The sequence below is a fragment of the Pedobacter steynii genome (assembly GCF_001721645.1).
GTDB classification, from domain to species: Bacteria; Bacteroidota; Bacteroidia; order Sphingobacteriales; family Sphingobacteriaceae; genus Pedobacter; species Pedobacter steynii_A.
Window position 1 is genome coordinate 3,863,986 of the sequence record NZ_CP017141.1, and the last position, 115,343, is coordinate 3,979,328.

General features: G+C 40.2%; 105 protein-coding genes and 6 tRNA genes (2 of these 111 only partly in view). 63 read left to right on the plus strand and 48 right to left on the minus strand.

Annotated elements, in window-relative coordinates:
• From tig to BFS30_RS16130, 4 genes are all read left to right on the plus strand, one after another.
• Positions 1 to 1,335: the 3' portion of a trigger factor gene (gene tig, locus BFS30_RS16115; protein WP_069380234.1), read on the plus strand. The gene continues 12 nt to the left of window position 1, outside the view; 1,335 of the gene's 1,347 nt are visible here — the last part of the coding sequence; its start codon lies off the left edge, out of view; its stop codon occupies positions 1,333 to 1,335.
• A 219-nt stretch (positions 1,336 to 1,554) separates the two neighbouring features.
• The gene (clpP, locus tag BFS30_RS16120; protein ID WP_069380235.1) at positions 1,555 to 2,256 is read left to right on the plus strand and encodes an ATP-dependent Clp endopeptidase proteolytic subunit ClpP; all 702 of its coding nucleotides are present in this window, start codon (positions 1,555 to 1,557) and stop codon (positions 2,254 to 2,256) included.
• Positions 2,249 to 3,490, plus strand: a complete 1,242-nt coding sequence (gene clpX, locus BFS30_RS16125; RefSeq protein WP_069380236.1) for an ATP-dependent Clp protease ATP-binding subunit ClpX — start codon at positions 2,249 to 2,251, stop codon at positions 3,488 to 3,490. Before clpP ends, clpX begins: the two co-directional genes overlap by 8 nt.
• 158 nt (positions 3,491 to 3,648) lie before the next feature.
• On the plus strand, positions 3,649 to 4,509 hold the full coding sequence (locus BFS30_RS16130; protein ID WP_069380237.1) for an AMP nucleosidase: 861 nt from the start codon (positions 3,649 to 3,651) through the stop codon (positions 4,507 to 4,509).
• On the opposite strand, the gene BFS30_RS16135 is transcribed toward BFS30_RS16130, so the two are convergent.
• The 5 genes from BFS30_RS16135 to sppA all read right to left on the minus strand — a co-directional run bounded on the left by BFS30_RS16135 (position 4,506) and on the right by sppA (position 10,232).
• Positions 4,506 to 5,009, minus strand: a complete 504-nt coding sequence (locus BFS30_RS16135) for a SixA phosphatase family protein (protein ID WP_069380238.1) — start codon at positions 5,007 to 5,009, stop codon at positions 4,506 to 4,508. The two genes, BFS30_RS16130 and BFS30_RS16135, sit on opposite strands and share 4 nt — an antisense overlap.
• Positions 4,969 to 6,033: a glycosyltransferase family 9 protein gene (locus tag BFS30_RS16140; RefSeq protein WP_069380239.1), complete on the minus strand. Its 1,065-nt coding sequence runs from the start codon at positions 6,031 to 6,033 to the stop codon at positions 4,969 to 4,971. Before BFS30_RS16140 ends, BFS30_RS16135 begins: the two co-directional genes overlap by 41 nt.
• 3 nt (positions 6,034 to 6,036) lie before the next feature.
• Entirely contained in the window at positions 6,037 to 6,639 is a 603-nt protein-coding gene (locus BFS30_RS16145) for a DUF4254 domain-containing protein (RefSeq protein WP_069380240.1), read from the minus strand.
• A gap of 19 nt (positions 6,640 to 6,658) precedes the next feature.
• Complete coding sequence (locus tag BFS30_RS16150) at positions 6,659 to 8,335, minus strand: DNA polymerase/3'-5' exonuclease PolX (RefSeq protein ID WP_069380241.1); 1,677 nt, start codon at positions 8,333 to 8,335, stop codon at positions 6,659 to 6,661.
• Between the two features lie 121 nt (positions 8,336 to 8,456).
• Complete coding sequence (gene sppA, locus BFS30_RS16155) at positions 8,457 to 10,232, minus strand: signal peptide peptidase SppA (RefSeq protein WP_069380242.1); 1,776 nt, start codon at positions 10,230 to 10,232, stop codon at positions 8,457 to 8,459.
• A gap of 57 nt (positions 10,233 to 10,289) precedes the next feature.
• On the opposite strand from sppA, the gene folK reads away from it, so the two are divergent.
• Together folK and BFS30_RS16165 are read left to right on the plus strand one after the other, a co-directional pair.
• On the plus strand, positions 10,290 to 10,784 hold the full coding sequence (gene folK / locus BFS30_RS16160) for a 2-amino-4-hydroxy-6-hydroxymethyldihydropteridine diphosphokinase (protein ID WP_069380243.1): 495 nt from the start codon (positions 10,290 to 10,292) through the stop codon (positions 10,782 to 10,784).
• A 17-nt stretch (positions 10,785 to 10,801) separates the two neighbouring features.
• On the plus strand, positions 10,802 to 11,179 hold the full coding sequence (locus tag BFS30_RS16165; protein ID WP_069380244.1) for an Hpt domain-containing protein: 378 nt from the start codon (positions 10,802 to 10,804) through the stop codon (positions 11,177 to 11,179).
• Here BFS30_RS16165 and pssA read toward each other — a convergent pair.
• The gene (pssA, locus tag BFS30_RS16170; protein ID WP_069380245.1) at positions 11,176 to 11,880 is read right to left on the minus strand and encodes a CDP-diacylglycerol--serine O-phosphatidyltransferase; all 705 of its coding nucleotides are present in this window, start codon (positions 11,878 to 11,880) and stop codon (positions 11,176 to 11,178) included. The two genes, BFS30_RS16165 and pssA, sit on opposite strands and share 4 nt — an antisense overlap.
• Positions 11,881 to 11,900: 20 nt before the next feature.
• Positions 11,901 to 13,577, minus strand: a complete 1,677-nt coding sequence (rho, locus tag BFS30_RS16175; protein WP_069380246.1) for a transcription termination factor Rho — start codon at positions 13,575 to 13,577, stop codon at positions 11,901 to 11,903.
• Between the two features lie 273 nt (positions 13,578 to 13,850).
• On the opposite strand from rho, the gene pyrF reads away from it, so the two are divergent.
• From pyrF to BFS30_RS16195, 4 genes are read left to right on the plus strand one after another with little or no spacing between them, the layout of a single operon-like run.
• Complete coding sequence (gene pyrF, locus BFS30_RS16180) at positions 13,851 to 14,681, plus strand: orotidine-5'-phosphate decarboxylase (protein WP_069380247.1); 831 nt, start codon at positions 13,851 to 13,853, stop codon at positions 14,679 to 14,681.
• Complete coding sequence (locus BFS30_RS16185; protein ID WP_069380248.1) at positions 14,678 to 15,586, plus strand: DMT family transporter; 909 nt, start codon at positions 14,678 to 14,680, stop codon at positions 15,584 to 15,586. The genes pyrF and BFS30_RS16185 overlap by 4 nt, the downstream gene beginning before the upstream one ends.
• A 32-nt stretch (positions 15,587 to 15,618) precedes the next feature.
• The gene (locus tag BFS30_RS16190) at positions 15,619 to 16,899 is read left to right on the plus strand and encodes a DUF2851 family protein (protein WP_069380249.1); all 1,281 of its coding nucleotides are present in this window, start codon (positions 15,619 to 15,621) and stop codon (positions 16,897 to 16,899) included.
• 1 nt (position 16,900) lies between these two features.
• Positions 16,901 to 17,125: a PspC domain-containing protein gene (locus BFS30_RS16195; RefSeq protein ID WP_069380250.1), complete on the plus strand. Its 225-nt coding sequence runs from the start codon at positions 16,901 to 16,903 to the stop codon at positions 17,123 to 17,125.
• Here BFS30_RS16195 and BFS30_RS16200 read toward each other — a convergent pair.
• Positions 17,122 to 17,772: an ankyrin repeat domain-containing protein gene (locus BFS30_RS16200; protein WP_069380251.1), complete on the minus strand. Its 651-nt coding sequence runs from the start codon at positions 17,770 to 17,772 to the stop codon at positions 17,122 to 17,124. The two genes, BFS30_RS16195 and BFS30_RS16200, sit on opposite strands and share 4 nt — an antisense overlap.
• Positions 17,773 to 18,091: 319 nt before the next feature.
• Between BFS30_RS16200 and BFS30_RS16205 the strand changes: the two genes are divergently transcribed.
• The 4 genes from BFS30_RS16205 to BFS30_RS16220 all read left to right on the plus strand — a co-directional run bounded on the left by BFS30_RS16205 (position 18,092) and on the right by BFS30_RS16220 (position 22,294).
• The gene (locus tag BFS30_RS16205; RefSeq protein WP_069380252.1) at positions 18,092 to 20,662 is read left to right on the plus strand and encodes an FtsK/SpoIIIE family DNA translocase; all 2,571 of its coding nucleotides are present in this window, start codon (positions 18,092 to 18,094) and stop codon (positions 20,660 to 20,662) included.
• Positions 20,663 to 20,680: 18 nt separating this feature from the next.
• On the plus strand, positions 20,681 to 21,331 hold the full coding sequence (locus BFS30_RS16210) for a LolA family protein (RefSeq protein WP_069380253.1): 651 nt from the start codon (positions 20,681 to 20,683) through the stop codon (positions 21,329 to 21,331).
• 93 nt (positions 21,332 to 21,424) lie between these two features.
• On the plus strand, positions 21,425 to 22,189 hold the full coding sequence (locus BFS30_RS16215; protein ID WP_069380254.1) for an MBL fold metallo-hydrolase: 765 nt from the start codon (positions 21,425 to 21,427) through the stop codon (positions 22,187 to 22,189).
• 21 nt (positions 22,190 to 22,210) lie between these two features.
• Positions 22,211 to 22,294, plus strand: a tRNA-Leu gene (locus BFS30_RS16220).
• 94 nt (positions 22,295 to 22,388) lie between these two features.
• On the opposite strand, the gene BFS30_RS16225 is transcribed toward BFS30_RS16220, so the two are convergent.
• On the minus strand, positions 22,389 to 22,805 hold the full coding sequence (locus BFS30_RS16225) for a winged helix-turn-helix transcriptional regulator (protein WP_069380255.1): 417 nt from the start codon (positions 22,803 to 22,805) through the stop codon (positions 22,389 to 22,391).
• 205 nt (positions 22,806 to 23,010) lie between these two features.
• On the opposite strand from BFS30_RS16225, the gene BFS30_RS16230 reads away from it, so the two are divergent.
• Genes BFS30_RS16230 through BFS30_RS16240 form a run of 3 tightly spaced genes read left to right on the plus strand, consistent with a single transcriptional unit; the run spans position 23,011 to position 25,558 of the window.
• The gene (locus tag BFS30_RS16230) at positions 23,011 to 23,739 is read left to right on the plus strand and encodes an SDR family oxidoreductase (protein ID WP_069380256.1); all 729 of its coding nucleotides are present in this window, start codon (positions 23,011 to 23,013) and stop codon (positions 23,737 to 23,739) included.
• 21 nt (positions 23,740 to 23,760) lie between these two features.
• Positions 23,761 to 24,528: an SDR family oxidoreductase gene (locus tag BFS30_RS16235; protein WP_069380257.1), complete on the plus strand. Its 768-nt coding sequence runs from the start codon at positions 23,761 to 23,763 to the stop codon at positions 24,526 to 24,528.
• A gap of 28 nt (positions 24,529 to 24,556) precedes the next feature.
• Positions 24,557 to 25,558 (plus strand): NADP-dependent oxidoreductase, encoded by a 1,002-nt coding sequence (locus BFS30_RS16240; protein WP_069380258.1) that lies wholly within the window; start codon positions 24,557 to 24,559, stop codon positions 25,556 to 25,558.
• A 34-nt stretch (positions 25,559 to 25,592) separates the two neighbouring features.
• Here BFS30_RS16240 and BFS30_RS16245 read toward each other — a convergent pair whose 3' ends face one another.
• A complete protein-coding gene (locus BFS30_RS16245; RefSeq protein WP_420488416.1) occupies positions 25,593 to 25,880 on the minus strand; it encodes a LytR/AlgR family response regulator transcription factor in 288 nt (95 codons plus the stop codon).
• 107 nt (positions 25,881 to 25,987) lie between these two features.
• On the opposite strand from BFS30_RS16245, the gene BFS30_RS16250 reads away from it, so the two are divergent.
• Together BFS30_RS16250 and BFS30_RS16255 are read left to right on the plus strand one after the other, a co-directional pair.
• Positions 25,988 to 26,482 carry a hypothetical protein gene (locus BFS30_RS16250; RefSeq protein WP_069380260.1) on the plus strand — a complete coding sequence of 165 codons (495 nt, stop codon included), beginning with the start codon at positions 25,988 to 25,990 and terminating at the stop codon, positions 26,480 to 26,482.
• 138 nt (positions 26,483 to 26,620) lie between these two features.
• Positions 26,621 to 27,073: a DoxX family protein gene (locus BFS30_RS16255; protein ID WP_069380261.1), complete on the plus strand. Its 453-nt coding sequence runs from the start codon at positions 26,621 to 26,623 to the stop codon at positions 27,071 to 27,073.
• A 58-nt stretch (positions 27,074 to 27,131) separates the two neighbouring features.
• Here the strand turns inward: BFS30_RS16255 and BFS30_RS16260 are convergent, their stop codons facing one another.
• Positions 27,132 to 27,713 carry a YceI family protein gene (locus BFS30_RS16260; RefSeq protein ID WP_069382473.1) on the minus strand — a complete coding sequence of 194 codons (582 nt, stop codon included), beginning with the start codon at positions 27,711 to 27,713 and terminating at the stop codon, positions 27,132 to 27,134.
• A 229-nt stretch (positions 27,714 to 27,942) separates the two neighbouring features.
• Here BFS30_RS16260 and BFS30_RS16265 point away from each other — a divergent pair, with 229 nt between their 5' ends.
• The 9 genes from BFS30_RS16265 (at position 27,943) to BFS30_RS16305 (ending at position 35,954) form a co-directional block, all read left to right on the plus strand.
• A complete protein-coding gene (locus BFS30_RS16265; RefSeq protein ID WP_069380262.1) occupies positions 27,943 to 28,509 on the plus strand; it encodes a hypothetical protein in 567 nt (188 codons plus the stop codon).
• Between the two features lie 10 nt (positions 28,510 to 28,519).
• Positions 28,520 to 29,314: an SDR family NAD(P)-dependent oxidoreductase gene (locus BFS30_RS16270; protein WP_069382474.1), complete on the plus strand. Its 795-nt coding sequence runs from the start codon at positions 28,520 to 28,522 to the stop codon at positions 29,312 to 29,314.
• 11 nt (positions 29,315 to 29,325) lie between these two features.
• Entirely contained in the window at positions 29,326 to 30,312 is a 987-nt protein-coding gene (locus tag BFS30_RS16275; protein WP_069382475.1) for an NAD-dependent epimerase/dehydratase family protein, read from the plus strand.
• 9 nt (positions 30,313 to 30,321) lie between these two features.
• Complete coding sequence (locus BFS30_RS16280) at positions 30,322 to 31,446, plus strand: sensor histidine kinase (protein WP_069380263.1); 1,125 nt, start codon at positions 30,322 to 30,324, stop codon at positions 31,444 to 31,446.
• Positions 31,427 to 32,194 (plus strand): LytR/AlgR family response regulator transcription factor, encoded by a 768-nt coding sequence (locus BFS30_RS16285; protein ID WP_069380264.1) that lies wholly within the window; start codon positions 31,427 to 31,429, stop codon positions 32,192 to 32,194. The genes BFS30_RS16280 and BFS30_RS16285 overlap by 20 nt, the downstream gene beginning before the upstream one ends.
• A 94-nt stretch (positions 32,195 to 32,288) precedes the next feature.
• Entirely contained in the window at positions 32,289 to 34,034 is a 1,746-nt protein-coding gene (locus BFS30_RS16290) for a sensor histidine kinase (RefSeq protein WP_167353157.1), read from the plus strand.
• Between the two features lie 77 nt (positions 34,035 to 34,111).
• Complete coding sequence (locus tag BFS30_RS16295) at positions 34,112 to 34,543, plus strand: DUF2147 domain-containing protein (RefSeq protein ID WP_069380266.1); 432 nt, start codon at positions 34,112 to 34,114, stop codon at positions 34,541 to 34,543.
• Positions 34,544 to 35,566 carry a WD40/YVTN/BNR-like repeat-containing protein gene (locus tag BFS30_RS16300; protein WP_069380267.1) on the plus strand — a complete coding sequence of 341 codons (1,023 nt, stop codon included), beginning with the start codon at positions 34,544 to 34,546 and terminating at the stop codon, positions 35,564 to 35,566.
• A 4-nt stretch (positions 35,567 to 35,570) separates the two neighbouring features.
• On the plus strand, positions 35,571 to 35,954 hold the full coding sequence (locus tag BFS30_RS16305; RefSeq protein WP_069380268.1) for a VOC family protein: 384 nt from the start codon (positions 35,571 to 35,573) through the stop codon (positions 35,952 to 35,954).
• Between the two features lie 145 nt (positions 35,955 to 36,099).
• On the opposite strand, the gene BFS30_RS16310 is transcribed toward BFS30_RS16305, so the two are convergent.
• Positions 36,100 to 36,170 (minus strand) — tRNA-Cys (locus BFS30_RS16310).
• A gap of 318 nt (positions 36,171 to 36,488) precedes the next feature.
• On the opposite strand from BFS30_RS16310, the gene BFS30_RS16315 reads away from it, so the two are divergent.
• The 3 genes from BFS30_RS16315 to BFS30_RS16325 are packed head-to-tail and all read left to right on the plus strand — an operon-like array spanning position 36,489 to position 40,489.
• Complete coding sequence (locus tag BFS30_RS16315; RefSeq protein WP_069380269.1) at positions 36,489 to 38,342, plus strand: glycoside hydrolase family 30 beta sandwich domain-containing protein; 1,854 nt, start codon at positions 36,489 to 36,491, stop codon at positions 38,340 to 38,342.
• A gap of 34 nt (positions 38,343 to 38,376) precedes the next feature.
• Positions 38,377 to 39,573, plus strand: coding sequence for a family 16 glycosylhydrolase (locus BFS30_RS16320; RefSeq protein WP_069380270.1), 1,197 nt, complete (start codon positions 38,377 to 38,379; stop codon positions 39,571 to 39,573).
• A gap of 10 nt (positions 39,574 to 39,583) precedes the next feature.
• Positions 39,584 to 40,489 (plus strand): hypothetical protein, encoded by a 906-nt coding sequence (locus BFS30_RS16325; protein ID WP_069380271.1) that lies wholly within the window; start codon positions 39,584 to 39,586, stop codon positions 40,487 to 40,489.
• Between the two features lie 3 nt (positions 40,490 to 40,492).
• On the opposite strand, the gene BFS30_RS16330 is transcribed toward BFS30_RS16325, so the two are convergent.
• The 8 genes from BFS30_RS16330 to BFS30_RS16365 all read right to left on the minus strand — a co-directional run bounded on the left by BFS30_RS16330 (position 40,493) and on the right by BFS30_RS16365 (position 47,562).
• A complete protein-coding gene (locus tag BFS30_RS16330; RefSeq protein WP_069380272.1) occupies positions 40,493 to 40,957 on the minus strand; it encodes an RrF2 family transcriptional regulator in 465 nt (154 codons plus the stop codon).
• Positions 40,958 to 41,013: 56 nt separating this feature from the next.
• The gene (locus BFS30_RS16335) at positions 41,014 to 41,328 is read right to left on the minus strand and encodes an iron-sulfur cluster assembly protein (protein WP_069380273.1); all 315 of its coding nucleotides are present in this window, start codon (positions 41,326 to 41,328) and stop codon (positions 41,014 to 41,016) included.
• Positions 41,329 to 41,331: 3 nt separating this feature from the next.
• The gene (locus BFS30_RS16340) at positions 41,332 to 41,775 is read right to left on the minus strand and encodes a SufE family protein (protein ID WP_069380274.1); all 444 of its coding nucleotides are present in this window, start codon (positions 41,773 to 41,775) and stop codon (positions 41,332 to 41,334) included.
• Entirely contained in the window at positions 41,775 to 43,019 is a 1,245-nt protein-coding gene (locus BFS30_RS16345; RefSeq protein WP_167353158.1) for a cysteine desulfurase, read from the minus strand. Before BFS30_RS16345 ends, BFS30_RS16340 begins: the two co-directional genes overlap by 1 nt.
• A 1-nt stretch (position 43,020) precedes the next feature.
• Complete coding sequence (gene sufD, locus BFS30_RS16350) at positions 43,021 to 44,325, minus strand: Fe-S cluster assembly protein SufD (protein ID WP_069380275.1); 1,305 nt, start codon at positions 44,323 to 44,325, stop codon at positions 43,021 to 43,023.
• 27 nt (positions 44,326 to 44,352) lie between these two features.
• On the minus strand, positions 44,353 to 45,117 hold the full coding sequence (sufC, locus tag BFS30_RS16355) for a Fe-S cluster assembly ATPase SufC (RefSeq protein WP_069380276.1): 765 nt from the start codon (positions 45,115 to 45,117) through the stop codon (positions 44,353 to 44,355).
• Positions 45,118 to 45,148: 31 nt separating this feature from the next.
• On the minus strand, positions 45,149 to 46,594 hold the full coding sequence (gene sufB / locus BFS30_RS16360; protein ID WP_069380277.1) for a Fe-S cluster assembly protein SufB: 1,446 nt from the start codon (positions 46,592 to 46,594) through the stop codon (positions 45,149 to 45,151).
• Between the two features lie 113 nt (positions 46,595 to 46,707).
• Entirely contained in the window at positions 46,708 to 47,562 is an 855-nt protein-coding gene (locus BFS30_RS16365; RefSeq protein WP_069380278.1) for a helix-turn-helix domain-containing protein, read from the minus strand.
• A gap of 174 nt (positions 47,563 to 47,736) precedes the next feature.
• On the opposite strand from BFS30_RS16365, the gene hxlB reads away from it, so the two are divergent.
• The 8 genes from hxlB (at position 47,737) to BFS30_RS16405 (ending at position 58,443) form a co-directional block, all read left to right on the plus strand.
• A complete protein-coding gene (gene hxlB / locus BFS30_RS16370; protein WP_069380279.1) occupies positions 47,737 to 48,312 on the plus strand; it encodes a 6-phospho-3-hexuloisomerase in 576 nt (191 codons plus the stop codon).
• 47 nt (positions 48,313 to 48,359) lie between these two features.
• Positions 48,360 to 48,995: a 3-hexulose-6-phosphate synthase gene (gene hxlA / locus BFS30_RS16375; protein WP_069380280.1), complete on the plus strand. Its 636-nt coding sequence runs from the start codon at positions 48,360 to 48,362 to the stop codon at positions 48,993 to 48,995.
• 120 nt (positions 48,996 to 49,115) lie between these two features.
• Complete coding sequence (locus BFS30_RS16380; protein WP_069380281.1) at positions 49,116 to 50,051, plus strand: helix-turn-helix domain-containing protein; 936 nt, start codon at positions 49,116 to 49,118, stop codon at positions 50,049 to 50,051.
• 118 nt (positions 50,052 to 50,169) lie between these two features.
• The gene (locus BFS30_RS16385; protein WP_069380282.1) at positions 50,170 to 51,351 is read left to right on the plus strand and encodes a DUF418 domain-containing protein; all 1,182 of its coding nucleotides are present in this window, start codon (positions 50,170 to 50,172) and stop codon (positions 51,349 to 51,351) included.
• A gap of 112 nt (positions 51,352 to 51,463) precedes the next feature.
• Positions 51,464 to 53,782 (plus strand): PSD1 and planctomycete cytochrome C domain-containing protein, encoded by a 2,319-nt coding sequence (locus tag BFS30_RS16390; RefSeq protein WP_069380283.1) that lies wholly within the window; start codon positions 51,464 to 51,466, stop codon positions 53,780 to 53,782.
• A 3-nt stretch (positions 53,783 to 53,785) separates the two neighbouring features.
• On the plus strand, positions 53,786 to 55,237 hold the full coding sequence (locus BFS30_RS16395; RefSeq protein ID WP_069380284.1) for a DUF1501 domain-containing protein: 1,452 nt from the start codon (positions 53,786 to 53,788) through the stop codon (positions 55,235 to 55,237).
• A gap of 8 nt (positions 55,238 to 55,245) precedes the next feature.
• Positions 55,246 to 56,271, plus strand: coding sequence for a 6-bladed beta-propeller (locus tag BFS30_RS16400; protein ID WP_069380285.1), 1,026 nt, complete (start codon positions 55,246 to 55,248; stop codon positions 56,269 to 56,271).
• A 9-nt stretch (positions 56,272 to 56,280) separates the two neighbouring features.
• Positions 56,281 to 58,443: a c-type cytochrome domain-containing protein gene (locus tag BFS30_RS16405; RefSeq protein WP_069380286.1), complete on the plus strand. Its 2,163-nt coding sequence runs from the start codon at positions 56,281 to 56,283 to the stop codon at positions 58,441 to 58,443.
• A 47-nt stretch (positions 58,444 to 58,490) separates the two neighbouring features.
• Here the strand turns inward: BFS30_RS16405 and BFS30_RS16410 are convergent, their stop codons facing one another.
• The 6 genes from BFS30_RS16410 to BFS30_RS16435 all read right to left on the minus strand — a co-directional run bounded on the left by BFS30_RS16410 (position 58,491) and on the right by BFS30_RS16435 (position 62,300).
• Positions 58,491 to 59,735: a hypothetical protein gene (locus tag BFS30_RS16410; RefSeq protein WP_069382477.1), complete on the minus strand. Its 1,245-nt coding sequence runs from the start codon at positions 59,733 to 59,735 to the stop codon at positions 58,491 to 58,493.
• A gap of 35 nt (positions 59,736 to 59,770) precedes the next feature.
• The gene (locus tag BFS30_RS16415) at positions 59,771 to 60,109 is read right to left on the minus strand and encodes a potassium transporter KefB (RefSeq protein ID WP_069380287.1); all 339 of its coding nucleotides are present in this window, start codon (positions 60,107 to 60,109) and stop codon (positions 59,771 to 59,773) included.
• Between the two features lie 133 nt (positions 60,110 to 60,242).
• Positions 60,243 to 60,881: a class I SAM-dependent methyltransferase gene (locus BFS30_RS16420; RefSeq protein WP_157262936.1), complete on the minus strand. Its 639-nt coding sequence runs from the start codon at positions 60,879 to 60,881 to the stop codon at positions 60,243 to 60,245.
• Positions 60,882 to 61,071: 190 nt separating this feature from the next.
• A tRNA-Leu gene (locus BFS30_RS16425) sits at positions 61,072 to 61,156 on the minus strand.
• A gap of 49 nt (positions 61,157 to 61,205) precedes the next feature.
• Positions 61,206 to 61,278: transfer RNA gene (locus BFS30_RS16430), tRNA-Gly, on the minus strand.
• A gap of 170 nt (positions 61,279 to 61,448) precedes the next feature.
• On the minus strand, positions 61,449 to 62,300 hold the full coding sequence (locus BFS30_RS16435; protein WP_069380289.1) for a helix-turn-helix domain-containing protein: 852 nt from the start codon (positions 62,298 to 62,300) through the stop codon (positions 61,449 to 61,451).
• Between the two features lie 147 nt (positions 62,301 to 62,447).
• Between BFS30_RS16435 and BFS30_RS16440 the strand changes: the two genes are divergently transcribed.
• On the plus strand, positions 62,448 to 62,801 hold the full coding sequence (locus BFS30_RS16440) for a hypothetical protein (RefSeq protein ID WP_069380290.1): 354 nt from the start codon (positions 62,448 to 62,450) through the stop codon (positions 62,799 to 62,801).
• A gap of 53 nt (positions 62,802 to 62,854) precedes the next feature.
• On the opposite strand, the gene BFS30_RS16445 is transcribed toward BFS30_RS16440, so the two are convergent.
• Positions 62,855 to 66,064: a chemotaxis protein CheB gene (locus BFS30_RS16445; RefSeq protein ID WP_069380291.1), complete on the minus strand. Its 3,210-nt coding sequence runs from the start codon at positions 66,062 to 66,064 to the stop codon at positions 62,855 to 62,857.
• Between the two features lie 117 nt (positions 66,065 to 66,181).
• Entirely contained in the window at positions 66,182 to 67,039 is an 858-nt protein-coding gene (locus BFS30_RS16450) for an AraC family transcriptional regulator (protein ID WP_069380292.1), read from the minus strand.
• Between the two features lie 85 nt (positions 67,040 to 67,124).
• Here BFS30_RS16450 and BFS30_RS16455 point away from each other — a divergent pair, with 85 nt between their 5' ends.
• Positions 67,125 to 68,525, plus strand: a complete 1,401-nt coding sequence (locus BFS30_RS16455) for an MFS transporter (protein WP_069380293.1) — start codon at positions 67,125 to 67,127, stop codon at positions 68,523 to 68,525.
• Between the two features lie 14 nt (positions 68,526 to 68,539).
• Entirely contained in the window at positions 68,540 to 68,938 is a 399-nt protein-coding gene (locus BFS30_RS16460) for a hypothetical protein (protein ID WP_069380294.1), read from the plus strand.
• A gap of 79 nt (positions 68,939 to 69,017) precedes the next feature.
• On the opposite strand, the gene BFS30_RS16465 is transcribed toward BFS30_RS16460, so the two are convergent.
• Together BFS30_RS16465 and BFS30_RS27765 are read right to left on the minus strand one after the other, a co-directional pair.
• Positions 69,018 to 69,413 carry a nuclear transport factor 2 family protein gene (locus BFS30_RS16465; protein ID WP_069380295.1) on the minus strand — a complete coding sequence of 132 codons (396 nt, stop codon included), beginning with the start codon at positions 69,411 to 69,413 and terminating at the stop codon, positions 69,018 to 69,020.
• Between the two features lie 11 nt (positions 69,414 to 69,424).
• The gene (locus tag BFS30_RS27765) at positions 69,425 to 69,595 is read right to left on the minus strand and encodes a hypothetical protein (RefSeq protein ID WP_157262937.1); all 171 of its coding nucleotides are present in this window, start codon (positions 69,593 to 69,595) and stop codon (positions 69,425 to 69,427) included.
• Positions 69,596 to 69,613: 18 nt separating this feature from the next.
• Between BFS30_RS27765 and BFS30_RS16470 the strand changes: the two genes are divergently transcribed.
• Entirely contained in the window at positions 69,614 to 70,636 is a 1,023-nt protein-coding gene (locus BFS30_RS16470) for an AraC family transcriptional regulator (protein WP_069380296.1), read from the plus strand.
• 68 nt (positions 70,637 to 70,704) lie between these two features.
• Here BFS30_RS16470 and BFS30_RS16475 read toward each other — a convergent pair.
• The 5 genes from BFS30_RS16475 to BFS30_RS16495 all read right to left on the minus strand — a co-directional run bounded on the left by BFS30_RS16475 (position 70,705) and on the right by BFS30_RS16495 (position 73,984).
• A tRNA-Leu gene (locus BFS30_RS16475) sits at positions 70,705 to 70,789 on the minus strand.
• A gap of 49 nt (positions 70,790 to 70,838) precedes the next feature.
• Positions 70,839 to 70,911 (minus strand) — tRNA-Gly (locus BFS30_RS16480).
• A 136-nt stretch (positions 70,912 to 71,047) separates the two neighbouring features.
• Complete coding sequence (locus BFS30_RS16485; RefSeq protein WP_069382478.1) at positions 71,048 to 71,536, minus strand: regulatory protein RecX; 489 nt, start codon at positions 71,534 to 71,536, stop codon at positions 71,048 to 71,050.
• Positions 71,537 to 71,627: 91 nt separating this feature from the next.
• Positions 71,628 to 73,070: a PLP-dependent aminotransferase family protein gene (locus BFS30_RS16490; protein ID WP_069380297.1), complete on the minus strand. Its 1,443-nt coding sequence runs from the start codon at positions 73,068 to 73,070 to the stop codon at positions 71,628 to 71,630.
• A 68-nt stretch (positions 73,071 to 73,138) separates the two neighbouring features.
• Positions 73,139 to 73,984 carry a GNAT family N-acetyltransferase gene (locus BFS30_RS16495; protein WP_069380298.1) on the minus strand — a complete coding sequence of 282 codons (846 nt, stop codon included), beginning with the start codon at positions 73,982 to 73,984 and terminating at the stop codon, positions 73,139 to 73,141.
• Positions 73,985 to 74,235: 251 nt separating this feature from the next.
• Between BFS30_RS16495 and BFS30_RS16500 the strand changes: the two genes are divergently transcribed.
• Both BFS30_RS16500 and BFS30_RS16505 read left to right on the plus strand, forming a co-directional pair.
• The gene (locus tag BFS30_RS16500; protein WP_069382479.1) at positions 74,236 to 76,695 is read left to right on the plus strand and encodes a bifunctional UDP-N-acetylmuramoyl-tripeptide:D-alanyl-D-alanine ligase/alanine racemase; all 2,460 of its coding nucleotides are present in this window, start codon (positions 74,236 to 74,238) and stop codon (positions 76,693 to 76,695) included.
• A 9-nt stretch (positions 76,696 to 76,704) separates the two neighbouring features.
• Positions 76,705 to 77,295: a DUF502 domain-containing protein gene (locus tag BFS30_RS16505; protein ID WP_069380299.1), complete on the plus strand. Its 591-nt coding sequence runs from the start codon at positions 76,705 to 76,707 to the stop codon at positions 77,293 to 77,295.
• A gap of 284 nt (positions 77,296 to 77,579) precedes the next feature.
• Here the strand turns inward: BFS30_RS16505 and BFS30_RS16510 are convergent, their stop codons facing one another.
• Positions 77,580 to 78,287, minus strand: a complete 708-nt coding sequence (locus BFS30_RS16510) for a TIGR00730 family Rossman fold protein (protein ID WP_069380300.1) — start codon at positions 78,285 to 78,287, stop codon at positions 77,580 to 77,582.
• 18 nt (positions 78,288 to 78,305) lie between these two features.
• Complete coding sequence (locus BFS30_RS16515; protein ID WP_069380301.1) at positions 78,306 to 79,814, minus strand: sodium:solute symporter; 1,509 nt, start codon at positions 79,812 to 79,814, stop codon at positions 78,306 to 78,308.
• A 78-nt stretch (positions 79,815 to 79,892) separates the two neighbouring features.
• On the opposite strand from BFS30_RS16515, the gene recR reads away from it, so the two are divergent.
• From recR to trpA, 6 genes are all read left to right on the plus strand, one after another.
• Complete coding sequence (gene recR, locus BFS30_RS16520) at positions 79,893 to 80,510, plus strand: recombination mediator RecR (protein WP_069380302.1); 618 nt, start codon at positions 79,893 to 79,895, stop codon at positions 80,508 to 80,510.
• 5 nt (positions 80,511 to 80,515) lie between these two features.
• Positions 80,516 to 81,331, plus strand: a complete 816-nt coding sequence (locus BFS30_RS16525) for an SDR family oxidoreductase (RefSeq protein WP_069380303.1) — start codon at positions 80,516 to 80,518, stop codon at positions 81,329 to 81,331.
• Between the two features lie 674 nt (positions 81,332 to 82,005).
• On the plus strand, positions 82,006 to 82,992 hold the full coding sequence (trpD, locus tag BFS30_RS16535; protein WP_069380305.1) for an anthranilate phosphoribosyltransferase: 987 nt from the start codon (positions 82,006 to 82,008) through the stop codon (positions 82,990 to 82,992).
• Complete coding sequence (locus BFS30_RS16540) at positions 82,992 to 83,648, plus strand: phosphoribosylanthranilate isomerase (protein WP_069380306.1); 657 nt, start codon at positions 82,992 to 82,994, stop codon at positions 83,646 to 83,648. Before trpD ends, BFS30_RS16540 begins: the two co-directional genes overlap by 1 nt.
• A gap of 83 nt (positions 83,649 to 83,731) precedes the next feature.
• Entirely contained in the window at positions 83,732 to 84,913 is a 1,182-nt protein-coding gene (gene trpB / locus BFS30_RS16545) for a tryptophan synthase subunit beta (RefSeq protein ID WP_069380307.1), read from the plus strand.
• An 8-nt stretch (positions 84,914 to 84,921) separates the two neighbouring features.
• Positions 84,922 to 85,689 carry a tryptophan synthase subunit alpha gene (gene trpA / locus BFS30_RS16550; protein WP_069380308.1) on the plus strand — a complete coding sequence of 256 codons (768 nt, stop codon included), beginning with the start codon at positions 84,922 to 84,924 and terminating at the stop codon, positions 85,687 to 85,689.
• Here trpA and nhaA read toward each other — a convergent pair.
• Both nhaA and BFS30_RS16560 read right to left on the minus strand, forming a co-directional pair.
• On the minus strand, positions 85,679 to 86,860 hold the full coding sequence (nhaA, locus tag BFS30_RS16555; RefSeq protein ID WP_069380309.1) for a Na+/H+ antiporter NhaA: 1,182 nt from the start codon (positions 86,858 to 86,860) through the stop codon (positions 85,679 to 85,681). The genes trpA and nhaA overlap by 11 nt on opposite strands.
• Positions 86,861 to 86,899: 39 nt before the next feature.
• Positions 86,900 to 87,520 (minus strand): L-threonylcarbamoyladenylate synthase, encoded by a 621-nt coding sequence (locus BFS30_RS16560; protein WP_069380310.1) that lies wholly within the window; start codon positions 87,518 to 87,520, stop codon positions 86,900 to 86,902.
• Between the two features lie 77 nt (positions 87,521 to 87,597).
• Here BFS30_RS16560 and BFS30_RS16565 point away from each other — a divergent pair, with 77 nt between their 5' ends.
• Positions 87,598 to 89,247, plus strand: a complete 1,650-nt coding sequence (locus BFS30_RS16565; RefSeq protein WP_069380311.1) for an FMN-binding glutamate synthase family protein — start codon at positions 87,598 to 87,600, stop codon at positions 89,245 to 89,247.
• Positions 89,248 to 89,774: 527 nt separating this feature from the next.
• On the opposite strand, the gene asnS is transcribed toward BFS30_RS16565, so the two are convergent.
• Positions 89,775 to 91,223, minus strand: a complete 1,449-nt coding sequence (asnS, locus tag BFS30_RS16570; RefSeq protein WP_069380312.1) for an asparagine--tRNA ligase — start codon at positions 91,221 to 91,223, stop codon at positions 89,775 to 89,777.
• Positions 91,224 to 91,364: 141 nt separating this feature from the next.
• Between asnS and BFS30_RS16575 the strand changes: the two genes are divergently transcribed.
• The gene (locus BFS30_RS16575; protein ID WP_069382480.1) at positions 91,365 to 92,699 is read left to right on the plus strand and encodes a sensor histidine kinase; all 1,335 of its coding nucleotides are present in this window, start codon (positions 91,365 to 91,367) and stop codon (positions 92,697 to 92,699) included.
• A gap of 436 nt (positions 92,700 to 93,135) precedes the next feature.
• Here the strand turns inward: BFS30_RS16575 and sucC are convergent, their stop codons facing one another.
• Positions 93,136 to 94,326, minus strand: coding sequence for an ADP-forming succinate--CoA ligase subunit beta (gene sucC / locus BFS30_RS16580; RefSeq protein WP_069380313.1), 1,191 nt, complete (start codon positions 94,324 to 94,326; stop codon positions 93,136 to 93,138).
• A gap of 65 nt (positions 94,327 to 94,391) precedes the next feature.
• On the opposite strand from sucC, the gene BFS30_RS16585 reads away from it, so the two are divergent.
• The 5 genes from BFS30_RS16585 to BFS30_RS16605 all read left to right on the plus strand — a co-directional run bounded on the left by BFS30_RS16585 (position 94,392) and on the right by BFS30_RS16605 (position 98,356).
• A complete protein-coding gene (locus BFS30_RS16585; protein ID WP_069380314.1) occupies positions 94,392 to 95,045 on the plus strand; it encodes an ABC transporter ATP-binding protein in 654 nt (217 codons plus the stop codon).
• 23 nt (positions 95,046 to 95,068) lie between these two features.
• Positions 95,069 to 95,563: a hypothetical protein gene (locus BFS30_RS16590; protein WP_069380315.1), complete on the plus strand. Its 495-nt coding sequence runs from the start codon at positions 95,069 to 95,071 to the stop codon at positions 95,561 to 95,563.
• Between the two features lie 19 nt (positions 95,564 to 95,582).
• Positions 95,583 to 96,197, plus strand: a complete 615-nt coding sequence (locus BFS30_RS16595) for an HAD family hydrolase (protein WP_069380316.1) — start codon at positions 95,583 to 95,585, stop codon at positions 96,195 to 96,197.
• 78 nt (positions 96,198 to 96,275) lie between these two features.
• The gene (locus BFS30_RS16600; protein ID WP_069380317.1) at positions 96,276 to 97,952 is read left to right on the plus strand and encodes a S41 family peptidase; all 1,677 of its coding nucleotides are present in this window, start codon (positions 96,276 to 96,278) and stop codon (positions 97,950 to 97,952) included.
• Positions 97,953 to 98,089: 137 nt separating this feature from the next.
• Positions 98,090 to 98,356 (plus strand): hypothetical protein, encoded by a 267-nt coding sequence (locus tag BFS30_RS16605; RefSeq protein ID WP_208602981.1) that lies wholly within the window; start codon positions 98,090 to 98,092, stop codon positions 98,354 to 98,356.
• A gap of 3 nt (positions 98,357 to 98,359) precedes the next feature.
• Here the strand turns inward: BFS30_RS16605 and BFS30_RS16610 are convergent, their stop codons facing one another.
• On the minus strand, positions 98,360 to 99,322 hold the full coding sequence (locus BFS30_RS16610) for a M20/M25/M40 family metallo-hydrolase (RefSeq protein ID WP_069380319.1): 963 nt from the start codon (positions 99,320 to 99,322) through the stop codon (positions 98,360 to 98,362).
• A gap of 146 nt (positions 99,323 to 99,468) precedes the next feature.
• Between BFS30_RS16610 and BFS30_RS16615 the strand changes: the two genes are divergently transcribed.
• Entirely contained in the window at positions 99,469 to 100,452 is a 984-nt protein-coding gene (locus BFS30_RS16615) for a potassium channel beta subunit family protein (RefSeq protein ID WP_069380320.1), read from the plus strand.
• 78 nt (positions 100,453 to 100,530) lie between these two features.
• Here BFS30_RS16615 and BFS30_RS16620 read toward each other — a convergent pair whose 3' ends face one another.
• The 5 genes from BFS30_RS16620 to lpdA form a co-directional block, all read right to left on the minus strand.
• Positions 100,531 to 101,979: a glyceraldehyde-3-phosphate dehydrogenase gene (locus tag BFS30_RS16620; RefSeq protein ID WP_069380321.1), complete on the minus strand. Its 1,449-nt coding sequence runs from the start codon at positions 101,977 to 101,979 to the stop codon at positions 100,531 to 100,533.
• 110 nt (positions 101,980 to 102,089) lie between these two features.
• Positions 102,090 to 102,950, minus strand: a complete 861-nt coding sequence (locus BFS30_RS16625; protein ID WP_008242129.1) for a sigma-70 family RNA polymerase sigma factor — start codon at positions 102,948 to 102,950, stop codon at positions 102,090 to 102,092.
• Between the two features lie 642 nt (positions 102,951 to 103,592).
• On the minus strand, positions 103,593 to 103,925 hold the full coding sequence (locus BFS30_RS16630) for a YegP family protein (protein ID WP_420488425.1): 333 nt from the start codon (positions 103,923 to 103,925) through the stop codon (positions 103,593 to 103,595).
• Between the two features lie 137 nt (positions 103,926 to 104,062).
• Positions 104,063 to 104,902, minus strand: coding sequence for an MBL fold metallo-hydrolase (locus BFS30_RS16635; RefSeq protein ID WP_069380323.1), 840 nt, complete (start codon positions 104,900 to 104,902; stop codon positions 104,063 to 104,065).
• An 81-nt stretch (positions 104,903 to 104,983) separates the two neighbouring features.
• Complete coding sequence (lpdA, locus tag BFS30_RS16640) at positions 104,984 to 106,372, minus strand: dihydrolipoyl dehydrogenase (RefSeq protein WP_069380324.1); 1,389 nt, start codon at positions 106,370 to 106,372, stop codon at positions 104,984 to 104,986.
• 331 nt (positions 106,373 to 106,703) lie between these two features.
• Here lpdA and BFS30_RS16645 point away from each other — a divergent pair, with 331 nt between their 5' ends.
• Entirely contained in the window at positions 106,704 to 110,018 is a 3,315-nt protein-coding gene (locus BFS30_RS16645) for a TonB-dependent receptor (protein ID WP_069380325.1), read from the plus strand.
• A gap of 76 nt (positions 110,019 to 110,094) precedes the next feature.
• Here the strand turns inward: BFS30_RS16645 and BFS30_RS16650 are convergent, their stop codons facing one another.
• A complete protein-coding gene (locus BFS30_RS16650) occupies positions 110,095 to 113,082 on the minus strand; it encodes a glycoside hydrolase domain-containing protein (RefSeq protein WP_237028591.1) in 2,988 nt (995 codons plus the stop codon).
• A gap of 491 nt (positions 113,083 to 113,573) precedes the next feature.
• On the opposite strand from BFS30_RS16650, the gene BFS30_RS16660 reads away from it, so the two are divergent.
• The 3 genes from BFS30_RS16660 to BFS30_RS16670 form a co-directional block, all read left to right on the plus strand.
• Positions 113,574 to 114,215 (plus strand): Crp/Fnr family transcriptional regulator, encoded by a 642-nt coding sequence (locus BFS30_RS16660; protein WP_157262940.1) that lies wholly within the window; start codon positions 113,574 to 113,576, stop codon positions 114,213 to 114,215.
• Positions 114,216 to 114,282: 67 nt separating this feature from the next.
• Positions 114,283 to 115,074: a sulfite exporter TauE/SafE family protein gene (locus tag BFS30_RS16665; RefSeq protein ID WP_069380327.1), complete on the plus strand. Its 792-nt coding sequence runs from the start codon at positions 114,283 to 114,285 to the stop codon at positions 115,072 to 115,074.
• A gap of 4 nt (positions 115,075 to 115,078) precedes the next feature.
• A protein-coding gene (locus BFS30_RS16670) for a YeeE/YedE family protein (protein ID WP_069380328.1) crosses the window boundary here: on the plus strand, positions 115,079 to 115,343 show its 5' end (the start). It continues 293 nt past the right edge of the window; 265 of the gene's 558 nt are visible here — the first part of the coding sequence; its start codon is at positions 115,079 to 115,081; the stop codon falls past the right edge of the window.

Below are 115,343 nucleotides of genomic sequence, written 5' to 3' on the forward strand. Positions count from 1 at the left end.
CAGGAAAAAATTAACGACTTAAATGCAGTCGTAAAAATTAAGATTTCACCTGAAGATTATACTGAAAAGGTTGATAAATCTATAAGAGAGCAAGCTAAAAAAGCAAACCTTCCTGGTTTTCGTAAAGGAATGGTTCCTGCAGCACATATTAAGAAAATGTACGGCAGAAGCATTTTGGTTGAAGAAATCAATACCCTGTTAAGCGAAACGTTAAGCAAGCACCTTACTGATAATAAAGTGGAAATCCTTGGTCAGCCTTTACCGGTAATGGATGATACTAAAGAATTCAAATGGGACAATACAGATGAGTTTGAGTTTGATTATGAATTGGGACTGGCACCTGAGGTAGATGTAAAAATCACTGCCAAAGATAAATTCACTCAATTTAACGTTAAGGCAGACGAAGAAACTTTAGCTTCCCGTATCAAAAATATCAGAAGAAGCTATGGCAAAATGACAAACCCGGAAGTTTCGGCAGATGATGACGTACTTTATGCCGAATTAGCACAACTTTCTGCTGATGGTTCAATTTTTGAAGGTGGCATCAATAGCACTGGTTCTATTCGTTTAGATCAGGTAGCTGATAAAAAGATCTTAAAGTCTTTAATTGGTTTAAAAAAGGATGATGTAGTTGAACTGGATGTTCAAAAAGCTTTCGATAAAAATGAGGTGATTATCGCCAAATTGTTAAACATTGCTGAAGAAGACGCTAAAGAATTACAATCTAAATTCCAGGTAACGGTTAAAAATGTAAACCGCTTAGAGGAATCGGATTTAAACCAGGAGTTCTTTGATAAATTATTTGGTGAAGGTGTAGTGACTGACGAGGCTGGTTTTACCGCTAAAATCACTGAGGAAGTAGAAAGCATGTTCAAGCAGGATGCTGACCGCAAATTGCAGAACGACATGTACACTAAACTAATTGAAAGTGTGAAAATGGAATTGCCTGATGAATTTTTACGTAAGTGGTTAAAAGCAACTAACGAGAAATTAACTGAGGCTGAATTGGCAGAAGGATATGATGATTTCGCTAAAAACCTTAAATGGACTTTAATCGAGAACAAGCTGATTAAAGATAACAACATCGAAATTAAATACGAGGATGTATTCCAAACTGCAAAACAACGTTTAGATGCACAGTTCAGAATGTATAGCCCAAGTCCGATGCCGGAAGATCAGTTGGCACAATACACTGCAACTTTCTTGAAAGAGAAAGACAACGCAAACCGCATTTTTGATGAAGTAAAAGCAATTAAAGTATTTGAATACATTCAATCAGTTGCCACTTTAGACCAAAAAGAAATAGCTTACAATAAATTTATAGAATTGAAGTAATCCAGGTTATACCCGATACTTTTAGTTTATAATACAGATAAGGCGGCTTTGTTAAGGCCGCCTTGTTTATATAAAGAGATTCGAGAATTTTACAATACCACAATAAATTACCAATTTAGTTTAATTAATTTGGTGAAAATTAGTCCGATAAATAGAGGAATATACTGATGAAACCTGCGCAGCAAGCTTCATCGCAATTAAAGAAAAATAGATATACTGATGAAAATAGACAAAGACGAATTTAGAAAATACGCAGTTAAACACCATCGTATTAATGGCTTAAACGTGGATCGTTTTATTGGTGCTACCAATAATTCTCCAAAAAGCATGACCCCTTATATCATTGAAGAGCGTCAGCTGAATGTTGCACAAATGGATGTATTCTCCCGTTTAATGATGGACCGTATCATCTTTCTGGGTGATGCCATTTATGATGGAAACGCGAACATTATACAGGCTCAGTTGCTGTTTTTACAATCTACAGATAACAACAGGGATATTCAGATTTATATCAACTCGCCAGGCGGTTCTGTGTATGCAGGTTTAGGTATTTATGATACCATGCAATACATTACTCCGGACGTAGCTACGATCTGTACTGGTATGGCTGCTTCAATGGGAGCAGTATTATTAGTAGCAGGAGCCAAAGGTAAACGTGCTGCATTACCGCATTCACGTGTGATGATCCATCAGCCTTCAGGTGGTGCACAGGGAGTTGCTTCAGATATGGAGATCAACTTAAGAGAGATGCTTAAATTAAAGAAAGAATTATATGACATCATTTCAAACCACTCCGGACAAAGTTACGAGTGGGTAGAGAAGGCTTCAGACCGTGATTACTGGATGAAAGCTGACGAAGCGAAAAGCTTTGGAATGATTGATGAGGTGCTGGGAGCGAATAACAAAGAAAATAATGGCTAAACAAAACAAAGAATCTCGTTGCTCTTTTTGTGGTTCAGGTAAGCAGGATACTTTAATGCTTATTGAAGGACTGGATGCATACATTTGTGATAAATGTGTGACCCAGGCCAATCAACTCCTGGTACAGGAGCTTGGAAGTAAGAAGGCAAAATCTTTGGATTCTTCTGTTACCTTATTGAAGCCTATGGAAATCAAGGCGCATATTGATCAATACGTAATTGGTCAGGATGATGCTAAGAAAGTCCTTTCTGTAGCGGTGTATAACCACTATAAGAGATTAGGCCAAAAGGTAAACCAGGAAGATGAAGTAGAGATTGAAAAATCGAATATCATGCTGGTAGGGGAAACCGGTACCGGAAAAACGTTACTTGCAAAAACGATTGCCAAGATCCTGCATGTTCCTTTTTGCATTTGCGATGCGACGGTCCTTACCGAAGCCGGTTATGTAGGAGAAGACGTGGAAAGTATTCTGACACGTCTGCTTCAGGCTGCGGATTATGATGTCGCTTCAGCAGAACGTGGAATCGTTTATATTGATGAGGTGGATAAAGTAGCGCGTAAGAGTGATAATCCATCTATCACAAGAGATGTATCGGGAGAAGGCGTGCAACAGGCTCTACTAAAGATTTTAGAGGGGACTATAGTGAATGTTCCACCTCAGGGCGGACGTAAACATCCTGATCAGAAAATGATCCCTGTAAATACCAATAATATCCTGTTTATCTGCGGTGGTGCATTTGATGGTATTGAGCGTAAGATTGCAAACCGGTTACGTACTCAGGCCGTTGGTTATAAAGTGAAAAAGGACGATGCAGATCTTGATCTTAAAAATCTGTATAAATACATTACCCCTCAGGATTTAAAATCTTTTGGTTTAATTCCTGAACTGATTGGTCGTGTGCCTGTTTTAACGCACCTTAATCCATTGGATAAAGCAGCTTTACGTAATATCCTGACAGAACCTAAAAATTCTTTGTTTCGTCAGTATGTTAAGTTGTTTGAATTCGAAGGAGTGAAGCTGGTATTTGAAGATGAGGTTCTTGACTTTATTGTAGATAAAGCAATGGAATACAAACTTGGAGCAAGGGGCTTACGCTCTATTTGTGAGGCAATTATGCTGGATGCGATGTTTGATATTCCTTCCGATCCGAGTATAAAGGAGTTGAGCATTACACTCGACTACGCGGTGGAGAAATTTGAAAAGGCCGACTTTAAAAAGTTAAAAGCAGCTTAAAAAATTTAATCCCCGTTTTACGGGGATTTTTTTTAACTTGTTATTTTAGGGTTTTATCCCGGGAAGATCTCCCCTTAAGCCTGATTACCTTTAGTATCAAAGGAAAGCACCGGCCGGAAAACAGCAAGAATTATGAATAATAGAAAAGGAGAAAATATATGAATGAAGAATTAGAAGTAAACAAAAATGGAAATGAGAAAAAGGGAAAAAAAGTTAAAGAAGTCGAATCTCCGGTAAAATCAGGATTAAAATCTAAAGGTGATATTGTTAAAAATTGGCTGCCAAGATATACTGGCAGAGCGTTGGAGGAATTCGGACAATATATTCTGTTGACCAATTTCAGTAAGTATGTTCAGATGTTTTCCGAATGGCACGACAATGCACCTATTTTAGGTCTGGATAAACCAATGCAAAGTGTAACAGCCAATGGTATTACCATTATCAATTTTGGAATGGGAAGCCCTATGGCGGCAACAATGATGGACTTGCTGACCGCTATCAGTCCTAAAGCGGTATTGTTTCTTGGCAAATGCGGGGGCTTAAAAAAGAAAAATCAATTGGGTGATCTTATTCTTCCAATCGCAGCGATCAGGGGAGAAGGTACCTCTAATGATTATTTTCCTGCTGAGGTTCCGGCATTACCTGCCTTCGCTCTTCAAAAAGCAATCTCTACGACCATTCGTGACCATTCCAGGGATTATTGGACCGGGACTTGTTATACCACCAACCGCAGGGTCTGGGAACATGATAAGAACTTTAAAAAATACCTGAAAAGTTTACGTGCCATGGCTGTGGATATGGAAACGGCTACCATCTTTACGACAGGCTTTGCAAATAAAATCCCAACAGGAGCATTACTATTGGTATCTGATCAGCCTATGATCCCTGAAGGTGTGAAAACGGCAGAAAGTGATAGCAGTGTAACCAGTAATTATGTGGAAACACACTTGAAAATTGGAATTGATTCTTTAAAACAGTTGATTAATAATGGATTAACAGTGAAACACTTGCATTTTTAATCTTCATCTGCACTTTTAGGATAATCAAATTCTAATAAATTTCCGGTATGGTGGCTTATCTGTTCCCATTTATCAAATGGAAACTCTATAAGCACTGTACCACATGTAGGGACGTTATAGATATTCGCATTACTCAGATAATTGGCGAAATCTGTAAGCCCTGGATTGTGACCAAATAAAGCAACCCTTTCGTATTTATCACTCAGCTTATTTACCACTTTTAATAAGGCTGTTACATTGGCTTCGTAGATAGAAGTTTCTTCCTGAATCTGACTTAAGGGTTTGTTCCATACCTCAGCAAAATTTTTTGCGGTAGTAAGTGCGCGTAAAGCCGGACTGCTGACTACCAGTTGGGGGACTAAATCTTTATGAAGAATCCTGGTTGCCATTTCCGGCGCATTTCTTAGGCCTCTGGAATTTAAGGGCCTGTCAAAATCCGATAGATGGCTATTACCCCATTCAGATTTTCCGTGTCGTACTAAGAGAAGTTGCTTCGCCATGATTGAGTTTATTTATTACACTATTTACAACAGTTGATTCCGCTAAATTGTTCATGCAGGCAAAGTCTCCCCGGTAACAAGGAACATTGCCGTAAACAGAACATGGCCGGCAGTAAAGATCAACCTGAACAACATCTGCCATAGATTGTCCGTAACCTAAAAATCCGGCATAAGGATGAGTAGCGCCCCATACAGACACTACTGGGATGTTCTGTAAAGATGCCAGGTGCATCCCCGAAGAATCCATACTAAGCATGACATCCAGGTTGGAGATGAACTTTAACTCTTCTTCCAGTTTAATTTTTCTGACCAGAGAACGGATGTTCTCGTGCTTTGAAGCCCAGCTGTCTGCGATTTCTTCTTCTTCTGCCGTGCCGCCCAGGATAAATAACTGATACCCCAAGCTGGCAAGTCTGTAGACCACGGATTCCATTTTATGCAAAGGATATATTTTTTGCAAATGCTGGGCAAAAGGGCTTACCCCAATCCATTTTTGTGTTTTGGCCGGGAATATCTCGGCAGTCAGACTTGCTGGCTGAGCGGGTTCTAATGTATTGGAGAGGGCAAATGGGTATCCTAGTTTTTTGAAGACCTCTGCATATCTTTCCACGGTTTGCGGAAGAGGGCGTAGGACTTTGTCTTCTTTACGGGTCAGTGCAGATTTATCCTTTCGGCCTTTGTCTATCATAACGAGTTTTACTCCTTTGAAGAAGAACAGCAAACTTAAAATTCTGCTCCTCAGGTTTTGATGCAGGTCAGCTACTGCTGTAATCTCATGTTTGTTTAGTTCTCTGAAAAGTCTGATCAGACCAAAAAAGCCCTTATGTTTTTTTTTGGGATCAAATGAGATAAAGCTGAGGTTGTTCACCTCATTAAAGAAAGGTTTGAAAAGCTCACGGCTAATGTAAAGCAGCGGTATATCGGGGTAATGTTGGTTGAACTCTTTTAAAATGGGGGCAGTCATCGCTACATCCCCCATGGCGGAGAAACGGATTACTAATATTTTAGCAGTTTCTTTTGGCATTAATTACTTGGAATTGTAGAGCACGGGATTAAGACTGGGGTCATTATACATTTTCATTTGTTTATATACTTTCATGTATTTTGCTCCACTCTTAATATCAGCGATTAAGTCATCTAAGCTAGCAGAAAGATCGGTTTGTTGGTTTAACAAAATGTTAAGTTTATCCGTGCAGTTTTGTTTATGTTCTTCTGAGGCATCACTGCGCTGACTTTCTTCGTGCATATGGTATACCTTTAAGGCCAGAATAGAAAGTCTGTCTATAACCCATGCAGGACTCTCTGAATTGATTTTTGCAGTAGCAGAAGGAGTGATGTCTTTAAACTCTTCTAAAAAGAAGCTGTCAATATATTCTACCACATCAGTACGTTCCTGATTGGACGCGTCGATGCGGCGTTTCCATTGCAGGCCTTCTACAGGATTAATCTCAGGGTTACGAACCACATCTTCCATATGCCATTGTACCGTGTCAATCCAGCATTTCAGATAAAGCAGGTGTTCAATGGTGCCTATTTTATAGCTATTTTGAATCGGTTGGTCGATATTGTTGTGAATGTGATAGTCATTAATCGCATCCTGAAATATTTTATTGCAAAGCTTACTAATCATGAATCAAAGGTAAGGATAACTATTTTTTATTACTGAAGTATTCTGAGATATCTTGCAGGGACATGGCGTTGAGACATTGTGCTGCGGTTAAGCCACCCTTTCTTCCAATGAGCGTACCATAATGCATATCATGAAAGCCTTCCATACGGTGGGCATCCGGATTGATGGAAAGTAATACTCCTTTCTCCAATGCATACCTATGCCAACGCCAGTCCAGATCCAGACGTAAGGGGTTGGCGTTGATTTCTATAACCACATTATTTGCCGCACAGGCATCGATTACTTTTTCATAGTCAATAGGGTATCCCTTTCTGCTCAATAACAACCTTCCTGTAGGATGTCCGAGAATGGTAGTATAGGGATTCTCAATTGCTTTAATTAGCCTGGCAGTAGCCTTTTCCTCGTCCATACGAAGATTGCTGTGTACAGAGGCTACAACGAAGTCAAACGTTTTTAAGATGTCATCGCTATAGTCCAGAGAACCATCGTTTAAGATGTCGCTTTCAATTCCTTTAAAAATCCTGAAAGGGGCAAGCTGAAGGTTCAGCTTGTCAATTTCCTGATGCTGGGCATATAAACGTTGTTCGTTCAGGCCATTTGCATAAAATGCAGACTTTGAATGGTCGCAGATACCAAGATATTCCATTTTAAGGTTATCCTTACAGAAAACGGCCATTTGTTCCAGGGTATGCACCCCGTCACTCCAGGTAGAGTGGTTATGTAAACTGCCTTTCAGATCTTCATATCTGATCAGTTCCGGGAGCTTGTTTTCTTTGGCCAGCTGAACTTCGTTGAGCCCTTCTCTGAGCTCCGGCATGATAAATGCCAGACCTGCAGATCGATAAATTGCCCCTTCATCCTCAAATGGTCCTGTGCCTGCTAAGGCAAGTATTTCATTTACATGTTGTTCACTACCGGTAAGTTTAAACCAATTCAGGTAAAAATCTTCTTTTTGAACGACATGCAACTGGACTTTGAGTCCGGAGGTGCCGACTGCTGCATAACTGCCATCGGCTTGTTCTTCAAAAGCAATCCCTTCAAAGGATGAAATTTTCTCCTGTACCTCTGCTACCTGATCTGCTCCAATCAGAAAAGGAACATCTTCTATAATTTCCATACACCGGCGGTATGCTCCGGCAATGCCTAACAGCGGTTCACCGTTAATGGTATTCAGCCAAACTGCTAATGCAGTATATAACGTGTTCACAGTGCCTTCAGCATGGGCATAAAGGAATTTTCCTTGTCCTGCCATTCTGAATTCAATGATCTTTTTAATCTCTTCCTGAGTTTTTAAGCCAAAACCTTTTGCCTCAATAAGCCTGTTCTCATTACAGGCATAGTATAGTTCTCCGATATTTTCAATACCAAGATCTTTCCAGATCACTCCGATCTTTTTTGGGCCTATGCCTTTGATCCCCAGCATTTCTACAATACCCTCAGGCGTTTCCGCAAGAATCTCATTTAAGTCGGTCATCGTGCCTGTTTCCAGTAACTCCCAGACTTTAGAAGAGATGCTCTTTCCAAGACCATCGATCCGGGCAATTTCTTCCAGGCTCTTGCCTTGAATGGCATAAGGTAATTTGTCTACTTTAAAAGCAGCATTAGCTACTGATTTAATCTTAAAAGGGTTCTCATTGTGCAATTCCATCAATTGAGAAAGCAAGCGCAAGTTGCGTGCAATGGTTTTATTTTCCATGGGATGCTAAATTAAATAAAAAGCCGCGGTTTTCCGATTAATTAAGAACTGGATAGGGGAGGCTGTCTACAATTTTCTCATAAAAAAAGGGGGCTAAGCCCCCTTTTACCAGTATCTTAATCTATTGAACTGTAATGTCGAACGGCATTCTGGCCTGAATCCCTGATTTGGAAATTGCGGCTTTTATTTGTTGATAAATCAGATAATTTGCACCCAATTCCTGTTTTGCATAATGGGTTTTTATTTTATCGGCAGAGTTATCCAGTAATGAGCGGATCGGATCCAGCATTTCCGGATATTCTACAATTCTGTATTCCTGAATTTTTGCTTTTTTCGCAGCTGCTAAGATCGCATCATTGAAATTTCCTGTTCTGTCTGCCAGGCCGATTCTAACCGCATCAGTTCCGACCCATACGCGGCCTCCTGCAATGCTGTCCACATAAGCTTTACTTTTCTTCCGGCCATCAGCTACACGACTAATGAAGCTGTCGTAGGTCCGGTTTACGCCATTCTGAATAATCAGTCTTTCTCCTGGTGTCATTGGACGGTTAACGCTCATGATATCGGCGTATTGTCCGGTTTTTACGCCATCAAACGTAATTCCAAGTTCTTTATTCATTAACTTCTGGAAGTTAGGGATCATTCCAAATACGCCGATAGAGCCAGTAATGGTATTGGGTTGTACAAAAATGGAATCCGCAGCACAAGCAATGTAATAGCCACCGGAGGCAGCGACATTACCGAAAGAAGCGATAACAGGTTTTACTTTCTTTGTAAGGACTACTTCTCTCCAGATCACATCAGATGCGAGTGCACTACCGCCTGGTGAGTTCACCCTTAAAACAATCGCTTTAATGTTTGAATCTGTTCTGGCCTTTCTGATTGCTCTGGAAATTCTTTCCGAGCCAATCTGATCGTTATCCCCTTCTCCTCCCATAATATCTCCGTTGGCATAGATCACGGCAATTTTGGTTTTATTGGTATTTCCTTTACCAGACATGATTACATTTTTTGCATAGTCATTAATGGTAATAGTGGAAAGATTGTTTTTTTTCTCTGTGCCGCTAATCGACTTCAATTCATCGAGGATTTCATCTTTGTATCTTAGTCCATCCACCATTTTATATTTTTCTGCATCTTTTGGTTGCTGAATTTTATAATGATCGGCGATCTGGAAAAGGCTGTCTTTGCTGATGTTCCTGCTTTTGGAAATGTCGGCAAGAAAGGTCGCATATAATCCGTTTAGGTAGGCGGTAACCTGCTCTCTGTTCTTATCACTCATTTTATCGGCTATAAATGGCTCAACAGCACTTTTATAGGTGCCGACTCTGATGATTTGTGCTTCTATTCCTAATTTATCAAGGGCACCTTTAAAGAACACAAGCTGTGAGTTGAGCCCTTTAAACTCCAATGCACCTTCAGGGTTCAGATAAACCTTATCAGCGGCCGAGGCCAGGTAATAAGCCCCCTGGGTATAGACCTCACTATAGGCAATGATTTTCTTTTTACTGGTTTTAAAATCCAGAAGGGCATCTCTGATCTCTTTCATGTTGGCAAAGCCTGCATTCGGAGAAGTGACGTTCAGGTAAATACATTTTATATTGTCGTCTGTTTTTGCTTCTTTCAGTGCTTTGATAATATCCGTAAATCCAATACTTTTTTGTCCCTCATCTCCAACAATAGGAAGTTCGGATAGGGGATCGTTGAAGGTACGCTCGGTTACTGACTGATCCAGATTAAGATAAAGCACTGTGTTACTGTCTACTACTACACTTTTGTCTTCACCTATTGACGAGACAACACCCACTATGATGGAAACGAGCAAGATTACAAACAGTATCATAGATAAGATGACACCTACGATAGTTGCAAAAACATACTTAAAAAATTCTTTCATTTGACGGTTAAATATTTAATTTGTAAATATAGGTAAAAAAATGCCTGAGGCTTTTATATGCAGTTGGATAGTAAAAATGTTTATTTGTTACTGGGAAGTAATTTGGGAGATCGGGAAAAGCTTCTGACGACTGCAATTGTGCAGATAGAAAATGAGATAGGTGATGTCTTTTCCAGGTCCTCGTTGTATGAAACTGCTGCCTGGGGAAAAGCCGATCAGCCTTCTTTTCTAAATGTCGCAATAGGGTTGAGCACGGTATTGAGTCCGATGGATGTATTGCAGAAAGTGTTGAAAATTGAAGAGAATTTAGGCCGGATCCGGGAAGAGAAGTGGGGTGCCCGCTTAATTGATATTGACCTGATTCTGTTTGGTGATCTGATCGTGGATTCCGGAACAACGCTTCAGATTCCTCATCCTCATATGCAGGATAGAAAGTTTGTTTTGATGCCCTTAGCGGAGATTGCAGCTGATGTAATTCATCCTGTTTTTCACAAGAGTGTATCAGAAATATTAGGTATCTTAGATGATAATTTAACTGTAACAAAAATTTAATTTATTAATTTTGTTTAATGATCGACCCAAATAAAAATAACGAACCTCTGGACCTTTCCTACCTTAAGGATATGTCTGGAGATAGCGCTGAATTTATTATAGAAATGTTAGACCTGTTTAAAGCTCAGACTCCCGCTTATGTTGCGGACTTAGGAAAGGCTATTGCAGATAAAGACTGGGCACGTGCTTCGAGCTGTGCACATAAGATAAAGCCTACTTTTGCATACGTAGGGCGCAATGATGCTAAAGATCATATGCAAATGATGGAGCGTAATGCCAGGGAACTGAATAATGTGGAGGAATTACCACAGGCATTTAGCGAGATCAGTGCTTTTGCGGAAGTTTTATACAGACAACTGGATCAGGCTAAAGCCGAATTGGAAAAACGGCTTTAACTTTTAGCCGTTTTATGTTCTATGATAGACAATATGATATATAGAACTAAAATAAGTGGAATACCAACAAATTTGAAGAGGGTGAGCAACAATACAGACGAGACAATTAAGATGTATCTGAATGTGTTTTCCGCCAAACCAAAGCTCTTGAATTTTAATGCGATTAAAGGCAGTTCACTAATCAACAGGTAACATACCAATGGAATAAAAGCCAGATATAACAGAACTGTAGTTGTTGAACTGTCAAAATAAAACACATCACTTTCGTAAATAAACGGTACAGAAGCGATTACTGCTGAAATTGCAGGAGTAGGAACGCCTATGAATTTATCTGTTTGTCTGGTGTCCAGATTGAATTTTGCCAGCCGGTAAGCCGAAAATACAGCCACAAAAAAAGCAAGGTAAGAAAGGACCGGGAAATCAGTATAACCAAAAAAGGATTTTGGAGCCATATGAAATAAGATGACTGATGGCAGTACGCCAAAACTCACCATATCTGCCAGGGAATCCAGTTCCTTGCCCATGGGCCCACTTACATTTAGCAGGCGGGCCGCAAAACCATCAAAGAAGTCAATGATTAAGGAAATAAGGATGCATAAAGCAGCAGACCTTAAATCCTGGTTGAAAGCGAAAACAATACCAATACATCCGGTGAACAGGTTCGCGGAAGTAATGGCATTGGGGATCTGTTTAACTATCATTTAAAAGCTTTTCTGATCAATTAGCTATTCATGGAAATCAGGAACTCTTCATTTGTCTTTGTATTTCTGATCTGCTGCTGTACAAACTCCATGGCTTCCTGTGCGTTCATATCTGCAAGGTGGTTACGCAGGATCCAAACACGTTGTAACGTGTCTCTGTCGTGCAGTAAATCATCTCTTCTGGTACTTGAAGCAGTAATGTCAATTGCAGGGAAAATACGTTTGTTAGATAACTTACGATCCAGTTGAAGCTCCATGTTACCGGTACCTTTAAATTCTTCAAAGATAACCTCGTCCATTTTAGAGCCGGTGTCTGTTAAGGCAGTTGCAAGAATGGTTAATGAGCCACCTCTTTCAATATTACGTGCCGCACCGAAGAAACGTTTAGGTTTATGTAAAGCATTTGCATCCACACCACCTGACAGGATCTTTCCTGAAGCAGGGGCAGTCGTATTGTACGCCCTGGCTAATCTTGTGATCGAATCCAGAAGAATCACTACATCATGACCGCATTCTACCAGGCGTTTTGCTTTTTCAAGTACAATATTTGCAATTTTAACATGTCTTTCTGCCGGTTCATCAAATGTAGAGGCAATAACTTCAGCTCTTACGCTTCTTGCCATATCTGTTACCTCCTCAGGACGCTCATCAATCAATAGAATGATCAGGTAAACTTCAGGATGGTTTTTCGCAATGGCATTCGCTACCTCTTTTAATAGATTGGTCTTACCTGTCTTAGGTTGAGCCACGATTAACCCACGTTGTCCTTTACCTATTGGCGTAAATAAGTCAATGATGCGGGTAGAATAATTATTACTTTCTGTATAAAGATTCAATCTTTCTGTAGGAAAGAGAGGGGTCAGATAATCAAAAGGAACACGGTCCCTTACATCAGCAGGTAAACGTCCGTTAATGGTTTCCACTCTTACCAATGGAAAATATTTTTCTCCCTCTTTTGGAGGACGGATACTTCCTTTTACTGTATCACCTGTTTTCAAACCAAAGAGTTTGATTTGTGATTGTGATACATAAATATCATCTGGTGAAGATAGGTAATTATAATCTGCAGATCTTAAAAAGCCATATCCATCAGGCATAATCTCTAATACCCCTTCGTTAGTAATGGTATTGTCGAAATCCAGATTTGAATAGCTATTCTCGTTCTGTTTCTGATTTCCGTTATTATTAATGTTATTAGGATTTTTTGGAGCCCTGTTGTTTTCGTCTCTTGCGGGACGGTGTTTTTTCATTTCCTGAACAGGAGGTGCTGCAACAGCTTCTTCTTTCACTTCAGAAATAACTTCTGCAGCAGCTTCCGAAGGTGGAGCCACCACTTTTGACTGAGCTGATATTTTTTTCTCTTCTTTAACCGGACTGGCCTGAACAGGCTCATCGTCAAATAAGGATGTCCTGTTAAAGTTATTATTCTTGCTTTCTTCTTCCTCTTTAGGCGTTATTCTGATCCTTTTTCTGGTTGGTTTTTCAGCAGTATTTTCTTTTACAGTTTTTGTTTTTGTCGCTTTAACAGGTGCTTCACCTTCAACCGATTCCGCAGCTTGTTGCTGTTCTGTGATTTGTGCGATAATTTCAACTAGTTCGGCTTTACGCAACTCATCGGCATTTAGGATACCCTGGGTTTTAGCAATCTCACGCAACTCGGCGGTGAGCTTTTCATTTAATTCTGTTTTATTAAACATTATATGGGTGTAGAGAATTTTTTTAAAAAAAAGTATTTATCCAATTGAACAAAGCAAAAAATGCGATTATAAAAGATGGTATGGAACAAAATTTTATGAGATTTTCTGGAATGGTCAGATAAACTTTAGGGAATTACGCTACAATTGTATGTATTTGTAACTTAATCTCCAAGGAAAACTTAAAAATGTTTATAAAATTTACATTTAAAAGTTTCAGAAGAGGCTTTAAATCAACATGAAATTTGTCATCTTTGCACACAAAATTACCCGTAGATGAATAAAAAACAGCTATTTGAGCAGATCCAATTAAAAAAATCTTTTTTATGTGTAGGCTTAGATCCAGTAATGGAGAATATTCCTAAACACCTCTTAAAATACGAAAATCCGGTTTTGGAATTTAATAAGCAGATTATTGATGTGACTAAAGACCTGTGTGTTGCTTATAAACCCAACACTGCTTTCTTTGAATCTATGGGATTAAAAGGATGGGACACCTTGATCAAAACCTGGAAATATATTCCCAAAGATATTTTCACTATTGCTGATGCAAAAAGGGGAGATATTGGGAATACTTCTGCCATGTATGCAGATGCTTTTTTTAACGAAGCAAAGTCTGACATGAGTTTTGATGCCATTACAGTTGCGCCTTATATGGGGAAAGATTCTGTAGGACCGTTCCTGAACCACAAAGATAAATGGGTAATTCTGCTTGCATTAACTTCAAATGCCGGGCATAGTGATTTTCAGCTGCATCAGACTCCTGAAGGAAAACTTTATGAGGAGGTGATCCGGATTTCTTCCCAATGGGCAGATAGTGAACAATTGATGTATGTGGTTGGGGCAACCAGAGGAACCGAATTCAAAAATATCAGAAGACTGGCTCCCGATAATTTCCTGCTGGTACCAGGTGTTGGTGCTCAGGGTGGAAGTCTGGCAGATGTTTGTGAATACGGTCTGAATAAAGAGTGCGGTTTACTGGTTAATTCAGCCAGAGGAATTATTTATGCTAGTAACGGAGAGGATTTTGCCGATCGTGCCAGAGAAGAAGCTTTGAAATTACAACAAGAGATGGAGCAGATTTTAGCATCTGCTAAATTGATATGACCCAAAAAACAGATTTAAAACTCATTGGAGCTTTATTAGCTGTTGCCGTTGTTTGGGGAACAACTTATCTTGGAATCAGGGTGGCAGTGGAAACCATTCCACCCTGGTTCGTTGCCGCGATGAGGCAAAGCCTTGCTTCCCTTCTCCTGTTAATTATCCTGATCCGGAAAAAAGATCTGATATGGAAAGGCTGGCCATATTTCAGACGCCAGATGGTGTTATCTACATTGATGATCGTAATGGCAAACGGAATGACTACCGTGGCTGAACAAACCATTCCGAGCGGACTTACCTCTCTGTTAAATGCGCTGAATCCATTGGTGGTATTTATCGCCTGTGTACTTGTAGGTTTGCAGAAACCTTCCTGGAGAGGATTTTTGGGGGTGATAATTGGTTTTCTTGGTGTGGCGTTTATCTTCAGGGAAGGCATCAGTGAGTTGCTGGACCCTAACTATAAAACAGGAATTATGTTCCTTTGTTTTGCCATTAGCGGCTGGACGATTGGTACCGTTTATGCAAAAAAGAACAACCATAAATCCGATCATATTTTTCTTGACTTATTTTATCAGTTTGCGTTCTCTGCAATAGTTCAGTTCATTCTGGCTTTTATGTTTTCCGATGATATCGCTGTCGGAAACTGGTCATCACGTAGTCTCATCGCAGTAGCTTATCTGGCTGTTTTTGGCTCGGTATTTACTTTTTTCTGCTACCACTACGCCCTTAAAAGAGTAACCGCTACAGAGGTGTCTATCCTGACCTATTTTAATACCGTGATTGCTTTATTTCTGGGATGGCTCATTCTGGATGAGGTCATTACCATTGATATTCTGATTGCCACAGTATTGATTATTCTTGGGGTCTTTATTACGAATTATAAAAAGCAAAAAACAAAAGTCTCTTTGTGATAATTTAATTCTTTTGAGTTAAGTTAGCCTTAATGGACTTTTCTGAAAACTTTCTGCATTTTATTTGGCAATTCCAGCTATACAAAACATTGGATTTATTTTGTGTCGATGGAGAGCGGTTGCGAATACTGAATCCAGGCATTTCTAATAAAAATGCAGGACCTGACTTTAATCGTGCTAAACTTTCAATAGGAGGGATTACCTGGATTGGCGATGTTGAAATTCATATCAAATCCTCTGATTGGTTGCTACACGGACATCAAAAGGATCCGGCTTATGACTCGGTAATTTTACATGTTGTTTATCAATATGATTTGCCGGTTTACAGGAAAGACGGGAGCGTACTTCCGGTATTGGTATTGGAAAAGCTGTTTCCAGAACAGCTTTTAGACCATTATGATCAATTGATTAATTCTATAAACAAATTCCCTTGTGAAAAGCAGATAAGGGAAATAAATTCTGTTGTTATCAACGGCTTTTTATCCAGAATGATGGTAGAACGTTTAGAGCAAAAGTCGGCCCAGGTCTTTGATAAGCTGGCGAGGCTGGCCGGGGATTGGGAGGCAACTTTTTATTATTTCATGGCTAAGAGTTTTGGGTTTAAGGTAAATGAAATTCCCTTTGAGCTTTTGGTAAGCGCTCTGCCACTTCAGGTGCTTAGAAAACATCTGAACAATGCTTTACAGGTAGAAGCCCTTCTGTTTGGTCAGGCCGGCTTTTTATCCGGATCTTTTAAAGATGAATATCCGCGGAAGTTAAAAAAGGAATACCTTTTCCTTCAAAAGAAATATGGTTTAAAACCAATAGGGCCCGGAGCATGGAAGTTTTTAAGAATGAGGCCGCAGAATTTCCCGACACTGAGATTGGCACAGTTTTGTGGATTAATGATAAAGTCTGATCGTCTATTTTCCAGGATGCTGGATATTGAACATTTGCCTGATCTGGTTAAGCTATTGGAAAATCTGCAGGTTAATCCTTATTGGCTTAGTCATTATCATTTTAGAAAGGAGACAAAAAAGGTGAGATTACAGTTGGGGACCAGATCTGTCCATCATTTGATTATCAATGCCATTTGTGTATTCCTGTTCTCTTACGGAAAATATGTAGATCAACCTCAGTTCATCAGTCGTGCGATAAATCTTTTAGAGCAAATGCCTGCTGAAAATAACGCAATTATAGGCTGGTACAGGGCTTCAGGCATTGTTGTTGACAATGCTTTTTTCTCTCAGGCATTGCTTCAGTTAAATAAATACTATTGTGCTCAAAAAAAATGCTTAAATTGTGGTATCGGAATCAAGATATTAAACAAATAACATGTTCCAACGAATCATTACATTTTTTGAAAAGCAGAGTTTTGGGGTATGTACCTATCTTGCAGAACGATTGAATATGTCAATCGGCAAAATAAGGTTGTTTTTTATATACTCTTCATTCTTAGCCATAGGTTTTCCTATCATATTTTATATCCTTGCGGCTTTAGTACTGGATGTGAGACATTATATCAAAAAGATCAGATTACGGATTTGGGATGCTGACTAAATCTTAAGTATTGCGGCGATTTCCGGAAAACCTTTTTCTTCAGCGAGGTCAGCAGGTAGTTTTCCACCTTCCATACGCACATTTAAGTCTGCGGAATATTCAAGTAACAGGATAATAAGCTCTATATTTCCAGTTTGCGCAGCTGCATGTAAGGCAGTAAATCCAGCTTGTTGTTTCACATTTACTTCCGCTCCTGCCTCTAAAAGCATTTTGGTAATGTTGTAACTTTTAGCGGCAACCGCAGAATGAATAGGGAATACATTGAAACCATTATTTGCCGCTGTATTTACCGAAGCCCCTCTGGAAATTAATAATCTTGTAATTTCTTCATGTCCGAAATAAGCTGCTAATCCAAGAGGAGTAAAGCCATCTTTGGAGAAGGAGTTAACCAGATCAGGATGTTGGTCAAGGAGATCAGAAGTTTCCTGAAATTTCCCCAGAGCGCATGCTTCAAAAAGACTGATGTTTTTTGAAAAACCTGCAATTACAGCTGCAATGATCGGTTTTTTATAATAACATGCAAGCAAAAGAGGAGATACCCCATGACTGGTTTCCTTTGTTGTCAGTTCCGGATGCCTGGTTAGCAAATCAGAAATCTCTTGTTTTTTATCTGTTTCTATGAATGTTTCAAGCTGAGAGATGTCCATTGTTGAGTTTAGAGGTCTTAAAATACATAAATAAAATAACAAATTTAAAATGAGATAGGGATAAAAAAAATCCCGTCAAACATTTTTATCTGACGGGATTACCTTAAAACAAAACTTATCTCTAATTAAAACTTAAACGCTATATGTATGACATCAAAGGTTTTAAATGGTTTAATCAGCCGCAGAAATCTGATCAGATAAGCCATTCAAATCAGCAATAATTTTTATTTAATAAGTACAGGTTTAAATGTATTTATAATAACTTAGTACATACAACTATATGTTTTATATTTGTTGATTATAATATTAGTAACGAAAAATGTCGGTAAGGGGAAATCAGTTCAGGTCCAATTCATTTAAAAACGAGTCCGGTGATAAGCAGAGCTCGAAGTCATCAACAAACAGACCAGCCAGGGAGAGATTTAACATCATGCCGCGTCTTGATTTTCAGAATGGGAGACTGTTTAAGATCATAGGGTTGGTGTTTGTGATCATGTCTCTGTATTTCCTGATCGCTTTCACCTCCTACCTTTTCACCTGGCAGGAGGATCATAGTTATGTGATCGATGCGAACGGAGGCTGGGGAAATCTTTTCAAAACATACGAAGAACTTCAACAGGTAAATATTACTCCCGTAGTCTCTAATTGGCTGGGTAAAATAGGCGCTTTATTATCCCACCAGTTTATTTATGAATGGTTTGGTTTGGCCTCTTTCTTATTCATCTTTGTATTCTTTGTAATTGGTTACCGCTTATTGTTTAAGGTGAAAATATTTTCCATTGAAAAAACACTAGGTTATAGCTTATTCTTTTTACTGTTTATCTCACTGACGCTTGGATTTGCGCATTCCTTTATGAATGATGCCCCGCATTATCTGGAAGGAGAATTTGGTTACTGGACAAATAAATTGCTCACAGCTCAGATTGGCAAGGCCGGAGTAGCGGGACTGATCGTATTCTTAGGACTAACTATTCTTATTGTTGCCTATAACATTGATTTTAAATTACCTCAGCGTAAAAAAGAAGAGGCCATCATTCCTGATGTTCCTGAAGATATAGAAATTGAAAATGAAGTCCGTTCTGAACCGGTAGAATTTAATCTGAATGACCGCTTAGGCAGAGAACGTAAGAAAGAACAAAATGTGGTACTTAACCCTTCCAGATTTGAAGAAAGAAATGAAATCGAACTGGAAAAAGAAGTTGTTCCTGCGTTTACTGCACCGGTTCCTCCGGTCAATGTAATGACTCCTCCACCTCCTGTAGTGGTTTCTCCACCAATAGAAATTACACCGGTAATGGAAGAGGAGCCAGAATTGGAGCTAACTATTGAGAAATCAGAAGAGGAGAAGAAATCTGATGAGCTGGTAGAACAATTCGGAAATTATGATCCGACGTTGGACCTCTCCAGTTACAAATACCCGCATCTGGACCTGTTGGAAAACTATGGTTCGAATAAGATTTCAGTGAATGCCGATGAACTGGAAGCCAATAAGAATAAAATTGTAGAGACCCTGAATCACTACAATATTGAAATTGACAAAATAAAGGCAACCATTGGTCCAACGGTGACTTTATATGAAATTATTCCAGCTCCAGGGGTAAGGATTTCGAAAATTAAAAATCTCGAAGATGATATTGCATTAAGCTTAGCAGCATTGGGAATCCGCATTATTGCTCCGATGCCTGGAAAAGGAACAATTGGTATTGAGGTGCCAAATATGCATCCTGAAATGGTATCCATGCGAAGTATTCTGGCTACGGAGAAATTCCAGACGACTACAATGGATTTGCCTATTGCTATGGGGAAAACGATTTCTAATGAAGTTTATATTGGTGATTTGGCGAAAATGCCCCATTTATTGGTGGCTGGTGCGACCGGACAGGGTAAGTCGGTGGGAATTAACTCTATTCTGGTTTCCCTGCTTTATAAGAAACACCCTTCACAGTTGAAATTTGTTCTGGTTGACCCTAAAAAGGTGGAGTTAACCCTATTTAATAAAATTGAACGTCACTTCCTTGCTAAACTTCCGGGTGAGGCGGATGCAATTATTACAGATACCAAAAAGGTAATCAATACCTTAAATTCTCTTTGTATTGAGATGGACCAGCGTTATGATTTATTAAAAGACGCCCAGGTAAGAAATCTGAAAGAGTACAATGAGAAGTTTATAAAAAGAAAACTAAATCCTAATAATTCCCATAGATTCCTGCCCTATATTGTGCTGATCGTGGATGAGTTTGCAGATTTAATGATGACTGCGGGTAAGGAAGTGGAAACACCGATAGCACGTTTAGCACAGCTTGCCCGTGCGGTAGGTATTCACCTGGTACTGGCTACACAAAGACCTTCGGTAAATATTATTACTGGTACGATTAAGGCAAACTTCCCGGCCAGGCTTGCCTTTAGGGTTTTGTCTAAAATTGACTCCAGAACAATCCTTGATAGTGGAGGAGCTGATCAGCTGATCGGTAGAGGGGATATGTTGTTGTCTACAGGAAATGACCTGATCAGGTTGCAGTGTGCTTTTGTTGATACACCTGAGGTGGACCGGATTTCGGAATTTATTGGTAACCAAAGGGGGTATCCTGAGGCTTATCAGCTTCCTGAATACATTGATGAAGCAGCCGAATCTGCTAAGCTGGACTTTGATCCGCATGATCGTGATGCGATGTTTGAGGATGCAGCACGGTTAATTGTAATGCATCAGCAGGGCTCTACTTCCTTGATCCAGAGGAAGTTGAAGTTGGGCTATAACAGAGCCGGAAGAATCATTGATCAATTGGAAGCTGCGGGAGTCGTAGGCCCGTTTGAGGGGAGTAAGGCCAGGGAGGTTCTGATCCCTGACGATTACGCTTTGGAACAGTTCTTGAATAATCTCAATAACGATTAACACGTAATTAGAGAAAAGATGAAAAAGATTGTATTGTCACTATTGGTTACGGCAGGTTTTGCCTGTGCATCTTATGCGCAGACGGATGCCAGGGCCAAAGCTATATTAGCCGATGTAAGTAAGAAGTATCGTTCATATGATGTGGTGAAAACTGATTTTACTTTTGTTCTGGATAACCCGCAAGCTAAAATTAAAGAAACCCAGCAGGGAACATTAATTGTGAAAGCAAAAACAAATAAGTACAGGGTAGCCATGACCAACCAGGAACTGATTAGTGATGGTAAAAATCAATGGACTTATCTGAAAGAGGATAAAGAGGTTCAGCTGACTAATGCCGATAATAGCGGAGATGCTTTGAATCCTGCGAAGATATTTACTGTTTATGAAAAGGGCTTTAAATACAATTATACCGGGGAGTCTAAAGTAGGGGGGAAAGTTTATCAAATGATTGATCTTGCACCTGTAGATGTTACAAAATCCTATTTTAAAATTCGCCTGGGAATTGATAAAACGGCCAAACAGGTTGGAAGCGTGGTGATTTTTGATAAAAGCGGAAATAAGTACACCTATAACGTAAAGAAGATTGTATCTAATGTTAAAGTACCTGAAAGTACCTTCGCTTTTGATACTAAGAAATATCCGGGAGTAGAAGTTGTAGACTTGAGATAGTCGTCTGACGATTAAAATTTTAAAAAGGGTTTAAGCAATTTGTTTAAACCCTTTTTTTGTTATTTTTGAAAATATGGTCCCAACTCATCTATTTTGAAAGTTACATTTTTAGGTACAGGTACTTCCCAGGGCATTCCTGTCATCACTTGCAATTGTGCGGTTTGCCAGTCTACAGATCATAGAAATAAGCGTTTAAGGGTTTCTGTCTTACTGGAGATGGGAGATAAGACGATCGTTATTGATAGCGGACCTGATTTCAGGTATCAGATGCTGCGTGCTAATGTAAAAGACCTGGATGCCATTCTTTATACACATGAGCATAAAGATCATGTGGCTGGTTTGGATGACATCAGACCATTCAATTATCTGTTAAAGAAAAACATCGACATCTATGCCACTGAACGGGTTCAGCAGGCGCTGAAAAGAGAGTTTTCCTATATTTTTGCGGAGGTGCATTATCCTGGTTTGCCGCAAATTGATATGCATACCATCTCGGATGAGATTTTTAAAATTGGCAAAACAAGTATCATTCCATTGAATATCATGCATTATAAATTGCCAATCCTTGGTTTTAGAGTTCATGATTTCACCTATATCACGGATGCAAAGACAATTTCTGAGGAAACAATAGAGAAAATTAAAGGAACCAAAGTGCTGGTCGTAAATGCATTACAGCACGAAGAGCATATTTCTCATTTTACATTAAAAGAAGCAGTTGACTTTGCCCAAAAGATTGGAGCAGAGATGACTTACCTGACTCATATCAGCCATAATTTAGGACTACATGAAGAGGTAGAAAATGAATTGCCGAAAAATATAAAATTAGCTTACGATGGTTTGAGTATATTCTGCGAATAAATATATATTTGCAGAACAAATACCCAGGTGGCGAAATTGGTAGACGCACCAGCTTGAGGGGCTGGCGCCGGCAACGGTGTGGGAGTTCGAATCTCCTCTTGGGTACTGTTCTAAGTACAATACTTAGGGTATAAACCGTACTTCGAACAATTCAAAGTACGGTTTATTATGCCAAATAGATATTCTATATGCTTCTCAATTAATGTCTATCCTTCAATAATTCTTTTGTTTTTCCCTTTATAAAAGCCTCTTTATCTTTTTTTACTTCTACAAGCATTTCTTTTCTTTCTACCGGCAGCGTAAAATATTTATCAGCCCATAAGCTTATTTCGATCATTATGGGAAGTAAATCAATCCCTTTGTGAGTTAGCCTATATAATACTTTTGCTTTGCTTTCGGGATGCTCTTGTTTAGTAATTATTCCATTCACTTCTAACATTTGTAATCGGTTTGCCAAAATATTAGTAGCTATTTTTTCATCCGATTTTAAGAAATCGCCATAAGTACATTGCGTTGAGAACATTAAATCTCTAACGATAAGCAATGACCATTTGTCTCCCCAGATATCCAGCGAGCTACTTATAGGGCAATCAGACCTCTTTTTTATATCCTTCATAAAATAATTAATAAAAACGCTTGCAAAATGAAAGTTGTTTGTATATTTGTACTTGCAAAACGCAAGCGAATTTACGAAAATAAATTATAGATGCAATGGAAACAACATTAATTTTTGAACCAATGATCAGGAGTTGCTCTGCAAAAGTAGCCGCGGCGCTTACGGCTGTGTATTATAAACAATCAAAAAATTAAAGAACTTAAGAATGAAAACAACAGGAAATACCATATTTATAAGTGGTGGAAGCGCTGGAATTGGCTTGGCTATTGCTAAAAAATTTAATGCAGCCGGCAACAAAATTATTATCAATGGACGTAATGAAGAGCGTCTTCAAAGTGCCTTGAAAGAGTTGGACAATGCAGTTGCTATACAAGGAGATTTATCGGTACAAGCAGACAGGATAGATATTGCGAAACAATTAAAAAGTAATTATCCCAATACCAACATCATCATAAATAATGCTGGTGCCGCTTTTCTGAACGATTTAAGTGATAGTAATGGCAACTCAGCAGAAAAAGCTTACCAAGAAATCAACACCAATTACATTAGTGTTATTGATTTTACGGCTTTGACTTTACCCCTGCTTTTGCAACAAGAAGAGGCCGCAATCGTAAATGTTTCCTCAATAGCTGTATTTAGGTCCAACAAATATCTGCCTACTTACTCAGCTAGCAAAGCTGCGTTGCACAGTTATACACAAGGATTAAGAGATACATTTTCTGAAAACGAAGGCCTAAATGTGTATGAACTTTATCCACCTCTGGTAAATACTGAATTCTCCGCAGAAATTGGTGGAGCGAATGGAATTCCAGCATCTGAAGTGGCAGATGAGTTATTTGCTGCTTTGGCAAAGGATCAGTTTGAAGTTCCTGTAGGTGATACTAAAAAAATACATGCGTTAGTAGCCCATGTTACAGAACAGGTTTCCCATTAATCTACATAATTCAAGAACCTTATGGACTTAAAAGGAAAAACAATACTCATCACAGGTGGTGGATCGGGCATAGGATTGGAAGCCGCAAAACAATTTTTGGAAATCGGAGCAAAGGTCATCATTACAGGTAGAAACAAGAGTAGGCTTGACGCCGCTAAAAAAGCATATCCAATGCTGATTGCTATCCAGAGTGATGCGGGAAATGAAGATGATGCTAATGCTCTTTTCGACAAGGTTAATGAACTGGGCGGCATTGATATTCTTTATAACAATGCAGGCGTTGGTGTTCCGCCAAAAAATTTAGGCATTTCAAATGATGACCATTATAAAGGAGCCACATATGAAATGGAGGTCAATTATCTGGGAGTTATCCGTCTAAACAATCTTTTTATGGAAATGCTCAAATCAAGGCAGGAAAGTGCGATTATCAATACCACTTCCATTCTCAGTATTGTACCCTCATTGATTGAGGCTACATATTCGGCATCAAAAACTGCATTGGCATTTTACACAAAATCATTGAGAGCACATCTATGGATCCTGGGAGCTAGTGTAAAGGTTTTTGAACTGTTACCACCGTTGGTTGATACAGATATGGTGGCAGATAGAGATGATAAAAAAATAAGTCCTGAAAAACTGGTAAAGGGATTAATAAATGGACTTAGGAAAGATCACTACACTATTCGTATTGGCGATACAAAACTAGTCTATATATTCAATCGTTTATTTCCAAAACTGACATTTGGCCTGATTAATCCGAAGAAAATAAATGCAGAATTAAAACCCTAGTATAGGCTTTTCCATAAATAATAAAATCATGAAAGCATTCGCGATAAAAAAATACGATAAAAAGGGGGTTCTACAGCTTACTGATATTCCTGTTCCAGACCTAAAAGAGGATGAAGTACTGATAGAGATTCATGCCTCTGGTCTTAACCTGCTCGATTCCAAGATAAAGTCTGGGGAATTCAAGTTGATATTGCCTTACAAGTTACCACTTATTTTGGGACATGATGTAGCGGGAGTAATTACCCGGGTGGGAACGAGGGTAACTCAGTTTAAGGTCGGTGATGAAGTCTATTCCCGAGCTGCCGATTTCCACATTGGCACCTTAGCCGAATATATTGCCATTAATGAGGATGATGTAGCGCTTAAACCCAGCAACATCACCATGGAAGAGGCCGCGTCGGTTCCGTTAGTGGCTTTGACCGCATGGCAGGCGCTGGTAGAAAAAGCCAAGGTCAAAAAAGGCCAGAAAGTATTTATTCAGGCGGGATCAGGGGGAGTAGGCACAATTGCCATTCAGCTGGCGAAACACCTTGGTGCAATAGTAGCTACGACTGCAAGTGAAAAAAGTTTCGTCATGTTAAAGCAACTCGGAGCAGATATTTTGATTGACTACAAGAAAGAAGATTTTGGAGCAATCCTGAAAGATTATGATATGGTGTTGCACAGTCAGGATAACAAGGCGCTTGAAAAATCCTTACGGATATTAAGACCGGGAGGAAAGGTAATTTCGATTTCAGGACCACCCACGCCAGATTTTGCCAAAACAATTGGAGCCCCTTGGTTTGTGAAGGCCATTGTTTCGCTGACCAGCTTGGGTATCCGCAAAAAAGCTAGAAAACTAGACGTAGACTACTCATTTCTGTTTATGAGGGCGGAAGGTAAACAGTTACAAGAGATTTCCAAACTGATCGAACAGCAGATGATAAAGCCTGTTGTGGACAAAGTGTTTTCATTTGATCAGACGAATGAGGCCTTGGAATATGTGGAAAGTGGCCGTGCCAAGGGAAAGGTGGTTGTTAAAGTAAAATAAGTGACTGATAGATAAGTGCGGTCTAATATATTACTTAGAGTTGTTGCAATGCTTGTTTTACGGTGTCCTTGTTAGGCTTAGAAATGGGTACTTTTTCTCCAGACATTAAGAGTAGCATGCCACCATCTTCCTTCAACCAGCTTTTTACAATCAACTCTTCAATATCAATAGGTTTTAAAAGATAAGCTAAGGCAGCAAATTTTACAGCTTGTATCCCGTATTGGTCGTAAGTGGTAACAAAAATAACTTCGAAATTACGTCTTGGAAGTAATTTTAGTACATCAAAACCTGTTTGCTTGCCCATTTGAATATCCAGGAACACTAAATGAGCCAGGTAATGATCGTCGGAGTATTTTTCCGGTATGATTGACTAGTTGTTTGTTTCTATCATTATCTATAATATCTTTAATCAAAGGAAAAAATCATGAAATGAGGATTGAAAACATCATAAGGAGTATTGTTTTGTTAGCGTTTTTGGTGATGGTAGTTGATGTTGAGTGTGGCGCTCAGCATATTGCTAAGCATTACAAAACATCAAAATTTGATTCAGCTATATTCCCAGCGAATTCTTTGGACATGATACCAGGAATCAGATTCACTCCTACAAATGCAGAAATCGACACCGCTGAATCGGCCTTGGCGAAAGATATAAAGACTTTAAATACCCCAATGATCAATCAATATAGGACTCCCATAATTCATAAAAAGATCGGAAAATATCGGAGACAGTATTTTGGGTACTTAGATCAATCTGGGCATAAGATTCTGCTTATAAATTGTTTCTACGATAAAAAGTATAATGATCATACATATTGGCTAGATTCTAAAGTGACAGTATTAGATGGCGGAAGTTATTATTGGAGTATACACTTTGATATGAATACGAAGAAATTCTTTGAGTTCTATGTAAATGGAGCAGGATAAATTAACTGGTTAATTTCCTTACCTAAATCTATTTCTTATTCCAGATTAAGTTTTTTCGTAAAGCGATGTACTACCTTTATTTCGACCCTGAACGGATAAGTGATTCGCGCAGTGTGTTTAATGAATAAATGAAGAGCTATGAAAAATTATAATCACCTTTCTCAGCTATATCTGAGAATAGCATTAGGTATCGGTTTTATTGTTCCTGTTTTAGACCGGTTTGGAGTTCTGGGAGCTCCGGGAACTCCGAATATTGGTTGGGGCAACTGGGATAATTTTATATCCTACACGCATACCTTATTACCTTTCATGGAGAGATCGGGAGCAAATGTGATGGGGGCAATTGCAACGCTGGCAGAGCTGCTTTTTGGAATAATGCTGATTATCGGTCTGAAAACACGATTGGTTGCTTTCTGTAGTTTTTTGTTGACATTGAGCTTTGCCCTATGCATGGCTATATTTCTGGGAATTAAGGCCCCTTTGAATTATTCTGTATTCGCCGTTAGCGCAGGCTGCCTTTTATTGAGCACAGTTCAGGTTTTTGGCTGGAGCCTGGATGACTATTTTTCAAATCGAAAATTGAAAAGTTAAGTAAATAAAAAAAGAGGAAAACTTCCTCTTTTTTTATTTAAATGCTACAGAACTGATACTATTTCTTTACGAATTCAGTATTTGCATTTAATGTTACCTCGTCACTTAACATGGCATTTGCATATTTAGTTCCAAATCCGAAATCAGCTCGTTTGATTGTACCGGTAACTTTGAAACCTGCAGTTGCTTTTTTAGACATAGGATTAGTAGTTACTCCTCTTAATGTTGCATCTAAAGTGATCGGTTTAGTCACACCATGGAAAGTTAAGTTTCCGTTCACTTTGAACTTATTGGCAGAAACTTTCTTCACTGAAGTGCTTTTAAATGATAATTTTGGAAATTTTGCAGCATCAAAGAAATCTGCACCTTTTAGATGCTCATCTCTTTTATCATTGTCTGTATTTACTGAGTTTACATCTGCTGTTAGTTCTACTACAGCATCAGAGAAATCGGGTTTTGAAGAAGTCAGTGTAGACTGGAAGTTCTTGAAAGATCCTTCTACATCAGTGATTAATAAGTGGGTAATCACAAAACCTAATTTTGAATGTGAGGTGTCAGCTTCCCAGGTAGCAGGCGCAACTGCTTTGAAAGCAAAAAGAGTAGTACTTAGAACTACGGCCAATAAGAATAACTTTTTCATAATTTTTTTCATTTCTTTTAATTGAGGACAAATTGAGTCAATTACCACTGTTAAATCATTGATCTATGATAAGAAAGAAAAAGAACCTGCTATTGGAAACTGAACCGGTATAATTGTAAATTCATACAACTCAGCCCGAAATATCTACGCTTCGTCAGTTATTTGTCTTCTTTAAACTTCCAGATCTACAGCTTTGTATCATGGTTACACTCCATTTATACAAAGACTTATGTTGACAGGTAATTTTGAAAATAAAACAAATATGCTGGTCATGGGCGATGCTCTGGATTTAGTAGAATTACAGAAAACTTTACATAAAGTGACTTCTTTGATTGCTGGTTACGACCTGGAGGACTCCGATATATTTCTATTGTTCAGCCATTTTTCTCAAAAAGCAGAGGGGGCATGGCTGACTGGTTGTCCGCAAAGAAATGCTGTTTATGGTAAAGCGGAAGTCCATTATCATTGTTTTGAAACTTCCGCGAAAGAGTTGTTAGTCCTGAGTAGTTTGTTAAGAGCGCTCGCCGATTTTGTGCTCATAACTGAGCTGGATGAAGTCAATATTTATCTGCTTGAGCATCTCGCTAAAAAAGCGCTTTCTATTACTGATCATCAGGAGGCAGGACTCATACGGGAAGGCATTTATAAAAGCATGGAGTCTTCCGGAATCAAGCGTTTTATTCAACATTTCAGGTGTTATAGAAATGATGCAAAGCTGCAATCGGAAGGAACATCTTTACAAACGATCGGCGAATACCTGTTCCCGGTAGTCGATGGACTATTTGTCAGAATTTAAGACCATTTATATGAACAATACAACATACACCCTGATTACGGGTGCCAGTTCAGGATTGGGAAAAGAATTTTCCATCCAGTGCGCCGCAATGGGAATGAATATCATCATGATTGCACTTCCTGGGAGTCATACCGATCTGCTTGCCGCCCAGTTAACGCGGGAGTATGAAGTGGAGGTTAAAGTGTTAGAATTTGACCTGACAGATAGCCGCTTATTGGTTGAAAAACTAAACGAACTTATGACTGAGTTTGATATCACCTTTTTAATTAATAATGCGGGGATTGGAGGGACAGTTGCCATCACGGAAAGCAGTTTAGAATCTATTGATAAAATTATCCAGCTCAATGTAAGGGGAACAGTTCTGGTTACCCAGACACTTTTACCTCATCTTTTGAAGCATAAAAAAAGCCATATCCTGAACATTTCCAGCATGGCTGCTTTTACACCAATAGCTTACAAAACGGTGTATCCCGCTTCAAAGGCTTTTATCTCCTCTTTTTCATTGGGACTCAGGGAAGAATTACACCATACAGGAGTATCGGTCAGTGTCGTCTATCCGGGGCCAATTATGACCAACTCTGGGGTATCCACCAGAATTGTAGAACAGGGAATGAAGGGAAGGATAGGACTGCTCACCACAACTGAGATTGTGATGACCTCGCTCAGGCAGGCATTGGCAGGAAAGGGAATTATCATTCCGGGTTTTTGGAATCGGATCAGTCATCGCCTGATGAGTATGCTTCCTACAGAAACGAAACTTAGAATTGTATCGGACGCAGTTAAAAAGGAAATGGCGGTTAGCTGATGAAACAGAAGATGAAAAAAGTACTGATTACCGGGGCTAATGGCTTTTTAGGGTCAAATGTTGCAAGAGAGCTATTCCGGAAAGGATATGAAGTTAAACTGATGATCCGTCCTTCTGCAGATGTTTCTGTAATTGCGGATATCCCCTCAGAGGTTTTTTATGGAGATATCAGTGAGGAAGCGGAGGTTATGAAAGCCATGGAAGGCTGCAATTTTGTGGTCCATACTGCCTCCGTAACAGAACAGTGGGCAGTGACTTTTAAGGAATATGAAAGGGTAAATGTAACAGGAACAAAAAATGTGGTGAAGGCTTGTCTGGCACATCAGGTAGAGCGGTTAATTCACGTTAGCACGGCCAATACAATTGGTCCGGGAAATGAAAACAAACCGGGTACAGAACTGAATTCTTTTACCCTGCTGAATGTAAATTCAGGATACATTAGTAGCAAGTATATTGCACAACAGTATGTTTTGGAGCAGGTAGAAAAAGCAAAATTGCCTGCAATCATTATCAACCCGACCTTTATGATCGGGCCATATGATGCGAAGCCAAGTTCTGGTAAACTGATTCTGCATGGAATGAATAAACGTATAGTCTTCTATCCTCCGGGAGGAAAGAATTTTGTACACATCAATGATGTATGTACTGGAATTATCAGTGCTCTGGAGATGGGTAAGATCGGTGATTGTTATCTGATGGCCGGAGAAAACCTAACTTATAAAGAGTTTTTCAGTTTATTAAATAAGGTATCGGGTCAACGGTCAAAGCTGATAAGAATCCCTGAATTTGTTCTTAAAATCGCAGGAATAATAGGTACATTGTCGGGAATATTCAGTCCTGTGTCCCGAAAACTGAATTATTCCTCTGCCTATATGCTGTGTTTATATAACTACTATTCCGGTAATAAGTCTGAAAGAGAGTTGTTGCTGAAATATACCCCTATAGAAAATGCAATAGACAATGCTTTAAAGTGGTTCCGGGAAAATGATTATTGTTAATTGCCTCGTATGGACAAGTTTACCTATGCCATGTTTTTAAAGATGAATGCAACCAGAATGGAATCTGTTTTTCAAAGCAAATGGTTTGTCTATGGGTTGAGAATTTTTATTTTATACCTGTTTAGTGTTGTTTTTAAGTCTTTTGACCTGACATTCCCTCATAATTTCGGTACCTTCCTCTTTAGAGGCCAGGCTTTTAGTTTAATGTATGTGGTTTTTGGATTGCTGGTCTGGGAAGGAGCAATCGCACTTGCAAAACTGATTGAAAGAAGTACCTTAAAAGTGCATGTTTCCAAACGCTTAGTGCTTTTATGCCTTACGCTTGTAATTTACGGACTGCTGGTTTCGCTTTTATTCGGATTGTCCTATTCCCTTTTTGATATCGTTTTATTCCATCGTTATGATGCCTGGAAGAGTTTCAGCTCCCTGAGTTACGACCTTTATTTTGGTATTTTTATATTCTATCTCCTGTTGCTGGGGTATAATGGCATTGTATTTTACTATAAGAACTGGAAGGAGTCACAGTTGAATACGGAAAGGTTAATGCGCGAAAATATTCAGGCCAAGTATGATGTGTTAAAAAGTCAGATTGATCCACATTTCTTTTTTAATTCTTTAAGCGTGCTTACCAACCTGGTCTATAAAAGTCCGGATCTTTCGGCTGAGTATATTACACAACTTGCCAAAAGCTATCGCTATATTCTGGATAAGAAATTTGAAAATCTGGTTCCCATCCAAACCGAACTTGAATTTCTGGAGTCTTATTCTTTCCTGATCAGAATCAGGCATCAAAGTAGTATTGAATTTGATATACACATCAATGAAAATATAAAGTATATTGGTATGATTCCGCCGGCAACTTTGCAGATGCTGGTAGAAAATGCGGTTAAGCACAATCGTTTTTCTGCCAATGACCCACTACACATCCGCATCAGAGATGAAGGCAATGTTTTAGTGGTCACAAATGACCTGAGGAAAAGATCTGTTGTTCAGAATTCTATTGGGTTGGGCCTGGATAATATTGGCAAGCGGTATGAACTGACCGGAGAAAAAAGAATAGAAGTTATAGAAACAAAAGAGCTGTTTATTGTCAAAATTCCTATCATAACGACTCATGAAGATTATCATATTTGAGGATGAAAAACACAATGCGGAGCGTTTGATTCATTTGTTACAGCAATGTGTTCCCAGCCTGGAAGTACTTGCGGTTATAGAATCTATTGAGGAGGGATTAAGCTGGTTCGCCAGTCCGGTTCATACAGCCGATTTGATTTTTATGGACATCCAGCTTTCTGATGGCAATTGTTTTGAGATGTTTGATCAGGTAGATATCAGGATTCCCATTATATTTACGACTGCTTATGATAGTTTTGCCCTTCAGGCATTTAAGGTATATAGCGTGGATTATCTGATGAAGCCAATAGACATCAAGGATTTGAAAAGAGCCCTTGAAAAGTATGCGTACTTTAAACTGCCACCAGAACCGGCTATAAATATATCCAGACTTGCAGAAGAGTTCTTTAAGAGGGAGAATACCCGGTTTATTGGTAAAATCAACAACCAATTGGTATATGTCAAGGCAAAGGACATTGCTTATATCCATTTTTCTGATGGACTGACCTGGGCAACGACTATCAGCAATCAAAAGACGCCCCTTGACTATTCCCTGGATCAGATAGAAAAGATGTTGGATAAGAACCTGTTCTTCCGGATCAATAGAAAGTTGATCGTTCATATTGATGCCATTAAAAAGATTACCACCTATTATAACAGCAGATTAGTCATTCAATTGTTTCCACTTATAGATGCAGAAGCGATTATCAGTAGAGAAAGAGTAAGCAGCTTTAAAAGCTGGCTGGAAGGGCAAACACAATCACCCTGATTGCTATTGGATTACAGTTCCTGAGGTTTCTTCCTTTATACATGATAATTATTAATAAATTTGCAATCCATTCATGTTTTTGGAGGAAAATTTAATGAAATCTATGTTTGTCAACAAATCGGGTGAAACGTCAAAGAATCTTCGTAAACTTTTTATATTATTTCTGGCCTTTACCTTTCTGATTGCTGCAGGTTCCTTGCTATTAAGGCACTCTATCTTTAAAAAATTACACACATTAAGTGAGAATTTAAGGGGGCATTCACAGGCCCAGGAGATCAGCAATATTTTACTGGATCTGAACGGTGCGGAAAGTGATTTTCAGCAGGCCATTTTATATGGACAGAATGAAAAGCTGGAGGACTATAAATCAAAGCTGAACAATACTTTTATCCAGATTGAAGCCATTTTAAAGAAGTATGACCTTGATAGTACAAGATCTTTATCGGCAAGTAAAGAGAAGATCGGAAAGTCTTTTGAGCAAAAATTACAGATGTCAAATGAAGTGTTCGGATTGAAACATAATTTCGATTCCTTACTACGGATCACTACCATTCAAAACATAACAGGAAAAGCCTCAGCTGATATTATAGAAAAATATCAATTGAAAACTACGACTAAAAAAAGCACCGGAAAAGCGGATACTTCTGTCAAAGTAATCAAGCCTCAGCCCAATAAGAAAGGACTTTTTAAACGTTTGCAGGATGCTATCGTAAATAAGCAGGAAAATGCACAGTCAATTAAGGTGGTCACGGTGAACAGAGAGAAGCAGATTCGTGATTCTATAAGCCGCTCTGTAATTAAGAAGCAGAACAATTCACAGGAAAATCTGCTTAGAAAATTAAATGAAGAGAATGGCCGCCTTGCTAAATCAAATCAACAGCTCATTTCTGCCAACCTAAGCCTGGTTATTCAGCTTCATCAACTCGTTCAGGAGTTGAAAGATATTCACCTGAACGACTGGGAGAAAACGAGATCTGAGATGCTCAACCAATATCAATCGGCAACCAATGATATGAATAATTTCACTGGAATAGCAGTGGTGATGGTCCTGATTTTTATTGTTCTATTGATCGTATATATCCGTAAAGCGGGAATGGCGGAGGACAATTATATCCGGGAGAATGAGCGCGCAGTTGCACTTGCAGAACAAAAGTCGGAAATGCTGGCCATTATGAGCCATGAAATCAGAAACCCGCTGACTACCATTACAGGTATTATCTATTTATTGAACAGAACCCCACTTACGGATGATCAGAAAAAGAAACTGAATTCGATTAATTTGTCGTCGAGCATGCTGATCAATACCGTAAATGATATTCTTGATGTGAGCAAGATTGACAATCAACAGGCAGGTGCACTGAATATTGTTTCTTTCCAGCCTTGTGCTGAAATTAAGGATACTATTGCTGCAATGGGTTTTACAGCAGAACGGAAGCAAATCTCTCTGACTGCTGAATTTAGCGGAAATGAAGAATCAACGGTAAAAGGAGATCCATTCCGTTTGAAACAGATCATGATTAATCTGTTAAACAATGCGGTTAAGTATACGGATCAGGGTGGAGTAGTGGTAAAAGTAGATTTAAAAAGTATTGACGAGCATACCGAAAGCCTGCACGTGAGCATCATTGATACGGGTATAGGAATTCCTAAAGAACAACAGGGAAAACTTTTCACAAGATATTATCAGGCGAATCGCTCTGCTGGAAAACCAGGTACCGGTTTGGGATTATATATATGCCGTCAGCTTATTGACATTCAAAACGGTCACATTAGTGTAGAGAGTGAGGCTGGAAAGGGATGTCATTTTAAATTTGATCTTCCTTATCAAAAAGAAGAATAAAACTGTTCCTATAATCTTCTGATACTTCCTATTCTATCGGGTAATTAGTAACTTTAGATACATTTAAAACATGAGATATGAGATACATTTCGTTATTAATTCTTTTTGCAGCGATTTCCTTTTCCGGGCTTGCTCAAACGAGCGACGCTATTCTGGGAAAATGGGCTAATTCTTCGGGTGAAGCACACATAGATATTTCCAAAAAAGGAGATAAGTTTTTCGGTAAAATTGTTTGGTTGAAAGCACCTAAAGATGAAAAAGGACAGGCTAAGCTAGATGTGAAAAATCCAGATTTAAAATTAAAAACAAGACCAATCATGGGCCTTGAGATGTTAAAAGATTTTGTTTATGACGATGGAAAATGGGTGGATGGAAAAATCTATGACCCAAAAACCGGCAAGACTTATAGTTGTAATATGAACATTAAAGCTAACGGAGACCTGAATGTAAGAGGATATATTGGTATCTCATTGATAGGCAGATCTGACACCTGGAAAAGAGTAAAATAGATGAGGAGTATAATTTATTGTTTATTATTCCTTCCCTTATTCGGTTTTGCACAGACTTATGACCTGATTCCAATGACATCAGGTGTGACAACCAGCTTAAGAGGAATGAGTATTGTCTCTGATCAGGTGGCATGGGTAAGTGGAAGTAATGGTCATATCGGCAGAACAGTAGACGGAGGTAAAAACTGGGACTGGATTAAGCCGGAGGGGTATGAAAAACTGGATTTCAGAGATATTGAAGCTTTTGATGCAGATAAAGCAATTGCGGTAAATGCGGGGTCACCTGCCTATATACTGATGACTGTTGATGGAGGCAAAACCTGGAAAGAGAGTTACAAAAACCTGGATACGGCTATATTTTTAGATGGTATGGGTTTTTGGAATGACCAGCGTGGAATTGTCTTTGGTGATCCGATCAATAGCAAGATGCAACTGTTAAGGACTATTGACGGAGGGGTATCCTGGAGTGATATTTCCGAAAATTTGCAGGCCAAAATGGGCGTTGGTGAAGCTGCTTTTGCAGCGAGCGGTTCAACCATACAGGTAAAAGGAAATGGAAAGGTCTGGATTGCCACTGGTGGTACAACATCCAACATTTATTATTCCAGTAATTTCGGCTCTACCTGGCAAATATTTGAATGTCCGATCTTACAGGGCGAAAGCAGCACCGGGCCATTTTCAATGTCATTCTTTAATGAAGATAAAGGAGTGGTTGTTGGCGGGAACTACCTGAAAGATAAAGAAAATGAAAACAATGTTTTACTGACTAATAATGGAGGGAAAACCTGGACTAAACCCGAAAAACCGGTAGATGGCTATCGTTCCGGTGTAACCTATATTAATGAAAAAACTTTGATTGCGGCAGGAACATCTGGAATTGATATTTCTTCTGATGGAGGTAAATATTGGTATAATATTTCCGGAATGAGCTTTAACGTAGTTCAGAAATCAAAAAAAGGTGATTTGATTCTGCTGGCGGGAAATAAAGGACAGATTTATCAATTGGTCATTACAGCAAAATAAGGGTATGTTAAGTAAAGTTCATCACATTGCAATTATTTGCACAGACTATAGCGCTTCAAAGGCTTTTTACATCGACGTCTTAGGGCTTACGGTCATAAGAGAAGTATATCGGGAAGAAAGAGAATCTTACAAATTAGACCTGGCCCTTAACGGAACATATATTATCGAACTTTTTTCTTTTCCGGATCCTCCTAAACGAGCATCCGGACCCGAAGCGGCTGGTTTGAGGCATTTGGCTTTTGAGGTAGATGATTTAAATGCGGTTGTCGAAATGCTAAAACAAAAAGGAGTAGAGGCAGAGCCGATCAGAATTGATGAGTTTACTGGAAAGCGGTTTACTTTTATTGCCGATCCAGATCGCTTACCAATAGAGTTTTATGAAAAATAATTTTTTAACGCAGGATGCAATAATCGGATGATTTAGTCGTCTTATATAAGAGAGCGTTAATTTAGATGACGGGGATGTGGCTGGAAGCTGTATCCCCGTTTTTTTATGTCGAAAAAAAAGCCTGCCCGAAGGCAAGCTTTTGATGACGTCATGGACGGATTCGAACCGCCGTTGAAGGTTTTGCAGACCCATACCTAACCACTCGGCCACATGACTATATATAATCATTACATCAGCAAATATATATAAAGTATACTAAATTAGTAGATTTTATTTGTTTTTTATTGAGCTGCATTAAATGACCTGCGATTTTCTGTAAGGTAATCAGATCGTAATCAGAATGTTACTAATGGTTGTTCGTTTTTAAGTACTTTATTTTAAGCTTGTTATGTGTTTTTTGTAGTGTGGAAGTAGGGCCATTGTATCCCAAAAAATATCTGATTTATCCTTTCTGTAGTGGCTGTGTAGGCCCGGCAATATGTACAATTTTTTTTAAGCCGATATAGATTTGGGTAACCAAATATTCTTATCCCTATGAAAAAAAGCCTGATTTTAACAGGCTGCATTGTGCTTTGTGCAGTCCTGTTTTCCTGTAAGAAGGAGCTCCGGTCCAATTCCGGATTAAACGCAAACGAAGAAACAATTGTCCGGGCCAACGAATCGGTCAGTATCTGGATGACGACAACAGATAAAAGTAAATTACTGCAAACACAAAATAACGTAACTTTTGCAGCAGATGCAGGAACAAACCCCAATACCATTACCGTTGATGAAAATGTAAGCTATCAGGGAATTGATGGTTTTGGTTTTACATTGACCGGAGCAAGTGCTACACTAATCAATAATCTTGGTGCTGCACAAAAGAATAGCCTGCTGCAGGAGTTATTTTCTACCTCTGGAAATAACATTGGAATTAGTTATTTAAGGATTACCATCGGAGCGTCTGATTTAAGTGCAAGCCCTTTTACTTACAATGAAGTTGCTGCGGGACAGACCGATAATAACCTCAATAATTTCAGTATCAGTCAGGAGATGACGGACCTGATTCCGGTATTGAAAAGTATTCTTGCCATCAACCCGTCAATTAAAATTCTAGGCAGCCCCTGGACGGCGCCAAGGTGGATGAAAACCAATGGTAGTTATGTTGGGGGAAGCCTGAATACGGCATATTACGATGCTTATGCCAGATATTTTGTGAAATATATTCAGGCAATGCAGGCGCAGGGAATTACCATTGATGCCATTACCCCTCAAAATGAACCTTTAAATCCATACAATAATCCTAGTATGCTCATGCAGGCCTCAGAACAGGCTTCATTCATCAAAAATAACCTGGGACCTCAGTTTAGTGCCAATAACATCAATACCAAAATTATCTCTTACGACCACAATGCTGACCGCCCTGATTACCCGATTGCAATATTAAACGATGCTGCTGCAAGGAATTACGTAGATGGTTCTGCATTTCATCTGTATGGGGGGAATATCAGTGCCCTATCGGAAGTGCATAATGCGTACCCCAATAAAAACATTTACTTCACAGAACAGTGGGTGGGTGGACCCAGCAATTTTGCAGGTGACCTGCAATGGCATATTAACACCCTTATTATCGGTGCAACGAGGAACTGGAGCCGAAATGTCCTGGAATGGAATCTGGCTGCAGATCAAAATTACGGACCTCATACCAATGGGGGCTGTAGCACATGTGAAGGTGCATTAACTATTAATGGAAGTGCTGTATCTAGAAATGTCTCTTATTATATTATTGCCCATGCTTCGAAATTTGCAAGGCCCGGAGCAACAAGAATCAGCTCCAATATTGCCGGTAGTTTTCAAAATGTAGCCTTTAAAAATGCAGATGGCACTAAAGTCCTCATCGTTTCTAACAGCGGATCTGGCAGTGGCACCTTTAAAGTAAAATGGGGAAGCCAATCTTTTAGTTATACCCTTCCTGCCGGTGCCGTAGCTACTTTTAAATGGTCGGGATCCGTTACAGGGAATCCCGGAACAGCCCCGATAGGGCAGGTGATTTCTCTAAGGGGATTAAACAACCAGTTTGTTAGTGGTGAAAATGGAACGGCTGTAATGTGGTGTAACAGGGCTAGTGCCGGCGACTGGGAGAAATTTACAGTAGTAGATGCGGGGGGAGGAAAAATAGCATTGAGAAGTATGAATAAATATGTTTCTTCAGAAAACGGGGCCTCGCCTTTAACCTGTAACAGGACAAGTATTGGCGACTGGGAGAAATTCGACTGGATTGTCAATGCTGATGGAAAGATTTCACTTCGTGGCAATAATAGTCTCTATGTCTCTTCCGAAAATGGCGCAAATGCGATGACCTGTAACAGAGCTGCAATCTCGGGATGGGAAGCATTCAGCTTAAATTAATCATAATCTAAATTAATCATCAAACCCTAAAAAAATGAAAAAAGTAAACCTGATGATCTGCCTGCTGGCAGTTTCACAAATTCTATCTGCCTGTAAAAAGGATCTTAAATCTGCCGCGGCAACGAATGATCAGCTCACCGCCCCAAGGGCTTTAACATATCAGCAGGTATGGTCGGATGAATTCGATGGAAATGCGGTGAACACAAATAACTGGAGTTTTGAAACCGGTGGTGGTGGATGGGGAAACAATGAAAAACAATTTTACCAGGCAGAGAACGCTACAGTGTCTGGTGGCAATCTGATCATTACTGCAAGGAAACAAAGCGTTGGCGGATTGCCCTATACTTCCGCAAGATTGATCAGCAGAGGTAAACGGGAATTTAAATATGGACGTTTTGAAGCCAGAATTAAACTGCCTCAGGGGCAGGGGCAATGGCCTGCATTCTGGATGTTGGGTGCTAATATTGGAACAAATCCCTGGCCGAAATGTGGTGAGATCGACATCATGGAGAATACGAATACCTCCAATGCCGTATTAGGAACCATGCATTGGTTTAACACGGCGTATACCTACTATGGAGGCAATACCAATACTACACCTACAGATTTTCATGTATACAGGGTAGACTGGACGCCAAGTTCAATTACCTGGTTCGTGGACAATGTACAATTTCATGTGGCGAATATTCAGAACAATATTAATGGAACAGAGGAATTTCATGATCCTTTCTTTCTGTTATTGAACCTGGCAATAGGAGGAAACCTTCCCGGACAAAACATTGATGAAAGCAGATTGCCTGCGAATATGTATGTAGATTATGTAAAGGTATACCAGCTTACAGAGGGATCCTCTAATGCACCTATCGGACAGACGATTTCTCTTAAAGGAATAAATAACCTGTTTGTAAGCGGACTAAATGGAACCGCTCCTATGCTGTGTGACCGTGCCACTTCACAGGATTGGGAGAAGTTTACCATTGTAGATGCCGGTGGAGGTAAAGTGGCTTTAAGGAGCATGAACAAATATGTGTCTTCAGAAAACGGTGCTGCACCGATTACCTGTAACAGAACAACGATAGGAGATTGGGAAAAATTTGACTGGATCGTGAATGCGGACGGAAAAATATCACTCAGAGGTAATAATGGCAGGTACATTTCTTCCGAAAACGGGACTACTGCAATGACCTGTAACAGAACCACAATTTCCGGATGGGAAGCATTTAGTTTGTAGCAAGGACGGTATGAAAAGACATCTGATCACTTTCTTTTTTGCATTGTGCTGCTTTTCAGTAGTTGGACAGCCGGTTCATGAACACAAAAAGAGATGGTTGATTGCTTTTTATAGTGGTTATACTTCCGAAAATTTTCAATGGTCCATTGCTGGTAACAGTAATGGACAAAATCCAAATGTTTTATCTGAAGTTAAATGGGCAAAACTAAAAGGACCCGGTATGGGACTGGATATGGAGTTAGATGTCTGGTCCCATATTTTCGTTAGAGCTGGTTATCACCTGAGTTTTATACGCAGTGGAACTGCAACAGATAACGATTATGCTGCAGACAATAGAAGCCAGCCAACTTATCATGCCCTTTTGAAAAGTAATGAGGGGAATACTTATCGTTATTCAGCAGCGTTGGCTTATGATTTTAAACTCCATAAAATATGGATTATGGTGCCGTATGTGGGGTATGCAATAAGTAAACAGTCGCTGTCATTAAAGAGTTTTGAAGAAGAAAAAGGAGAACAGAAGCTAAATAGTAGTTATGAATCCAGGTGGGCTGGGCCGGTTATTGGTGTTGACCTTGATGTGGCGGTGGGGCGGAGGATCAGTCTGAATGCCGGATTCAACTATAAACAACTCAACTATACGGGATCCGCAAACTGGAACCTGATCGATGCCTTTAAACATCCCCTAAGTTTCCGGCATAGGGCTAAAGGTTTCGAAAATCAGACGCTGCTGCGGCTGAACCTAAAAATTAATGCCCTATTTTCTGCTCATATAAAGGCAGAATATAGCTACGCCGAAACAGGTATTGGTGTAGATCAGCTTTTTCTCGCAGATGGACAGGAGCGGGAATCCCGCTTCAATGGGGCAATAAGAACTGTCAGAGCACTTGGGGCAGGAATTATTTTTAGCCCCAAATGAACATTACCTGGCATTTTGACGTAAAATAGATTCCAGCAGCAGGCTTGATTCCTGTTCTGGATTAATGAGGTCCTGAAGGGAAACCTTGTCCAATAACTGATCTACAGTAAACTGAATCATTTGCCATAACGAGCGAACAGAACAATCTATAGAGTTGGTGCAGAGTTTTACCGCTCCCGGGTATTCCTCGCAAAAAGCTTTGTTGAACAATGCGCCACCCAATACTTTCAGGACCTTATTGATATTGATCTGATCAGCAGGTTGCGCAAGTATATAACCGCCTTTATAACCCGGTGTGCTATTGATGTATCCTGATATGCGAAGCATTCTGGTCAGTTTTGCAACGTATGCTGTGGAAAGCCCCTCAGCTTCACTGAGTGCAGGAATACTAATGCCTTCTTCATTCCCATGCCTGGCAATCCGTAGGAGTACCCTTAAGCCATATTCTTCCTGAGCTGTAATTTTCATTGTTATTTATTTATCTTCTTAAGCGGTAGCCAATTCAATTCTTTTTCAGGGGATGGCTACATCATTCCCAATTCCAGTCTTGCAGCCTCAGACATCATGTCCTTATTCCATGGTGGTGTCCAGGTAACTTCTACGGATACTTCATTTACCCCCTCGATCTGCCTTACTTTCTGTTCTACTTCTACAGGAATATCCTGCGCCGCAGGACAACCCGGGGCCGTAAGGGTCATAACAATCTGCACGTTGTTAAACGGAGTCATCACTTCCGTTTCGTAAATTAACCCAAGCTCGTATATGCTTACCGGTATTTCAGGATCATATATAGTTTGCAGGCAGTCGATTACTTTTTGTTTTAATTCCTCTTTGTCCATGATCTATTTCTTTTCTAATCCCTGGATAGTCTGATAAGCCAGGGCATAGTTTTTCATTTGCTTTATCATTGCCAGTAGTCCATTAGAGCGGGTCTGTGCCAGGTGTGTCATCATCCCTATTTCTCTTATAAAATCCAGCTTCGCTTCCAGAATTTCTTCAGGACGATGTCCGGATAATACTTTGATGAGCATACTAACCAGGCCTTTGACGATCACCGCGTCACTGTCTGCTTTAAAAAATATACGCCCATTATCCTGAGTGGCAACCAACCAAACGGTAGACTGGCAACCTTTGATCTTATTGTCTGTTACCTTATATTCTTCCTCCAGCGCAGGAAGTTTCTTTCCCAGATCAATAATGTATTCATATTTATCTTCCCAGCTGTCAAACAGGGCAAAATCTTCTATAATCTCTTTTTCTATTTCAAGAATTGACTGTTGACTCATCAGGATAACATTTTAATGGATTTGTACATACCTGCGATCAGGATATCTATTTCTTCTTTCGTGTTATAAAGGGCAAAAGAGGCCCTCACAGTGCCTGGAATGCCAAAACGTTTCATCAATGGCTGGGTACAATGGTGCCCTGTTCTGACAGCAATCCCTAGATTGTCCAGCAAAATACCCATGTCCTGAGGGTGAATACCTTTGACGATAAAAGAAACGAGACTTACCTTCTCTCTGGCTTTTCCAATAATGGTTAAGCCGGGAATGCCTTCCAGTTGTGCAGTGGCATAAGTCAGTAACTCATTCTCGTGTTTTCTAATAGCGGCTTTACCTATCGTCTGAATAAAGTCCAGTGCCGTTTTTAAAGCAATAGTATCTGCAATATTCGGTGTGCCCGCCTCATACTTATAAGGAAGGTCGTTGTAAGTTGTTTCTTCGAAAGTGACCTCCTTAATCATCTCTCCTCCACCATGAAATACCGGCATGCTTTCCAGCAATTCTTTTTTTCCATAAAGCACTCCGATTCCGGTAGGAGCATATATTTTATGACCAGAGAACGCAAAAAAGTCGCAATCCAAAGCCTGAACATCAATGTCTAGGTGTACTGCAGACTGTGCTCCATCTACCAATACTTTTGCACCTACCGCATGTGCGGCATCAATCATTTCTTTTACAGAATTAACCGTTCCCAAGGCATTAGAAACCTGAACAATGGAAACCAGCTTGGTCTTCTCTGTTAACAGATTTTTGTAGTCCTCTATAGAGATTTCCCCCTCATCGCTAACCGGAATCACCTTTAATACCGCATTCTTCTCCTGACAAAGGATTTGCCATGGGACGATATTCGAATGGTGTTCCATTCCGGAGATCAGGATTTCATCACCAGCTTTAATATACTGACGACCCCAGGTATAGGCCACAAGATTGATTCCTTCTGTCGTCCCTCTGCTGAAGATAATTTCTTCCGCCGATGCTGCTCCAATAAACTCCTGTACTGCAGAACGTGTGGCCTCATAGGCCAATGTTGCTTCTTCAGCGAGGGTATGGATGCCGCGGTGAATGTTTGCGTTATAGCGGCTATAATAATCACTCAGCGCATCAATTACGCATTGTGGCTTTTGGGAGGTCGCTGCATTGTCCAAATAAACCAATGGTTTATCATTTACCGTTCTGCTGAGAATAGGAAACTGGGACCTGATCGCTTGCAGGTCTAAATCCAGGGATATGGAATCTATCTGTGTCATTTTATGATATAGATAAGTGTTCGTAAATCAATTCTGCTACATGATTGCGCAAGGGTTCCGGTTTAATCTGATCCAGGATATCGGCAGCATAAGCCTCCAATAATAATACCTCTGCGGCTTCCTTTGGAATTCCCCTTGCCCTTAAATAGAACAAAGCATCTTCATCCAGCTGTCCAACCGTACAGCCATGAGAACATTTTACATCATCTGCAAAAATCTCCAGCTGTGGTTTGGTATTGATCGTTGCTTTATCAGATAAAATAATATTTTTATTAGACTGGTAGGCATTTGTTTTCTGGGCATCAGGTTGTACAATAATCCTTCCGCTAAAAACACCGGTCGAACTGTCATCTGCAATCCCCTTGTAAAGCTGGTTACTAAAACAGTTTGGTTGTTTGTTGTCTACCAGTGTATGGTTGTCAACATGGCTATTTCCTTTTAACAGGTATAATCCATATAGGTGTGTTTCATTGCCCTCCGCATCCAATACCAGATTTAGGTTATTGCGGATTACTCCTCCATTCAGGGAAACCACTACAGTATGAACGTGGCTTCTCCCAATCTGGTGAATATGTGTGCTGCTTACCTGACTGGCATTTAATCCGTCGTGTTGGATTTTATAGTATTCAACAAAAGCATTTTCATTCACCACAATTTCCATGACCTCATTGGTGAAACTTTCTGCCGTACCCAGTGTGGTATAGGTTTCCGTTAGCTGTAATTTTGCACTTTCTTCCACATAGATCAGGCTACGGGGTTGAGAAAGTGTGTTTTTTTGCCTTGCATCAGCAATATGGTAGAGGTAAACAGGCCGTACTGTTTGTTGTTTTTTTGGGATGAGAATGAAAACGCCATCTTGTATAAAAGAGGTGTTTAAGGCATGAATGCCATCCTTAAGGTATTGACTACTTTGCCCAAGGTGTTCCTTGATCAGCGTTTCATATCCGCCTCTTGCTGCTGCTTCCAAAGGTAAAATAACAAGTTGTGAAGCAGCATCACGGATAGTCGATAAATCCGGAGCAAAACGCCCGTTTACGAAAACCAGCTCATTGGCTTGTTCATAACCTTTTAAACGAAGACCATCTATATCGGATAGGCTTAAAGCCTGTGGATTGGTGGCAAACTGATAGTCTTTCTCAAATAAGCTACTGATATTGGTATATTTCCATTCTTCCAACTTTAAAGTTGGTAAACCTGCATGATTAAAGGTGCTGAAACCGGCTGTTCTCAGGTCAGTTATGGCGTTTGCCGGACCAGAATCCTGAAGCTGCTCAAATTGATCCTTAAAATAATTTACATTCGTCATTATCTTTCTTTTTTGATGATGATCGGTTTACAGACTGGCTGCTAAATCTGCTTCATCGGTAATAAAATCGTACCCTTTTTCTTCCAGCTCCAAAGCCAGTTCTTTCGTTCCGGATTTTACAATTTTTCCGTTGTAAAGAACATGTACAAAGTCGGGCTGAATATAATCCAGCAGGCGTTGATAATGGGTGATGAGCAATATGGCACGGTTTTCATTTCTCAGTTTGTTGATGCCGTTTGCCACGATACGTAAAGCATCAATGTCCAGTCCGGAATCTGTTTCGTCAAGGATGGCCAGTTTAGGTTCCAACATAGCCATCTGGAAAACTTCATTTCTTTTCTTTTCTCCACCGGAAAAGCCTTCATTGATAGAGCGGCTCAACAATGACTGGTCAATCTCTACCAAAGCCATTTTTTGTTTCATCATTTTTAAGAAAGCAACCGCATCTAAAGGCTCTTCGCCCTGATACTTGCGTTTCTCATTTACAGCAGCTTTAATGAAATTTGTTGTGCTTACTCCAGGAATCTCTACAGGATACTGGAAGGCCAGAAATAGACCCTCACGTGCCCTGTCCTCAGTAGAAAGCTCCAACAGGTCTTTTTCCAGGAAGGTCACTTCACCTTCAGTTACTTCATATTCTTCTCTTCCTGCAAGTACGGAGGCAAGGGTGCTTTTGCCGGAACCGTTGGGCCCCATAATGGCATGAACTTCACCCGCTTTAATGTCGAGATTAATTCCTTTCAGGATTTCCTTACCTTCAATATTTGCGTGTATATTTTTGATTGATAACATGATCTTATAAAATTTATATGGGTACTTTTAACTATCCTACACTGCCTTCCATACTGATGGCAAGTAGTTTTTGCGCCTCTATGGCAAATTCCATAGGCAACTGATTCATTACTTCTTTTGCAAAGCCATTGACAATCAGGGCTACAGCAGTTTCTGCGTCAATACCACGTTGTCTGCAATAGAACAACTGATCTTCCCCGATCTTTGAGGTTGTTGCTTCATGTTCTACAATGGCAGTTTTGTTTTTTACTTCTATATATGGGAAGGTATGGGCACCACATTTGTCGCCCAACAGGAGGGAGTCACATTGCGAGTAATTTCGTGCATTGGTTGCTCCTTTACTGGCACGAACCAAACCGCGGTAGCTATTCTGACTTTGTCCGGCCGAAATACCTTTGGAAACAATCCTGCTGCGGGTATTTTTCCCCAGATGAATCATTTTAGTTCCTGTATCTGCCTGTTGATGGTGGTTGGTAAAGGCTACGGAATAAAATTCTCCGATTGAGTAGTCGCCTTTCAGGATTACACTTGGATATTTCCAGGTAATTGCTGACCCTGTTTCTACCTGTGTCCAGGAAATCTTAGAATGATCACCCTGACACATTCCTCGTTTGGTAACGAAATTATAGATCCCGCCCTGGCCATCTTTATCACCAGGATACCAGTTTTGAACCGTAGAGTATTTAATTTCGGCCTTTTTCATCGCTACAAGTTCTACTACTGCAGCATGCAACTGGTTTTCATCCCTCATCGGGGCAGTACAACCTTCCAGATAACTGACATAACTCTCTTCTTCCGCAATGATTAAAGTCCGTTCAAACTGTCCTGAGTTTTCTGCATTGATACGGAAATAAGTAGAAAGCTCCATCGGACAACGTACGCCCTTAGGAATGTAACAGAAAGATCCATCCGTAAATACTGCAGAGTTTAATGCGGAAAAGTAATTGTCTGTCATCGGCACGACAGAGCCCAGATATTTTTTTACCAGATCAGGATGTTTTTGAATGGCTTCGCTGATGGAGCAAAAAATAACACCTATTTCTAAAAGCTGTTCCTTAAAAGAGGTGGCAATAGAAACGCTGTCCATCACTACATCCACTGCTACACCGGTTAGCCTCTTTTGTTCATTCAATGAAATTCCCAACTTTTCAAATGTGCGCAGCAATTCAGGATCTACTTCATCCAGACTATTGAGCTGTTCTTTCTTCTTAGGTGCAGCATAATAAATGATATCCTGATAATTAATGGGTGGATATTTGACATTGGGCCATTTGGGCTCCTCCATCTTTAGCCAGTGTGCATAGGCTTTGAGACGCCAGTTCAGCATCCATTCCGGCTCATTTTTCTTTTTCGAAATGAGGGCTATAACCGCCTCATTCAGCCCTTTGGGAATAATATCCGTATCAATATCTGTAACAAAACCGTACTTGTAATCATTTAGTGCGGTTTGCTCGAGCATATTTAAATCTTCATTCATGATATCGGTCTTTTAACTATTATAATCGCAATAATTTACCATGCAAAGATAAGGCTCTTTCACTGTTTATACAAAATAGTATAAACAGTGAATTGTAAGATTTATCATAGAATTCAGACCAGGGTATTGAATTTCGATGCGATATGATTCCTTGCATGTTTTTGAAATTCTTCCGGAGATTGTCCGGTTTGTTTCCTGAAGAAACGGCTAAAGTAAGGGCGGTCGGTAAAATTCAGGTCGTATGCAATTTGTTTTAAAGAATACTCACTATGAATAATTTTTCTTTTCGCTTCCAATATGATTCTGTCATGAATCAATTGCACACTGGTTTTATTGAGTTTTTCTTTAAGTACCTGGTTCAGGCGTTTCGAGCTGAGGTTTAAGGCAGCCGCATAGAAGTCGGCATTGCGTTCCTGAAGATAATTGTCTTCCAGCAGCAGCATAAATTCATATACTCTTTTCTGATTAAGGTCCTGACTTGTGAAAACATGTTCCTTAATCCGGATTAGTTTCAAAAGAAAGACTTTTAGCATCGCTTTCAGGATAGAAAAATTATTTTGCTGAAGCAGGTATTCCTCTTCCATCAGCACATAAATCTTTTCCAGCTCCCTGGCATTTTCGAGCTGGAGCGGCAGAAAGGAGAATTCTCCCTGAATATTGAAAATTTTAAAGATATCCAGATAAAACTCTTTGTCTTCTTCCCCGAGAAAGTCTCTTTTAAACGACAATAAAACGCCATTTTTTCCAGCCTTATTCAATTGATGTACCCGGTAAGGGGGGATCAGGTAAATCCAGTTTCCCAATTCTTCCCCTTCTTTGGTGGCATGTAAAGGGTATTCATTTTTTAACCAGACAATTTCAAAGAAGTCTTTTCTCCATGGATCATTGAGGTAACTCGGTGGACAGTTTTCCAGATTCCTGATATAAATCAGAGATTTTTCTAAACCAAGTGTGGTATTTTCTTTCATTTCTGATTCAAATATAAGTTATCCTCAATTATCGCATTGGACAATCCGGACATTCAGGTGGATTTATTTCTAAAGCGATTGTTTTTTTTCCAGATAGTCCAATATAATGCGCATAATGTATAAGGATCAGGGGGTATGCTGAAGATACCTTTGTGACTAAAGATCGGGGAAATCATGAAAGAACAGAAATTTTCAACAGCGATCAGGTCGAATATGGACTTGATTTTAAAGGAACAAATCAGCCTGTCTGAAAAGATTGATTATACACAGGTCGCCACATTTATTCCTTACATATATAGTGCAGACCGACTATTTTTAACAGCTGCCGGGCGTTCTGGACTTGCTTTAAAAGCTGCGGCGATGCGGCTAATGCATTTTGGATTGAAAGTATTTGTCGTTGGTGAAATCACAACCCCTGCAATCGGACCAGGTGACCTTTTGATTGTGGCCTCTGGTTCGGGAACAACGGCTTCGATTTTAACTACAGCAGAAAAAGGAATTAAAGCAGGGGCAACAGTGCTTGCATTTTCTACCACTTTGGCTGCTCCTCTGGCAAAATTAGCTTCGCATACCATCATTCTTCCGGCAGCGCAAAAAGAAGATCATGGCAAAAGTATTTCTGTACAATATGCAGGAAGTTTATTTGAGCAGGGCTTGTGGCTGCTAACGGATGCGATCTTTCAAACGATGTGGGAAGAAAAGCCGGTTCCGGCAGAAGAGCTTTGGAAAAGGCATGCGAATCTGGAATAACATACCAGGAATGATAAACTTAAATAGAAATAAAAACAAATCATATTATGGCAAAATTACAAGTAGCAATAGATTTATTGAGCACAACAGAAGCATTGGCATTGGTTGCTAAAATTGCTCCTTATATCGATATTATAGAATTGGGTACTCCATTGATAAAAAAAGAAGGATTGGCAGTGGTTACTGCAATGAAAGCAGCTTATCCTGATAAACTGGTTTTTGCAGATTTAAAAACCATGGATGCAGGAGAACTGGAAGCGGATATCGCATTTAAGGCCGGTGCAGATCTGGTTACTGTTCTTGGAGCAGCAGGTAATGCGACGATTGCAGGTGCAATAAAAGCTGGAAAAGCACATGGTAAAGGTGTGGTTGTAGATACAATTGGTGTTGCTGACCGGGTGAAACGTGCGCAGGAAGCAATTGCGTTGGGCGCGGAGTTTGTAGAATTACATGCAGGTTTAGACGAACAATGGACAGCAGGATATTCTATTCAGGTATTGATTGATGAGGCTGCAGGCGCAGGAGTTCCGGTTTCCATTGCCGGTGGGGTTAATATCGATAATGTAACTGCAGTGATTAAAGCAGGAGCAATCGTTGCTGTAGCAGGTGCCGCAATTTATGGTGCAGAAGATCCTGCAGCTGCTGCGCGGGCTTTACGTGAGGCGATTGATGCTGTTGCATAATTTATAAATTTAATTGTTGAAACTAACCGTCCGTAGAATAATCTTCGGGCGGTTCTGGTAAAATCTTGTTATTTTTATACAGGCGATTGGGCATTGTCAGCTCTTTTTCCTGTCCCTCAAATGAAAGAAAGAGAAAAACCAGTTTTTAACTCCCTGTTAAAGCAATACCTGCATTTTGGATTGCCGGTTGATCAGATTGACGGGAAAATTGATTTTACTATTCATAACCTGCAGGATATTCACCTGGGGCTGCCTTTTAAATCTCCGGTATACCGGGCAAATTTTTTCTCCTTTGTTTTCGTGAAGGATGGCCATGGCAAGTATACTACAGACGATCTTGGTTTCAATACCGTTCCGGGAACCATTTATTTCACAAATCCCGGTCATTATAAATCTTACGAATGGGAGGAGATTAAGGAGGTTTACCTGATTACGTTAAGTGAATCTTTTCTAAAAGAAAATGTTCATCCGGATGTTTTTGAAGAATTTCCCTTTCTGCTGGCAGAAACGGTCTTGCCAAGAGTACTCGATCCGGAATCATTCTCTGAGTTTGAACAGCTTTATCTACAGATCAGGAAAGAATATTTTGCCAGTTCCCCCTACAGAAACAGATTGATTGGTAACCTGTTTGTAGTCCTGCTGCTGAAAATAAAGGAATATTTCTGGAAGGATTATAATCCAATTTATGAGGGGAACAGAAGTTCTCAGATTGTTAAAAATTTCAAAATGATGCTTGAAAAACATTATAGGGATTTAAGCAGTGGGAAGGTAACACAGGTGTTTCGTGTTCAGGAATATGCCAGCGCCCAAAATCTGCATCCCAACTATTTAAGTAATGTGCTGAAGAGTAAAACAGGAAAAGGCATCGGGACCTGGATAACAGAAAAAACAATTGCTGAATCAAAATCATTATTACAGAATTCTTCCACATCAATCAAAGAAATCGCTTATGTTCTTGGCTTTTCGGAAGCTTCGCATTTCAGTAACTACTTTAAAAAGCATACGGGACTTTCTCCTGTTTTATATAGGAAGCAGCAGGATACACCCAAATCTTAGATTTTTATATATGCTCCCGCTTCTTAATTTACCTCAGACGTAAACATATTTTTTTATTTGTATCGTTTTTCGTTCTCCTAACAGGAAAATTGTTAAATTGTTTCTATATTTAAGAATAATGGAAAACTCAATCATTCAGCCTGTTAAGCCCAGGGAACGAACTGCTATTGTCGATGTTCTACGGGGATGGGCGTTGCTTGGAGTAGTCATTGGTAACTATGTAGATTATTTTCAGGTTGGCAGGCCTGTAAAACACTCTCCGGATAAAGTGTCAGATGTTTTAACCCTGGTTAATCAATATTTTTTCGCAGCAAAATCATGGACATTACTGAGTGTATTATTCGGGTATGGTTTTGCCATTTTAATGAATAATATTGCTCAGAAGGGTAAAAATCCGGTTTTGTTCTTTTCCAGGCGGATGTTCTGGCTGTTTGTCATCGCTTTCATAAATTCGGCTTTCTGGTTTGGCGATATCTTAAAAGATTATGCTTTCTTAGGGCTGGTATTATTGCTTTTTTACCAGTCTTCAGCTAAAATAGCTTTCAGGACAGGAATCGTTTTACTGCTGGCCGCTCCATTTGTAGGTGCTTACCTGAATCTTTCTCCTTATAACCATCAGAAAGAAATGGAGAAAATTTTGCCGCTTTTCTACAGTCATAACTGGATTGATATTTTTATAATGAATCTCAAAGGAACTTATGCATTGGAAATTATCAATCCTCAGTATGCCATAACGGTTCACCTCATCATGTTTGCCTGTATGTTGTTTGGTTTTGCGGCACAACGTCTCAACATTTTTGAGCGATTGACAGAATTTAAAAAACAATTAAAAACCTTGTTTTGGATATGCTTAACGTTTGCTCTGCTATTTAATATTGTCTTTAAGATTCCTTTAGTCCATGGACTTACCATTTGGAAATTCTTTAAACCAGGTTACTGGGTGGTATTAAGTACCATGTTCAGTATCATGTCTGGTATTTGTCTGCTGTATATCAATGGTAAATTGAAATCTGTTTTTAATGGACTCCAATTTATGGGTAAAATGACCCTGACGAATTATATGGTGCAGAATGTGATCGCAACATTACTGTTTTTAAATGTAGGCCTTGGATTGTTTAATACCATGCCTTATTGGTTTTATGTATTAATGGCTGTTGTGATTTTTATCGCCCAGATATTTATCAGTAAATGGTGGTTAACCCATTTTAACTATGGTCCAGTAGAATGGATTTGGCGTCAGTTAAGTTATGCCAGGCGTCTGCCGATAAAGAAAGTAAAAGTTATGGGAATCAAAGGATAGTCCATTCTTTTCCTAGTAAAATCCATCCGATTGTTCGTCTTTTTTGTCTTAAATTTACAGATAAGGGGAGAATGAAACCGAACCTTACCATTGACACCAAATAGAACTTCGTATGTATCGCAGGCTTTTTTACCTAACGCTGGCGTTTGGGACTGTTGTATACGCTATACAAGCCTGCAACTCATCGGGTAGCCAGGTTGGGGAAGAGCGTATACCGGATCAGATCAGCTACAATTTTCATGTCAGACCCATCCTGTCGGATAAATGTTTTGCCTGCCACGGACCCGATGCGAATAAAAGGGAAGCAGGGTTAAGGTTAGATATTGCTGAAGAGGCTTATAAAGCCCTTAAGGAGAATCCGTCTGCACATGCACTTGTACCCTTCAAGCCTGAAGCTTCTGAGGTTTTTCTTCGGATTTCCTCTACTGATTCTGCACTGATGATGCCACCAAAATCTTCTAATCTGAAGCTGAGCGCACATGAAATTTCTTTAATAGAGGAGTGGATTAAGCAGGGGGCGAAATATGAACGTCATTGGGCCTTTACTGCTCCGGCAGCTCCAGTGGTTCCTAAAGTGAAAACAGAGGATTGGGCAAAAAATGAAATAGATCATTTTATCCTGGCAAAGCTGGAAGAGAAAGGAGTAAAACCTAATCCGGAAGCAGATAAAGAAAGACTTTTGAAAAGACTTAGTCTTGACCTTACCGGTCTCCCTCCAGGAATTGAGATGATGGATAAATTCCTGGCAGACCGAAGCAGTAATGCCTATGGGAAAGCGGTAGAATCTTTATTGCAGAGTTCTGCATATGGAGAAAAGATGGCGCTCCACTGGTTAGATGTAGCACGTTATGCGGATTCTCATGGCTATCAGGACGATAATTACCGTTCCCAATGGCCATGGAGAGATTGGGTGATTCATGCTTTTAATAAAAATATGCCTTATGATCAGTTTATTACCTGGCAGCTGGCCGGAGATCTTATGCCTGATGCAACTAAGGAGCAGCTGTTAGCCACTGGTTTTAACCGCAACCATAAAATCACCGAAGAGGGGGGGGTAATTGACGAAGAATACCGGGTGGAGTATGTGACAGACCGGACAAATGCATTCGGAAAAGCACTCCTCGGTGTTACTTTGGAATGCGCGCATTGTCATGATCATAAATATGATCCCTTTTCCCAAAAGGAATACTATCAGGTGTTTGCTTTCTTTAATAATGTAAAAGAAGTAGGCCTGGAATCAAGCGTCGGCGGACCGGAAACTTATGCAAAGAAGCCTTTGATGCAAATCAGTAATGAGGATGTTAAAAAGATTTTGTCTTTTGTCAATAAACAAGATACGGGTAAGCTGATTGTTTCTGTGATGGGTGACAGGGATACGGTTAGAAAAACGTACATTCTGGATAGGGGTGTGTATGACGCTCATGGAACAGAGGTAGAGGCTGGAACACCCAAATCAGTTCTGCCTTTTGGCTCTAAGTATGCTAAAAATCGGCTCGGACTTTCTAAATGGTTGTTTGATAAACAAAACCCATTGACTTCAAGGGTATTTGTAAATCAGGTATGGCAGGAGTTTTTTGGACGTGGCATTGTGAAAACATCAGGTGATTTCGGGATGCAGGGTGAACTTCCTTCTCATCCGGAATTGCTGGATTGGCTGGCAATAGATTTTATGAACCATGGTTGGAATATAAAACGACTGGTAAAGCAGATCGTCAGCTCTGCTACCTACAGGCAGTCGGCAGTAGTGTCTGCAGAAAAACTAAGAACAGATCCTGAAAACATACTATTGGCCAGGGCACCACGTTACCGGATTCCGGCCGAATCGGTTAGGGACGTAGTACTGGCGAGTAGCGGGCTGCTGGTAAAAACTATCGGTGGGCCAAGTGTAAAGCCTTATCAACCGGCCGGACTTTGGGAAGCAGCCACCTCGGGACGCGGAATCCTGGCTAATTATAAACAGGACCATGGCCAGGCTTTATACCGGAGAGGGATGTATACCTTTATCAAACGTACCGTACCTCCACCTACGATGAGCATTTTTGATGCGAGTAACAGAGATCAGTGTGAAGTAAAACGCTTAAATACAAATACCCCTTTGCAGGCATTGGTCATGATGAACGATCCTACCGTACTGGAAGCTTCACGTGTATTAGCGGCAAAGTTACTACAGGAAAATACTGCGGTTGAAGCGAAAATGATAAAAGCTTTTCGTTTGATTGTATGCAGAAATCCAAATGAAAAAGAAATCAAACTGCTCAGTTCCTATTATGCAGATCAGCTAAAGGTATTTCAGCAAAAGTCAGCAGCAGAAAAGGTATTGGCAGTAGGAGAATATCCGATTCCTGAAAAAATCGATAAACGTAGTCTTGCAGCCATGATGGAAGTGATGACTACCATTTACAATTTAGAAGAAACCATTACAAAAACCTGAGATATGGAAAAGGATTTTTTAGAACATGGCCTTAACTTTAACAGGCGTCGTTTCTTATCCAGGCTAAGTTTAGGCCTTGGCAGTGTGGCCTTAGGGTCGCTATTGATTCCCGATTTGTTTACCGGTGGCATGGAAGAAAGTAGTCTTCCCCCGGGAATCCCGGATTTTGCGCCCAAAGCAAAAAGGGTGATTTATTTATTCCAGAATGGGGCACCCTCACAGTTGGAATCTTTTGATTATAAGCCTAAGCTGAGAGAAATGATGGGGCAGGAGCTCCCAGCTTCTATCCGTGCGGGGCAGCGACTTACCGGAATGACCGCCAATCAGGCTTCTTTTCCATTGGTAGGCTCGTATTATGATTTTAAGCAATATGGGGATTCCAGAGCGTGGGTAAGCGACTTATTTCCGTATACCGCAAAGGTGGTGGATGATATCTGCATCATTAAATCTATGCATACCGAAGCGATCAACCATGACCCGGCTTTGACCTTCTTTCAGACCGGTGCCCAGCAGGGCAACAGACCGAGTATGGGTGCCTGGCTGAGTTATGGTCTGGGAAGTGAAAATAAAAACCTGCCTGCTTTCACAGTACTACTTTCAAGAGGTAAAGGCAATGGTCAGGGTGTCTATTCTAAACTGTGGACCAATGGATTTCTCGATTCTACCCATCAGGGGGTGCAGTTTAGCAGCGGAGAAGATCCGGTGCTTTACCTGAAAGATCCGGAAGGGTTAAACAGGTTTGAAAGGAGAAAGATGCTGGATAAGCTTTCTGAACTCAACAACATCTCTTATCAGGAATTTGGTGATCCCGAAATCAGTGCGAAAGTGCAGCAGTATGAGATGGCCTATAGAATGCAAACCGCAGTGCCTGAAATCACTGACCTTAGTAAAGAACCGGACGATATCATTAAACTTTATGGACCGGATTGCCTGGTGCCAGGTACGTTTGCCGCCAATTGTTTACTTGCTAGAAAACTAAGCGAAAATGGAGTCCGTTTTGTTCAGCTATATCATCAGGGTTGGGACCAGCATGGCAATCTCCCTTCTGAAATGGCAGGGCAGGCGAAGGACGTAGATCAGGCTTCAGCAGCATTGATTACAGATTTGAAACAAAGAGGATTACTGGATGAGACGCTGGTGATCTGGGGTGGTGAATTTGGCCGTACCAATTATAGTCAGGGCAAGATGACAAAAGACAATTACGGAAGAGACCATCACCCGCGCTGCTTCAGCATCTGGATGGCGGGGGGTGGAGTAAAACCGGGAATTGTATATGGAGAATCGGATGAGTTTGGATACAACGTCATTTCAAATCCGGTACACGTGCACGATTTTCAGGCCACTGTTCTCCATCAGCTGGGGCTAAATCACGAAAAACTAACTTTTAAACATCTTGGGCGTCGTTACCGGCTGACAGACGTTTCGGGAAAGGTGATAAAAGATATCCTGATCTAAAATATGCTATGGAAAGAAGAACGTTTATAAAACATACGGCTATTGTTTCAGCCAGCTTTTTTATTACAAAAGACCTGTTTGCAAAGTCAAAGGGGCCTGTGTATGGGCACAATGACATGCGTTACCGACTGGATGTCAAATGGGGACAATTAAACCCTTTAAAGCATCCTGTAAATGATTGCCATGAGATGGTTCAGGATTCAAAAGGAAGGATTATTTTACTGACTAATGAAACCAGAAATAACATTCTTATTTACAATAAGTCGGGTAAGTTATTGGATTCCTGGGGACATGAATTTCCAGGCGGGCATGGGCTTACCCTCGCAAAAGAAAACGGAAAAGAGTATCTTTTTATCACCGATACCCACAGACATCAGGTGTATAAGACAACCATGGATGGAAAGGTACTGATGACGATTGATTGTCCTATGGAGACTGGTTTATACAAGAAAAAGGAAGAGTTTGTTCCGACGGAAACGGCGGTAGCTGATAACGGAGATTTCTTTATTGCAGACGGTTATGGCCTGCAATATGTTTTTCATTACAATGCCAGTGGCAAGCTATTGAGTTATTTTGGTGGTAGAGGGACAGAAACGAAACATCTGGACAATGCTCATGGTGTATGTATTGACCAGCGTAAGGGCGCAGCTACACTATTGGTTACTGACCGCACGAGGAATTGCTTTAAACGTTTTGATATGCAGGGCGAGCTGAGGGAAGTCATTCAGCTTCCCGGAGCCTGCGTTTGCAGACCAGTGATAAAGAATGATTACCTATATGCTGCCGTATTGCGCTCGCCGGACCTGAATAAAGAAGGTAGTGGTTTTACGACAATCTTGGATAAAGACAATAAAGTCGTTTCCAATCTGGGAGGGAATGAACCCGTATATAAAGACGGGGTGCTGCAAGCCATGGGGCAGACGGAAAAGATTTTATTAAATCCACATGATGTATGTGTGGATGACGATGAAAACCTCTACGTGGCACAATGGGCCTCAGGAAAAGTTTATCCTTACAAGTTTAACAGGGTATAATATTTATTTATGAGGATAACGTTTAAAGGTTTTGCGGAGCATCTCTTGTTTGCGGCTAATGTCTTTATTGTCTTTTTACTTGCTTTTGAGGATAAATTAAACATTCCATATTGGTTGCAGCCCTTTGGAAGAATGCATCCGATGATTTTGCATTTCCCGATTGTCATCCTGATGCTGGCAATGTTGCTGGAATTTTTCCGGTTTAAAGAGGCTTACGTTAAAGAACCGTTATACCAGAATTTTACTTCCGGTCTGTTACTTTCAGGGACGCTTTTTTCAGCGCTGACGGTAATCATGGGCTTATTTCTATCAAAGGAGGAGGGGTATTCGGGAACAGTATTGCAATGGCATAAATGGACCGGGATAAGCATTGCTTTCATCGCTTCGATCGTTTATTGGTGTAGAAATACTTCCTGGTATAAGGTTCAATTGGCCAGAGGGGGAGCAATAATTACAATTCTTTGTATAATTGCCGCAGGTCATTATGGCGCGTCCTTAACACATGGGGATAATTTTGTGCTGGAATCCGTAACCTCAGCAGGCACCCTGCCTAAAGTCCCATTGGAGCAGGCCAGGATATTTGAAGATGTTATCTTGCCTGTCTTTTCTCAAAAATGCCTGAGCTGTCATAATCTGGAAAAGGCCAAGGGGAGTTTGATGATGGAGAATGCAACGGCGATTCTTAAAGGAGGGAAGAGTGGAAAATTATTTATACCGGGAAAACCGGAAATCAGCTTGCTGCTGAAACGGATACATTTACCTATGGACGATAAAAAGCACATGCCTCCAAAAGGGAAAAATCAGTTGACTGATGAAGAGGTTGTACTTTTGAATTTATGGATTAAAGGAAATGCAGAGTTAAAGAAGAAGGTTGTTGATTTGCCTGCGAACGATTCTTTAAGGTTATTGGCCAGCACTTTTCTTGCGCCTTCGGAAGCTCCTGAAGAAAAGTATGATTTTGCAGCAGCAGATGAAAATGAGCTTAAAAAGCTGAACAATAATTACCGGATTGTATATGCATTGGCGAAGGAGTCGCCGGCATTAGCGGTAAATATTTATAATAAAAGTGAATATAAACCGGAGTCGGTCAGGCAGCTGGAAGCGGTAAAAAAACAAATCGTATCCCTGGATCTGAAAGGATTACCGGTACATGATGAGGAGTTGAAGACAATTGCGCATTTTGAAAACCTAAGGGAGCTGAATCTTAATTTTACCGATATCAAAGGAACCGGGCTAAAAGAGCTTAAGGTTTTGAAACATTTACGCTCGCTGTCTATATCCGGAACAAAGGTGAATTATGACTTTGTAAAACAGGTAATTTCTATTAAAAGCCTTAAAAAGCTAATGATATGGAATACAGGACTGAGCGAAGCAGATCTGCAGCGCCTGAAAAAAACAAACCCGAACGTGCTTGTTATTTCTGGTTTTAAAGATGACGGCAAACATCCTATCCGGTTAAATCAGCCGCGGATCAGTACAGACGTTTCCATTTTCAAAACATCGCTGACTTTACAGATCAAGCATCCGATCAATGGCGTTCAAATCCGTTATACAACAGACGGATCAGAGCCTGATAGCTTAAAATCAAATCTGTTTAACCGGCAAATTCTGCTTAAAGAAAATACCACTTTAAAAGCGAAAGCTTATAAAGAAGGATGGTATGGAAGCGAGACATTTAGTGCTAATTTTTACAAGAGTAGTTATCAGGCGGATACGATCCTGTTTTTATTGCCCCCGGATGATAAATATAAAGCCGGAGCATCTAAGATTCTTTCAGATCATCAATTGGGAGATTATGAGGTCAATTCAGGGAAATGGATTGGTTTTAGAAATAATAATATGGAGGCTTTGTTGCTTTTTAAGAAGCCGGTAATGATGCAATCGGTGGTTTTAAATGTGATGCGACTTGTACCGACCTATATTTTCCCACCTTTGGAGGTAGAGATCTGGGGTGGTTCGGAGAAAAATAAACTTCGCTTATTAACCAGGGTAAAACCCGAAACAACCAGGAATGGGGCGGAAAGGGCACTACTCAAAATTGAAGCAGAATTTAAACCCCAGAATGTTTCCTATCTGAAGATCGTTGCCAAAAACCTGAAGAAATTACCGGATTGGCATCCCGGTAAAGGAGAACCGGCCTGGTTTTTTGTAGATGAGATATTCTTGAATTAATCAGCTAATTAACCATTGTAAAATGGTTAATTAGCTGATTTGTAACTCTATTTATATCCAAATATAAACGGGAATATAAAGGTCACAATAATGGTCCATAAGAAGTAAACAGGCAGATAGAAAGCAATCGTTTTCCCGACTACACTGATTTCCGCCTTTTTTGAAAGGACCCTGAAAAGTTGTCTGGTTATGAGGAGAAGATTGATTAAAATCAGGATATTACCACCCAGAACAGCGGTTCTGTTTGGAGTGATACCCCATTCTGAAATCCGGAATAAAATAGCGGAAAGCGCGATTCCATTAACGACAATAGTCACAATCGATAGTAATAGAAGAATCCAGATCTCTGTGGAACTTTTAGCCATTTTAGAGGTTTCGGCCACAGAGAAGAAAATGATGGCCATAACGCCGATTAATAATGCATTAAAAATCATCAGGAATTCCCGGTCGTTATAGGGGTCTTTGCCCGAATAAACCATGGCTATAAGGTAAATGACCAACATAACCAATACCAGCGGGCTGAATAGTTTAGCAATTACCGGAGATACTTTGCCTACCAATTGAGGATTGGTTTGGGTAAGGTAAGTTCCTACAATTGGCGCGGCTGCAAGCCCGAAAATGCCAACATAATCAAAATAAAATTTCTCAATATTAATTCCAATCAAAGAGAAAAGTCCGTTGGTGATGGCAGTCATTAGCGCGCCTGCTATTAGAATTAATGTGGTCATGACAACGAGGTCGCCGTTGTAACTTAAATAGCTAAGCCGTTTCTCATCGTTGTTTCTTTTCTCTCCAACAAAAGCAAAACCTAATATAGACCATAGAAATAACAGCAAATGGATGCACGATAAAATTAAAGTATCGCTTTTTTTTGCCACGGGAAATGAGTTGATGAAAATGATACCTATCAGGGTTGTAGTGGCAATAAAGGCAATTTTTCCGGTCGATAATTTGTTCTTCCAGGCAAAATAAGCCGATAATACAGGAAAAATAATAAAACCGATGTTCCTTTGATAGAAAGTTTCCTCGCTTAGTGATAAAAATATCGGCAGTTTTGCGATAAGGCCTGCCAGGATTGAGGCAATGATTATGAATGTTAATTCCCTGCCCGTTCCCCAGTTAATCTCCTCGCTCTTGTAATTTAATCTTTCATTCCAGAAATCAACAAGTGGATTGCCTTTAACCTCTGCATATAGTTGATTGAACTCCCGCTTAAAAGAAAGCTTATTGGCCTGGTACATCTTTTCGAGTTGTGCTGGCTCGTTCAGATGGTTCACTATTTCGTTTTTCATAAGTTGATACTTTAAAATTTTATTGGCAGGAATCCTTAATTCCAATATGTTCCGTTCAATCCCAAGACAGTCCCCAGCCATAGCCCGATGATGAATACAATCAGACTCAATATATTAGTTAGTATTCTTCTCCAGCCACCCTGATCACTCAGGTGATCCATCATATAATTAAATACGCCTCCCATAGAGCCGGCTAAGGGAACAATGATCAAAGGTTTGATCATCCATAATTTTCCCCAGGCCGGATTAGGCTCACCAGCGCCAAGAAGAAAGATCGTGATCAGAATTAATGCGATTAATGCGCCCAATATCATTCGTTTACCTAGTGAAACCCAATGGATTGGTTGTGTTGTTAAATTGTTTGTCTGTGTCATGGCAGTTTAGTTGTATAAGTTGTTTAATGCTAAAAGTACTTTGTAGTACAAAGTTAAATAAAAGTACTTTGCATTTCAAAGTATTATTGATAAAATATTTTGTTACTGCGTGTTAGGTAGGAAACAGGGGGCTTTATTTTTTCTCGGCCCAGATATAGGCTCTTCTGGTTGGGTATGCCATGCCTTCCCGTGGGGGCCTCTCTATAGCGTCAGTTATATTAAACCCCGTTTCATTAAGCAATACTATAATATCTTCTGTTTTGAAAAAGTATAAGTCAATATCTATTTCCTTGTCATGAGCTTTGTCAAAATGAACGATTTCATCTCCAGCGTGAAAAGAAAATAAAAAGTCCGCCCCGGTTTTCAATACCCTGTTTATTTCTCCGAAACATTTCCTTACCTGTTCAGTGTTAAAATGTACTATGGAATAGAATGCAAGTGCACTTCCAAGATATTCTGATGGATAACCGATGTTTAGCAAATCCCCGGTCTCAAATTTAATCTCAGGGGAAAGTCTCCGTGCAGCGTTAACCATTGCTGGTGAGAGATCGATGCCGACAATGTCTTTTAGACCGTTTTCGTACAGAAATCTTGTGGTTTGTCCGGGACCACAGCCAAAGTCGGCACATAATCCTTTGTCTTTATTTACAGCTGCAAATTCCTTCAATAACAACTGGTCAAGATGTTTTTTTGACAGTTCATCCCAACGATCGGCCGCATAGTCGTCGGCTACCTTATTGTAACAACTTAATACTTTCTCTTGTGAATTCATTTTATTCGTCGTTTGAAGCGTATCATATTCCTCTCGTTCCCGAGATATTTTGAAGAAAAGAAGATACGGTTTTTTTTCTTTTTCAAGTCTGGTAAAAGTCAAACAGTAGAGGTCAAGGAAAATTCAGCTGGAATAAAAAAGGCTAACATTATAAATGCTAGCCTTTTACAGGGTATGTAAACCTGTTTAGTACTCAGAGCGGGAATCGAACCCGCACGACTTTTAAGGTCACAGGATTTTAAGTCCTGCGTGTCTACCAGTTCCACCATCTGAGCAGGTGATTACCTTTTAAAAATAAATGCCTCCATGTGATGAAGGCATTAGAGCGAAAGACGAGATTCGAACTCGCGACCCCGACCTTGGCAAGGTCGTGCTCTACCAACTGAGCTACTTTCGCGTTGATGACGTTACGAAGATAGATATACTTTTCATTTTTCCCTACTCTCTTTTAAAGATTTCACCGAATGGACTGGATTTCAAGCAATAAAAATTAATATTTTTTTTCGAATATCTCTTTTTTAAGGGGCTTTAAGGTTGTTTAGCCCTGAAATCAGGTTTTTCCTGGAATTACGGATGATCACTTTTAGGAATGCAAAACCCTTTTCCGATAAGTTCATTTAAAAATTTCTGTGGTGTAGTGCCCATAAAATATCTAAAATCTTTGATGAGATGGCTCTGATCGTAATAGCCGTAAGTATGAATAAGGTCGAATAAATTCAATGTTTCATCCTTTTGATTCATGATATGATGAACTATATCTTTGAACCTTAAAAACCGGAGTAATTCTTTAGGCGAATAGCCAGCATATTTTTGAAAGCGGAGCTGGATACTTCGTTCTGTCAGCCGGGTTTCGGAAGCGATGGCTTTTACCGGATGAATCATCGGATTGTGAAAATATGAAGCTCCGTCCAGTAAGGGTTTCGAGGCGGCATCTGTCGGTTCAATAAATTGGGAGGCATAGGAACTGAGTAGTTGAATCCTTTCTTGTAAATCCTCCAATACATTTATTTTTTTCCAGAGTTCTGAGAAACAGGTTTTATCAATAAGAATATCAGGATCGAAAACTTCTTTGGCCCCGAGCTCATTCATGGGTAATTTAAAAAGTCTGTAAAAGCCATTGAGGGTAAAATTTGCAACGATGGCATTGGTTCCTGGTTGTAATTCATAATTCAATAACTTTCTAAGCGGGCCTATCGCTGCGGTACGGTAGATGGTTGCGGTTCCAGGGCTTTCCTCATTGAAGGAAATCCGAATGGGAGGACCAAAGTTGAAAACCAGTAACATCTCAAAATTCGGGGCAAGGTGTTTGACTACGCTTTCTGCTTTGGCTGAAGTCTGGAATTGATAGAAATGGCTTAAAACACCATTTAATGGAGTATCAACATCAAACAGATGAGCCTCAAAATTCTTTTCTTCCATATCAGCCTGTATTTTGATTTCCCTCGTATTTTACACCAAAGGGTTAACGGTTATACAAATTTACCTAAATCAGGACCAATATCATTGGTAATAAAAGCAATGTTTTTTATGTAGATTTATAACAGTATCTATCCTAAATCTTTGACAATGGTTCTTAAAGTTATAAATGCCGCTTTGATCTTATTCGCCGTGTTCATGGGCTTAAAGCAAGGTTGGGCCATGGTAAATGGTAAACCGGAAATGTTGGAAATGTTTGAAAAATGGAACTTTAACAAGACGGGAGTAATGGTCAATGGATTGATCACTATGGTGAGCGCCGTATTCATTCTTTTTCCAAGAACATTCCTTTTGGGGAATTTCCTGATGGGAGCGGGGATCTTAATGATCATCTGTCTGCAATTGCTAAACAAGGACCTTAAAGGAGCAGCAATTGAGTTGCCTTTTTTGGCCCTGAATCTGTTGATCATCTATTTTCAATACCCGCTGGCTAAAACAACCTGATCGTAGCGATTAAACATCTGCGTTACTAGACAAAATTGAGCGGGAGCCGATCGTTATTGTAGGGAGAGAGGAGCGGGTGTTATATATTCCGGCTCTGCTTTAAAACTGATGGTAAATTTACTTCCCTTTCCCTGTTCGCTTTCCACATGGATGTTGCCACTGGTGGCGTCTACTATCTTTTTAGCAAGATACAGGCCGATACCCCGACCCTCGATGTCCTGATGGAGTCTTCCATACATATCAAAAATGCGTGCCAAATCTTCTTTGGACATTCCAAGGCCATTATCTTCAACAGATAACATGATCGTATCGTCCTCTTTGAAGGTTCGGATTGTGATTGCCGGAGATTGATTTCCCTTGAATTTAATCGCATTGGAAATCAAATTATATAAGATACTCCTTAGGTTTTTTTTTGAAAATAAGATATGGGGCACCTTTAGATCTCTGGTGATGACCGCTCCTGATGATTTTATTTTATCATCCAGACTCCATTCGATATTGTCTACGATTTCCTCGATATCAACCAGCTCCATTGTGATCATATCACTTTCCAGTTTAGCTATAATGGCAATATCATCGATAAGTGCGCGGAACTTTTTAACAGAGGAATTAATGATCGTTAAAAATTTACTAAGATCAGGATCTGTGACCTTTCTGTTCATCATGCTAATACTGACTTCTATGTTGCCCAATGGAGCTAAGAGATCATGTGAAGCGGTATTTGCAAAGTTGTCAAGATCTGCATTGATGCGTAGGAGGCTCTTATTTTTCTTATCCAGTTCATGCTGAGTTCTTTTCAATTCAGTGATATCATTAAAGGTAATGATGGCGCCATTACTCTTGTTGTCAGATTGTATATAAGGCATAGTCATGATCTGATACCATTTACCGTTATTGGTTTCAATTTCTTTGGTAATGATGCTCCCTTCTATGAGTACCTGTCTGATGTCATCTATAATCGTTTCAAATTTGATATTTGTTGAAATATTACTGATTGGCCTTCCAATATCGCTCTCTAATAAATTGATTTGTTTTACCGTACCTGGCGAAAACTTCATGAGTAACAGTTCATTGTCGATAAACAACTGCCCGTTAATGTTGCTTCTGAAATAGTTATTCAGGTCGTCATTAATTTCCAGTAGCTCTTTGTTTTTAATTTGATAGTTGGAGTTAATTGTGTCCAGCTCTTCATTTACAGATTGCATTTCCTCATTGGTACTTTGCATTTCTTCATTTGCGGAAAGTAACTCTTCATTAAAGGATTGCATATTTTCATTGGAAGCATCAAGCTGCTCATATGCGGAATGAAGCTTGTTCTTAAGTTCTTTTAATTCATCTTCGATGTTCATGATATACTGGTTGAGGTATAGCTTTTCATCAAATGCAACGTCATTCTGTGAAGAGCTGTTTTTCAATTTGTCCTCGCTAAAAGTCACCATAAATAACAACTGCTCGTCTTTTTTGACCAGTAGGGGACTAACAGACAGACTGACACTCACAGAAGATTCTCCATGTTTTATTTTCATCCCATTAACCGTCGCCTTTTTATTATTCTTGAGGCTTTTGGCTTTTAAGGTATTGAGTGCGACCGCAAGCGTTTTTGGTAAAAGTTCTTCCAGGTTTGAGTTAAAATTCTTTTGAAGCAGATATTTAGTGGTGTCGCCATAAGTCTTTATAACATGGTTACTTTCATCAATGCATATAATCAGGTAATCCAGTTCTTCGGTGAGTTTTTTGTTAACCGCTTCGGCTAAAGTATGATTGGTGTTTTTAGATCCTTCCTCCCTGGAAAGGAGATAAGGAGCCCGTTTGGTATCTAATAATTCGGGAAGGGAGAAGGTATCAAAACGAACAGTTCTTTTTGTTTCCAGGTTTTTATAAATCTTCCATTTTTTGTCAACCACTTCTAGGTTTTTAATGATAGGAATCGGATTTTCACTGGAACCAAGAAATAAGTATCCGTCTACTTTCAGCCCGAAGAGCAGCATGGTAAAGATCTTTTTTTGCAGGATGGGGGTCATGTATATCAGTAAATTGCGGCAACTGATGAAATGCATATTGCAATAGGGTGGGTTTTTGACGAGGTCATGCTGGGCAAAAATGACCATCTTCCGGATCTCTGATTTTACCCGATAACTGTTTCTGTCTTCTGTAAAATACTTTTCCAGTCGGTCAGGAGATACATCTTTCAGAATGCCCTGGCTATAGATTCCTTTACCTGCATGAACCAATGCTGAACTGTCAATATCTGTAGCAAATATTTTGACCGCCGTATCAGCAAATTTTCCGGTCAGTAATTCAGCAATAAGAATAGCCATTGAGTATACTTCTTCTCCGGTAGCACAACCCGCAATCCATATTTTTAACTCTTCTCCGGGAACGAGTTTTTCTAATATTCCTGGTAATACTTTGCTTTTAATATATTCGAAAGCCCCCTTATCTCTAAAAAAAGAGGTGACGCTGATAAGAAACTCTTTCGAAAGCGCCTCTAATTCCTCCGGGCTCGTTTTTAGAAAATCAAGATAACCGTCAAGCGAATTGAAATTACTAAAAGCAGCTCTTCTTTTTGTTCTTCTGATAATGGTGGTTTGCTTGTATTCTGAAAAATCAAGAAGTGAATTTTCCTTGATTAAGTCAACAATGGCAATGATATTCTTCTTGTCTTCCTGACTATCATATAGCAAGTCCGCTCCATGTTTGATATAATCTTCAATTACATTGGGCATGAGTTCAGGTTCCAGAATGAAATCTACCATTCCTGTAGCGATTGCTTTGGAAGGCATACTGCCATAGGCTGTAGTCTCCGGGTTCCTGGCAATCACCATTCCACCAATATTCTTTATGGCTTTAATTCCCTCAGTGCCATCACTCCCAAGACCGGAAAGAATGATCCCAATTGCACGCTCCTGACTGTTAGCTGCCAGTGAACTAAAAAATATGTCAATCGTTAAATGGGGAGTATTCTCCTTTTCTTTAGGTGTTAAATATAACGTGTCTTTATAGATGGTCATCATCTGATCATTGGGAATCAGATATACCTTATTACACTCCACAGCCATTCCTTCTTCGGCTTGTTTTACTTCAAGCTTACTATGTCTGGCGAGTAACTCTACCATCCTGCTCTTAAAATCTGCAGATAGGTGCTGTATAATGATATAGGATACAGCATCGGAAGGAGTGTGATCGAAAAACGAATTAATTTCCTCCAGGCCACCGGCGGATGCACCAATTGCAATAATATGGTGAGGTTTTGTTGTAGACATGCTATGGTTTTGAGCTTTTGTTAGGGCATCAGATCAGTTTCCCGGAAGAATGGGTAAAGGAAGTAATCAAATATACTATTAAATTTCTGAAAATGAACTTCTTATTTGTCCTATAGGCTACTTGATTAGCTGTTTTCTATAAGCCCCAGGGGTAATGCCTCTGTGCTTTTTAAACAACCGTGATAAATAGCTTTCATCGGTGAAATTTAATTCTTCGGCAATTTCACTAATGCGCATATTGCTATGGGCAAGTCTGGTTTCAACGAGCTTCAATCTGTAGTTGATGACGTAATCCTGAATACTCTCTCCGGTACGTTCCCTGAAAAGCTCCCCAAGGTAGTTCGGGGAAAAATGAAAATGAGCTGCAATTGCCTTAATCCGGAGATACTCTGGTTCAGCAATGTGTTGTTGTAAATAAGCAACAATTTGGATGATGTCGTTTTTAGGTGTTTTCTTTCGCAGTTTAGGAGGCTCTGTTAAGGAGATGTTACGGGCAAGAATATTAACCAAAGTAGAAACAGACTGACGGATAACCAAAAGGTAACCCGCTTCTTTCTGCTGGTATTCCCGGATAATTGCCGATAGCAGTGCCTTTCCAAATTGTTCATCTTCAGAATTGCGGTATACACAGCCCGCTTTGGCATGGAGATTATTAAAGAGGTATTGTGCCTTTTTTGTCCAATCACAGAATTCCAGTTCTTCTACCTCATTTTTAAATTGAGAGAAAGATAAATCGTTGAAACGGATGAACAGAAAGTTCGTCCTGGATTGCAACTTAAATGTGTATTTATCTTCCGGGCTGAGCAGGAATATCTTTCCTTCATAATAGTCATGTGTATTGCCGTTAATCAGGACCTTTCCCATTCCGGATATCAGGTAAACCAACTCAAATACATGAGGTGTTGACGGGTTCTTCCAGGTATCTGTTTCCAGCAAAAACAGATCAAAAGGCTGCTTTTTACCTTTAGTATACATATCGGCAAATGTACCGGATAATCCTCTTAAAGTCCAATTTTTCTCCCGGGCATTAGCGCTTCCTTTGTGGCCTAAAATAATTTGTATGCAAGAAAGCAATGTGACTATACCCTATCCCGCCAGATGGCAGGCTTTAGCAGTATTATTAATGGGTGCATTCTTATCACCATTGGATTTCTTTATTGTGAATGTAGCACTGCCGGCTATGCAACAAGGTTTACATGCGAATAGTGCAGAGCTTCAGTTTATTGTTACCGGTTATGGAGCTGCTTATGCCGTATTTGTGGTAACAGGAGGAAGATTGGGCGATATCTATGGCAGAAAACGCATCTTTATCACTGGAATGTGTCTCTTCACTTTGACTTCTGCAGCCTGCGCAATCGCAACTAATGCAGAAGTGTTGATTGCGGCCCGTATCTTACAGGGACTGGCAGCAGCGATGCTGGCGCCGCAAGTACTCTCTTCTATCAGAGTGATCTTTCCAGCCACAGAACAACCAAAGGCGATGGGTTTATTCGGAGCGACCTTCGGACTGGCTTCTATTGCCGGACAACTTTGTGGGGGAATGCTATTGGAGTGGCAGCCGTTTGGCCTAACCTGGGAGACCGTATTTCTCATTAATATTCCCATAGGGCTTGTTGCAATTGTGCTGGCTCTGATCTTTATTCCGGAAAATCGACCGGAGAAAAGACCGAAGCTGGACATTCCAGGTGTGATCCTCATCTCCATCACCTTATTCTTGTTTATCTACCCGCTAATTAAAGGAAGGGAAGCCGGATGGCCACTCTGGGTATTCATTTGTATGGCCATGTCTGCGCCTTTTGGCCTTTGGTTTATCCGTACAGAGAAACGCATCACTGCTGAAGGCAAAGATCCCCTGATTTATCTGAAGTTATTTAAGGATAAGAAATTTGTCGCCGGCCTGACTGTTATTTTTCTTTTTAACAATACAGCCTCTTTTTTTATGATTTATCCGGTTTATTTGCAAAGTGGTTTTCATTGGACGGTATTGGAGGCAGGTCTGGCCGTATTACCTTATGCCGCGGGATTTTTTATTGGCCCGTTATTGTCGGCAGTATTATCCAGAAGCTATAAAGATCATGTTTTGACAATTGGATTGAGTTTGTTAACTATTGGATTTGTCCTGTCGGCAGTAGTATTGTGGTATTATCCCTTACCGGGTGGGCTTTTATATGGAGCTTTGCTATGTGCCGGAGTGGGACACGGTATTGTAATGCCGGTGGTGGTGAGGCTGGTACTGGCAGATACACCTATTGCCACCGCTGGCCTGGCTGCGGGAATTGTGAGTACTGCTATTCAGCTGGGAAGCGCGCTGGGAGTGGCGATAATCGGAACGCTATTTTTTAGCATTCTCCCTCTTGCCGGCAGTTACACCAATGCATTTATGATTGCCATCCTGGTATTGGGATCGCTTGAATTGCTTGCGTTATATTATGGTATAAAATTAAAGAACAGTAAATATTAAATAAGACCTTGTATATGAATTTAAACGAATTGGCTACCCGGGAGATTGTTCGCTTTCATGAGCAGATCGGGAAATGGTTTAGGGGAGAGATGAGCCCAAATGAAAAAGAAGAGATGATGGCCTTAACTGCTTTTCATACTGCATTCCAAATGATAAGTCCTTCCGGAGCCTGTATAAACCGGTCTGATCTGGAAAGTTGGTTGCCATCTGTATACGCTGGAAAGCCTGGTATACTGGTAGAAGTAGCGAAGATTAAAGTACGCTTTGAACAGGCAGGTGCAATATTGATGGAATATGAAGAGTACCAAAGTGGTGGTGGTACGGAAAACAAACGGATTTCAACAGTCTTGTTTATTCAAACGGAAGAGGGGGGACTTCAATGGTACCAGTTACATGAAACCTTTCTACCATAAAATGATAAAAAGATGCCCTGGTTTCAAGGGCATCTTTTTATTCGGTATTCATCATTAATGTTTTTATTCAGTTTCCTGATCAGGCCCAAAACTGATTTTCTTTTTCCAGGTCTGCAGAAAAAATTTCTGCTTTAATAATCTGCCCGTTTTCAACTGTATAAACATCAATATTATCTACTTCCATGGTATTCCCGTTTGGCTGACTGGCAGTCCAGCGTAACACACAAGATGCTTTACTACCGTTTGCACCGATAGACGTGATGTCTGTTAAGCGTAAGGTATTGGCAGAAAGTTCAAACATTTTTCCGACCATCTGGAACACCTCAGCATTTGAATTTTTTATACCTGATATTTGATTTTCACCAGGTTGGATCCAGATTACTGCAGGATGTAACAGGGCTGCCAGTTTTTCATTATCTCCGTTTTGTACTGCTGTTAAGAATTCTGTAACTACTCTTTTTGCTTCGTTTTTCATGTTATTTTTATTTATAGGTTATTTTTTAAATTGATGTTCTTTTTAACAAGCAGTGGATTATTTCCTTCTTGTTGATAACAAAGGTCAGGAATAAGAGAGGGCTGAATGATACCTTTTTGCGACATACTATTACCTTTTTGCGACAATCCTTGTTTTTGTACTCCTGACTTGGTTATCTTCATATATAACTAATCACGAAGATGGAAGATCAGGTAAAGAAATTGGTGATGGGCATTTTGGCCTATGCCGTGCAACGGGATATTTCGCCCGAAGTATTGTGTCGCTTGTCTAATATCACTATTGATGAATTGAAAAGCGGGCAAGAGCCCTTGTCCGACAGACAGGTTAATGAGGTCTGGCTAAATGCGGTACATTTAAGTAAGGATGATCTCTTTGGTTTGCATTTTGGAGAATCCCTGCAATTGTCTGCATTGGGGATCGTAGGAGAAATCATAAAAACAAGTGATACGGTAGGTGAAGCCATAAGCATCGCTGCATCACTCACCCCTTTAATCACCAGTGCTTTTCGTCTGGAATTGCTGCATGATGAAAACACTTTTACCTTACTGTTTGTACCTCAGGTAGAGAACTGGCAGCAAAGTCCGGCATTATTACAGACATTGGATTTTTTAATGGTATTTGTAGTCCATGAACTGGATGGGCTTCTGCTAAAGAAGGTAAGACCAGTTTCTGTTAAATATGCCCGGTCCATACCTGTTACAGATGAGTATGAGCGTGTGATGCGCTGTGCACCTGTGTTTGACAGTACCGACAATGCCGTTACTTTTGACCGCTCTTATTGGAATGAACCGATACTCAGCGCCAATTTTGAATTGCAGAGAATGCTGGTAGAAAAGGTACAGCCATTTACAGGAATAATCAGTAGTACTCCTGATTTACGGACCAGAATCTACAATTACCTGATGAGTAATGCTTACCTGGGAATTATTTCTCAGGACCAGATCGCTTCCAACTTTAATATCAGTACACGCACCTTACAACGAAAATTAAAGGAGGAGGGGGTTAGCTTCCAGCAACTGGCAGATGAGGCACGTAAATCTCTTGCAATCACCTACCTGAAATCAGGAAGCTATCCTATGAAGCAGATTTCCTATATGCTTGGGTATAATGAAATTACTGCTTTCATCCGAACCTTTAAAAGGTGGACAGGTACTACTCCTTCTGTTTACCAAAAGAACGATAGGGTGGAGTATATGTCCTGAAATTTTTGGACATAAAAAAAGCTAACAGTATGAATGTTAGCTTTTATAGAGTGTTTGAACTCTTCCAGTACTCAGAGCGGGAATCGAACCCGCACGACTTTTAAGGTCACAGGATTTTAAGTCCTGCGTGTCTACCAGTTCCACCATCTGAGCAGGTGTTAACCTTTTAAATTAAATGCCTTCATGTGATGAAGGCATTTAGAGCGAAAGACGAGATTCGAACTCGCGACCCCGACCTTGGCAAGGTCGTGCTCTACCAACTGAGCTACTTTCGCATGATTTTAATTTAACATCCTCCGATGTTGCCATTCTAGTAAAGTGTATTTTGTAATACCCTTTGTTTCGTTTGGGAATGCAAATATAGACACTTTTATTTTCCTGTCAAGTTTTTTTTATAAATAATTTGAATGTTTAGTATAAGTTGTTGGACTTCAATACTTCCATGATCAAATTATTTTCAAATCCTTTGCTCATCAGGTGTGTGATGAGCTTATTCCGCCTTTTATAAGGATCTTTTTCTGTGATCTGTGCCGACTTTTTCTCCGCAGAAATGAGAATGGTCTTCAAATAATCATCATAATCGATCTTATTTAATGCTTTTAAAATCATCTTTTCAGGAACTTTTTTAAGCTTTAGTGCCTGCTTGATTTTTATTTTGCCCCATTTTTTTATACTAAACTTTCCTGAAACATAAGCCTGTGCAAATCTTTCTTCATTCAAAAAGTTGGTGCTGATCAGTTCCGAGATCAATTCTTCTACTTCATCACTGTGTAAGCCAAACTCATATAGCTTGTCCCGGACTTCCTGCTGTGCACGTTCCTGATAGGCACAATAATGCTCGGCTTTAAATAAAGCAGTCTTCTTATCTAGTTTTATTGTTCTTTTCTCTGAGGGTTCCAATACCTGCAATATTACGTAATCGGGAACAATCAGACGTGATAAACAAGTCGTTTCTGAGTAAAATAATAGCAGTTTCTCTGTATTTATGAAGTTAAATCGTACTCTTTTGCATTGCCTTTACCAGTTTCCCCAATTGTTGAAGATCTTTCTCCAGCTGTGCTGTCCAGGGTAATCCGAAACTCAGACGCATGCAATGGTCAAACTGGGGCTGAAGTGTGAACATTCTTCCCGGAGCAATGCTGATCTGATGTTTCATGGCCTGATGGTATAGCTCAGCGGTATCCACACTTTTATCCAGTTCAAGCCATAAAAAGTACCCTCCCTGCGGCTGACTGACCCTAACACCTTCAGGAAAGTAATTGGCAATGGCTCCAATGTATTTCATGCTGTTATGGTATAAGGTCTGACGCAATTTTCTCAAATGATTTTCATATCTGCCGTTTTTGAGAAATATGGCAACCACTTCTGAAGTCAGCGGGGCTGAGGAAATCGCATGATAGCGCTTTAGCTTGATCACCTGATCTTTAAATTTTCCGGGAGCGATCCAACCTACCCGGTAGCCTGGGGCAAGCGTTTTGGAGACGGAATTGCAGTAAAGGACTAACCCACTTTCATCATAGGTTTTACAGGTTGTTGGCCTGTTATTGCTGAAGTAAAGATCCCCATGGATGTCATCTTCTATCAATGGAACATGGTAATGTTCCAGGAGTTTGACCGCCGCCCTCTTATGTTCATCCGGCATGGAAGAGCCACAAGGATTGTTGAAATTGCTTACAAAAAGGCAGACTTTGATTTTATTGGTTGATAGCGCCTTCTTTAGCGCGTCGAGTTCAATTCCTGTAATGGCATTAGTAGGTAATTCCAATACCTGTAAACCTGCACTTTTAGCCAGCTGTAAGATGCCAAAATAAGCTGGACTTTCTATGGCAATAGTATCCCCCGGTTTAGTCAGTGCCAACAGGGCATAAGAAATGGCATTCATACAGCCGGAAGTGGTGATGAGGTCTTTTTCTGTGAAATCAGCCCCCCAGCCAAAAGACCATTTTGCAATTTCTCTCCTTAGGTTTTCATTTCCTTGAGTCGGTTCGTAACCGGTACCGCTTGCTGGCAGATTGCGCATGGCCTGAATAAGGCCTTTGTTTAGCCTGGCAATTGGCAAAAAATCGTCATGAGGCATGCCTAAGGAAAAAAGCGTGTTTGCCGGATCTTCCCGATCCATATAAACCTGGCTAACCAGATCGTCGGGAGGGAGGAGACCATCGGTCGCTGATGGGTTACTGGTCTGAGGAACAGCAAGACGTTTTACAGGAGGGAGACAGACATAGTATCCTGAGCGTGGGCGGGTTTCAATCAATGACCTGCTTTCCAGTTCATAATAAGCTTGCGTTACCGTACTCATACTCAAACCTTGTTCCCTGCAGACCATCCTTACTGAAGGTAGTTTGTCGCCAGCTTTCAGTACTTCATCAAGGATCTGTTTCTCTAATCTGTCCGCAATTTGAAGGTATAGGAATTGATGGCTTTTTGTATTCATTTCAGATAACTGTATTGATCAAATATAATCAAATTGTATCTGTATCGGTTTGTTGAGGCGCTAATTTATTAACCTGTTTTCTTTTTCATCTCTACCTGATTCACAAAAGAAATCAGTCCGGTTGATTTCAAAAAACTGATGGTTTCAACAGCGGTAGCATCTATATTGATTAATGAAATTTCTATGCTGTTTTCTTTAAAGATATATTGAAACAAAGCAGAACCCAATCCCTGGTTTCTATGTTCTTTAGCTACAGCGAATTGTGAAATGCGGTTGTTCTGCGGGTTGTAATTGGCATAGGCTACCAATTTATCTTCCCTATAAATCCCAATGCTACGGTTTCCGGAACCGATATTTTTTAATGCGGTAATTGAATTTTGCCAAGAGGGTTGCCAGTCCCAGAAGGAAGTCAACTGCTTCCAATCTATGTTTTTCAATTCGGTTACGGTATAGGTATCCGGATTTTTGGGAATCTGAGGGGTACCTTTGAAACAGATGAGTTCCCGTTCTGCGGTAAAGCCGACAGATTTATAGCTTTTTATTGCAGGAATGTTTTGATCCAGAACTTCCAGATAACAATATTGTATTCCTGCTGTTTTAAATAAAGGTAATATGAACTGGTACATTAGTTTGGTCAGTTGCCGGCCTCTTCCGGATGGGATGACACCGGTACCGGCATTGTAGGCTGCTTTTTCTCCATCCAGAATATCGATTCCATGCAGGATAAAACCAATGAGTTTTTCCTCTTCATAAACCCCGACAGAAAAGTTGAGGTCAATAGAGTCTGCAATCAGTTTTCGTTCTAGCTGTTCTTTTGTAAGTTGTAGAGGAACCAGGTAATCGAAAAAAGCCTCGTTAAATGTAGCCAGTAAAATATCAGGGGGTGTCTGGACTAAGTTTTTGAATTGTAACATCTGTAATGTATCCTTTATAAGGTATCCTTGTTAATTGCTAAATTATATATTTTCCTCTTGAAGGATAAACAGTGAAGGGATATGTGTTAAGAATTTTACCTGTTTAACTAGTGATACCTGGCCTTATATCTGCTGATGCCACCAAGGAACCCAAAGAGAAGGTAATCAGAAGCGGGATCAATTGTGAAGTCTCCCCCAAGGAGATTCCCTGAGACCATAGGATTTTAACATAAATGCTTAATTTTGATGTCATGAACGATACCATTTATACCATTGATCATTTTGCAGAAATCATTCAGGCAAAATCTTTCATCGCTAATCCAAAACTCAACGTTACGAGACTGGTGATTGATAGCCGGAGTGTTATTGATCCGGAAAATTCTTTGTTTTTTGCTTTAAGCTCGAAGAGAGATGGTCATGAATATCTGGAGGATGCTTATAAAAATGGGATCAGAAGTTTTGTAATCAGTGATGCGGCCTATCTTGAGAAATTTCGGGATGCCAATATTTTGCTTGTAGCGGATGTTTTGCTTGCTTTACAGCGTCTCGCTATTGTCCATAGGGAACAATACGATTTAAAAGTATTGGCCATTACAGGCAGCAATGGAAAAACCATTGTAAAGGAGTGGTTGTATCAATTGTTGGCATCAGATTTTAATATCGTTAGAAGTCCAAAGAGTTTTAATTCTCAAATTGGAGTTCCTTTATCGGTCTGGAATATCAGCGATGAGCACACATTGGGGATTTTTGAAGCAGGTATCTCTAAAGAAAACGAGATGGAAGCGCTTCAAAGAATTATTCAGCCGACAATTGGCATTCTAACGAACCTGGGAGAAGCCCATGCCGAAGGCTTTGCCTCTCAAAAAGATAAGCTTCTTGAAAAATTAAAGCTTTTTAAAGATACAGACCTCTTTATTTATTCTCCTGAATATATCCTGGATCTTCCGGTATCGGAATTGCCCGGGCAAACAAAGTTCTCCTGGAGCATGAAGCAAAAAGCAGATTTACAGATCTCTTTTATTGAACCTATTGAAGACCGGAACTATGTCCGGGCGCTGTTTAAGGGAGCTGAGATTGAATGTCTGATTCCTTTCTCTGACCGGGCCTCTGTAGAAAACGGAATCATTTGCTGGGCCGGTTTACTTTCTATGGGCTATTCCCCTGAAGAGGCTGATGCGCGTCTGGAAAAATTAACCCGTGTAGGAATGCGGTTAGAACTAAAAAATGGGATTAACCAGTGTTCTGTAATAGATGATTCTTATAGTGCCGATATTTCCTCACTGGCCATTGCACTGGATTTCCTTAATCTGCAAAACCAACATGCTAAAAAAACATTAATCCTTTCTGATTTACATGAAACGGGTAAAAATCAGGAGGAGTTATATACCGAAATTTCAGCCCTATTGAAGCAAAAGAACCTGAGCAGGCTCATTGGAATTGGTCCTCATATCTCTGCATCAGCAGCATTGTTCGATATGGATACCTCGTTTTTTCAAAGTACACAGGACTTTATCGATCATTTCCCGGCGATACACTTCAGCAATGAAACGATCCTGGTAAAAGGGGCCAGAAAATTTGAATTTGAAAGGATCAGTAAGCTAATTACACAAAAAGTGCATGATACTGTCCTGGAAATCGATCTGAATGCCCTTGCCGGTAACCTGCAGTTTTACAGAAATAAGCTCAGACCGCAGGTGAAAATCATGGCAATGGTAAAAGCTTTCTCTTATGGAAGCGGCAGTTTTGAAATTGCAAACGTACTTCAGTACCATAAAGTGGATTACCTGGCAGTGGCCTATACGGATGAGGGGGTCGCACTGAGAAAAGGAGGGATTACTTTGCCCATTATGGTCATGAGTCCTGAACCTTCGGCATTTGATGCCATTGTAAAATATAACCTGGAACCGGAAATCTATAACCTGGACATCTTAAGCAGTTTCATTAATTTTCTTTCTGCGGATGCATATGATTACCCTGTACACCTGAAAATAGATACCGGAATGCACCGTCTTGGTTTTGAAGAAGGAGACCTTACTGAACTGCTGGAAATGATCAGGGGCAGCAGGAAGGTAAAAGTGGTATCGGCTTTTTCTCATCTGGTAGGTAGTGAAGATGAGCATCATGATGCATTTACCAAACATCAGATGGAAAGGTTTAGCGCATTTACCCGGCAGATTTCTGATGGCTTAGGCTATAAATTTATCTGGCACATTTCCAACACTTCGGGAATCACACGCCATCCGGAAGCTCAGTTGGATATGGTAAGAATAGGAATAGGCCTTTATGGTTATGATGGCGGACTGGATAGAAATCATGGACTGCAGACTGTTGCGGTATTAAAAACAACTGTTACACAGGTAAAGGAAATCAAGCCAAATGAAACCATCGGTTATGGCCGCCGGGGAATTTTACCGGATGGAGGAACAACGGCCACTGTAAAAATCGGATATGCTGACGGATACAACCGCAGGTTTGGAAATGGTATCGGAAAAATGTTGATCAACGGTAAGCTTGTGCCTACAGTCGGCGTGATCTGCATGGATATGTGTATGTTGGATGTGACCGGACTGGAAGTGAAAACTGGTGATGAAGTAATTGTTTTCAATGGAGAATTAACCATTGCTAACCTGGCAGAACAGATCCAAACAATTCCTTATGAGATCTTAACAAATATTTCACAAAGGGTGAAACGGGTCTATTTTTATGAGTAGTTTTGCAGCATGAACAGAATTGGACGGGCTTTCCTTAGGTACCTCATTAAAGGACTACTGATTGTATTGCCCATTGCGCTTAGTATTTTTATTGTGATCTGGGCTGTCACTACAGTAGACAGCTGGCTAAATGTGAACAATATCTTAGGTGTGGACCCCAGAACAGGCGCCAGCCGGAATATTCCCGGACTTGGATTATTGCTAGTCATCTCGATTACACTTGTCGCCGGAATATTTGTTACCAATTTCGTAACCGAACCAATGTACAACTGGTTTACGAGAATCCTGGATAGACTACCGATCCTGAAATTTATCTACTCCTCTATAAAAGACCTTACCGAAGCCTTCGTTGGCGATGAAAAGAAATTTAATAATCCCGTCCTTGTTGAGGTAGAGGGAGATATGAAACGAATAGGTTTTCTGACACAAAGTGACCTTGGTAACATTGGTCTCCCAGGTGAAGCCATAGTCTATTTTCCTTTCTCTTATTCGTTCGCCGGACAGGTATATGTGGTGAAAAATGAGAAAATAAAACCACTCAATATGAGTGCTGCTGATGCTATGAAACTGGTTGTTTCAGGTGGCGTTAGTCATTTCTAAATCTCTGAGGATAACCAAAAAACAGAAAACAAATGGTTGTGAGCCGACATGCAAATGTTTTGCCCTTCAGCAAAAGATTTGAGGAGGCGAATAACTATTTGTTTTCTGTTGAACCTTAATCTAAGAATTACCCTCCTCCCCCAAAAAATAGCCTCCCAGAAAATGGTCTCCCGGAAAACGGCCTCTCAAAGTTTAGTTTCCCAAAGAAAGAAAACATAAAAAACGCCTTACCTAAGTAAAGCGCTATTCATATAAATAAGGAGCGAAGCTCCAAAACAAAAAATCTAAAAATTCGGTTTCAATACATACTTATCATAGAACCTGAAAATATGTTCAGCTGCTTCCTCGGCAGTATCTACTAACCTGAACAGGTTCAAATCTTCTGCATGAATATTATGTTCCTTCTGTAACATGGTGCTCTTGATCCAGTCTACCAGGCCACCCCAGTAATCTTTCCCTACCAATACAATCGGGAATCTGGCAATCTTTCCGGTTTGAATCAATGTAATCGCCTCAAAAAGCTCATCCATAGTTCCCATTCCACCTGGCAATACGACAAATCCCTGCGAATATTTCATAAACATTACCTTCCTGATAAAGAAGTAATCAAACTCCAGTAATTTGTTATGGTCAATATATTTATTGTGAAACTGTTCAAATGGAAGGTCAATATTTAAACCTACAGATTTCCCGCCATTCATGTGTGCTCCTTTGTTACCTGCTTCCATGATCCCGGGACCACCACCTGTGATTACCCCATAACCACGCTCTGTTAATAGTCTGCCGCATTCTACAGCAATCTCATAATATTTATTGGTTTCTGCTGTTCTTGCCGATCCAAAGATGGATACGCAAGGGCCAATTTTTGCTAATTTCTCGAAGCCGTCGACAAATTCGGCCATTATTTTAAAGATCTGCCAGGAGTCAGTAACTTTTATTTCCTGCCAGTTTTTATTTTCAAACGCACTTCTTATTTTCTCTTCACTTGTCATTCTATAGATATTTAGGTATTAAAATTTTGTTTGTAAATCTGTTTTTTTGCTGATCAGTAACAGCCCGATAAAGGTAATCAGTCCATTTACCAGAATCAGCTCCACACTAAAAACATAACCTCCTAATAAGGTGGCTGAATTGGCATTTAGCAAATAGCAGATCGCCGGTGAGATGAGGCATACTAAAGGTACTAATTTATCATGAAGTCCTCTTTTTCTTACAAAAAGACCGAAACTATACAGACCAAGAAGTGGGCCATAAGTATAAGAGGCGACTTTAAAAATCCCTTTTACTACTGACTCATCATTAAAAGCGTTGAATATGATGATCACAAGGAACATCAATAATGAAAATCCTACGTGAACCATATGTCTCTTTTTAACCAGGTCTTTGGAATTTGAATCTTCTTTTTTATCCATCTGTAGAAAGTCCACACAAAAAGAGGTGGTCAGTGCTGTTAATGCAGAGTCTGTAGTGGCAAATGTAGCTGCTGTTAAGCCCAGCATAAATACAATAGCCGGAACTACACTAAGGTGATTCAGGGCAATCTCAGGGAAAAGAAAATCTGTTCTTGGTTTACCTGTCACATGATCTAATGGAATTTCGATCCCGTTCTTTGTGGCATAAATGTATAATAAAGCGCCTACACTCAAAAAGAAGATATTCAGGATCACGAAAACTCCGGTGAAAGTAAACATGTTCTTTTGCGCTTCACCTATGGTTTTCATACTCAGGTTTTTTTGCATCAGATCCTGGTCTAATCCGGTCATGGCAATGGTTACAAAGATCCCTCCGAGCAGCTGTTTACTGAAATGGAAATTGCTCGTCAGAAAGTCCTCGTAAAAGAAAATTTTGGAATAACCGCTGTTTTTAATCGACTCAAAGGCTTTAGGAATATCCATATCCAGACTGCTGCAAACAAAATATAGGGTCAGAAATACAGATAATACCAGGAAGAAAGTTTGCAGGGTATCAGTGATAATGATCGTTTTTAGTCCGCCTTTAAACGTATAAGACCAAATGAGTCCCAGAGAGATTAGTACCGTTGCCCAGAAAGGAATCCCGTAACTGTCAAATATAAAGCGTTGTAATACAATAACTACCAGGTATAAACGAAAAGCAGACCCTATGGTTCTGGAAATCAGAAAGATGGAGGCTGCAGTTTTATAGCTGTAGAAACCCAGTCTTTGTTCAATATAGCTGTAGATGGAAGTGAGCCTCATCCGGTAATAGAGGGGGAGTAGCACTGTTGCGATAATGATAAATCCTATGGCATTGCCGAGCACAAATTGAAAATATTGAAACTGGTTACCTGAAGGGGCCCCAACTTCTCCCGGAACGGAAATGAAAGTTACTCCGGATAATGCTGTTCCGATCATCCCAAAGGCCACGAGGTACCATTTTGAATTTCTGTTTGCAATAAAAAAAGTGGAGTTATCAGATGATTTTTTCGAAGTTGCAAATGCAATGATGATCAGGATCAGGAAATAACCAATTAAAAAAGACAAAAGTATAGCTGGGCTCATAGTATGTTTTTAGCAGCTAAATGTAAGAAAATCAAATTTTAAAAATCAAATAACGGAAGATAAATATAAATTTGTAAGATGAACTTTTCTTCTAAACTTCTTGAAGACGCTGTCAATGAATTTTCAAAGTTGCCAGGAGTTGGACAAAAGACCGCATTACGTCTGGTATTACACTTATTAAACAAGGAGCAGGAGGAGGTGTCAAACTTCGGAAATGCCATCATTAAACTCAGACAGGAGATCAAGCACTGTGCAATTTGCCATAACATCTCCGATCAGCAGATTTGCGAAATATGTACTGCCAATAAGCGGGATAAGGAAGTGATTTGTGTGGTGGAGGATACCAGAGATGTAATGGCAGTAGAGAATACCGGTCAGTATTTTGGCGTGTACCATGTGCTGGGTGGCCTGATCTCTCCAATGGATGGGGTAGGTCCGTCTGATCTTTTTATCGATTCATTGGTGCAACGTGTAGCGACTACTCCTGTAAAAGAAGTCATATTGGCACTAAGTGCAACTATGGAAGGGGATACTACACTTTTCTATTTATACAAACGCCTTAAGGATTTTCAAATACCAATTACCACTATTGCGCGTGGAATTGCATTTGGTGGCGAACTCGAATATGCAGATGAAATCACCTTAGGCCGCTCTATCGTTACCAGGGTGCCTTATGAAAACTCATTAATCAAATAACCCGCATGGATTTTAAGAATAAGGTAGTCATCATTACCGGTGCGTCTTCAGGTATAGGAAAGGCTTGTGCCGAAGAATTTGCAAAACGTGGAGCCAACCTGGTGCTTGCTGCCAGACAATATGTTACCCTGTGTGAAATTACTGCAGAGCTGGAAAGTAAATATGGTATTCGTGCAGTAGCAGTACAGGCAGACGTGAGTAAGGAACACGATTGCGAAGTGCTGATCAAGCAGGCATTAATTACCTTTGATAAAATCGATATCCTGGTGAATAATGCAGGGTTGTCGATGCGTGCCCTGTTTAATGACCTTGACCTTTCTGTATTGAAAAACCTGATGGATGTGAATTTCTGGGGAACGGTGTACTGCACAAAATATGCCTTGCCGGAAATCCTGAAAACCAGGGGCGGTGTAATCGGCGTATCTTCTATTGCTGGTTACCGCGGACTGCCGGGACGTACCGGGTATTCTGCTTCTAAGTTTGCTATGAATGGTTTTATGGAAGCATTGAGAACAGAATTATTAAAAACCGGAGTACATGTGATGGTAGCTTGTCCCGGATTTACAGCATCCAATATCCGTGTAACAGCTTTGGCTAAAGATGGTGCCGCTCATGGAGAGACGAGTATGGAAGAAGGCAAAATGATGACCGCTGATGAAGTAGCAGGCCGTATTGTAGATGGAATTGCCGGAAGAAAGCGCACATTGATCATGACGGGGCAAGGAAAACTAACGGTATGGATTAATAAACTGTTACCCGCTTTAGCAGATAAACTTGTGTTTAACCACTTTACAAAAGAGAAAAACGCATTGATTAAATAAGAGATTCCACTCTGGCTTGGCATCTTGCTTTTTTCTTCAAATACAGGAGATGTTCTTCAGCGGCTGAAATCTTTTGCGCTGAAGAGCGCTAAAATCTTTCTATGCCTTTTCAGAACATCTCCCGTATTTGAGAAATCCTGCATAGAATTAAGGTTCGTTCCACGGGCTAAACCGCGACCCGTGTATTTATAAATTTCAAGAGCAATAGTTATGCATTCATTTGCATCATGTGAGGGAGCAATCATTTTTTTGAACAAAAATGTCACTCTGCTTTGAAGACATTCGAAGATTTGCCCTTCAGCAAAGATTCGGGGATGAAAAGGAGAAGGGATATTTTTGTAACACTTAATTTCTCTCGCCCAGGATTAAGGTTTTATGATTTTTACTGGTGTTAACCTATTGTTTATTAGGGTTTAATTGGTGCGTCAGGTTTTAAATCATAGCCATGCGCTTGGTTTTGCTTAAATAATGCCAGATATTGTTAATAATTTCAAGAAAAATTTTGCAATTATTAAAAACTATTCCATCTTTGCTAAGATGATACAAACAAACGGACTTAATCTTTGGTGGTGGCACAACGCATTCGCGTAGTGTAACCCCCTGTTTTGAACGTTTTTTATTACATAAAAATAATTTGAGGGTTGCTTTAAGGCAACCTTTTTTGTTTTATACCCATGAAGAAAATACTAAACCACTTATTTGAAAACAAGACCTTCAGCAGAGCTGAAGCACAGCGTATACTGACTTCCATTGCTTTAGGTGAGTTTAATACTTCTCAGATCGCTGCTTTTATTACCGCGTATGGAATGCGTAACATTACCGTAGAAGAGTTGCAGGGTTTTCGTGATGCCATGCTGGATCTATGTGTAAAGCTCGACTTTTCAGACCATGAACTGATCGATCTGTGTGGTACCGGTGGAGATGGAAAGGATACTTTTAACATTTCTACATTGGCTTCCTTCGTCGTGGCCGGATCGGGCCATAAAGTGGCCAAACATGGTAACTATGGTGTTTCTTCAGGCTGCGGATCGTCTAATGTGATGGAGTATTTAGGTTATCAGTTTACAAATGATCAGGATGTGCTGAAAAGAAGCCTGGACAAGTCCGGGATCTGCTTTATTCATGCTCCTTTGTTTAACCCGGCAATGAAAACGGTGGCGCCAATAAGGAAAGAACTTGGCGTAAAAACTTTCTTCAATATGCTGGGGCCAATGTGTAATCCGGCACAACCTAAAAACCAGTTGGTTGGGGTGTTTAGCCTGGAGCTGGCGCGTTTATATGCTTACCTGTATCAGGATACGGATAAAAACTATACTATTCTGCATGCGGTGGATGGCTTTGATGAAATCTCTTTGACCTGCGATTTTAAAACATTCAGCAAAAATGGGGAGGCGCTGAGAAAAGTGTCTGACCTCGGGTTTGAGGAAATCGATGAACAATTGATTAAAGGTGGTGATACCGTAGCCTCTTCGGCAGAGATATTTATGAAAGTCCTGAACGGGGAAGGGGAGAATGCCCAAAACAATGTGGTGTTGTGTAATGCGGCAATAGCCTTGCAAACGATAGACAGCAGTAAGACGTTTGCCGATTGTTTTTATGAAGCGGAAGAGTCTTTATTCAGCAAAAAGGCATTAAGTACATTCAAAAGCCTGTTGTCCTGATGAAAAAGCTGCTGTTGAAAATATGTGGCATGTTGCATCCGCAGAATATTGCGGAGGTGGCAGCTTCACAACCAGACTATCTGGGTTTTATTTTCTTTAAAGGCTCAAAAAGATATGCGGGTGATTTAGCGCCAGAGGTACTGAATGTATTGCCGGAAAGCATTCAGCGGACAGGTGTCTTTGTCAATGAAGCTGCAGAAGTTGTATTGGATCTGATTGAGAAATACGGATTGAATGCAGTGCAGTTACATGGAGGGGAAAGCCCGGAATATGTAGGGCTTTTAGCTCAGCAGGTTAAAGCCAGGCAACCGGACTTCAAAATAATCAAGGCATTTGGAATAGATGCAGCTTTTGATTTTCAGCAGCTACAGGGTTATGAGAAGAAAGTAGATTACTTTTTGTTTGATACACAGACACCCGATCATGGCGGTTCAGGTAAAAAGTTCGATTGGACGCTGCTGGAAAAATATACGCTCGATGTTCCTTTTTTTTTAAGCGGGGGAATCGGACCGGAAAGTGCAGCGGTTTTAAACGCAATTACAGACCCGCGTTTGTTTGCAGTCGACGTCAACAGCCGGTTTGAACTGGAGCCAGGATTAAAAAATACCCCCGAATTGATTGAATTTAAAACAAAGTTGTCGGGAGTAAAATCCTAAGATGACATCAGGATACAGTGGGAAAAGAAAAGCGTTATAAGGCAAGATGGATAACGGAATACTAAAGAAATAAGAACAGGATTATGAACTATTTTGTAAATGAGAAGGGTTATTTTGGAGATTTCGGAGGAGCTTACATTCCCGAAATGTTATATCCCAATGTGGAAGAACTAAGAACCAATTACCTGAAAATTATCGAAGATGAAGACTTTCAAAAGGAATTTCATCAACTGCTTAAAGATTATGTAGGAAGGCCTTCTCCCTTGTATCTGGCAAAGCGTTTATCGCAACGCTATAATGCCAATATCTTCCTGAAAAGAGAAGACCTGAACCATACCGGTGCACATAAGATCAACAATACTATTGGTCAGATTTTATTGGCAGAGCGTCTGGGTAAAAAAAGGATCATTGCGGAAACGGGAGCAGGGCAGCATGGTGTGGCTACGGCTACAGTTTGTGCGTTGCGGGGACTGGAATGTGTGGTGTATATGGGCGAGATTGACATTAAACGTCAGGCACCCAATGTAGCGAGAATGAAAATGCTGGGGGCTACAGTGGTTCCTGCAACTTCAGGAAGTAAAACATTGAAAGATGCAACAAATGAGGCGATGCGCGACTGGATCAATAATCCTGTTGATACCCATTATATCATCGGTTCTGTAGTAGGGCCACATCCTTATCCGGATATGGTGGCACTTTTTCAATCGATCATTTCTGAAGAAACAAAGAAGCAACTGATCGAACAAACCGGTAATGACCAGCCTGATTATGTCCTGGCCTGTGTGGGTGGAGGAAGTAATGCAATGGGGATGTTTTATCACTTTATCAATGATGTAAAAGTGAAACTGATTGCAGTAGAAGCAGCCGGAAAAGGGGTAGACAGCGGACATTCTGCAGCCACCACCTCTTTAGGGAAAGAGGGAGTGTTACACGGTAGCAGAAGTATCCTGATGCAGACTGAAGATGGACAGGTAATTGAACCTTATTCCGTATCTGCAGGTCTGGATTATCCTGGAATAGGTCCTCAGCACGCACACTTGTTCAAGACCTTGAGGGGAGAATATGTTTCGGTAACTGATGATGAATCTCTGCAGGCGGGGTTGTTACTGACACAGCTGGAAGGTATTATTCCTGCTATTGAAAGTGCACACGCACTGGCGTATCTGGAGAAAATGAAGTTTACAGGTAAAGAAAATGTAGTGGTTTGTTTGTCCGGAAGGGGAGATAAAGACATGGATACCTATATGAAGTATTTTGATTTATAAGAAGAGCAATGAATAGAATTAATAAGTTATTTCAGGAGAAAAAAAATATATTATCCATCTATTATACTGCAGGATATCCAAACTTAGATGATACGGTAGCGATTGCAGAAGAGCTGGAAAGATCTGGTGCAGACCTGTTGGAAATCGGTTTTCCATATTCAGATCCTGTGGCGGATGGCCCGACCATCCAGGCGAGTAGTAAGATTGCCCTTGATGGTGGGATGACACTTAAACTGTTGTTTGAGCAATTAAAAGACCTTCGTAAAACGGTAAGTATTCCGGTGTTGCTGATGGGTTATGTAAACCCAATGTTGCAGTATGGGGTTGAAAATTTCTGTAAATCATGTGCCGAAGTTGGGGTAGATGGATGTATTGTTCCAGATCTTCCAATGCAGGAATACGAAGAGCTTTATAGTGTGGTGTTCAAAGAATACGGATTGACTAATATCTTTCTGGTTACACCTCAGACTTCTACAGAGCGGATCCGTAAAATTGATGGCCTGAGCAATGGGTTCATCTATCTGCTTTCTTCTTCTGCTACCACCGGGCAAAACCTGCAGGTATCTGAAAATACTGAGGCTTATTTCTCCAGGATTGCAGAGCTGAAACTGAGCAACCCTACTATGATTGGTTTTGGAATCAGCAGCAGGGAAACTTTTGACAAGGCTTGTCAGTATGCAAATGGTGCAATCATCGGTAGTGCTTTTGTAAAACAACTGAAGCAGGATGATGTGGCAGCCAGCGTAAAGGACTTTATGAAAATTTTTAAGTCGTAACGATTTTCTTCTTATTGATGGATTTGAGGTAAATAAAGCCAATTAATCCGGCAATAACAGAAGCACAAAGGATGGCAAATTTAGCCTCCGTAACGTGCATCTCGTCGCTGAAAGACAATAGGGAAATAAAAATGGACATGGTAAATCCTATTCCGGCAAGCATACCTAATCCGATGATGTGCTTCCAGCCGGACCTGGAAGGTAAGCTGCCAAGTTTTAGCTTTACCGCCAGCCATGAAAAGAGCGTAACCCCTATTGTTTTTCCGGCAAATAAGCCAAGGATGATTCCTGCCCCCAAAGGAGAAACCAAACCTCCAAGCATTTCCTTTTGAAAGGTAATATTGGTGTTGGCCAAAGCAAAGATGGGCATGATAAAATAATTTACCGGACCATTCAGTAAATGCTCCAGCTTTTCAAGTGGCGACTCGGTATTACTGGCGTTACAAGGAATAGTGAAGGCGAGTAATACTCCTGCAATGGTGGCATGGATTCCGGAATGGTGAATGAAATACCATAGAAAAACGCCGGGAATCAGATAAAAATAAAGTGGTTTTAAGTTGAAGTAGTTAAACAGGAACAAGATCGCAAGCACTCCGGCAGCCATTAAAAGGTAGTCGAAATGAACTTCACTGGTATAAAATATCGCAATTACGAGGATGGCACCAAGATCGTCCACAATGGCTAATGCGGCCAGAAAGATCTTTAATGAAGTGGGGACACTTTTGCCCAGCATAGAAATAATGGCCAGAGCAAAAGCAATGTCTGTGGCCATCGGAATTCCCCAGCCTGAGGCAGTAGGGGTATTGTAATTAAAAGCAAAATAGATCAGAGCAGGAACAAGCATTCCACCCATGGCAGCAATAACAGGTAATGAGGCTTTCTTAATGGAAGATAACTCTCCCTCCAGCAATTCCCTCTTGATTTCCAGTCCGACCAACAGGAAGAAAATGGCCATTAAAGCATCATTGATCCATGCTGATACAGTAAAGGAATAGCTGCTGCTGCCGAAAGTAAATCCGAAATCTGTAGCTAGAAAATTGGCGAATCCTTCACTGTAAGAGGAATTTGCAATGAACAGGGAGATGGCCACACAGACCATGAGCATAATGCCTCCAATCTGTCCTGAGCGTAAAAAATCCCTGAATGCCTGTAAATTGAATAGTTTTGCCATGTGCTAAAGATACCATTCAAGGGGGAGTTAGGCAACAAATTAAAGGAAACTTTCCAGATCCCCTTTACCTTCACGAATGATCTCAAATTCCCCTGAAGTACAATCTACAACGGTAGATGGCTCATTATCACCATATCCACCATCAATAACCAGATCTACGGTGTCTTCGTACTTTTCATGGATCAGTTCCGGATCAGTAGAGTACTCAACCAGCTCATCGTCGTCTTTTATGGAAGTGGATAAAATGGGATTGCCAAGCATCATCACGATCTCACGGGCAATGGCATTGTCCGGAACACGGATACCGACCGTCTTTTTATTAGAACTCAACAGCTTCGGTACATTGTTGTTCGCATTGAATATAAACGTGAACGGACCAGGTAAGGCTTTTTTAAGTACCCTGAAAGTGGTAGTGTCAATCGGCTTGATATAATCAGATATATGTCTGAGATCTGAGCATATAAAAGAAAAATTGGCTTTCTCAGGCTTGATACCCCTTAACCTGCAAATCTTTTCTATGGCTTTATGATTGGTAATGTCACAACCCAATCCGTAAACAGTATCCGTAGGATAAATGATGATGCCTCCTTTTTTTAAGACTTCAACCGCCTGTTCAATTGCTTTGGGATTTGGATTCTCAGGATAGATTTTGATAAGCATATGTAAAATTACAAAATCTTTATACCTTATTATGCTTATTATTGTTCTATTAGTATGTTTTTATTAAATTAAACCATATGAGAAAAGCTTTTATCGCAATTGCTGCATTTCTGGTGACCGCAACGGTCATGATCAGCTTAGCCTGGCCACCCTTTTACTGGGCTTTCATCTTTATCGGACCTATTGTAATACTCGGGGTTTACGACCTTTACCAGCCCAAGCATAGCATCGTCAGAAATTATCCGGTAGTAGGCCGCTTAAGGTATTTCATGGAAGACCTGAGGCCCAAGGTATACCAGTATTTTGTAGAGAGCGATACCAATGGAAAGCCTTTCAGTAGGTTGAACCGCTCGCTGATTTATCAAAGAGCAAAAAAAGAAAATGATACGATCCCTTTCGGTACTCAGCTGGACGTTTATGAAAACGGATATGAGTGGCTAAGCCACAGCATTGCGGCAATCAGCCATACGGAGCTGAATGAAGATCCAAGAGTACTTGTAGGTGGACCAGGTTGCACGAAACCTTATTCTGCAAGTATCTATAATATATCGGCGATGAGCTTCGGCTCATTGAGTCAGAATGCGATCCTGGCGTTAAACGGAGGAGCAAAACTGGGAAACTTTGCTCATAATACCGGAGAAGGAGGGATTAGTGATTACCATGCCAATCCGGGTGGCGATCTGATCTGGCAGATTGGAACGGGATATTTTGGCTGCCGCCATCATGACGGTAGTTTTAACTACGAGGCTTTTGCAGAACGCTCCCAGTCTGACCAGGTGAAAATGATTGAGATTAAACTTTCTCAGGGTGCTAAACCTGGCCATGGTGGAATTCTTCCCGCAAAGAAGGTGACGCCGGAAATTGCCAGAATCAGATTGGTGAAAGAAGGTTTCGACGTGATTTCTCCACCAGCACATGCAGCCTTTAAAACCCCTTTGGAGCTGGTAGCTTTTGTACAAAAGTTAAGAGAGCTTTCAGGAGGCAAACCGGTAGGAATAAAACTATGTATCGGAAGAAGAAGTGAATTTTTTGCCATCTGTAAAGCTATGGCCGAAACAGGAACCTATGTTGATTTTGTGACAGTTGATGGGGGTGAAGGTGGTACAGGAGCCTCTCCTCAGGAATTTTCTAATGCCGTAGGAATGCCGTTGAGAGAAGGTGTAGCTTTTGTGTATGATGTGCTGAGTGGATTTAACCTGAAACAACACATCAAAATCATCGCCTCGGGAAAGATCTCTTCTGGATTTGATCTGGTGAAAAATATTGCCCTGGGAGCAGATTTGTGTAATTCTGCCAGAGGAATGATGTTTGCCCTGGGCTGTATCCAGGCATTGGAATGTAACAGCAATACCTGTCCGACTGGTGTCGCTACACAAGATGCAAGTCTGATGAAAGGCCTGGTTGTAGAAGATAAGAAAGTAAGGGTGTTTAACTTCCATAAGCTGACGGTAGAAAGTGCTGTTGAGCTTCTCGGTGCTGCAGGTTTACACCATCCTTATCAACTCACTAGGGCTTACATTAACCGAAGAATTGCCCCTAATGTGATGCAGTCTTATATGGAGAGCTTTCCCTATATTCCGGAAGGAAGTTTGCTGCAGACTCCTTATCCTTTACGTTTTGAATTGGGAATGGCACTGAGCACTTCGTCGAGTTTTATGCCTACAGATTATAAGGTTTCCATTGTAGATTATGCACATGCAAATTCTTTTACTGATAATCACTCCTAACGAAATCCTGCTCCTGCTCAGGTAAAAAGAGCATATGCATCAAAGGCTGAAATCTTTTGCGCTGAAGGGCGCAAAATTTTCTATGCCTTTTCAGCACACGCTCTTTTTACCTGAGAGATGTTGCCCGGATTTATTACTCCCTCAACCGGGAAACCCCCGACCCGTATTCTTGGGATAGGGTTAAGGTTTATTTTATTTTTTTAGCAGTTTGGCCGAATTTAGGGATTGGATTTTAATTCTTTTTTTGAGCAGCTGTGTGGATTTAAGAACTGGATTTTCATTCTTTGTTTATTTTTTTGGAATTGCTGTTTTGCAAATGATTTTGGCATCATACAATGGAGCAAGCACTTTTTAACAAAAATGTCTCTCTGCTTTGAAGACATTCGAAGGTTTGCCCTTCAGCAAAGATTCGGGGATGAAAAGGAGAGGGATATTTTTGTAATACTTAATTTCTCCTGTCGGTTATATAAAATAAAAAAGGCTGGTTTCGAATTATGAAACCAGCCTTTTTCTATATATCAATGAGCTTAAAACTCTGCATTTTTAGGGAAACGTGGGAAAGCAATTACGTCTCTGATATTGGTCATTCCACTCACGAAAAGTACCAGCCTTTCGAAACCTAACCCGAATCCGGCGTGTGGGGCTGTTCCAAAACGTCTGGTGTCTAAATACCACCACATTTCTTCTTGTGGGATGTTTAAATCTTCCATTCTTTGAACCAGTTTATCCATACGTTCTTCTCTGGCAGATCCACCAATCATTTCCCCGATACCAGGGAAGAGGATATCCATAGCGGCTACTGTTTTTCGTCCTTCTGCATCAGGTTCATTCTGACGCATGTAGAATGATTTAATGTCAGCAGGATAGTCGGTAAGAATTACCGGCTTCTTGAAATGTTTTTCTACCAGGTAACGCTCATGTTCTGATTGAAGGTCTGCTCCCCATTCATCAATAAGATACTTGAATTGTTTCTTTTGATTTGGTTTGGACGATTTCAATATCGCAATCGCTTCAGTATAAGTGAGGCGTTGGAAATCGTTGTCCAGGCAGAAGTTTAATTTCTCAATTAAGGAAAGTTCACTACGCTCGTTCTGTGGTTTGGTTTTTTCCTCTTCCAGCAGACGGTTATTCAGGAATTCTATTTCCTCTTTGCAATTTTTTAAAGCGTAGCTAATCACATACTTCATCATGTCTTCTGCCAGCTGCATGTTGTCTTCCAGATCTGCAAAAGCAACTTCCGGTTCAATCATCCAGAACTCGGCAAGGTGACGGGTTGTATTGGAGTTTTCCGCCCTGAAGGTAGGACCGAAAGTATAAATCTGACCAAAAGCCATTGCTGCAAGTTCACCTTCCAGCTGTCCTGAAACGGTAAGGTTGGTGGCACGGGCGAAGAAATCTTGTGAGAAATCTACTTTACCATCTTCTGTACGTGGGGTGTTGTCAAAATCCAAAGTAGTTACTTTGAACATTTCACCGGCACCTTCGGCGTCAGAAGCCGTAATTACAGGGGTGTGCATATAAACAAACCCACGGTCGTTATAAAACTGATGAATGGCGAAAGCCAGGGCATGACGTAATTTGAAAACCGCATTAAAAGTATTGGTACGGAAACGTAAATGGGCAATTTCCCTCAAAAATTCCAGACTGTGTTTCTTAGGTTGTAAAGGGAATTTTTCCGGATCACTATCGCCTAATATTTCAATTGAATTTGCTTTTATATCAACTCTCTGTCCTTTACCAACGGATTCTACGATAATTCCTGTAACAGCTATCGCGGCTCCTGTAGTAATGCGTTTTAATAAATCTTCAGGAGTATTATTAAAGTCAACAACGATCTGGATATTTCCCATGCAGGAACCATCATTTATTGCAATAAACTGGTTGTTACGGAAGGTACGAACCCATCCCATAACGGTCACTTCTCTGTCGAATTGCACTGTCTCTAACAGGCTTTTTACTTTTTCTCTTTTTATCATGATTTTATTGTGGAGAGGTTCAAAAATAAGGATTTACTTCAATAAATAAGAGGGAATAGGTTGCTTATATTCAATTGTATATTGATTTTTTTTATGAATCTTAATATATTAAGTTTGCGGTTCATTCTCAATCATATTAACGTGCTATCAAATCAGAAACTTTCGTTTTGGCAAAATGCCATTGGCGACGTGCATAAATTCTCTCTCGAAGAACGTATTTTTAATACCATGTGCATTTTTGCCTCCTTTGCAATGCTGGCAGAAACACCCTATAATTATGCAATGAACCTAAAGGCACTGGCTTTATTGTGTTCGGTGTGCGTATTTTTTATCTGGGGGTTATACTACCTGTCAAGGGTGAAGCGAAAGTCTTCTCTAAGTATTATGATTTTTTGTCTGGCAAGTAACTTCACCTTTGTTTTTTGCTATTTCTATAATTCGGGAATCCTGGGGCCGAACATTTTACTGTTCGCGCTTTCTTTTTTTATTATCATCACCATTATTCCTAAAAGACAGTATAAGTTTTGGGTGCCTTTTAATATGCTGACTGTGTTAATTGTGCTTACTGTAGAGCTTTACTGGCCACACCTGGCGCCGAATCTTTATAGCAGTCCATTGGCAAGAACTGTAGACTTTGGGGTGACCTACGCGGTGTCAACCATTCTGATTTTCTTTTCCATCAGCTACATGAGGAAAAATTATGATTATGAAAGATCTTCTGTAGAAGAAAGAAACAGGGCTATTGAAATGCAACACAAAGAAATTCTTTCACAGAAGGCCGAACTGGAATACTTAAACAGCGAAAAGGATCGCTTGCTTTCTATTGTGGCGCATGACGTAAGGATGCCATTGAGCTCCATACAGGGGTATCTGGAGTTACTGAATGCCGTGGGGTTGGAAGAGGGAGAAAAACATTTTATCGAAGAGCAGTTGCTGGAGATCACCAGAGATACGTCAGAGATGCTGATGAATCTGCTGTCCTGGTCCAGAACTCAGCTTAAAGGAACGAATGTTCAGCTGAAGACGCTGGATGTGAATGAAGCATTGAAAAGCTGGCTCAAGATCGAAAAGTCAATAGCAGATAAGAAGGGGATCCGCTTGAATGTGCTGACAGCCGGACAGTTAAATGTAATGGCTGATCATGATATGCTTCACCTGGTGATCAGGAATCTGGTTTCCAATGCGCTCAAGTTTACTCCTGCGGGGGGAGAGATTATTGTCTCTACCAGATACCGGGATACAGAAGGCCTGATCATTATCTCTGATAATGGAATAGGAATCTCAAATGATAAACAGGAAAATCTTTTTCAGCTCAACGCTTCTGCTACCTATGGTACCAATAATGAAAAAGGAATCGGTCTGGGATTGCTATTATGTAAAGAGTTTACAGAACAACAGCAAGGAAAAATTTGGTTTGAAAGTAAAGTGGATAAAGGCTCTGTTTTTTATGTTTCCTTCAAATTAGCTAGCTATTAGTTTGTATTTTTTAGTGTTTTTGTCACTTAACTGTGTTTTTGTAGTTAAATGTGATTTATTTTAGAGTGATTATTGGATTTTGTGTTGTTTTTTATGATTGTTTTGTGATTTTGCGTGATGTTTTATGATTTTTCTGTTTCTTTTTCTTTGTTTTTGTGTCTTTTTGTAATTTTTTGAAGTTTTAATTTGTTTTGTTGTGTTTTATTTAATCTTTTTTGGTGTTTTTACGATTTTTTATTAAAATAAATTGTGTTTTTTGTCATTAAGTTCTATATTTGTGTCAGCTCGTTTAATTTATATTTGGTTAAAGAAGCCTCCCGTTGGATGACTGGAGGCTTCTTGTTTTTTTATACGTTTCTGAAGAAAATATAAGTCAATAAAAAAGGTCAATTGAATGAACAATTGACCTTTTTTATTGGTTTTTTAAGACCTGATATTAGGCAAGTACCTTAGTTACCAATGCAGCAGCATCTTTCAATGCGATTGCTGAATATACTTTTAGTCCTGAATCATCAATTAACTGTTTAGCTTCAGCAGCATTTGTACCTTGTAAGCGGCAGATAATTGGAACAGGAATGTTTCCGATTTCTTTGTAAGCATCAATTACACCCTGAGCTACACGGTCACAACGAACGATACCACCAAAAATGTTGATTAGAATTGCTTTTACATTCGGATCTTTAAGGATAATGTTAAATCCTGCTTTTACCGTTTGTGCATTTGCAGTTCCACCTACGTCTAGGAAGTTGGCAGGCTCACCACCAGCAATTTTGATGATGTCCATAGTCGCCATCGCTAAACCAGCACCGTTAACCATACAGCCAACATTACCATCTAATTTTACATAGTTTAAGTTTGATTCGCTAGCTTCAACGTCTGTTGGATCTTCTTCCAGTTTATCACGCATTGCTGCATAATCAGGATGACGGAACAATGCATTTTCATCTAAATCAACTTTAGCATCTACAGCAATGATTTTATCATCAGAAGTTTTCAATACCGGGTTGATCTCAAACATGGCAGAGTCAATGCTGTCATATGCTTTATAAAGCGCAGTCACAAATTTCACCATCTCTTTGAAAGCTGCACCACTCAATCCAAGATTGAACGCAACTTTACGGGCCTGGAATCCTTGAAGACCAACCTTAGGGTCAATCTCTTCTTTGAATATCAGATGAGGTGTTTTTTCTGCTACTTCCTCAATATCCATTCCACCTTCTGTAGAATACATAATGATGTTCTTACCCGTTGCACGGTTTAGCAATACACCAACATAGAACTCTTTAGTTTCTGAAGCGCCAGGATAATAAACATCCTGTGCAACTAAAATTTTGTTTACTTTCTTGCCTTCAGGGCCAGTTTGTGGAGTTACGAGTTGCATACCCAGAATTGCAGTAGCTTTCTCTTTAACCTCATCAAGGTTTTTGGCCAGTTTTACACCTCCGCCTTTACCTCTTCCGCCTGCATGGATTTGTGCTTTGATCACAACCCAATCAGAATTGAAGTCAGTTTTCATTTTTTTAGCAGCTTCTACAGCCTGCTCAACCGTGTCGGCAACAATGCCTTCTTGTACGGCTACACCAAAACTTTTAAGTATTTCTTTACCTTGATATTCGTGGATATTCATTTGCTGAAAAAATTTGTCCAAATCTACAATTTCAGATTGGTTTTAAAAACAGTAAGTTTGCATTTATGCTAAAAGCTACAGGTATAAAGAAAGCTTATGGAAATTTACCCATCCTGAAAGGGGTGGATTTTGAAGTGGCAAAAGGGGAAATTGTAAGTATTATTGGTGCATCCGGAGCAGGCAAAAGCACTTTGTTGCATATTTTAGGCACACTGGATAAGCCAGATCATGGAACGGTGGAATTAAACGGTTCGAAAGTAAACCTTTTGTCGGGGGAGCTGCTGAGCATCTTTCGTAACAAAAATATAGGCTTTGTTTTTCAGTTCCATCACCTGTTGCCTGAATTCAATGCGCTGGAGAATATCTGTATCCCTGCATTCATTGCCAAGACCGGTAAAAAAGAAGCAGAACAACGTGCTATGGAACTGCTGGACCTTCTGGGATTAAAAGATCGGGCAACACATAAACCCAACGAACTTTCCGGTGGAGAACAACAACGGATTGCTGTTGCCAGAGCTTTGGTAAACCAGCCTTCCATCATACTTGCGGATGAACCTTCCGGGAATCTTGATTCTGCCAATGCAAATGCGCTGCATGAATTCTTTATCACCCTGAGGGATAATTTTAAACAAACCTTTGTCATTGTAACGCATAACGAAGGACTGGCAAAAATCAGTGACCGGGTAGTCACGATGAAAGATGGGCTGATCCTGTCATAACCTATAAAAACAAAGGTATTCTAATGAAAATATTAATTACAGGAGGTAAATCTGCTGCAGCACTAAAGCTATTGAAGGCTTTTGCCAATGACCATATATTACTGGCGGATTATGGAGATATGCCTTCATTCGCTTCCGAAGCTTATCAGATGCATTCTTTGGGAGAGAGAAATGACGATACTACGGCACACAACCTACTCAATAATTGTCTGGATGAAAATGTAGACATGATACTGCCACTGCACGCTTTCGAAATCGAAGCCGTGTCTAAATCAATTGTGCTCTTCGAAGAGTTTGGAATCCGTGTGCTTCTTCCGGAGATCAGCAGCCTGAATCAATATCTGGATAGTGGGAAATTTTCCGGAGACTGGGCCATTTATCAGGATGGAAGCTTATTGTTTTCTTCCAATCCCTCAGCAGAATTCAACGAAGCATTAAAAACTGCAGGGCTTAATGGTGCGTTTTATATCCGAAATAACGCGAAAGGACCAGAGCCCATTTTATTTACTATCAATTAATACCTCTAGATAAACATTAATGGTACCTGAAAAATACTTACAAGAAAAACAAGCTTTTGTTTTTGAATTGGACGATGTGCTTTATCCCGAAAAAGATTATCTGTTGCAGGTATATTACCTGTTTGCCCAATTTATTGAGTACGGGGAGCAGCTAAATGCGACAGAAATTCTTCAGTTTATGCAGGAAAAGTACCTTTCAGATGGACATGAAGGACTGTTTGAACAGACTGCAGCAAAATTTGATATTCCATTGAAATACCAGCTGAATTTCGACTTGTTGCTTCAAAATGCCAGACTTCCTTTGAAGTTGTTGGTCTTCAATAAGGCTTTGACTTTCCTGCAGGAAATTGTAGCCCGGGGTAAGCAATTGTTTCTCTTTGTAGATGGCGATCCTGTGATGCAATTGAATAAGATCAGACAGATCGAATGGAATGGTCTTGAAAATCACCTGGTGGTTTATTTTGCTGCTGAAATACAGGCAAAGCCAGCGGCGGCAGGTCTGGAACTGATCATGGACAAACATACTTTAAAACAGGAAGATATACTGTTTGTCGGAAAAGAAGGCCTGGACCGGGAATGTGCTTCAAATGCAAAGATTGATTTTTTGGAAGTGAATAAACTATTATCAGTTTAATTACGTTAGTATTCGCATAACAATCTGCTGTAATGATGTTTAATTATTATAAATTTGTTATAATCTAACTCTATATCAATGATAAAACATACCCCATTCCGAAGCGCCTCCGTTTTTGCGATTATGCTGATGCCTCTTGCTTTTTCGGCCTGTAAGAAAAGTAAAGTAGAGCCGACAAAAGAACGAAATGGACAGGTTAGTGTTCCGGCCACCGGAAATACCAAACAGACGCCTACAACAAATAGAGTAGAGCTGAGTAACGACTCAGTGTTTCTATATGCGAAAGAAGTGTATTACTGGAATGCGGCGCTGCCAACCTATGATGAATATTTACCAAGAAAATATACAAATGGCGGGAGCAACCTGAATAATTATGAGAATAACCTTTTTAATATAGGTAAGATTTCTGGTTCTCCGGATTATGAGCCTGGTTATTCTTCTTTAAAATATTCCTTTATAGAAGATTTTAATGAGGCTAATCCTCAGGCAAGCGTTCCCAATGCCTTAGCTGCTGTGGATACGGAAGGTAACGGAAATGATGTAGGGCTTAGAGTAGAAGGTTACAGAACCTCAGAAACGATGCCAACAGTGTATAGCCTGTTCGTTACTGCGGTATATCCGGGATCTCCTGCAGCACTTGCAGGGGTGCAAAGGGGATGGGTAATCAAAAAGATAAACGGACAGCCTTATGGTGCAAATATTAGCTCTGAATTGGAACTGGCAAAGAATGTAATCGGAAATCAGAGTGTAACGATAGAAGGGACCATCTATACCGGTGGGGTAAAAGGAGCCGATTTCTCAAAAACATTAGCGAAAAAGAGCTATAAAAGCAGTCCGGTTTATAAGGCAACCACACTTACAGTTGGCACGAAGAAAATCGGTTACCTGGCTTTTGCAAGGTTCTCCACGTTAGATAACAATACCAAGGCAGAGCTGGATGAGGCTTTTGCAGGTTTTTCTACAAATGGAGTGAAAGACCTGGTGATTGATTTAAGGTACAATAGTGGCGGATATATCAATACAGCTGAATACCTGATCAACCTGATCGCACCTTCAAACACCAGTGGAAAAGTGATGTTCAGAGAATACTATAATAATACCATGCGTAATGGGCAGGCTGGTATCCTGATCAATCAGCCGGTTACTGATATTAATGGCAATCTAATTTATGACAGAGGTCTTGGAAGAAACCTGACCCAGGCCGACGACGATTATAGTCCGGAAGCTCAGTCTGTTTCATTCAGTAAAAAGGGTTCTCTTGGAAGTGTAGCCAATGTGATTTTTATTGTGTCCGACAGAACCGCGTCTGCCAGCGAACTGGTGATCAACAGTCTGAAACCTTTTGTCAATGTGAAACTGGTAGGGGAAACAACTTATGGAAAACCCGTTGGTTTCTTCCCTATCCGGATTGAGAATCGTTACGATGTGCTTTATGCCATGTTTGAAACTAAAAACTCTAACGGCGAAGGTGGTTATTTCAATGGAATGGTTCCTGATTATAACGCGGCAACCAGCTCGGAAAATGGCTTCTTCGATAATCCTTTCTTTGAGTTTGGAGATGTAAGAGAAGGGTATCTGGCGAAATCGGTATCGGTTATTCCGGGAACAGCAGGGTCTTCAGCCCTGGCAGCAGCAAAGAACGCAAGAATGAGCATCCGCGAGGAAAGTAATACTTCCGTTTCAGCCATGGTTATGGTGCCCTCTAAACGTAATAGCGAGTTTGTAGGGATGATTAAAACTCCCGGAAGAAGATAAACTTCTGTTAATCAGTTGTTTTTTTTGAATGTAAAAGCCTATTTACATAATTATGTAAAAATGACTTTGAAATATCTGTTTTTATTGCGATTTTAATTGTTTAAACGCATATTTAATAAGAATTAAGGCATAATATTATGATAGGGGAATTAATCGAAAAAGAGTCAATTGACATCAGTCAGATCATACCTGCTGATCAAAATCATACAGAAGAATTGAGAGACAAGTTGAATTCTGCACAACGACTTGGAAATGAATTTAAGTCCAAAGCAGACATCTCCTTCAACACGAAAGAAGGGCCAAGAACGGTTTCGACTACCGTATGGTCTGTGACAGAAAAGTACATTCAACTGAAAAACGGAATTCACATTCCTTTGAGCAGCTTGCTCGCTATAGAGTTTTAGCATTTACTGCTTTTTCATCCGCAGTTTTTCTCTGAAGATGGATTGCAGGTTACGTTCTTTATCGATGTTATTGATAATTTCCAGGATGGAAGCAGTAGCATCGGTAAAGAATTTTTTGTTAATATTCTGAAACTCATCTGATGCCTTGTGGTAATCTTTGTGGTCTTCAACGCCGAAGTAAATGAAAGGAATGTTTTTAGCATTGAACGAACCCTGATCACTCTGATTAGTCCAGTCCTCATGACCTGTTTTAGGATCGTCATGCCCCAGCAAGACTCTAATCTTCGGATCTGTGGTGATAAAATATTTCTTTAATTCAGGATATTTATAGGTACCACAGGCATAAAGCTCCCCCTTGTCATTATGACTGATCATATCCATATTGATGTTCATGCGGATCTTTTCCAGTGCAACCGGAGCTTTGTCAACAAAAGCTTTTGAGCCTCTTAAACCCATTTCTTCTGCATCAAAAGCTGCAAAGATCAGGGTGTGGTTGGGCTGGTTCTTTTTATAATAGGCTGCAAAATTTAATAATGCAGCAATACCCGACGCATTGTCGTCCGCCCCGTTGTATACCTCACCGTTCATGACCCCAACATGATCATAATGAGCGGAGATAACGATCACCTGCTGGTCTTTTCCCGGAATATAAGCGATCATGTTCTTTCCGTGAATTTCTACACCTTTATTGTTTCTGAAAGAGAAGGGTTGTTCATATCCTACAAGCGAAGGGATTGGTTTTAAACCAATTTGTTTAAATCTGATGCTTAGGTATGCCCTGGCCATTTCTGCACCCTTGGTGCCTGTTTTACGTCCCTCATACTCGTCGGATGAAAGGACCTCTACATCTTTTAACAATTGCTGCTCTATCTTTGAAAAATGTTGCCCGGTTTGTGCCTGACCAGGATTCTTGATGGTATTGCAGCTCAGCAGAGCAATTAAGGGAAATAGCAGGTATACTTTCATTTTCTCGTTGGCTTTTCGGTGAGATAAAGATAATTATATTCGCCGACATCTGCTTCGACATGAGATTGTCAAAACTTAAAATGACGCGGTATGTTTTCATATTATAAGGTAATTTGGGCATATACATCATTAAAAACAAGATTTAAATGGAATACAGACGTTTAGGTAAATCAGGATTACAGGTCAGTGCACTTTCTTTAGGAAGCTGGTTAACATTCGGGCAACAGATCAGCGATAAAACTGCCGATGAGTTAATGGGAATTGCTTACGATGCAGGAGTAAACTTTTTCGATAATGCCGAGGGTTATGCGGAAGGAAAATCCGAAGAGGTGATGGGTAAAATCCTGAAATCGCGCAAATGGGAACGGGAATCTTTTGTAGTCTCGAGTAAAGTGTTCTTTGGAACGGAAAATAAAGGCCCGAATAGGGTTGGCTTATCACGTAAACATGTGATTGAAGCTTGTAACGCAGCCTTGAAGCGTTTGCAGGTGGATTACCTGGATCTCTACTTTTGCCATAGGCCAGATAAAAATACTCCGATTGAAGAAACCGTATGGGCAATGAATACTTTATTGCAGCAGGGTAAGATATTGTACTGGGGAACGTCAGAATGGAGTGCTTCGGAAATTATGGAAGCCATCCGGGTATCTAAACAGTACAACCTGATCGGGCCGACAATGGAACAACCTCAATACAATCTGCTGGAACGTCATAAGATGGAGAACGAGTACCTGCTGTTGTTTAAAGAATATGGGTTGGGAACAACAATCTGGTCGCCATTGGCTTCGGGTTTATTGTCCGGTAAATATACATCAGGAGTAACGAAGGATACCCGTCTGGAATTGAAAGGGATGGAATGGTTAAAAGATGCCGTGTTAAATGAAGAAAAATTAAAGAAGGCAGAACAATTGCAGGGACTGGCCGATCAGTTAAACATCCCACTGGCAAAATTGTCATTGGCATGGTGTCTTAAAAACCCGAATGTAAGTACGGTAATATTAGGTGCTTCAAAGACAGCGCAATTAAAAGAAAACCTGACTACACTGGAGGTGCTGCCGCTATTGACGGAGCAGGTTTTGGCTGATATAGAAGATATCATGCAAACCAGGCCTCAGTTGCCTCAGTTTTAATCTTCAACATAAAAAAGGCCGGTGTTTTGTAAAACACCGGCCTTTTTTATGGATTTAAATTTTATGGATTTAAAATGTCTAGTAATAAGTTAACCTGACTACACCCGCTAATTTTTTAGCCAGACGGATTACTTGTCTGGTATAGCCATATTCATTGTCGTACCAGGTATACAGTACTACTGATTTATTGTCTTTCGCCATAATTGTTGCGGGTCCGTCAATAATGGAAGCATGACTGTTTCCAATTAAATCGGTGCTTACCAGTTCATTAGAGATCGAGTATTCGATTTGCTCAGATAGGTCTCCGAAAAGAGATGCTTGTCTTAAGATTTCACTTACTTCTTCTTTTGAACTCACTTTATTTAAGGAGAGGTTCAGGATAGCAAGGGAAACGTTTGGTGTAGGGACACGTACCGCATTTCCGGTCAGCTTTCCACCCAGATGAGGAATCACTTTTGCCACTGCTTTATCAGCCCCGGTTTCTGTGATCACCAGGTTTAATGCAGCTGCTCTGCCTCTTCTGTATTTTTTATGGTAATTGTCTAACAGGTTCTGGTCATTCGTATAAGAGTGAACTGTTTCAATATGTCCTTTTTCGATTCCAAAGGCATCATCAATTAACTTTAATACCGGTACGATGGCATTGGTTGTACAGGATGCATTGGATAAAATGGTTTCATTGGCATAATCAATATGGGCATCATTGATTCCTGCAACCACATTCGGGATATCTCCTTTGGCAGGTGCGGTTAATAATACCTTGCTGATTCCTTTGGCAGTCAGGTGTCTGCCTAAACCTTCGCGGTCACGGAAAATTCCAGTATTGTCAATCAGCAATGCATCATGGATGTCGTACTGTGTATAGTCAACATCTTCCGGTTGTTTCGCTTCGATGAAATAAATGGTTTGCCCGTTGATGATCAGGGCTTTGTTTTCAAAGTCTTCCGTAATGGTTCCGTTAAAAGGACCATGGATAGAATCCGTGCGTAATAATTCACCTCTTTTGATCAGTTCTTCATCGCTATAGCTTCGGGTTACAATTGCCCTGAGGCGTAATTGTTCTCCTTTACCAGCCTGAAGGATTAGTTCACGTGCGGCAATACGACCGATACGACCAAAACCAAAAAGAACAACGTCTTTAGGTTTCAGATTGATTTTGTCTTTACCGATGTGTTTGCTGAGTTTACTCACTACAAAGTCGTTCATTGTAGGGTAGTTGTTGTTGTCTTCCAGCCATTCTGAAGCTAGTCTGCCAATGTCAACACGAGAAGGGGCAAGGTTACATTTAGAGATGGTAACGGCAAGTTCCAGTGTTTCATAAATGCCGATGTCTTTTCCGCTAACTTCCTTTGCATATTGGTGATGTGCCAGTATTTCACTGCTTCCAACATCAAATAAAGGTTTACGGAATAGTACCAGTTCAATAGATCTGTCGAACCAAAGCTGGCCAACAACGTTAATCAATTCAATCGCTTTTTTTTCTTTTTCAATCCAACTTTGAAATTCGGATTGGTATTTCTTTAGCATGCGTGGAATATTTTTGGTTAGAATGGCACAAAAGTAAAAAAGATTGAGCGAGTACCCAATCTTTTTTACTTATATAATTTCTCGCTTTGCCAGCGGGTCCGAACTTTTGATTAGCCCAGGTATGATTTTAATATTTTACTTCTTGAAGTGTGACGAAGACGTTGTAAAGCTTTGTCTTTGATCTGACGAACACGTTCGCGGGTTAAGTTGAATTTCTCACCGATCTCTTCAAGAGACAGGGGGTGATTGGTACTTAATCCAAAGAAAAGAACAATGATTTCACGCTCACGTTCTGTTAATGTAGACAGGGAACGTTTGATCTCTTCAGAAAGAGATTCATTGATCAGGCTGCTATCGGTATTTGGCTCATGGTTTTCCAACACATCCAATAAGGTATTTTCCTCACCCTGAACAAATGGAGCATCCATAGACACATGACGTCCGGAGTTACTCAAAGTATCAGAGATCTTATCTACCGTAGTCTCTAAGATGTCTGCCAGTTCTTCCGGAGAAGGCTCGCGCTCATATTCCTGCTCTAATTTAGAGAAGGCTTTACTGATTTTACTTAGGGAACCAACCTGGTTTAATGGCAAACGAACGATACGGCTTTGTTCTGCAATAGCCTGCAATATAGATTGACGAATCCACCAAACCGCATAAGAGATAAATTTAAAACCTTTGGTCTCATCGAAACGTTTTGCAGCTTTAATTAAACCCAGGTTACCCTCATTAATTAAATCCCCTAACGTTAAACCTTGATTTTGATACTGTTTTGCCACGGAAACCACGAAACGTAGGTTAGTCTTTGTTAAACGTTCTAATGCGGCCTGATCTCCCTCGCGTATTTTTCTTGCTAATATTACTTCTTCTTCGGCGGTGATTAAATCTACTTTACCAATTTCGTGAAGGTATTTGTCTAAAGATTGACTTTCGCGATTGGTAATGGATTGCGTGATTTTGAGTTGTCTCATTTATATGCTTTGGTACTCGTTATGTGTTTGAACGTGCAAAAGTAAGAATTTAAAGGCAATTTGAAAACATAAATTCCTGAAAATGTTACAGTTTACAACTGTTATTTCTACAATATTTTAACAGCAATAATTATTCCAAAATACTTTTGTCAGTATTTTGAGCCCTTATTGATTGTTGACCTATATTTATTGTTAAGCAATAAATATAGGTTGATTAATAACATTAAATCCATTATGTAAGCATAGAAATATACTTTGTCTTGCAGAAGTCAGAATCGAAAATTACTTAAAGCGAAATTTTCAAATACGGTCAGTTGAAAAGGAACTGCCAACTGACACAAAAGGAAAAGAAATGAAAAAAAGATTTGAAATCCACTCATCCGATCAGAACTTACTAATGATCATCTCTTTTGTTTTTCTTTTGATTAGACTTTAAAGAAGCTTGCTGTTTTTATAAAGACCGGGCTGAAATTCCCATGATTGAGAGAAAGGCTCCCCATTTTTATGATCACTATAAGGTATAGAATTCTGCAGCTGTATGGATACAGAGAAGAAGGGTAGGGCTATGCTATAAATTACAAAGCCTGTCAGCTTTTCTTAGTAAAGGAAGCTGACAGGCCTGTTTTAAAATATTTGATACGATTAGGTCAGATCTGATACTTCTGCATCAGGCGCATTCTTTTTAACAGATTCAATTCCATTATCCCGGCTTGCTTCGGACTCATACATTTCACTGGTACCAATAATCTGTCCGTTGGTAGCCTTTAAATTGAAGTAAGGTTTTCCATTGGTGGAGGTTTTTCTATCAAATTTGCTATCGTCCTGTGAGTTCTTTTTAACAGATTCGACGCCATTAAGGCAATTGCTTTTTGTGGTATAGCCTTCACTTGTTAAGATGACCTGACCATTACCAGCTTTTAAATCGAACTGAAATTCACCGTTCTTTCTTGTTTTGATCTCGAATTTTCCCATAATCGTGTTTTGTTTTATTTTAGTTCTAGGTTGACTTTATTCATCCAATTTAGAAAAAAATAAAGGCTAAACAAAAATCAGCGGAATTATTTTTTTGTTAAGCTATTGCCGGATATGGGTTTGAAAGTAGCCGGGCTTTTTTAAATACTATCCAGATTAAATGTGCGGTCAAGTCTGATGCCCTTTTCGGTTTGCTGAAGCGTACAGCATTCATTCACTGCATCATGTTCCAATACGAGAATATATTCTTTCTCTGCGGCCTCCTGAAGGAAAGCTTTTTTCTCTGTCAGAGTTGTTAGCGGGAACATATCATAAGCCATTACATAAGGCAGCGGGATATGGCCTACAGAAGGAAGTAAATCTGCCATATATACCAGGGTTTTACCTTTATATTGAATTTGTGGAAGCATCATCGCATCAGTATGGCCATAGGCAAAACGAATGTTGATCCCTTCATGAAAGGAAACGCCCTCTATATCCTCAACGAAACGCAATTGTCCACTTTCCTGGATCGGAAGAATGTTCTCTTTTAGAAAGGAAGCCTTCTCTCTGTCATTCGGATTTACTGCCCAGTCCCAGTGTTTGGCATTACTCCAGTAAAATGCATTTTTAAAAGCAGGACGAAGTTTGTCTCCCTGGCGGATGATAGAACCTCCGCAATGGTCAAAGTGCAGGTGCGTTAAAAAGACATCGGTAATGTCGTCTCTTGAAAAGCCTTTGGCAGCTAAAGAGCGGTCCAGGGTATCCTCCCCATGCAGGTAATAGTGTCCCATAAACTTTTCGTCCTGCTTATCACCGATGCCATTATCGATCAGGATCAGGCGATCACCATCTTCGACGAGCAGGCAGCGCATGGCCCAGGTACACATGTTATTCGCGTCAGCGGGGGTGGTTTTCTGCCAGATAGATTTAGGGACTACGCCAAACATGGCTCCTCCGTCTAATTTAAATAATCCGGTATCAATGGTATGTAAGTTCATATTGAAATTCGGTTAGGGAAAAGTAAATGTAAAAAAAAACCTGTTGAAAGCTCAACAGGTTTTTAGGACAGTGTTTCTTTTTTATAAGTGAATTACTTCACCATAAGCGTCAGCAGTTGCTTCCATAATCGCTTCACTCATAGTAGGGTGAGGGTGTACAGATTTTAGCATCTCATGACCAGTAGTTTCCAGTTTACGGGCTACCACAATCTCTGCAATCATTTCTGTAACATTTGCGCCGATCATGTGGGCACCTAGCAGTTCGCCATATTTGGCGTCATAGATCATTTTTATAAAACCATCTTTTGCACCTGCTGCACTCGCTTTACCTGAAGCAGAGAATGGGAATTTACCAATCTTCAACTCATATCCGGCTGCCTTGGCTGCTTTTTCAGTATAACCTACAGAGGCAATCTCCGGGCTGCAATAAGTACATCCTGGAATATTGTTATAATCTAAAGGTTCTGGTTTATGGCCTGCGATTTTTTCCACACAGATGATTCCTTCCGCAGAAGCCACGTGAGCTAAAGCCTGACCAGGAACGATGTCACCGATTGCATAATAACCTTTTATATTGGTATTGTAGAATTCATCTACTACCACTTTACCTTTTTCGGTTTTGATGCCTACTTCTTCTAAACCTATATTTTCAATGTTGGCAACCACACCAGCTGCAGAAAGAACGATGTCACATTCTAAGGTCTGCATACCTGAAGCTGTTTTAACCTGAACTTTGCAACCTGCACCGCTGGTGTCAACAGATTCAACGCTGGAAGAAGTCATCACTTCAATACCTGCTTTTTTGAAGCTGCGCAACAATTGTTTTGAAATATCTTCATCCTCTACCGGAACGATGTTTTCCATGAATTCAACTACGGTCACTTTAGTTCCTAAAGTGGCATAGAAGTAAGCAAATTCCACACCGATAGCGCCGGAACCTACTACAACCATAGATTTTGGTTGTTCCGGTAATACCATTGCCTGTCTGTAGCCAATGATTTTCTTACCGTCTTGTTTTAAATTAGGCAATTCTCTTGATCTGCCTCCTGTAGCCAATATAATACTGGTTGCAGTATAGTCTTTTTGTGTTCCGTCAGCAGCTTTCACTTCCACCTTGTTTCCAGGTTTCGCTTTTCCGGTACCCATGATCACGTCAATTTTGTTCTTCTTCATTAAGAATTGAACACCCTTGCTCATGCCGTCAGCAACACCGCGGCTGCGTTTAATTACAGCAGCAAAATCAGCCTCAGCTTCAGCGGTTTTGATTCCGTACTCAGCAGCATGGTTGATGTATTCAAAAACCTGTGCACTTTTTAACAAGGCTTTGGTAGGGATACAACCCCAGTTAAGGCAGATTCCGCCTAAAGATTCGCGTTCTACTACTGCAGTTTTCAAACCTAACTGAGAAGCTCTTATCGCAGCTACATATCCACCAGGACCGCTGCCTATTACAATTACATCGTAGTTCATATCTTATTAAAGGAATTTTAACTTAAGTAATTGCCAAAATTAAAAAAATTGTTCATTAATACTGCTTCTTAGATTTTAGTAACATGCTTTTACTCCATATAATTTGAATATGTTACATTTTTATGAAGGAGATCTGTTTTTAACAGAAAAACAATTTGCTGGTAAACTGAAAGTTACAGATGTTAAATAACATGTTAAATGTTGAAAAATATTGTGATATTTAATAATAATTTAACATTGAAACCAATGTGCTGGATAAATTAATATTTACCTTTGTCGCGATATTTAATATTGTGATATCATAAAAAAACGAAAAGTAATTAAAAAAAGTATGAAGAAATCATTACTAATTAAATTCGTGGTCATGATCTTAGCCTTTGCGGGAACGTTCTCTGCAGCAGTGGCTCAGGTTACAACCACAAACATGACTGGTACTGTAAAAGACTCAAAAGGGCCTTTGCCTGGAGCGAGTGTAAAAGCAGTACATACACCTACAGGAACCTCTTACGGGGTAACATCAAATGCTGATGGAAGGTTTACCCTTTCAAACTTAAGAGTTGGCGGACCTTATAAGGTAGTGCTTAGCTTTGTTGGTTATGAGCCGCAGACATTCGATAACGTTTTTGTTAAGTTAGGAGAGCCTTACGTGTTAAACGCTACCTTAAGTGACAACAGTGCAACATTAGCTGAAGTAAACATTGTATCCAGCAATCCAAATTCTATTCTAAATTCAAACAGAAGCGGAGCTACTACAACGGTTACCAGACAACAAATCCAGAATTTACCAAGTATTTCACGTAGTGTGAATGACATCACCAGATTGACTCCTCAATCTAATGGTACTTCAATTGGTGGTGGTAACTACCGTCAAAGTAACTTTACTGTGGATGGATCGAACTTCAACAACCAGTTTGGTATCGGAGCGAACGTTCCTGCTGGTGGTGCTCCGATTTCATTGGACGCTCTTGAGCAAATCTCTGTAAACGTAACTCCTTATGATGTAAGACAATCAGGATTTACAGGTGGTTCCGTGAATGCGGTAACCCGTTCAGGTACAAATGATTTCTCAGCCACAGCTTTTTACATGATGAGGAATCAGGATCAACAGGGAACTAAAGTTGGTGATTATAGAATTACAACAATTCAACCTTATGCTCAGAAGCAATATGGTGCAAGTTTAGGAGGTCCAATAATTAAAGATAAGTTGTTCTTCTTTTTAAATGCGGAGTTTAACAAGGAAGTGTCACCTGGTCAGTCCAGAACAGCTGCTACTCCTTCGAAACCTTTTGGACCAGATGATAACGTTGCCCGTCCTACTGCGGATTTTATGAATGAAGTGAGCAATTACTTAAAATCAAAATATAATTATGATCCGGGAGTATATCAGGGTTACAGCAATAATAGTAACAATGATAAATTATTAGCTCGTTTGGATTGGAATATTTCCAAAGATCATAGTTTGAACCTACGTTATAACCAGGTTGAAAGTAAAAGTCCGGTTGGGGTAAGTACTTCTAGAAGCCCATTCACTGGGTATGCTACAGGGGCAGGTCGTACAGATAAAAATGCCTTATGGTTCTCTAACTCAAATTATTATCAGGATGCTAATCTTTACTCTTTCGCTGGTGAGTTAAACTCATCATTTGGAAGTAAGTTTTCAAACGTTTTACGTGGAAGCTGGACACATCAGAATGACCCACGTAGTTCAGATAGTGATATCTTCCCTTTAGTAGATATTTTGGATGGTAATGGTGTTCCATTGACTACGTTTGGTTATGAGCCATTTACTTATGGTAACTTACGTGATGTGAAGACCTATTCATTTACGGATAACTTTTCTATGGCTTTAGGAAAGCATAATATTACTCTAGGTGTTCAGGCTGATTTCAGTAAAACTCAAAATGGTTTCCAACGTTTTGGAACCAGCTATTATACTTTTAATACCTGGGCTGATTTTGTCAACGGTGCTAAACCGAGAGATTATGCGATTACCTATTCACTATCTCCAGGTTTTGAACAAGCATATCCGACGTTTAAATTCAATCAATATTCGGCCTATTTACAAGATGAGTTTAGTGTAACCGATAGATTAAAAGTTACTGCAGGTGTTAGGGTAGAGAAATTTAGCTTCCCTGGTGTTGAAGAAATTAAGTCCAATCCTTTGGTTACTCCACTTACTTTTGCGAACGGTGAAAAAATGGATACTGGTGTATTACCAGGATCAAACATCATCTGGTCTCCAAGATTTGGATTTAACTGGGATGCTTTAGGTGACCGTTCATTACAAATCCGTGGTGGTTCTGGTATCTTCAGAGGAACCGTTCCTTATGTATGGATCGTTTCACAATCTGGTGACTCCGGTATGTTACAGTTTACTCAGACTTATGCTGGTCAGGCAAATACTCCTGGTCCGTTTAACCCTAATCCAAATGCCTATTTACCAGCAACACCTCCAGTGGGCGGAACTTCTATTCCTAACCCGGTTAGTGCTATCTCTCCTAATTTTAAATCGCCTAAAACATGGAAAAGTAATTTAGCATTTGATTTTAGACTTCCTGGTGGTATTGTTGCTACTTTAGAAGGTATCTATGCAAAAGACCTGAATACTGCAATTGCAAGAAATATCAACCTGGTAAATCCAACTGCATTAAATATCACCGGGTACCCTGATAACAGAATGGTTTACCCAAGTGCAAATCAGGATAAATTCGTAAATCCATTAGTTGGTGGAAAACCTGTTGCCAACGGTACAGCTGGAGGTCAGGCTTTAAATGCTACAGTGTTAGACAATGCAAAAGGTGGTTATAACTGGTCTGCTACTGCTCAGTTAACGAAGCAGTTCAGTAATGGTATATCAGCTATGGTTGCTTATACACATAGTGATGGCCGTAACTTTGGTAATGGCGCCGGAGATCAGCTGCAGAACTTATGGTCTATTCCTCAAACTGTAGGAAACTCAAATATTCCTTCATTAAGTTATAGCAGCAACTTGTTACCTGATAGAATTGTGGGATCTCTTTCTTACAGAAAAGAATACATGAAAAACCTGGCAACATCAATCAGTGTATTTTATGTTGGTTCTATTCAGGATAGATTCACCTACGCTTATAGCTCAGACTTTAACCGTGATGGACAGACTAACGATTTGATCTACGTTCCAAAAGACCCTTCAGAAATTAAATTTGTTTCTAAAACGATTACTGTGGACGGTGTATCTAAAACATTTACGGCACAAGAACAAAGCGATGCATTCTTCGCTTATGTCGCTCAGGATGATTACCTGAAGTCACGTCAAGGACAGTATTCAGAGCGTAATGGTGCTAAAATGCCGTGGTTACACCGTTTTGATGTGAAATTGGTTCAAGAGGTATTCAGAAATGTTGCTGGTAAGAAAAATTCATTCCAGTTTACTGCTGATATCCTTAACTTTGGTAACCTGTTGAATAAAAAATGGGGAACTATGAAAAGAGTTAACGCTGCAAGTATTTTACAGCCTACCAATACTTCCGCAATGGGAGGTAGTACTGTGCCTACTTTCAGATTGGCTGACTTTAACAATGATTTAGTAAGGAAATCTTTTAGTGATAACCAAACTTTCCTTTCTACTTATTATATGCAATTTGGTGTTCGTTATAATTTTAACTAATACCACCATATAAATTTTAAATAAAAAGGGTTGCTGATCATCAGCAACCCTTTTTATTTAAACAACAGCTAAAGACTTACTGCTCTTTAATCACTAGCATCCAGCCTTTCCCTTTCGGTACCAGTATCTCTTCCTGATCTTTAAAACTTGCTGCCGGCTGGAAGTTCTTCACTTCCGCTGCGGTAATCGTAGCCTTTGCCGGATCAATGCCTAAAGCTTTCCAGTCGATATTTAACTTCACTTTTACATCTTCCTCTGCCCAGCTTGCCAGGGCAACCAGCACATTTTTGTCTTTTCTGTAAATGGTTACAGGAATACTGGCCTGGTTGCTCTTCACCGGATTATTTTCTACCCAGTAGCCGATCATTTTACTACCCTGCATCCCAAAATTGTCCCATGCTTTCCATATTGGACGAGGGTCAGCACCATCGCTCCATGGCATTCTGTTGGTCATTCCATATACCATTCCCCTCCAGGCATTTCCACCATCCTGCAGCATTTCTCCCATCAGTCCGAAAGGAATCCCTGAAACTTCTGTAAGGAAAAAATCGGGGCTGTTTTTATCGTAGTAAAAGTACTCTCCAAACCACAGGCGGTTCAGGTAAGGGAAATGCTCCATATAAAGGTTCGCACTGTTGTTAAAACCATCACTCTTATTGTACTGATTGGCGGAGTGAAGGTCAATAATCCCGGGATGTCCATCTTTAGTTAGTACCCTTTTGATGCGTTTCATCGTGGTGCGGTCAAAGGCCACATCATCCAGGTAGATGCCGTCTATGCCGATATTTTTTACCAGCCAGTTCATCCCCTCTACATAATAGTTATGCCACCTGCTCATCCCGCTGTTCACTACAGCTGCATCTTTTATTTCAGGTACATACCAGGCTGCGATATAGTCTTCACCCAAGTGTTCCTGTAACCAGGAATAACCTCTGCCTTGTCCGGGAGAATAGATCTCATGCCCCAGGCTGCGCAAAGGAAAAGTTTCATAAGCACTGTTGGACAACTCACGGACGGTATTGTAGATCTTTACTTTGAGGCCTTTCAAATGGGCCTCATTGATATAAGACTTCATCTCCTTGTGCGCAATAAAAGGATAATTGATAAAAGGATTGATCGGAGTAGCATGGTGGATGTTAATCAGGTTTGCTCCGGTTGCCTTAATCGTATCCAGGTTGTCATATTTATGATAGAACCTGTTGCTCCATTGAAAATCCGTGTTGATCGGATGAAAAGGTGTAATGAGCAAGGTGAAATTATAATATAATGTATCTCCCTTTTTCATGCTACGTGCACCACTATAATTATCAGATAAGATCGAATTTCCTTTTTTAAACACCTGAATTCCACCCTTACCCTCATTTCCCCAGGAGGATGGAAGGATTAATGGTTTCTGAAGGTAAAAATTTGTGTTAAGCGGACGTACATAATGATTGTCCCGTAAAGAATATTGTAATCCGGCATTTACATCCCCAATCCAGGCACCATCCTGGTTTTTATTGGCTACATCCCATTTCCATTTTAAAGTGTCAGGCCTGTTTCCTCCCTTTAATCCCAGACCCATCATGTATTTCGATGCAGCGGGTGTAAATGGAATGTGCAGACGGACATCTTCCAGATTGATATCCTTGGTGGCAATCAATTGAACCGTATAAGAAAGGAAACCATCAAATTCAATCGAACCATTTACCTGCATGGTTAAGCTGTCGGAAGTATTGGTCGTATTCCATTGAACGGTTCCGGCCTGCTTTTCTGTAAAAGTAACCGGGCTGTTTTTCCAGTTGATGTCTTTATGATTTTCCCTGGTCACATGAAAGTGAATCGGCTCGATCAGAATATCCTTAGCGGTAGTAGATAATTCTGTCATTTCCGGACTAAAGAACGTCTGGATCTGCGCAGGCAAACCATCCTTGTTTAAAGTAACCTGTCTTCCCAGTAAGCTAATGGTCTGATCTTTTACCACCAAAGGAATATAAGGTGCGATGACCTCATTCTTTTGCGCCAGTGTAGAGTTTAGCCAGGTCAGTCTTGTTTGTTTCCAGGGTTCATTTATGCCACCGTCCAGGGCCAGCTGATTGCCCACTTGTATGCTGATTTGAACCGGTGTAGCTGAAGTGCCATTGGCAGAAACAGTGGCCGTTCCAGTATAGGTTCCTGCACTGAGCTCCTTTGGAAGGTTGGCCAGAATCCAGAGTGCCTGGATTTTGCCTTTGCCTACATTTACTGTTTTTTGTAAGGCCTGGGTATTCCAGTTCGTTCCATCTGTATTCAGGCAGGAGAGGAGACTTGCGGGAATGCGGGCCCCTGTTTTACTTTTGAGGTCTGTAAACCGGACTTTAACATCATTGAGGTCTTGCTTTACCGGATAGATTCCCAGTTGAAAAGCAAAGTTTTCTCCTTTTGCTGCAGTTGCGGAGAAGGAGTTCATAAGACCCTTCAGTATCCATCGCTGCGGAAGATCAGTCGTCATTTTTATCGGATGCAAACGATCTTCAGGAAATACAAAATAAGATTTCTGAGGATGTTGCCTGATCAGGTCTTTTGTTTCTTTAGCAGTAGCAATAACTTCCATCGGGTAATAGCTGTTCATGGCATTCACCGATTGTATTTCCTGTACCTTAACCATTGCAGCATTATCCGTTGATGCCGGCCACTTTCCCTGCTCGGCTGTTGACCTCTTAAGGTAGGTCGCATTTGGATAGTTCGAGCGGCCATCCACTTTATAAGGCATATAATAAACATAGTATGTTCCAATGCCGGAGCCTGGCTCAAAATAGATGGTACCTTGTTCTCTGTTGATATGCTCGACTTTTACATGGGCCACTTTCTGATTAGTTTTGGCATCTACCACCCAAATCTCTTTCTGTTCCGGCTGCGGATCTCTTCTTCGCCATGGAATAATGGCCTTTGCAACTTTTCCTGCACTGGTTACCTGAAGGACCACCCGGTGATTTCCCAGTGAGTCTGGATTCCAGGCATCATTTCCATTGGTGTATTTTAGCTCCTGTGCCGATGCGGTGCCGGCAAGAAAGATAAAAACAAATGGCATTAAGTATTTTTTCATACGAACGGTTGTGTTGATTTGTATTTAAAATTAGGAGTTATTTGACCTGATCTGTAATATATATCAACGCAATCGTTTGATTAGGAGTGTTTTGGTCGGTTTGGCTATTCCCGACCCTTTAAAATCAGATATTGCTGGGCGGAATCACAAAGCGCACTGAAGGCTGCTTCCATCATAATGACGTCCTTAATCACCATTGCAACCCCAGCCATTCCAATTGCTGGATGGTATTTGTTAAGCAGCAGCAAGATGCCTGGAAAGAGCCTCGCCCTTCTTCAATGTACAAAATCGTATAACGTGAATATTGAACAGGCAGCGTTAATTCCCCGGCTTATATCTGCCGGAGCGATAACAAACAATCTCCGGAAGAGGAAACGACTTTTTTTTCTGTTGATTTCAAGGATGGAATATTTTAACCGAAAGAGATGATTAATCCCAAATTTAGAATTAATCATACATTTAAGGCCTTAAAGATTGAAAATATAAAAAGCATGACCGAAAAGAGCATTAGTGATTACATCAATGAATTATTTCCCCGGTTTGAACCTGCATTAAAGGAGGTGTTAATTAAAGAGGTAACCATAAAAGATTTTAAAGCTGCGGAGCTACTCCTGCAAACGGGCCAGTATTTCAGGTCTACGGTATTGGTCGTGAAAGGTAGAGTGAAACTTTATCGGGAGGGAACAGACGGTAATGAGTTTTTTATGTACGATCTTCAGCCTGGTGATGCCTGCGCACTTTCTATGATTTGTGCGGCAAAACAGGAATCCAGTAAGGTTCTGGGGAAAGCGGTAGAAGACAGCACGGTTTTAATGGTTCCGATTGAGCTGATGGACGAATTTATGAAACTGTATCCAAGCTGGTATTATTTTGTAATGGAAACTTACAGAGCCAGATTTGAAGAGCTACTGCAGGTAATCGATAGCATTGCCTTTAACGGACTGGATGTACGACTGGGCTTTTATCTTAAAAAACAAGGGGAACAACTGGCACTAAAACAGCTGAATTTAACACATCAGGAAATTGCCAACGACCTGAACTCTTCCCGGGAAGTGATCTCCAGATTGCTTAAAAAAATGGAACAAAGAGGCGAAATCCGCCTGCATAGAAACTATATTCAATTATTAAACTAACTCTTGTGACAAAAGTCACCGGATCTCAGACGAAGAATCTTCATCTTTGTCTTAAAGCTTATTATTTATGGAAGTTGTTGCATACCTGGCCTCAGCGCTGATCGGTATTTCTTTAGGATTGGTTGGAGGAGGTGGGTCAATTCTGACCGTTCCTGTGCTGGTTTATCTTTTTGGAATTCCTCCCTTACTGTCTACCTCTTATTCTTTATTCATCGTAGGATGTACCAGTCTGGTTGGTGCCTGGCAGAATTATAGAAATGGCCTGGTTCAGGTAAAAACAGCCTTCCTCTTTGGCATGAGCTCTATCACTACAGTCTGGCTCAGCCGGAAATTCCTGATTCCGGTGATCCCTCAGCATATCGCAACATTTGACCATTTTGAGCTGACAGAAAGAATGTTGATGATGGGATTGTTTGCGATCCTGATGGTGACCGCTGCAATTGCCATGATCAGAAATGGAAAACAAGAGGAAGTTTTACAAAAAGAGAATGAAAAATTAAATCTGCCAAAGTTGTTAATATATGGGGTAGGAATCGGCTTAACTACTGGTCTGTTAGGGGCGGGAGGCGGATTTTTACTGATCCCGACACTGGTGGTATTGGTGGGGCTTCCAATGAAAGAAGCCATTGGAACTTCCCTTTTTATCATTGCACTGAACTCATTAATTGGGTTTTCAGGAGACTTTGGACATTTTAAAATCGACTGGTTATTTTTACTTAAAATTACCGCGATTGCCGTTGCCGGAATTTTTATCGGCAGTAAAATAAATACGAAAGTAAACAGTAAAAGGCTAAAAACGGGCTTTGGATGGTTTGTATTACTCATGGGGACATATATCCTCTTAAAAGAAATTCTTTAAAATTATGATAGACTTCATCAGACAACCCTGGCCCTGGTATTTCTCTGGTTTTATGATCGCGCTGGTCATGCTCCTGTTGATCTTCTGGGGAAAATCATTTGGCTTTTCTGCTAACCTAAGGACCATCTGTAGTATGGCAGGGGCAGGAAAGAAGGTCAGATTCTTTAATTTTGACTGGAAGGCCCAACGCTGGAACCTGCTGTTTTTATTGGGATCCATTATTGGCGGATGGATTTCTGCTCAGTTTCTAAGTAACCCGAATGGCCTGG

Bases quoted from the DNA above. Each gene is read 5' to 3' on its own strand.
- clpP (WP_069380235.1), top strand. From the start codon at position 1,555: ATGAAAATAGACAAAGACGAATTTAGAAAATACGCAGTTAAACACCAT.
- clpX (WP_069380236.1), top strand. From the start codon at position 2,249: ATGGCTAAACAAAACAAAGAATCTCGTTGCTCTTTTTGTGGTTCAGGT.
- BFS30_RS16130 (WP_069380237.1), top strand. From the start codon at position 3,649: ATGAATGAAGAATTAGAAGTAAACAAAAATGGAAATGAGAAAAAGGGA.
- BFS30_RS16135 (WP_069380238.1), bottom strand. From the start codon at position 5,009: ATGGCGAAGCAACTTCTCTTAGTACGACACGGAAAATCTGAATGGGGT.
- BFS30_RS16140 (WP_069380239.1), bottom strand. From the start codon at position 6,033: ATGCCAAAAGAAACTGCTAAAATATTAGTAATCCGTTTCTCCGCCATG.
- BFS30_RS16145 (WP_069380240.1), bottom strand. From the start codon at position 6,639: ATGATTAGTAAGCTTTGCAATAAAATATTTCAGGATGCGATTAATGAC.
- BFS30_RS16150 (WP_069380241.1), bottom strand. From the start codon at position 8,335: ATGGAAAATAAAACCATTGCACGCAACTTGCGCTTGCTTTCTCAATTG.
- sppA (WP_069380242.1), bottom strand. From the start codon at position 10,232: ATGAAAGAATTTTTTAAGTATGTTTTTGCAACTATCGTAGGTGTCATC.
- folK (WP_069380243.1), top strand. From the start codon at position 10,290: ATGCAGTTGGATAGTAAAAATGTTTATTTGTTACTGGGAAGTAATTTG.
- BFS30_RS16165 (WP_069380244.1), top strand. From the start codon at position 10,802: ATGATCGACCCAAATAAAAATAACGAACCTCTGGACCTTTCCTACCTT.
- pssA (WP_069380245.1), bottom strand. From the start codon at position 11,880: ATGATAGTTAAACAGATCCCCAATGCCATTACTTCCGCGAACCTGTTC.
- rho (WP_069380246.1), bottom strand. From the start codon at position 13,577: ATGTTTAATAAAACAGAATTAAATGAAAAGCTCACCGCCGAGTTGCGT.
- pyrF (WP_069380247.1), top strand. From the start codon at position 13,851: ATGAATAAAAAACAGCTATTTGAGCAGATCCAATTAAAAAAATCTTTT.
- BFS30_RS16185 (WP_069380248.1), top strand. From the start codon at position 14,678: ATGACCCAAAAAACAGATTTAAAACTCATTGGAGCTTTATTAGCTGTT.
- BFS30_RS16190 (WP_069380249.1), top strand. From the start codon at position 15,619: ATGGACTTTTCTGAAAACTTTCTGCATTTTATTTGGCAATTCCAGCTA.
- BFS30_RS16195 (WP_069380250.1), top strand. From the start codon at position 16,901: ATGTTCCAACGAATCATTACATTTTTTGAAAAGCAGAGTTTTGGGGTA.
- BFS30_RS16200 (WP_069380251.1), bottom strand. From the start codon at position 17,772: ATGGACATCTCTCAGCTTGAAACATTCATAGAAACAGATAAAAAACAA.
- BFS30_RS16205 (WP_069380252.1), top strand. From the start codon at position 18,092: ATGTCGGTAAGGGGAAATCAGTTCAGGTCCAATTCATTTAAAAACGAG.
- BFS30_RS16210 (WP_069380253.1), top strand. From the start codon at position 20,681: ATGAAAAAGATTGTATTGTCACTATTGGTTACGGCAGGTTTTGCCTGT.
- BFS30_RS16225 (WP_069380255.1), bottom strand. From the start codon at position 22,805: ATGAAGGATATAAAAAAGAGGTCTGATTGCCCTATAAGTAGCTCGCTG.
- BFS30_RS16230 (WP_069380256.1), top strand. From the start codon at position 23,011: ATGAAAACAACAGGAAATACCATATTTATAAGTGGTGGAAGCGCTGGA.
- BFS30_RS16235 (WP_069380257.1), top strand. From the start codon at position 23,761: ATGGACTTAAAAGGAAAAACAATACTCATCACAGGTGGTGGATCGGGC.
- BFS30_RS16240 (WP_069380258.1), top strand. From the start codon at position 24,557: ATGAAAGCATTCGCGATAAAAAAATACGATAAAAAGGGGGTTCTACAG.
- BFS30_RS16250 (WP_069380260.1), top strand. From the start codon at position 25,988: ATGAGGATTGAAAACATCATAAGGAGTATTGTTTTGTTAGCGTTTTTG.
- BFS30_RS16255 (WP_069380261.1), top strand. From the start codon at position 26,621: ATGAAAAATTATAATCACCTTTCTCAGCTATATCTGAGAATAGCATTA.
- BFS30_RS16260 (WP_069382473.1), bottom strand. From the start codon at position 27,713: ATGAAAAAGTTATTCTTATTGGCCGTAGTTCTAAGTACTACTCTTTTT.
- BFS30_RS16265 (WP_069380262.1), top strand. From the start codon at position 27,943: ATGTTGACAGGTAATTTTGAAAATAAAACAAATATGCTGGTCATGGGC.
- BFS30_RS16270 (WP_069382474.1), top strand. From the start codon at position 28,520: ATGAACAATACAACATACACCCTGATTACGGGTGCCAGTTCAGGATTG.
- BFS30_RS16275 (WP_069382475.1), top strand. From the start codon at position 29,326: ATGAAAAAAGTACTGATTACCGGGGCTAATGGCTTTTTAGGGTCAAAT.
- BFS30_RS16280 (WP_069380263.1), top strand. From the start codon at position 30,322: ATGGACAAGTTTACCTATGCCATGTTTTTAAAGATGAATGCAACCAGA.
- BFS30_RS16285 (WP_069380264.1), top strand. From the start codon at position 31,427: ATGAAGATTATCATATTTGAGGATGAAAAACACAATGCGGAGCGTTTG.
- BFS30_RS16290 (WP_167353157.1), top strand. From the start codon at position 32,289: ATGAAATCTATGTTTGTCAACAAATCGGGTGAAACGTCAAAGAATCTT.
- BFS30_RS16295 (WP_069380266.1), top strand. From the start codon at position 34,112: ATGAGATACATTTCGTTATTAATTCTTTTTGCAGCGATTTCCTTTTCC.
- BFS30_RS16300 (WP_069380267.1), top strand. From the start codon at position 34,544: ATGAGGAGTATAATTTATTGTTTATTATTCCTTCCCTTATTCGGTTTT.
- BFS30_RS16305 (WP_069380268.1), top strand. From the start codon at position 35,571: ATGTTAAGTAAAGTTCATCACATTGCAATTATTTGCACAGACTATAGC.
- BFS30_RS16315 (WP_069380269.1), top strand. From the start codon at position 36,489: ATGAAAAAAAGCCTGATTTTAACAGGCTGCATTGTGCTTTGTGCAGTC.
- BFS30_RS16320 (WP_069380270.1), top strand. From the start codon at position 38,377: ATGAAAAAAGTAAACCTGATGATCTGCCTGCTGGCAGTTTCACAAATT.
- BFS30_RS16325 (WP_069380271.1), top strand. From the start codon at position 39,584: ATGAAAAGACATCTGATCACTTTCTTTTTTGCATTGTGCTGCTTTTCA.
- BFS30_RS16330 (WP_069380272.1), bottom strand. From the start codon at position 40,957: ATGAAAATTACAGCTCAGGAAGAATATGGCTTAAGGGTACTCCTACGG.
- BFS30_RS16335 (WP_069380273.1), bottom strand. From the start codon at position 41,328: ATGGACAAAGAGGAATTAAAACAAAAAGTAATCGACTGCCTGCAAACT.
- BFS30_RS16340 (WP_069380274.1), bottom strand. From the start codon at position 41,775: ATGAGTCAACAGTCAATTCTTGAAATAGAAAAAGAGATTATAGAAGAT.
- BFS30_RS16345 (WP_167353158.1), bottom strand. From the start codon at position 43,019: ATGACACAGATAGATTCCATATCCCTGGATTTAGACCTGCAAGCGATC.
- sufD (WP_069380275.1), bottom strand. From the start codon at position 44,325: ATGACGAATGTAAATTATTTTAAGGATCAATTTGAGCAGCTTCAGGAT.
- sufC (WP_069380276.1), bottom strand. From the start codon at position 45,117: ATGTTATCAATCAAAAATATACACGCAAATATTGAAGGTAAGGAAATC.
- sufB (WP_069380277.1), bottom strand. From the start codon at position 46,594: ATGAATGAAGATTTAAATATGCTCGAGCAAACCGCACTAAATGATTAC.
- BFS30_RS16365 (WP_069380278.1), bottom strand. From the start codon at position 47,562: ATGAAAGAAAATACCACACTTGGTTTAGAAAAATCTCTGATTTATATC.
- hxlB (WP_069380279.1), top strand. From the start codon at position 47,737: ATGAAAGAACAGAAATTTTCAACAGCGATCAGGTCGAATATGGACTTG.
- hxlA (WP_069380280.1), top strand. From the start codon at position 48,360: ATGGCAAAATTACAAGTAGCAATAGATTTATTGAGCACAACAGAAGCA.
- BFS30_RS16380 (WP_069380281.1), top strand. From the start codon at position 49,116: ATGAAAGAAAGAGAAAAACCAGTTTTTAACTCCCTGTTAAAGCAATAC.
- BFS30_RS16385 (WP_069380282.1), top strand. From the start codon at position 50,170: ATGGAAAACTCAATCATTCAGCCTGTTAAGCCCAGGGAACGAACTGCT.
- BFS30_RS16390 (WP_069380283.1), top strand. From the start codon at position 51,464: ATGTATCGCAGGCTTTTTTACCTAACGCTGGCGTTTGGGACTGTTGTA.
- BFS30_RS16395 (WP_069380284.1), top strand. From the start codon at position 53,786: ATGGAAAAGGATTTTTTAGAACATGGCCTTAACTTTAACAGGCGTCGT.
- BFS30_RS16400 (WP_069380285.1), top strand. From the start codon at position 55,246: ATGGAAAGAAGAACGTTTATAAAACATACGGCTATTGTTTCAGCCAGC.
- BFS30_RS16405 (WP_069380286.1), top strand. From the start codon at position 56,281: ATGAGGATAACGTTTAAAGGTTTTGCGGAGCATCTCTTGTTTGCGGCT.
- BFS30_RS16410 (WP_069382477.1), bottom strand. From the start codon at position 59,735: ATGAAAAACGAAATAGTGAACCATCTGAACGAGCCAGCACAACTCGAA.
- BFS30_RS16415 (WP_069380287.1), bottom strand. From the start codon at position 60,109: ATGACACAGACAAACAATTTAACAACACAACCAATCCATTGGGTTTCA.
- BFS30_RS16420 (WP_157262936.1), bottom strand. From the start codon at position 60,881: ATGAATTCACAAGAGAAAGTATTAAGTTGTTACAATAAGGTAGCCGAC.
- BFS30_RS16435 (WP_069380289.1), bottom strand. From the start codon at position 62,300: ATGGAAGAAAAGAATTTTGAGGCTCATCTGTTTGATGTTGATACTCCA.
- BFS30_RS16440 (WP_069380290.1), top strand. From the start codon at position 62,448: ATGGTTCTTAAAGTTATAAATGCCGCTTTGATCTTATTCGCCGTGTTC.
- BFS30_RS16445 (WP_069380291.1), bottom strand. From the start codon at position 66,064: ATGTCTACAACAAAACCTCACCATATTATTGCAATTGGTGCATCCGCC.
- BFS30_RS16450 (WP_069380292.1), bottom strand. From the start codon at position 67,039: ATGTATACTAAAGGTAAAAAGCAGCCTTTTGATCTGTTTTTGCTGGAA.
- BFS30_RS16455 (WP_069380293.1), top strand. From the start codon at position 67,125: ATGCAAGAAAGCAATGTGACTATACCCTATCCCGCCAGATGGCAGGCT.
- BFS30_RS16460 (WP_069380294.1), top strand. From the start codon at position 68,540: ATGAATTTAAACGAATTGGCTACCCGGGAGATTGTTCGCTTTCATGAG.
- BFS30_RS16465 (WP_069380295.1), bottom strand. From the start codon at position 69,413: ATGAAAAACGAAGCAAAAAGAGTAGTTACAGAATTCTTAACAGCAGTA.
- BFS30_RS27765 (WP_157262937.1), bottom strand. From the start codon at position 69,595: ATGAAGATAACCAAGTCAGGAGTACAAAAACAAGGATTGTCGCAAAAA.
- BFS30_RS16470 (WP_069380296.1), top strand. From the start codon at position 69,614: ATGGAAGATCAGGTAAAGAAATTGGTGATGGGCATTTTGGCCTATGCC.
- BFS30_RS16490 (WP_069380297.1), bottom strand. From the start codon at position 73,070: ATGAATACAAAAAGCCATCAATTCCTATACCTTCAAATTGCGGACAGA.
- BFS30_RS16495 (WP_069380298.1), bottom strand. From the start codon at position 73,984: ATGTTACAATTCAAAAACTTAGTCCAGACACCCCCTGATATTTTACTG.
- BFS30_RS16500 (WP_069382479.1), top strand. From the start codon at position 74,236: ATGAACGATACCATTTATACCATTGATCATTTTGCAGAAATCATTCAG.
- BFS30_RS16505 (WP_069380299.1), top strand. From the start codon at position 76,705: ATGAACAGAATTGGACGGGCTTTCCTTAGGTACCTCATTAAAGGACTA.
- BFS30_RS16510 (WP_069380300.1), bottom strand. From the start codon at position 78,287: ATGACAAGTGAAGAGAAAATAAGAAGTGCGTTTGAAAATAAAAACTGG.
- BFS30_RS16515 (WP_069380301.1), bottom strand. From the start codon at position 79,814: ATGAGCCCAGCTATACTTTTGTCTTTTTTAATTGGTTATTTCCTGATC.
- recR (WP_069380302.1), top strand. From the start codon at position 79,893: ATGAACTTTTCTTCTAAACTTCTTGAAGACGCTGTCAATGAATTTTCA.
- BFS30_RS16525 (WP_069380303.1), top strand. From the start codon at position 80,516: ATGGATTTTAAGAATAAGGTAGTCATCATTACCGGTGCGTCTTCAGGT.
- trpD (WP_069380305.1), top strand. From the start codon at position 82,006: ATGAAGAAAATACTAAACCACTTATTTGAAAACAAGACCTTCAGCAGA.
- BFS30_RS16540 (WP_069380306.1), top strand. From the start codon at position 82,992: ATGAAAAAGCTGCTGTTGAAAATATGTGGCATGTTGCATCCGCAGAAT.
- trpB (WP_069380307.1), top strand. From the start codon at position 83,732: ATGAACTATTTTGTAAATGAGAAGGGTTATTTTGGAGATTTCGGAGGA.
- trpA (WP_069380308.1), top strand. From the start codon at position 84,922: ATGAATAGAATTAATAAGTTATTTCAGGAGAAAAAAAATATATTATCC.
- nhaA (WP_069380309.1), bottom strand. From the start codon at position 86,860: ATGGCAAAACTATTCAATTTACAGGCATTCAGGGATTTTTTACGCTCA.
- BFS30_RS16560 (WP_069380310.1), bottom strand. From the start codon at position 87,520: ATGCTTATCAAAATCTATCCTGAGAATCCAAATCCCAAAGCAATTGAA.
- BFS30_RS16565 (WP_069380311.1), top strand. From the start codon at position 87,598: ATGAGAAAAGCTTTTATCGCAATTGCTGCATTTCTGGTGACCGCAACG.
- asnS (WP_069380312.1), bottom strand. From the start codon at position 91,223: ATGATAAAAAGAGAAAAAGTAAAAAGCCTGTTAGAGACAGTGCAATTC.
- sucC (WP_069380313.1), bottom strand. From the start codon at position 94,326: ATGAATATCCACGAATATCAAGGTAAAGAAATACTTAAAAGTTTTGGT.
- BFS30_RS16585 (WP_069380314.1), top strand. From the start codon at position 94,392: ATGCTAAAAGCTACAGGTATAAAGAAAGCTTATGGAAATTTACCCATC.
- BFS30_RS16590 (WP_069380315.1), top strand. From the start codon at position 95,069: ATGAAAATATTAATTACAGGAGGTAAATCTGCTGCAGCACTAAAGCTA.
- BFS30_RS16595 (WP_069380316.1), top strand. From the start codon at position 95,583: ATGGTACCTGAAAAATACTTACAAGAAAAACAAGCTTTTGTTTTTGAA.
- BFS30_RS16600 (WP_069380317.1), top strand. From the start codon at position 96,276: ATGATAAAACATACCCCATTCCGAAGCGCCTCCGTTTTTGCGATTATG.
- BFS30_RS16605 (WP_208602981.1), top strand. From the start codon at position 98,090: ATGATAGGGGAATTAATCGAAAAAGAGTCAATTGACATCAGTCAGATC.
- BFS30_RS16610 (WP_069380319.1), bottom strand. From the start codon at position 99,322: ATGAAAGTATACCTGCTATTTCCCTTAATTGCTCTGCTGAGCTGCAAT.
- BFS30_RS16615 (WP_069380320.1), top strand. From the start codon at position 99,469: ATGGAATACAGACGTTTAGGTAAATCAGGATTACAGGTCAGTGCACTT.
- BFS30_RS16620 (WP_069380321.1), bottom strand. From the start codon at position 101,979: ATGCTAAAGAAATACCAATCCGAATTTCAAAGTTGGATTGAAAAAGAA.
- BFS30_RS16625 (WP_008242129.1), bottom strand. From the start codon at position 102,950: ATGAGACAACTCAAAATCACGCAATCCATTACCAATCGCGAAAGTCAA.
- BFS30_RS16635 (WP_069380323.1), bottom strand. From the start codon at position 104,902: ATGAACTTACATACCATTGATACCGGATTATTTAAATTAGACGGAGGA.
- lpdA (WP_069380324.1), bottom strand. From the start codon at position 106,372: ATGAACTACGATGTAATTGTAATAGGCAGCGGTCCTGGTGGATATGTA.
- BFS30_RS16645 (WP_069380325.1), top strand. From the start codon at position 106,704: ATGAAGAAATCATTACTAATTAAATTCGTGGTCATGATCTTAGCCTTT.
- BFS30_RS16650 (WP_237028591.1), bottom strand. From the start codon at position 113,082: ATGAAAAAATACTTAATGCCATTTGTTTTTATCTTTCTTGCCGGCACC.
- BFS30_RS16660 (WP_157262940.1), top strand. From the start codon at position 113,574: ATGACCGAAAAGAGCATTAGTGATTACATCAATGAATTATTTCCCCGG.
- BFS30_RS16665 (WP_069380327.1), top strand. From the start codon at position 114,283: ATGGAAGTTGTTGCATACCTGGCCTCAGCGCTGATCGGTATTTCTTTA.